The sequence below is a fragment of the Acinetobacter sp. AM genome (genome assembly GCF_003105055.1).
Taxonomy (GTDB): Bacteria; Pseudomonadota; Gammaproteobacteria; order Pseudomonadales; family Moraxellaceae; genus Acinetobacter; species Acinetobacter tibetensis.
Genome location: NZ_QETG01000002.1, coordinates 1 through 115,343, shown reverse-complemented (window position 1 = coordinate 115,343; position 115,343 = coordinate 1). Strand labels below are relative to the sequence as shown.

102 protein-coding genes, 4 tRNA genes, 1 pseudogene and 1 CRISPR repeat array are annotated in these 115,343 nt (G+C 39.2%); of the genes and pseudogenes, 46 read left to right on the top strand and 61 right to left on the bottom strand.

Annotated elements, in window-relative coordinates:
• Positions 1-373 precede the first annotated feature (373 nt).
• The 4 genes from DCO44_RS16730 (at position 374) to DCO44_RS01850 (ending at position 3,235) form a co-directional block, all read left to right on the top strand.
• Positions 374-655 (top strand): hypothetical protein, encoded by a 282-nt coding sequence (locus DCO44_RS16730; protein WP_213066304.1) that lies wholly within the window; start codon positions 374-376, stop codon positions 653-655.
• Positions 656-923: 268 nt separating this feature from the next.
• Positions 924-1,112 carry a hypothetical protein gene (locus tag DCO44_RS16725; protein ID WP_213066303.1) on the top strand — a complete coding sequence of 63 codons (189 nt, stop codon included), beginning with the start codon at positions 924-926 and terminating at the stop codon, positions 1,110-1,112.
• Positions 1,113-1,510: 398 nt separating this feature from the next.
• Entirely contained in the window at positions 1,511-2,677 is a 1,167-nt protein-coding gene (metK, locus tag DCO44_RS01855; protein WP_116758925.1) for a methionine adenosyltransferase, read from the top strand.
• 354 nt (positions 2,678-3,031) lie between these two features.
• Positions 3,032-3,235, top strand: coding sequence for a hypothetical protein (locus DCO44_RS01850; protein ID WP_016167644.1), 204 nt, complete (start codon positions 3,032-3,034; stop codon positions 3,233-3,235).
• Positions 3,236-3,531: 296 nt separating this feature from the next.
• On the opposite strand, the gene DCO44_RS01845 is transcribed toward DCO44_RS01850, so the two are convergent.
• From DCO44_RS01845 to DCO44_RS01825, 5 genes are all read right to left on the bottom strand, one after another.
• A tRNA-Leu gene (locus tag DCO44_RS01845) sits at positions 3,532-3,616 on the bottom strand.
• 30 nt (positions 3,617-3,646) lie between these two features.
• Positions 3,647-3,720: transfer RNA gene (locus tag DCO44_RS01840), tRNA-Trp, on the bottom strand.
• Positions 3,721-3,751: 31 nt separating this feature from the next.
• Positions 3,752-3,836: transfer RNA gene (locus DCO44_RS01835), tRNA-Leu, on the bottom strand.
• 107 nt (positions 3,837-3,943) lie between these two features.
• A complete protein-coding gene (locus DCO44_RS01830) occupies positions 3,944-4,651 on the bottom strand; it encodes a serine/threonine protein kinase (RefSeq protein WP_228157489.1) in 708 nt (235 codons plus the stop codon).
• Between the two features lie 106 nt (positions 4,652-4,757).
• Positions 4,758-6,269 (bottom strand): DUF3336 domain-containing protein, encoded by a 1,512-nt coding sequence (locus tag DCO44_RS01825; RefSeq protein WP_116758923.1) that lies wholly within the window; start codon positions 6,267-6,269, stop codon positions 4,758-4,760.
• Positions 6,270-6,452: 183 nt separating this feature from the next.
• On the opposite strand from DCO44_RS01825, the gene DCO44_RS01820 reads away from it, so the two are divergent.
• Positions 6,453-7,325, top strand: coding sequence for an ATP-binding protein (locus DCO44_RS01820; protein ID WP_116758922.1), 873 nt, complete (start codon positions 6,453-6,455; stop codon positions 7,323-7,325).
• Between the two features lie 120 nt (positions 7,326-7,445).
• On the opposite strand, the gene DCO44_RS01815 is transcribed toward DCO44_RS01820, so the two are convergent.
• The 3 genes from DCO44_RS01815 to tsaD form a co-directional block, all read right to left on the bottom strand.
• The gene (locus tag DCO44_RS01815; RefSeq protein ID WP_116758921.1) at positions 7,446-7,562 is read right to left on the bottom strand and encodes an SEL1-like repeat protein; all 117 of its coding nucleotides are present in this window, start codon (positions 7,560-7,562) and stop codon (positions 7,446-7,448) included.
• The gene (locus DCO44_RS01810) at positions 7,555-7,818 is read right to left on the bottom strand and encodes a tetratricopeptide repeat protein (protein WP_116758920.1); all 264 of its coding nucleotides are present in this window, start codon (positions 7,816-7,818) and stop codon (positions 7,555-7,557) included. The genes DCO44_RS01815 and DCO44_RS01810 overlap by 8 nt, the downstream gene beginning before the upstream one ends.
• A gap of 539 nt (positions 7,819-8,357) precedes the next feature.
• A complete protein-coding gene (gene tsaD, locus DCO44_RS01805) occupies positions 8,358-9,374 on the bottom strand; it encodes a tRNA (adenosine(37)-N6)-threonylcarbamoyltransferase complex transferase subunit TsaD (RefSeq protein WP_116758919.1) in 1,017 nt (338 codons plus the stop codon).
• A 145-nt stretch (positions 9,375-9,519) separates the two neighbouring features.
• Here tsaD and rpsU point away from each other — a divergent pair, with 145 nt between their 5' ends.
• Complete coding sequence (gene rpsU, locus DCO44_RS01800; protein ID WP_001136722.1) at positions 9,520-9,735, top strand: 30S ribosomal protein S21; 216 nt, start codon at positions 9,520-9,522, stop codon at positions 9,733-9,735.
• Between the two features lie 33 nt (positions 9,736-9,768).
• Entirely contained in the window at positions 9,769-10,215 is a 447-nt protein-coding gene (locus tag DCO44_RS01795; protein ID WP_116758918.1) for a GatB/YqeY domain-containing protein, read from the top strand.
• A 68-nt stretch (positions 10,216-10,283) separates the two neighbouring features.
• Here the strand turns inward: DCO44_RS01795 and DCO44_RS01790 are convergent, their stop codons facing one another.
• The 14 genes from DCO44_RS01790 to DCO44_RS01725 all read right to left on the bottom strand — a co-directional run bounded on the left by DCO44_RS01790 (position 10,284) and on the right by DCO44_RS01725 (position 23,532).
• Positions 10,284-10,649: a hypothetical protein gene (locus tag DCO44_RS01790; RefSeq protein ID WP_116759011.1), complete on the bottom strand. Its 366-nt coding sequence runs from the start codon at positions 10,647-10,649 to the stop codon at positions 10,284-10,286.
• 71 nt (positions 10,650-10,720) lie between these two features.
• Positions 10,721-11,086, bottom strand: coding sequence for a GFA family protein (locus DCO44_RS01785; RefSeq protein WP_116758917.1), 366 nt, complete (start codon positions 11,084-11,086; stop codon positions 10,721-10,723).
• Positions 11,087-11,133: 47 nt separating this feature from the next.
• Entirely contained in the window at positions 11,134-12,537 is a 1,404-nt protein-coding gene (locus tag DCO44_RS01780; protein WP_228157492.1) for a M48 family metalloprotease, read from the bottom strand.
• A 120-nt stretch (positions 12,538-12,657) separates the two neighbouring features.
• Positions 12,658-13,623: a 2-hydroxyacid dehydrogenase gene (locus tag DCO44_RS01775; protein ID WP_116758915.1), complete on the bottom strand. Its 966-nt coding sequence runs from the start codon at positions 13,621-13,623 to the stop codon at positions 12,658-12,660.
• Positions 13,616-14,308 (bottom strand): hypothetical protein, encoded by a 693-nt coding sequence (locus DCO44_RS01770; protein ID WP_228157488.1) that lies wholly within the window; start codon positions 14,306-14,308, stop codon positions 13,616-13,618. Before DCO44_RS01770 ends, DCO44_RS01775 begins: the two co-directional genes overlap by 8 nt.
• Positions 14,309-14,405: 97 nt before the next feature.
• On the bottom strand, positions 14,406-16,256 hold the full coding sequence (locus DCO44_RS01765) for a M48 family metallopeptidase (protein ID WP_416224510.1): 1,851 nt from the start codon (positions 16,254-16,256) through the stop codon (positions 14,406-14,408).
• Between the two features lie 131 nt (positions 16,257-16,387).
• A complete protein-coding gene (purF, locus tag DCO44_RS01760; protein WP_116758912.1) occupies positions 16,388-17,929 on the bottom strand; it encodes an amidophosphoribosyltransferase in 1,542 nt (513 codons plus the stop codon).
• Positions 17,930-17,953: 24 nt separating this feature from the next.
• A complete protein-coding gene (locus DCO44_RS01755; protein ID WP_116758911.1) occupies positions 17,954-18,538 on the bottom strand; it encodes a CvpA family protein in 585 nt (194 codons plus the stop codon).
• Positions 18,535-19,545: a quinone-dependent dihydroorotate dehydrogenase gene (locus DCO44_RS01750; RefSeq protein WP_116758910.1), complete on the bottom strand. Its 1,011-nt coding sequence runs from the start codon at positions 19,543-19,545 to the stop codon at positions 18,535-18,537. Before DCO44_RS01750 ends, DCO44_RS01755 begins: the two co-directional genes overlap by 4 nt.
• 90 nt (positions 19,546-19,635) lie before the next feature.
• Complete coding sequence (gene gspM, locus DCO44_RS01745) at positions 19,636-20,115, bottom strand: type II secretion system protein GspM (RefSeq protein WP_116758909.1); 480 nt, start codon at positions 20,113-20,115, stop codon at positions 19,636-19,638.
• The gene (gspL, locus tag DCO44_RS01740) at positions 20,115-21,257 is read right to left on the bottom strand and encodes a type II secretion system protein GspL (protein ID WP_116758908.1); all 1,143 of its coding nucleotides are present in this window, start codon (positions 21,255-21,257) and stop codon (positions 20,115-20,117) included. The genes gspM and gspL overlap by 1 nt, the downstream gene beginning before the upstream one ends.
• Positions 21,258-21,284: 27 nt before the next feature.
• Entirely contained in the window at positions 21,285-21,740 is a 456-nt protein-coding gene (locus DCO44_RS01735; RefSeq protein WP_116758907.1) for a SixA phosphatase family protein, read from the bottom strand.
• A gap of 113 nt (positions 21,741-21,853) precedes the next feature.
• Entirely contained in the window at positions 21,854-22,927 is a 1,074-nt protein-coding gene (locus DCO44_RS01730) for an NAD(P)H-dependent glycerol-3-phosphate dehydrogenase (RefSeq protein ID WP_116758906.1), read from the bottom strand.
• A 29-nt stretch (positions 22,928-22,956) separates the two neighbouring features.
• Complete coding sequence (locus DCO44_RS01725; RefSeq protein WP_116758905.1) at positions 22,957-23,532, bottom strand: nitroreductase; 576 nt, start codon at positions 23,530-23,532, stop codon at positions 22,957-22,959.
• A 196-nt stretch (positions 23,533-23,728) separates the two neighbouring features.
• Here DCO44_RS01725 and DCO44_RS01720 point away from each other — a divergent pair, with 196 nt between their 5' ends.
• A complete protein-coding gene (locus DCO44_RS01720; protein WP_116758904.1) occupies positions 23,729-24,106 on the top strand; it encodes a hypothetical protein in 378 nt (125 codons plus the stop codon).
• A 79-nt stretch (positions 24,107-24,185) separates the two neighbouring features.
• Here DCO44_RS01720 and rhlB read toward each other — a convergent pair whose 3' ends face one another.
• Together rhlB and DCO44_RS01710 are read right to left on the bottom strand one after the other, a co-directional pair.
• Positions 24,186-25,337: an ATP-dependent RNA helicase RhlB gene (gene rhlB / locus DCO44_RS01715; protein ID WP_116758903.1), complete on the bottom strand. Its 1,152-nt coding sequence runs from the start codon at positions 25,335-25,337 to the stop codon at positions 24,186-24,188.
• A gap of 98 nt (positions 25,338-25,435) precedes the next feature.
• Complete coding sequence (locus DCO44_RS01710) at positions 25,436-25,648, bottom strand: cold-shock protein (RefSeq protein ID WP_005177104.1); 213 nt, start codon at positions 25,646-25,648, stop codon at positions 25,436-25,438.
• A 384-nt stretch (positions 25,649-26,032) separates the two neighbouring features.
• On the opposite strand from DCO44_RS01710, the gene DCO44_RS01705 reads away from it, so the two are divergent.
• The 6 genes from DCO44_RS01705 to DCO44_RS01680 all read left to right on the top strand — a co-directional run bounded on the left by DCO44_RS01705 (position 26,033) and on the right by DCO44_RS01680 (position 29,571).
• A complete protein-coding gene (locus tag DCO44_RS01705) occupies positions 26,033-26,266 on the top strand; it encodes a sulfurtransferase TusA family protein (protein WP_116758902.1) in 234 nt (77 codons plus the stop codon).
• 141 nt (positions 26,267-26,407) lie between these two features.
• A complete protein-coding gene (gene rpoH / locus DCO44_RS01700; protein WP_116758901.1) occupies positions 26,408-27,277 on the top strand; it encodes an RNA polymerase sigma factor RpoH in 870 nt (289 codons plus the stop codon).
• A gap of 138 nt (positions 27,278-27,415) precedes the next feature.
• Positions 27,416-27,781 carry a DUF423 domain-containing protein gene (locus DCO44_RS01695; protein WP_116758900.1) on the top strand — a complete coding sequence of 122 codons (366 nt, stop codon included), beginning with the start codon at positions 27,416-27,418 and terminating at the stop codon, positions 27,779-27,781.
• Positions 27,782-27,806: 25 nt separating this feature from the next.
• Positions 27,807-28,004 carry a sulfur carrier protein ThiS gene (gene thiS, locus DCO44_RS01690; protein ID WP_116758899.1) on the top strand — a complete coding sequence of 66 codons (198 nt, stop codon included), beginning with the start codon at positions 27,807-27,809 and terminating at the stop codon, positions 28,002-28,004.
• Positions 28,005-28,016: 12 nt separating this feature from the next.
• The gene (locus DCO44_RS01685) at positions 28,017-28,802 is read left to right on the top strand and encodes a thiazole synthase (RefSeq protein WP_116758898.1); all 786 of its coding nucleotides are present in this window, start codon (positions 28,017-28,019) and stop codon (positions 28,800-28,802) included.
• Positions 28,803-28,881: 79 nt separating this feature from the next.
• Entirely contained in the window at positions 28,882-29,571 is a 690-nt protein-coding gene (locus DCO44_RS01680; RefSeq protein ID WP_116758897.1) for a hypothetical protein, read from the top strand.
• 58 nt (positions 29,572-29,629) lie between these two features.
• Here DCO44_RS01680 and DCO44_RS01675 read toward each other — a convergent pair whose 3' ends face one another.
• The gene (locus DCO44_RS01675) at positions 29,630-30,241 is read right to left on the bottom strand and encodes a glutathione S-transferase N-terminal domain-containing protein (RefSeq protein WP_116758896.1); all 612 of its coding nucleotides are present in this window, start codon (positions 30,239-30,241) and stop codon (positions 29,630-29,632) included.
• A 228-nt stretch (positions 30,242-30,469) separates the two neighbouring features.
• Here DCO44_RS01675 and DCO44_RS01670 point away from each other — a divergent pair, with 228 nt between their 5' ends.
• Both DCO44_RS01670 and trmB read left to right on the top strand, forming a co-directional pair.
• Positions 30,470-31,918 (top strand): SulP family inorganic anion transporter, encoded by a 1,449-nt coding sequence (locus tag DCO44_RS01670; protein WP_116758895.1) that lies wholly within the window; start codon positions 30,470-30,472, stop codon positions 31,916-31,918.
• Between the two features lie 227 nt (positions 31,919-32,145).
• Positions 32,146-32,862, top strand: a complete 717-nt coding sequence (gene trmB / locus DCO44_RS01665; protein ID WP_116758894.1) for a tRNA (guanosine(46)-N7)-methyltransferase TrmB — start codon at positions 32,146-32,148, stop codon at positions 32,860-32,862.
• Between the two features lie 54 nt (positions 32,863-32,916).
• Here trmB and DCO44_RS01660 read toward each other — a convergent pair whose 3' ends face one another.
• The 17 genes from DCO44_RS01660 to DCO44_RS01580 form a co-directional block, all read right to left on the bottom strand.
• Positions 32,917-33,702, bottom strand: coding sequence for a fatty acid desaturase family protein (locus tag DCO44_RS01660; RefSeq protein WP_116758893.1), 786 nt, complete (start codon positions 33,700-33,702; stop codon positions 32,917-32,919).
• A gap of 125 nt (positions 33,703-33,827) precedes the next feature.
• Complete coding sequence (locus DCO44_RS01655) at positions 33,828-34,601, bottom strand: Rossmann-like and DUF2520 domain-containing protein (RefSeq protein ID WP_116758892.1); 774 nt, start codon at positions 34,599-34,601, stop codon at positions 33,828-33,830.
• An 89-nt stretch (positions 34,602-34,690) separates the two neighbouring features.
• Positions 34,691-35,725, bottom strand: coding sequence for a DUF1311 domain-containing protein (locus tag DCO44_RS01650; protein ID WP_116758891.1), 1,035 nt, complete (start codon positions 35,723-35,725; stop codon positions 34,691-34,693).
• 143 nt (positions 35,726-35,868) lie between these two features.
• Complete coding sequence (locus DCO44_RS01645; RefSeq protein ID WP_416224509.1) at positions 35,869-38,016, bottom strand: TonB-dependent receptor domain-containing protein; 2,148 nt, start codon at positions 38,014-38,016, stop codon at positions 35,869-35,871.
• A gap of 80 nt (positions 38,017-38,096) precedes the next feature.
• Positions 38,097-40,526, bottom strand: coding sequence for a glucose/quinate/shikimate family membrane-bound PQQ-dependent dehydrogenase (locus DCO44_RS01640; RefSeq protein WP_116758889.1), 2,430 nt, complete (start codon positions 40,524-40,526; stop codon positions 38,097-38,099).
• A 178-nt stretch (positions 40,527-40,704) separates the two neighbouring features.
• The gene (locus DCO44_RS01635) at positions 40,705-42,021 is read right to left on the bottom strand and encodes a carbohydrate porin (protein WP_116758888.1); all 1,317 of its coding nucleotides are present in this window, start codon (positions 42,019-42,021) and stop codon (positions 40,705-40,707) included.
• A 60-nt stretch (positions 42,022-42,081) separates the two neighbouring features.
• A complete protein-coding gene (locus DCO44_RS01630) occupies positions 42,082-43,542 on the bottom strand; it encodes a NosD domain-containing protein (protein WP_116758887.1) in 1,461 nt (486 codons plus the stop codon).
• A gap of 27 nt (positions 43,543-43,569) precedes the next feature.
• Entirely contained in the window at positions 43,570-44,430 is an 861-nt protein-coding gene (aroD, locus tag DCO44_RS01625) for a type I 3-dehydroquinate dehydratase (RefSeq protein WP_116758886.1), read from the bottom strand.
• Between the two features lie 144 nt (positions 44,431-44,574).
• Positions 44,575-45,204: a protocatechuate 3,4-dioxygenase subunit alpha gene (pcaG, locus tag DCO44_RS01620; protein ID WP_116758885.1), complete on the bottom strand. Its 630-nt coding sequence runs from the start codon at positions 45,202-45,204 to the stop codon at positions 44,575-44,577.
• Positions 45,205-45,219: 15 nt separating this feature from the next.
• Positions 45,220-45,945, bottom strand: coding sequence for a protocatechuate 3,4-dioxygenase subunit beta (gene pcaH, locus DCO44_RS01615; protein WP_116758884.1), 726 nt, complete (start codon positions 45,943-45,945; stop codon positions 45,220-45,222).
• Positions 45,946-45,971: 26 nt separating this feature from the next.
• Positions 45,972-46,406: a 4-carboxymuconolactone decarboxylase gene (gene pcaC / locus DCO44_RS01610; protein ID WP_116758883.1), complete on the bottom strand. Its 435-nt coding sequence runs from the start codon at positions 46,404-46,406 to the stop codon at positions 45,972-45,974.
• Between the two features lie 14 nt (positions 46,407-46,420).
• Entirely contained in the window at positions 46,421-47,776 is a 1,356-nt protein-coding gene (locus tag DCO44_RS01605; RefSeq protein ID WP_116758882.1) for an MFS transporter, read from the bottom strand.
• Between the two features lie 41 nt (positions 47,777-47,817).
• Positions 47,818-48,594 carry a 3-oxoadipate enol-lactonase gene (gene pcaD / locus DCO44_RS01600; protein ID WP_228157491.1) on the bottom strand — a complete coding sequence of 259 codons (777 nt, stop codon included), beginning with the start codon at positions 48,592-48,594 and terminating at the stop codon, positions 47,818-47,820.
• 8 nt (positions 48,595-48,602) lie between these two features.
• Positions 48,603-49,958 carry a 3-carboxy-cis,cis-muconate cycloisomerase gene (gene pcaB / locus DCO44_RS01595; RefSeq protein ID WP_116758880.1) on the bottom strand — a complete coding sequence of 452 codons (1,356 nt, stop codon included), beginning with the start codon at positions 49,956-49,958 and terminating at the stop codon, positions 48,603-48,605.
• A 22-nt stretch (positions 49,959-49,980) separates the two neighbouring features.
• Complete coding sequence (gene pcaF / locus DCO44_RS01590; protein ID WP_116758879.1) at positions 49,981-51,186, bottom strand: 3-oxoadipyl-CoA thiolase; 1,206 nt, start codon at positions 51,184-51,186, stop codon at positions 49,981-49,983.
• 454 nt (positions 51,187-51,640) lie between these two features.
• Positions 51,641-52,291 carry a 3-oxoacid CoA-transferase subunit B gene (locus DCO44_RS01585; RefSeq protein WP_116758878.1) on the bottom strand — a complete coding sequence of 217 codons (651 nt, stop codon included), beginning with the start codon at positions 52,289-52,291 and terminating at the stop codon, positions 51,641-51,643.
• A 13-nt stretch (positions 52,292-52,304) separates the two neighbouring features.
• A complete protein-coding gene (locus tag DCO44_RS01580) occupies positions 52,305-52,985 on the bottom strand; it encodes a 3-oxoacid CoA-transferase subunit A (RefSeq protein ID WP_116758877.1) in 681 nt (226 codons plus the stop codon).
• Positions 52,986-53,276: 291 nt separating this feature from the next.
• Between DCO44_RS01580 and pcaU the strand changes: the two genes are divergently transcribed.
• The gene (gene pcaU / locus DCO44_RS01575; RefSeq protein WP_165493966.1) at positions 53,277-54,089 is read left to right on the top strand and encodes an IclR family transcriptional regulator PcaU; all 813 of its coding nucleotides are present in this window, start codon (positions 53,277-53,279) and stop codon (positions 54,087-54,089) included.
• Between the two features lie 131 nt (positions 54,090-54,220).
• Here pcaU and DCO44_RS01570 read toward each other — a convergent pair whose 3' ends face one another.
• From DCO44_RS01570 to mnmG, 5 genes are all read right to left on the bottom strand, one after another.
• Entirely contained in the window at positions 54,221-55,543 is a 1,323-nt protein-coding gene (locus DCO44_RS01570) for a basic amino acid/polyamine antiporter (RefSeq protein ID WP_116758875.1), read from the bottom strand.
• 9 nt (positions 55,544-55,552) lie between these two features.
• Positions 55,553-56,431: a homocysteine S-methyltransferase family protein gene (locus DCO44_RS01565; protein WP_116758874.1), complete on the bottom strand. Its 879-nt coding sequence runs from the start codon at positions 56,429-56,431 to the stop codon at positions 55,553-55,555.
• Between the two features lie 307 nt (positions 56,432-56,738).
• Positions 56,739-57,953 carry a 3-(3-hydroxy-phenyl)propionate transporter MhpT gene (mhpT, locus tag DCO44_RS01560; RefSeq protein ID WP_116758873.1) on the bottom strand — a complete coding sequence of 405 codons (1,215 nt, stop codon included), beginning with the start codon at positions 57,951-57,953 and terminating at the stop codon, positions 56,739-56,741.
• A 266-nt stretch (positions 57,954-58,219) separates the two neighbouring features.
• Complete coding sequence (locus tag DCO44_RS01555) at positions 58,220-60,028, bottom strand: tetratricopeptide repeat protein (protein ID WP_116758872.1); 1,809 nt, start codon at positions 60,026-60,028, stop codon at positions 58,220-58,222.
• A gap of 94 nt (positions 60,029-60,122) precedes the next feature.
• Complete coding sequence (mnmG, locus tag DCO44_RS01550) at positions 60,123-62,003, bottom strand: tRNA uridine-5-carboxymethylaminomethyl(34) synthesis enzyme MnmG (RefSeq protein WP_116758871.1); 1,881 nt, start codon at positions 62,001-62,003, stop codon at positions 60,123-60,125.
• Between the two features lie 263 nt (positions 62,004-62,266).
• Between mnmG and DCO44_RS01545 the strand changes: the two genes are divergently transcribed.
• From DCO44_RS01545 to DCO44_RS01465, 17 genes are all read left to right on the top strand, one after another.
• Positions 62,267-62,611: a hypothetical protein gene (locus DCO44_RS01545; protein ID WP_116758870.1), complete on the top strand. Its 345-nt coding sequence runs from the start codon at positions 62,267-62,269 to the stop codon at positions 62,609-62,611.
• 570 nt (positions 62,612-63,181) lie between these two features.
• On the top strand, positions 63,182-64,081 hold the full coding sequence (locus DCO44_RS01540) for a bile acid:sodium symporter family protein (protein ID WP_116758869.1): 900 nt from the start codon (positions 63,182-63,184) through the stop codon (positions 64,079-64,081).
• A gap of 112 nt (positions 64,082-64,193) precedes the next feature.
• Positions 64,194-65,096, top strand: coding sequence for a 50S ribosomal protein L11 methyltransferase (gene prmA / locus DCO44_RS01535; RefSeq protein ID WP_116759010.1), 903 nt, complete (start codon positions 64,194-64,196; stop codon positions 65,094-65,096).
• Between the two features lie 18 nt (positions 65,097-65,114).
• Positions 65,115-65,996, top strand: a complete 882-nt coding sequence (locus DCO44_RS01530; RefSeq protein WP_116758868.1) for a DUF3426 domain-containing protein — start codon at positions 65,115-65,117, stop codon at positions 65,994-65,996.
• Between the two features lie 391 nt (positions 65,997-66,387).
• Positions 66,388-66,657, top strand: a complete 270-nt coding sequence (fis, locus tag DCO44_RS01525; RefSeq protein WP_001086304.1) for a DNA-binding transcriptional regulator Fis — start codon at positions 66,388-66,390, stop codon at positions 66,655-66,657.
• 90 nt (positions 66,658-66,747) lie between these two features.
• The gene (gene purH, locus DCO44_RS01520; RefSeq protein ID WP_116758867.1) at positions 66,748-68,322 is read left to right on the top strand and encodes a bifunctional phosphoribosylaminoimidazolecarboxamide formyltransferase/IMP cyclohydrolase; all 1,575 of its coding nucleotides are present in this window, start codon (positions 66,748-66,750) and stop codon (positions 68,320-68,322) included.
• A gap of 142 nt (positions 68,323-68,464) precedes the next feature.
• Positions 68,465-69,748 (top strand): phosphoribosylamine--glycine ligase, encoded by a 1,284-nt coding sequence (gene purD / locus DCO44_RS01515; protein WP_116758866.1) that lies wholly within the window; start codon positions 68,465-68,467, stop codon positions 69,746-69,748.
• Positions 69,749-70,636: 888 nt separating this feature from the next.
• Positions 70,637-71,512: a MetQ/NlpA family ABC transporter substrate-binding protein gene (locus DCO44_RS01510; protein ID WP_116758865.1), complete on the top strand. Its 876-nt coding sequence runs from the start codon at positions 70,637-70,639 to the stop codon at positions 71,510-71,512.
• A gap of 72 nt (positions 71,513-71,584) precedes the next feature.
• Positions 71,585-72,610, top strand: coding sequence for a methionine ABC transporter ATP-binding protein (locus tag DCO44_RS01505; RefSeq protein ID WP_116758864.1), 1,026 nt, complete (start codon positions 71,585-71,587; stop codon positions 72,608-72,610).
• The gene (locus tag DCO44_RS01500) at positions 72,607-73,302 is read left to right on the top strand and encodes a methionine ABC transporter permease (protein WP_116758863.1); all 696 of its coding nucleotides are present in this window, start codon (positions 72,607-72,609) and stop codon (positions 73,300-73,302) included. Before DCO44_RS01505 ends, DCO44_RS01500 begins: the two co-directional genes overlap by 4 nt.
• Before the next feature lie 125 nt (positions 73,303-73,427).
• On the top strand, positions 73,428-74,024 hold the full coding sequence (locus DCO44_RS01495; RefSeq protein WP_322873976.1) for a hypothetical protein: 597 nt from the start codon (positions 73,428-73,430) through the stop codon (positions 74,022-74,024).
• 180 nt (positions 74,025-74,204) lie between these two features.
• Complete coding sequence (dnaE, locus tag DCO44_RS01490) at positions 74,205-77,774, top strand: DNA polymerase III subunit alpha (protein WP_116758861.1); 3,570 nt, start codon at positions 74,205-74,207, stop codon at positions 77,772-77,774.
• Between the two features lie 41 nt (positions 77,775-77,815).
• The gene (locus DCO44_RS01485) at positions 77,816-78,670 is read left to right on the top strand and encodes an RNA methyltransferase (protein ID WP_116758860.1); all 855 of its coding nucleotides are present in this window, start codon (positions 77,816-77,818) and stop codon (positions 78,668-78,670) included.
• Positions 78,663-79,472 (top strand): serine O-acetyltransferase, encoded by an 810-nt coding sequence (cysE, locus tag DCO44_RS01480; protein WP_116758859.1) that lies wholly within the window; start codon positions 78,663-78,665, stop codon positions 79,470-79,472. The genes DCO44_RS01485 and cysE overlap by 8 nt, the downstream gene beginning before the upstream one ends.
• A gap of 117 nt (positions 79,473-79,589) precedes the next feature.
• Entirely contained in the window at positions 79,590-80,507 is a 918-nt protein-coding gene (locus DCO44_RS01475; RefSeq protein ID WP_116758858.1) for an ABUW_2363 family tetratricopeptide repeat lipoprotein, read from the top strand.
• Between the two features lie 121 nt (positions 80,508-80,628).
• Positions 80,629-82,635, top strand: a complete 2,007-nt coding sequence (locus tag DCO44_RS01470) for an esterase/lipase family protein (protein WP_116758857.1) — start codon at positions 80,629-80,631, stop codon at positions 82,633-82,635.
• A 317-nt stretch (positions 82,636-82,952) separates the two neighbouring features.
• A complete protein-coding gene (locus DCO44_RS01465) occupies positions 82,953-84,587 on the top strand; it encodes a long-chain fatty acid--CoA ligase (RefSeq protein WP_116758856.1) in 1,635 nt (544 codons plus the stop codon).
• Between the two features lie 327 nt (positions 84,588-84,914).
• Here the strand turns inward: DCO44_RS01465 and DCO44_RS01455 are convergent, their stop codons facing one another.
• Positions 84,915-85,529: a MarC family protein gene (locus DCO44_RS01455; protein ID WP_116758855.1), complete on the bottom strand. Its 615-nt coding sequence runs from the start codon at positions 85,527-85,529 to the stop codon at positions 84,915-84,917.
• 344 nt (positions 85,530-85,873) lie between these two features.
• On the opposite strand from DCO44_RS01455, the gene DCO44_RS01450 reads away from it, so the two are divergent.
• The 4 genes from DCO44_RS01450 (at position 85,874) to DCO44_RS01435 (ending at position 90,054) form a co-directional block, all read left to right on the top strand.
• Positions 85,874-86,056: a hypothetical protein gene (locus DCO44_RS01450; protein ID WP_116758854.1), complete on the top strand. Its 183-nt coding sequence runs from the start codon at positions 85,874-85,876 to the stop codon at positions 86,054-86,056.
• A 466-nt stretch (positions 86,057-86,522) separates the two neighbouring features.
• Positions 86,523-88,157, top strand: a complete 1,635-nt coding sequence (mqo, locus tag DCO44_RS01445) for a malate dehydrogenase (quinone) (RefSeq protein WP_116758853.1) — start codon at positions 86,523-86,525, stop codon at positions 88,155-88,157.
• Positions 88,158-88,228: 71 nt separating this feature from the next.
• Entirely contained in the window at positions 88,229-89,503 is a 1,275-nt protein-coding gene (locus DCO44_RS01440; RefSeq protein ID WP_116758852.1) for an MFS transporter, read from the top strand.
• Between the two features lie 65 nt (positions 89,504-89,568).
• Positions 89,569-90,054, top strand: coding sequence for a hypothetical protein (locus tag DCO44_RS01435; RefSeq protein WP_116758851.1), 486 nt, complete (start codon positions 89,569-89,571; stop codon positions 90,052-90,054).
• 95 nt (positions 90,055-90,149) lie between these two features.
• Here the strand turns inward: DCO44_RS01435 and DCO44_RS01430 are convergent, their stop codons facing one another.
• Positions 90,150-90,347, bottom strand: coding sequence for a hypothetical protein (locus tag DCO44_RS01430; RefSeq protein ID WP_116758850.1), 198 nt, complete (start codon positions 90,345-90,347; stop codon positions 90,150-90,152).
• 286 nt (positions 90,348-90,633) lie between these two features.
• Between DCO44_RS01430 and DCO44_RS01425 the strand changes: the two genes are divergently transcribed.
• From DCO44_RS01425 to DCO44_RS01405, 3 genes are all read left to right on the top strand, one after another.
• The gene (locus tag DCO44_RS01425; protein ID WP_116758849.1) at positions 90,634-90,924 is read left to right on the top strand and encodes a hypothetical protein; all 291 of its coding nucleotides are present in this window, start codon (positions 90,634-90,636) and stop codon (positions 90,922-90,924) included.
• An 849-nt stretch (positions 90,925-91,773) separates the two neighbouring features.
• Positions 91,774-92,205 (top strand): hypothetical protein, encoded by a 432-nt coding sequence (locus DCO44_RS01420; RefSeq protein WP_116758848.1) that lies wholly within the window; start codon positions 91,774-91,776, stop codon positions 92,203-92,205.
• Positions 92,206-93,632: 1,427 nt separating this feature from the next.
• Positions 93,633-95,900: an ankyrin repeat domain-containing protein gene (locus DCO44_RS01405; RefSeq protein ID WP_116758845.1), complete on the top strand. Its 2,268-nt coding sequence runs from the start codon at positions 93,633-93,635 to the stop codon at positions 95,898-95,900.
• A gap of 352 nt (positions 95,901-96,252) precedes the next feature.
• Here the strand turns inward: DCO44_RS01405 and DCO44_RS01400 are convergent, their stop codons facing one another.
• Together DCO44_RS01400 and DCO44_RS01395 are read right to left on the bottom strand one after the other, a co-directional pair.
• Positions 96,253-98,811: a DEAD/DEAH box helicase family protein gene (locus DCO44_RS01400; protein ID WP_116758844.1), complete on the bottom strand. Its 2,559-nt coding sequence runs from the start codon at positions 98,809-98,811 to the stop codon at positions 96,253-96,255.
• A 54-nt stretch (positions 98,812-98,865) separates the two neighbouring features.
• Positions 98,866-100,065 carry a tyrosine-type recombinase/integrase gene (locus DCO44_RS01395; protein WP_116758843.1) on the bottom strand — a complete coding sequence of 400 codons (1,200 nt, stop codon included), beginning with the start codon at positions 100,063-100,065 and terminating at the stop codon, positions 98,866-98,868.
• 545 nt (positions 100,066-100,610) lie between these two features.
• Here DCO44_RS01395 and DCO44_RS01390 point away from each other — a divergent pair.
• Entirely contained in the window at positions 100,611-101,795 is a 1,185-nt protein-coding gene (locus DCO44_RS01390; RefSeq protein ID WP_116758842.1) for a hypothetical protein, read from the top strand.
• Between the two features lie 265 nt (positions 101,796-102,060).
• Here the strand turns inward: DCO44_RS01390 and DCO44_RS01385 are convergent, their stop codons facing one another.
• From DCO44_RS01385 to DCO44_RS01365, 5 genes are all read right to left on the bottom strand, one after another.
• Positions 102,061-102,402, bottom strand: a complete 342-nt coding sequence (locus DCO44_RS01385; RefSeq protein WP_116758841.1) for a hypothetical protein — start codon at positions 102,400-102,402, stop codon at positions 102,061-102,063.
• Positions 102,377-102,877, bottom strand: coding sequence for a hypothetical protein (locus tag DCO44_RS01380; RefSeq protein ID WP_116758840.1), 501 nt, complete (start codon positions 102,875-102,877; stop codon positions 102,377-102,379). The genes DCO44_RS01385 and DCO44_RS01380 overlap by 26 nt, the downstream gene beginning before the upstream one ends.
• Positions 102,878-102,952: 75 nt before the next feature.
• A complete protein-coding gene (locus DCO44_RS01375) occupies positions 102,953-103,402 on the bottom strand; it encodes a hypothetical protein (protein ID WP_116758839.1) in 450 nt (149 codons plus the stop codon).
• Positions 103,403-103,421: 19 nt separating this feature from the next.
• Positions 103,422-103,727, bottom strand: coding sequence for a hypothetical protein (locus DCO44_RS01370; RefSeq protein WP_116758838.1), 306 nt, complete (start codon positions 103,725-103,727; stop codon positions 103,422-103,424).
• Positions 103,728-103,747: 20 nt separating this feature from the next.
• Entirely contained in the window at positions 103,748-104,263 is a 516-nt protein-coding gene (locus DCO44_RS01365; RefSeq protein WP_116758837.1) for a hypothetical protein, read from the bottom strand.
• A gap of 113 nt (positions 104,264-104,376) precedes the next feature.
• On the opposite strand from DCO44_RS01365, the gene DCO44_RS01360 reads away from it, so the two are divergent.
• A complete protein-coding gene (locus tag DCO44_RS01360) occupies positions 104,377-104,658 on the top strand; it encodes a helix-turn-helix domain-containing protein (RefSeq protein ID WP_116758836.1) in 282 nt (93 codons plus the stop codon).
• Here the strand turns inward: DCO44_RS01360 and DCO44_RS01355 are convergent.
• Together DCO44_RS01355 and DCO44_RS16920 are read right to left on the bottom strand one after the other, a co-directional pair.
• Positions 104,650-104,871, bottom strand: coding sequence for a helix-turn-helix domain-containing protein (locus DCO44_RS01355; protein WP_116758835.1), 222 nt, complete (start codon positions 104,869-104,871; stop codon positions 104,650-104,652). The two genes, DCO44_RS01360 and DCO44_RS01355, sit on opposite strands and share 9 nt — an antisense overlap.
• A gap of 246 nt (positions 104,872-105,117) precedes the next feature.
• Positions 105,118-105,249 (bottom strand): hypothetical protein, encoded by a 132-nt coding sequence (locus DCO44_RS16920; protein ID WP_265735810.1) that lies wholly within the window; start codon positions 105,247-105,249, stop codon positions 105,118-105,120.
• A 259-nt stretch (positions 105,250-105,508) separates the two neighbouring features.
• On the opposite strand from DCO44_RS16920, the gene DCO44_RS01350 reads away from it, so the two are divergent.
• The gene (locus DCO44_RS01350; protein ID WP_116758834.1) at positions 105,509-107,407 is read left to right on the top strand and encodes an ATP-dependent nuclease; all 1,899 of its coding nucleotides are present in this window, start codon (positions 105,509-105,511) and stop codon (positions 107,405-107,407) included.
• Between the two features lie 726 nt (positions 107,408-108,133).
• Positions 108,134-110,848, top strand: a complete 2,715-nt coding sequence (locus DCO44_RS01345; RefSeq protein ID WP_116758833.1) for a TrlF family AAA-like ATPase — start codon at positions 108,134-108,136, stop codon at positions 110,846-110,848.
• A 535-nt stretch (positions 110,849-111,383) separates the two neighbouring features.
• Here DCO44_RS01345 and DCO44_RS01340 read toward each other — a convergent pair.
• Positions 111,384-111,460, bottom strand: a tRNA-Ile gene (locus DCO44_RS01340).
• Between the two features lie 160 nt (positions 111,461-111,620).
• Between DCO44_RS01340 and DCO44_RS01335 the strand changes: the two genes are divergently transcribed.
• Positions 111,621-112,865 carry a tyrosine-type recombinase/integrase gene (locus DCO44_RS01335; RefSeq protein WP_116758832.1) on the top strand — a complete coding sequence of 415 codons (1,245 nt, stop codon included), beginning with the start codon at positions 111,621-111,623 and terminating at the stop codon, positions 112,863-112,865.
• Positions 112,866-113,495: 630 nt separating this feature from the next.
• Here DCO44_RS01335 and DCO44_RS01330 read toward each other — a convergent pair.
• Positions 113,496-113,951: a DUF2147 domain-containing protein gene (locus DCO44_RS01330; RefSeq protein ID WP_116758831.1), complete on the bottom strand. Its 456-nt coding sequence runs from the start codon at positions 113,949-113,951 to the stop codon at positions 113,496-113,498.
• A 164-nt stretch (positions 113,952-114,115) separates the two neighbouring features.
• A CRISPR array of direct repeats spans positions 114,116-115,168; the repeat unit is 28 nt; unit sequence TTTCTAAGCTGCCTGCATGGCAGTGAAC.
• A gap of 48 nt (positions 115,169-115,216) precedes the next feature.
• Positions 115,217-115,343: pseudogene (locus DCO44_RS01325) on the bottom strand (IS5/IS1182 family transposase); the annotation flags it as partial.

Here is a 115,343-nt window from a genome sequence, read left to right as displayed (position 1 = left end):
AACTCAGCCCGAAATTTAAAGATGTACATCAACTCTATCTTCACACCTTACATGGCATCCATTTCATATCAGATATTTGAAAATTAATAATAAATTTAAGTTCGTACTGGCAACCCTTCATACAAATAAAAGCATCAAGGACGCTGCACTAAATAGCGTTATAGATCTTGTCATGATCATTTTTATCTAACAATAAAACCTGTATTGCATACACCCACATCTACATTCTGTAGTCTATTTTCTTTAAATATAACTACCCCTCGCATCCTGCATGAGAATAAATAAAAAGCCCCCAGAACAATATAAAACAAGAGATTTTTATGAGATTAATTCCACTTTTGCCATCGTGCTATTGATGTTCACAGGCAATGCCATGACTAAAGAACAAACAACCGTAAATAACAATGCAGATAAATTGGCGGATGATCCGACCAAAGTCACCACCAAGTTAGGTGTGTCTTATGCCAATAATTTTGATTTTAACGATGATAATTATTCCTTTTCTGGCTCATATGCTTTAGGTCAGGCATCCAAACTCAATGTACAGACAAACTGTGATGCCCGTGAATGGAAAATTGATGATTCATGGCTATTCCCTGTGGGCAGTGTGAATTTCAACTTTGGCAAAAGCGAGTACACCAATGGCGCGAACTAGACCAACTACAGTATTGGCACTTTTATACACCTAAACCATTTTGGTATTCAGCCTGCTGGTATTTAAATTTTTCCAACAGCAGGTTATACCTACAATGATGGTGACACCACCCACCCCAAAAAGGAAATTGCGCAAATCTGTCAGCTTTTCTGGCATGCCAAATGCAGAAAGTGGCTTTAGCACGGTGGAGGTTTCTAGAAGCCGTGGTTATTTAGATGAGTTTGCTTTAAAACCATTTATACTAAAGTGAACGATGATGGGTTTTGCCATGGGAAGCTATAGTTCTGAAAACATTGCAGACGAAAACTACAAAGGCTACTTTGCCAGTTTGGGTCTTGGTTATTTAGTGCCAAAGTGCCATTCATTTAATGCCATAGCCTTCATGATGGATAACAACACCCATTTGGACAGCCCCGATGAACGCTTAATTTTATCCTACACCTATCAGTTTAATTAATTTGAATGACCTCACCTAGCACTCACTCCAATAAATTGCTCAAAATTAGCTTTCGTTTTATCGGCATCCATTTAAACCTATTTTATCGACAAAATTGTTTCAATCCCAATAAGCAACACGCATCACAGATCTATAGAAACATGATTCAATCCTTGGATGAATTTATGAAAATTTTGTTTGTGTTCGATAAAATTTGCTTCAAATTATTTAATTCACGTACACCAGATATTTCAAACTAAAACAATTAATCGCTGCTTTATCAGTTTTATAGATGCTTATATCAAATAAAAAGTCATTGAATTGAAATAAATTCATCCTTTTTTACACAAGTTGAGCTAGTCCTAAAGTCGAACTCGATGTAACATATTGCGTCTTTAAAATTAACTGTGATAGGACTTATGCGCGAGTACGCTGTATTTACTTCGGAATCTGTAAGCGAAGGCCATCCAGATAAAATGGCTGATCAGATCAGTGATGCTATCTTGGATGCAATCTTAAAAGAAGACCCATATGCGCGGGTTGCTTGTGAAACGCTTGTAAAAACGGGTGCTGTCGTACTTGCTGGCGAAATCACAACAACTGCAAACATTGATGTCGAAGCTATTGTACGCCAAACCGTAAACGGTATTGGCTACCACCATTCAGACTTAGGTTTTGATGGTTCAACTTGTGCAGTCATTAACATGATTGGTAAACAGTCCCCTGAAATTGCTCAGGGTGTTGACCGTCAAAAGCCTGAAGATCAAGGTGCAGGTGACCAAGGTTTAATGTTTGGTTATGCAAGCCGTGAGACAGATGTGCTTATGCCTGCTCCTATTTCATACGCTCATCGCCTAATGGAAAAGCAAGCTGAGTTACGTCGTAATGGCTCACTTCCATGGTTACGTCCAGATGCAAAAAGCCAAGTAACCTTTGCTTATGAAAATGGTAAACCTGTACGTTTAGATGCAGTTGTATTATCAACACAACACGACCCTGAAATTTCACAAGCCAACTTAAAAGAAGCTGTGATTGAAGAAATCGTGAAAAAAATTATTCCTGCGGAGATGTTCCATGCAGGCACCAAGTTCCATATCAACCCAACAGGGATGTTTGTAATTGGTGGTCCAGTAGGTGACTGTGGTTTAACAGGTCGTAAAATCATTGTAGATACTTACGGTGGTATGGCGCGTCACGGTGGTGGTGCTTTCTCTGGTAAAGACCCATCTAAAGTTGACCGTTCTGCTGCATATGCTGGTCGTTATGTTGCCAAAAATATTGTGGCTGCTGGCTTAGCAGATAAATGTGAAATTCAAGTGTCTTACGCAATCGGTGTTGCTGAGCCTACTTCTATTTCAATCAATACATTTAACACGGGCAAAGTGCCTGATGAACTGATTATTCAATTGGTTCGTGAACACTTCGACCTACGCCCATACGGCATTACCCGTATGCTTGACCTGATTCAACCTATGTACAAGCAAACTGCTGCATATGGTCACTTCGGTCGCCAAGGTTCTGATACCGCATTTACTTGGGAAAAAACAGACAAAGTTGAAGCACTTAAGTCTTCTGCTGGTCTCTAATATTTTTCTAGTCTGTAAGAAAGCTCACTTCGGCGAGCTTTTTTTATGACTATTCCAAAATAATTTCTCATAACAAAATATTTCAAACGTATTTTCGATCTGAAGTTTAATTGCAAAAAACTACTCATATTTAACGTAAAATAATATGTTATTAATCTTATATTTAATCTGAAATATAACGAGTAATCGCCACTTTAATTTAACCTTTTCCCCTATATTAAACCTGCCAAAGTAATTACACATCAGCATAGAAATTAGGCAAAAAAGAGCATATAAATAAAAAAATAGGTTTTTGCCCTTTAAAAAAATTTGCCTATCCCTATTAAATATTTATATGTTTACAGGAGTTGTCTCGTGAAAAAGGTTGTGAAAGCAAAAAATTTAATCGCATTTCGTATTTGGTTAGAAAAATTAGGTTATTCAGTAAAAAGCCTTGCTGATGACCGTGGTTTTACTTTTAGTTTTAAAAAAGAATATGGCTTAGTCACTTGTGATTTGGCAGGAAATTCATTAGCCATGCAATTAGGCGAAGAGTTTGAAGACCATTTAAAAGCATAAAGAAATAAGAAAACCTGTAAGTCGTACACGATATTCACCGTTGATCGAGTTGCTCTTTCTATATATTTAAGCCCTACGGGGCTTTTTTTATTTGCTGCTTTAAACCATAGTCAAACAGTCATATTCGCAAACTAAAGTGCAACAGATGTAATCTAACCCTCTACACCCACCACCTTCATGTTCGGAAAATCTAAATTCATTTACCTAAATTGCTTAACTAGTTTTAAACATCAACTTTTCTACAGGCGAAAAAAAACAAGGCTTTAACCTTGCTTTATTCTTCCCAGTTCACTAAGTGGTGGGGGCGAAGAGACTCGAACTCTTACACCTTGCGGCGCTGGAACCTAAATCCAGTGCGTCTACCAATTTCGCCACGCCCCCATACTGGGTTTCACATAAAGTGAATAAATTTGGCAGAGGATCAAGGACTCGAACCTTGACGAACGGTTTTGGAGACCGTCATGCTACCATTACACCAATCCTCTGTTACCTAAACATCATCAACTGATGATTAAGTGGTGGGGGCGAAGAGACTCGAACTCTTACACCTTGCGGCGCTGGAACCTAAATCCAGTGCGTCTACCAATTTCGCCACGCCCCCGATGGCTGTGTATATTATAGAGATCACTCCCCTCTGACAAGTCCTTTTTATGAAAAAACATCTTGTTTGATTAAATATAAAACAAAAATCACTTTTATGTATTTTTCTTAAACAATTTCAGATACTAAGGCGTGTTTTATTGCACAAATATTGTCAAATCTAGCCTCTTTATGCTTTGCCAACATCTTCAAAAGAAGTGATTGAAAACCTAATAATTTCTCTGGTAGCTCAATCTGCAACCGCTGACAATGTAAATACGCCCAATCTGTATAACTTTTCGCACTTAATCTCTGCCCAGACAGCCATTCATAAAAAATAATGCCTAAAGCATAAATATCGGTTTGTATTGTTTTCACTTCACCATGAAATAATTCTGGCGCCATATAACGTGGCGTTGCATTCATTTCAGTTTTCACTTGTTGGGTCATGGATTGCACCTGCTCAAAGTCAATCAGTTTGACTTGCCCATGATATTCAACAAAATGCTCCTGTTTTAAATCAGCATGTATCCACCCTGCTTCATGTAGCACTTGCATGACATCTAACGCACGCAATAAATGGTGCTGAATACTTGCAATCGGCAATGTATGAGCACTCACTGTAAAGTATGGCACTGCGTGAGGCAAAATGAGCATCTGCGCTAAGGATTGCTCGATTTCAATATCTACCGCCCTAGATGCTAGAAATGCTTTAGACACGATTTCACCAGGTAATGTAATACTGGATAGCAAAGTAGATTTCATGCACTTTTGATAAAAAGCCAACTCGTGTTGAAATCCTTGTTGGTAGTCGCAATGCCCTTGCTTCATCTGCATTTTTAACCAATAAGCATTTTGCTGATCTTGAAAATAATAAAGCCTGCGTCCATATCGCAGGCTGGTAGGCTTGGTTTTTAATTCCAAACAATTTATATGATTAAAATTAGGCAGTATTAACTTGGACATGTGCTTGTCGATGCAATTGCTGATAATTTAGAAGCTCTAAGGCATGCTGAATCGTTTTCCCAATTCGGGCATGAGTTTCAATGCTGGAAATTTTGGGCCATGTGGCACGTTCACCTTCACGCTGTAACAACTTAAATAAGTGCGGACGAGGGTTTTGAAGCATATAGCTATAATGACGCAGACTATACCGACCAATAATATTGACATCACCATAATAGCGCTGATCCACCACACCATAGCCATGATCAAGCAAACGACGTACTGAAGGTACTTTCCCTACCCGTTCACGGGTAAAATCCATTACGCCCTTGGCAATGACTTTACCTTGACGACGAATAATACGTGCTGGCCAACTCAACATATCACGTCTGAACCGAGAAACATCATCCTGCATAAATGGCACAATATGTGGGTTAACCTGACTTGCGATACTGTAATTTAGATTATAAAGGCGTGCCATTTTCTGTTGCGGGAAATCGCTCCGTACACTGCCATCCACCCAACGCGTGGTTGCCATGTATGGCGTAAGTTCGCCATCATAGCGTTTACTGGTGAGCTTAACAGGCGGAAATAAAATAGGAACCGCACAGGAAGCCAATACCGCACTCCACACCAATAAATCAGGTGAAGTATAGGTATTCATAATACGCGCTTCCTGTGACGCATCGTAAGGTGCTACCGCAACATTGATATATAACCCTGACTGTTTGAATGCTTCATCAAAAGTGACATTGCCTAAATTTTCAACGAGGAATTTTTTCAAATACTTTACATCGGCAACACCACCGTTGCCTTTTAATAAGTCACCCAACTTACGAAAATGGAAGGCTTCGCTAAAAAAGTTCTCGCCATTTAATATTTTCGAAATATTCTCAGGGTTTGAGACACCAAGCATAGCGGTCATAATTGCACCCGCGCTTGAACCTGACAGCACTTTAGGCATTAAATCCTGCTCAAGTAAGGCTTTACACACTCCAGTGTGGAACAAACCTAAGGTTGCACCTCCCGAGAACATCAGCGCTGGCTGCCCATAGGCTTTTTCACAATGTTTAAAGAAATCCATTTTCTCTTGATGAGAAAGACACTCGCAAGCGTCCGAAGCAATAAACGCTAAGCTCGCGCTCATTTCTTCAATATAGTCCTCAATAATGGTTTTCGTACCCACATACGTAGCAGAAAAGAGCATTGGGTGCGCAATATTGGCAATATCGTAAGTTAACCCCTCGCGTAACAAATACATTAAGTCACGCGTCCGATGCTGATAGCGATAGCGTTTTAATAATTTCAAACGATACGAAATCATTTCCGCATCAAAATAAGGGGAACAATTATCATATTTCCACTCTTGCGCCCCCGACTCTTGGTCAATTTTAAGCGCGATACTTTTCCACTCCGCGTAGCTTTCCGCATGCTCCAATTGGCGTTTTAACTTTTTTATACGATAGGCTTGGTGTGGATTCATATCCTGTATGAATTCTTGAAATAACATAGCTTCCCTCAAAACACCTGCGCTTAAATATACTGACTTAAAATCTTTATCATTCAATCTTAAAATTTGGCGAAATCGAAGCATGATTCGATTAGCATTCATTGACATAATACTATACAGTCTAAAACCAAGGCTGATGTTGGTCTTATTTGCTACTTTATCGTAATTATAAGCTGAATGACTATGGCAACCATTGAATTACCTGACACCATTTTACAATCCCTATCTCAAGTTCTTGCTCAATTACATCAAACACTTCCCACATTAAAACAAGAACCTGACTTTTCTGCTCCAGCATTTAAGTGGCAAAACCAACAACTGATTCCCATTTTCCACCCAAAAAAAATTGATTTAGACGACCTAAAAGGGATTGAACGTCAAAAAGCCAAAGTTATTCAAAATACGCTGCAATTTTTAAATGGATTACCTGCAAACGATGTATTGCTGACTGGCTCACGCGGCACAGGCAAGTCTTCTATTGTTCGCGCTTTATTGAGCCAATATCAAGATCAAGGCTTGCGTTTAATTGAAATTGAACGTGATGATTTATCAGAATTACCCGAAATTCAAAAAATTATTCAGAACCGCCCTGAAAAGTTCATCGTCTATTGTGATGATTTAGCATTTAACGCAGAAGATGAAAACTACCGAAGTTTAAAAAGTGTATTAGATGGCTCATTACAGTCTGGCTCAAGTAATTTTATTATTTACGCCACCAGTAACCGTCGTCATTTACTGCCTGAGTTTATGCATGAAAATACGCCTGTAACACGGGTTGATGTGCCTCAATATACTGAACTACACCCACAGGAAGCAATTGAAGAAAAAATTTCCTTGTCTGATCGCTTTGGCTTGTGGTTGTCGTTTTACCCTATGGATCAGGCACTTTACTTAGAAATCGTTGAACACTATTTAGCAAAGTCGAATATGCCAATGTCCGATGAAACTCGCGCAGAAGCATTGAGATGGTGTCAGGCACGTGGACAACGTTCTGGGCGTGCAGCGTATCAATTCTCAAAACATTGGGTAGGTTCGCAGCAGTTACAGCAACTCTAATTTTTTATCACTATATTAAATTTATGAAAAAGCTCAATCGTCTCAAATTGAGCTTTTTCATTCGATTTAGTTTATTGTCTTATAAATGGAAAAATATTTGTGCATTAGCGAAATCTATAATTATTGCATTTCATCAAGTACCAATTGGGCTTGGGCATGACCATTATTCGCGGCTTTTGAATACCATTCTTTTGCCAATACAGTGTTTTTGACAACGCCATAGCCGTTGTCATACATAGTCCCTAGGCTTATATTGAGCGCTCATATCCTCCTGATCAGCCGCCTTTCTATACCATTTAACTGCTTCCTCATAGTTTTGAAGTACACCTTGACCAACCTGATAAAGTGTTCCCAAATTATACTGGGCATTTGTATGCCCTCGATTAGCAAATATTGATGTGTACATAAAGATTACAAATTTGGTAAAAGTTGGACTAATAGCAAGTAATATAGGTAAAACAGTTACTTTAAATAAAATATTTTTAATACTCATTTGTTTAACATTTAAACATCGTTAATTTAATCTAGTTGATTATAAGCAAAATTTAAATAACTCTTATAAAATTGATAGTTATCTAAATATTAACTCACTCACAACATACTTAACTCACCACCAATACATCACATGAAAAATTATTCATATTTTAGATCATCTACTTCTTCTCAACAGTGCTCTCATTTTCAACACACTCGATAGATCAAAAAACATACTTAAACTTAATAATACTAGGTAAATCAAGGCTTAGAACCCCTAATTTTATCCGCAATTTCTGTGGATAACCCTAGGGGTAAGTGTATTACAACTCTGTACACTTCTGCTTACACCTATTCAGGCAGATAATCTCCATACCATTCCTCACAAGATTTATATTATGAAGTCATAGAGAACAGGATGTTCCAAACCTCAAAACAACAATGATAAAGTCAGTACTAGGACGTGAAGTACGACAGGAGTTATACCGAATACTCGATACGAAAAAGCCCGACGAGATGTCGGGCTTTTTTATGGTAATGCAATTTAATTAAGACGACTTAAATGTCCGCAGGATTACTTAACTCTGTCATTGGCCAGCGAGGAGTCGTCGTCACTGCCAAACCATCTTGCTGCCCTGCTTTTAAACGCTGATAGCCTGCAAATGCGATCATGGCACCATTATCAGTACAAAGTGCAGGCTCAGCATAATAAACCTGAGCGCGAACTTTGGCTAAATCTGCTTCCAAACGTTCACGTAAACGCTTATTCGCACTTACACCCCCCGCAATCACTAAACGTTTTAAACCTGTTTGTTTTAATGCTTTGACAGATTTTTTAACTAAAGTGTCCACAATGGCTTCTTGGAAACTCGCAGCAATATCAGCATCACGGTTTTCATCACCTAATTTTTTCATTTGTACAGATACGGCTGTCTTTAAACCACTAAATGAAAATTCCAAGCCTTGATGCAACATTGGGCGAGGGAAAGCAAATGCGTTAGGATCGCCTTGCTCTGCAAGTTTAGAAATATTTGGACCACCTGGATATGGTAACCCCATCATTTTCGCGACTTTATCAAAGGCTTCACCCGCAGCATCATCAATCGATTCACCAAGTAATTCATATTGCCCAATGCCATAAGCTGCCATTAACTGCGAATGTCCACCAGACACAAGTAATGCAACAAATGGAAACTGTGGTGGTGTTGCTGATAGCAAAGGTGCCAACATATGCCCTTCCATATGATGCACACCAATAGCAGGTTTATTTAAAGCAAAAGCCAAAGTTCGACCAAACAAAGCGCCTGTCATGAGCGCGCCCATTAATCCTGGTCCACGTGTATACGCGACCGCGTCAATTTCAGATTTTTTAACACCACTGTCCGAAAGCAATTGATTTAATAATGGAATCAATTTGCGTACATGGTCACGCGAAGCCAGCTCTGGTACGACGCCACCATATTCTGCATGCAGCTTAATCTGACTATACAAAACTTGACCGCGTAAGCCGTTTTCACTGTCATACAGTGCTAAACCTGTTTCATCACAAGATGTTTCTAAGCCTAAAACGATCATTAAACTGCCTATAACCTGTATCAAATCTATTGCGTGAACCATTATAGACTTGTGGTATGAGATGTAAATGAGTAAAATACTGACCTTCACTTGTGATCAGGGCAATGTCGCCCAGATCTTATCCATAACTTAATGAGGATTCTTCATGCCACAAGTTAAATTGAAAGAAGGCGAACCAGTAGACGTAGCTATCCGTCGTTTCAAACGTTCATGCGAAAAAGCGGGTGTTTTAGCTGACGTTCGTAAGCGCGAATTCTACGAGAAACCAACTCAAGAACGTAAGCGCAAAAAAGCTGCTGCTGTTAAACGCTACCAAAAGAAATTGGCGCGTGAATCAGTACGTACTACTCGCCTTTACTAAGATTAATTTGTGATTGACTGCCTGGATTAAATAATGACTACTTTAAAAAACCAAATAACTGAAGTTTTGAAAGCCACTATGCGTGCTAAAGAAATGGATAAGTTAACGGTAATTCGTGGTCTACAGGCGGCAATTAAGCAAATCGAAGTCGATGAGCGCAAAGAACTTGACGACACTCAAGTTCTTGCGGTCATTGAAAAACAAATTAAACAACGTAAAGAATCGATCAAAGCCTTTGAAGGCGCTGGTCGAGAAGATTTAGCTAGTAAGGAACAAGCCGAACTTGAGGTTTTATCTCAATTTCTACCAGAAGCTATGACTGAGGAAGAACTTGATTCCATGATTGCGCAAACGATTGCAGCGCAAGAAGCTACTAGCATGAAAGATATGGGTAAGGTGATGAATTCTCTGCGTCCGCTCATAGCCGGGCGCGCCGATCCTTCTCAAGTTTCAGCAAAAATTAAAGCAAAACTGGCTTAATCTTTCACAATATTCTTTCTTTATCGTTGAACTGCCTTAACAATAAGACAGTTCTTAGATAACCGCATTTAAGTCAAATTACACTGCACATTATATTTCTTCAAAATCATCATTTCTTTAGATGACATTACTTGTTGAATTACATCTTGCTTGGTTAAATTCCGATATTGCGCATCAAGCGAACTTCTATTCTTGTCAGCTGCTATATATAGCTGATCTACATAACGCCCCATAATTCCACAATATCGCATTTGCTGTTCAGCAGTAAAATTGGTTTGCTGCGGATTAAGTTGCGCAAAGAACTGTCGAATATCCGCCTTGTAATTACGATTAATTTTATCCACCGTAACCACATAATCTTCGACACTCGCAAAAGCCGAACCACAAGAAACAGCAAGCCAAAGTGCTGCTAAAAATTGAACTTTATTCTTCATGTGAACCATTAAAAATCAAAAAATGATTGAACGCCATCATACAGCGCCAACTATAGCAAAACTAGCACCGTTTATTTTATTTGAATAAATTCAGGTTTATATTGCTTGAATGCCTCTTCGCTTGGTGCAGGAATTTCTCCTTGTGTAACCGTTCCCAATCGCAAACGAATTACATCAGGCAAATCAATACGATAAGAAAAAATAGGGCTGCCACATTCTTGACAAAAAACACGTGCTTTATTCGGACTGTGAAAATACTCTTTAAGCACTTTCACTCCACGTACTACTTCAAATAATGACTTTTGTAATGGGCTATTCCAACCAGCGAAACTGCCTTGTGCTTTTTGGCAATGCTGACAGTAACACAAAATTGATTTCTCAATTTCCCCATGATAACGGTAACTGACCGTTCCGCATAAACATTGCCCCTCTATCATTTTATCCTCCTATTATTCTTATAATTTTTAAATGCCGTATTGATGCCCTAAATTTTAAGTTGGCGTTCTTGTTGCATTTGGTCAATACGCTGTTTTAATTGCGCAGACATTGCAACATTATCCTTCGCCAAACGCTGTGCATGCAATAATGACTTTATAGCACCTTCTTCCAAACCACTCCAATATTCAACTTCAGCACGATAACGCAAAACATTGACAGCTCTTAGCGGCGAGGCAACATCTATATTCGCTGATTGTTGCAACAAACGCCACCCCGTAATATCCCGCGGGTTTTGATTCACAAAATTTTGTACCAAATTATTCGCTTGTGCGGGTTGCTTTTGACGAATCAACACTTCCGCCAATTTATAAGCCAAAGCTCGATTCTCAGGCATAATTCTTGCCGGTGATTCAATGGCCTGATAAGCATCATCTAATTTATTTTGACCAAGATAAACATCTGTTTGAATCAAAGTGAGTAAATTATGTAACTTCTTTTGTTTTTTGAGCTGATTGAGCTGTGTTTGAGCCAATACATAGTCACCCTGCTGATTATAAAAAGCCGCTAAAGCCAATTCCCCAGCAAAGCTCCCCTGTTTTGCAAGGGTCTGTAATTGCAATTCTGTCGCTTGATTAGTAACAACCAAGGTATACCATTTTAAGATTTCAAAATTTTCATCGCGCATACCACTTTTAACTTGAGGTAACTGATTTGCACGTAAACGTGCTTCACTCATACGCTCTGTAGTTAAAGGATGGGTCAACCAAAAGTCAGGTAAAAAGCTCACTTGACTGGTTGTTCGGTGCATCACCTCAAAATAATCAGCCATGCTTTGCGGATTATAACCAGCGGCATACATATACTGCATTCCTATCCGATCAGCTTCCCGCTCCTGATTACGACTATAAGTCAACTGCTGATCCATTAAAGCAGCTTGGGAACCCATCATCACCGCAGCCCCGGCATTGCCGTCTGCCTGTGAAGCTACCAAAGCCCCAACAATAATTCCCGCCAAAGCCAAAAGGCTCTGTCCTTTAAACGCCTCTTGAGAACGACTGTAATGTCGTTGTGTTACATGTGCAATCTCATGCGCCATTACCCCTGCAATTTCATCCAAATTACGCGCAGAAGTAATCATGCCTGTATTTAAAGCAAATAAGCCCCCTGGCACTGCAAAAGCATTAATTTGAGCATCATTAACCAAGACCAAACCAATGGGCTGACCCAACTGAGTCTGACTTAGAATATTTGAAAATACAGATAAAAGTTGATCTTCTAGCCACGTATTATGGGCAATAGGTAATTGATGTTGCACTTCACGATAGACTTTCTCACCAATCATTTTTTCATTTTGGCGATCAATCAAACCTATTCCACTGCCAATTTCAGGAACATTAAACTGAGGAGATGATGAGAAGTGTGTAACATCTGCCCAAGCTATATGGGTGATTACACAAAAACTACCAATAGCAAAAAACCGTTTCAATGTTACGTCTCAGGATCTTATTCATTCTGAGCAAACTATAACATTGAAACAACTTAGGATTTGCAATGATGTGTTATCAATATTTTAAAAGTCAGGATTAACCAAATAACGTGGTTGGCGTCCATCCAAAGCATCGACTAAATTACGATAGGCAAGCTCAGCCATTTTCTTCCGTGTCTCTGCTGTTGCAGACCCCACATGAGGTAAAGTCACCACATTGTCTAACTGAAATAGTTCAGACCTTTGGAGTGGTTCTTTCTCATAAACATCTAAACCAGCAGCAAAAATTTTACGATCTTTCAATGCTTGAATTAAAGCTTGCTCATCAATCACTGAACCACGCGCGATATTCACCAATACCGCATGCGACTGCATCAGATCAAAATGTAGATGTGAGAGTAAGGCTTTAGATTCATTATTTAAATCAACCGCAACCACAACAAAGTCTGACTGTTGCAACAATTGCTCTAAAGAACAGTATTGCGCATTGAGTGGCTGTGCCATTTCTAATTTTTCGCGGCGATTATGGTACAAAATATTCATATTAAAGCCATATAAACCACGACGTGCGATTGCTGCCCCAATATTACCTAACCCTATAATCCCCAAGGTTTTTCCATGAATGTCTTGACCAAACTGCGCTTGCGATACTGTACGCTTCCATTCACCACTTTTAGTCCAATGGTCTAAATATGGTACTTTACGCGCTGCACTCATGAGCAAGGTAAATGCCAAATCCGCTGTAGTTTCTGTTAATACATGCGGTGTATGACTTAACCAAATATTTTTTTGATTCAAATAATCTACATCGTAGTTATCGTAACCCACACTAACACTAGAAATAATCTTGAGCTGCTGTGCAGTAGCCAAATTACTTTCATTAAGCAATCGACCTGCACCAATCATGCCATCTGCATCCTGAACATGCTGTTGAATTTGCTGATTCACATCACCTTGTTTAGGATCTATAACCACAACATTGTATTGTGCCTGTAAGCGAGCTAGAATTTCTGGATCAATTTGGCTAAAAACAACAACTTTTTTATTCATCAGTCATCCGTGTATTGAGTGATTTTTGCATAAACTGCCACAAACGTTTTTTCAAAATTGGCTGATCAAGCATGTCCTGCAAACTTGCCAATTGATGGAGATCTACGTGTTGTAATTGAGAAATCACCCCTAATGCTATCAGATCTTTGTCTACCCCAATCGCATCAATAAAACCACGAACATAACTTGATGCACCACGACCATCTTGCATTTCAGCCAACGGAAATGGCCATTTCAACTCATGATATTCGGTGAGTATCGCACGTTGTATATTTATCCATAACTCGGCTTGTTTCTCACTTAACACAGATGCATCTATGACAATTAAACATGATGCCATGCTGATCGCTTGTAGTTCGAATGCATCTATGTGAATCGCAGGCTGTGGATCTACTTTTAAAGGCTCAGACAATGCTGCTTGGGCATGTTGTTGACGGCTTTCTTGTTCAATTTCAAAAAACTGAGTTAATGCTGTATCTATTTCCGTAACATCTGGCTGGCTCAAAGCAGAGATATCAATCTGACTTTGAGGTAATTCTGCCATCACCTCAGCTAGAGCTTGATCACGCCATAAAGAAGATGACTGAGTTTGCTGTACGCGAGTGACATGGTTAGGAATCCATATATCAATTCCCATCGTTGCCAATATATCTCGCTGGTGCCCCATCATTTCTATGTTCAACATCTCAATCTTTAGCGCTATTCTAACGACATTCACATCATTTTGCTGTGCTTTATTAAAGCACTCACAGATACCTATAAGATATAAATTTATATCTGAATTACATAATCATTAAACTATTTTTCTTTTGCATTTGCTCAACAATTTCTGAAGTTTCAAAACCAAAACGCCAATATAATAATTCTAAAACATCCAATTCATCTTGCGTAATAATGCGGTCATTCCAAAGACATAACTCCGCAATCCCCAATATAATTAAGCGATCACGTAATAACAAACCCGATATATCATGCACAATTTCTGCAAGATCAATCGGCTCATCAGAAATTTCTTCATAAACTTCCAACTCTTCTGCCGTTAAAATTCGTTTTAATATTTTTTCACGTACATCCAACTGATTATCGCTATTGATTTGTTGCACATGCAATAACGCATCGACTAAACGAACAATTTGCGGCTTCACCTCATCTAAAGCAGTTGGAGTATGTGTAGGCAATAAGTTTAATTCGTATTTTACCCGCTCCAGTAACAACGCATCCAATAGCCCAATTTCACCATCCTCTTGAATAATTCGAGCCAGTTTAGTGACAAATTGGCGAGCAATTGTCGCTGGCATTCCACCAATATTGGCACATGCTTCATGGAAAATAGATAAATGGACGCGACCATCCAAATGGAGTAAAGCATCTATAATCGCACGACTCACTTCCGCTTCTGCTGGAATAAACTCACGGTATTGGCGGATCATGAGAATCGCAACCATGACCTCGCGCGAACCTGTTGCTGTCTGTAATGCGCGTTCAATCAATTCTGGGCGTTGCATAGAACTACGCACCTCAGGATTCAAAGGTTTTATTGCATCTTTAATGGCAAAACTAATTGGAGATAAACGCAAAAGAGGCAAAGGCTGAGGTGAACTCCAAGGTGTATGATATTCAGCATTAATTTCTTCTAATGGACGAAACAAACCAAATAGCGGCTGATTTTTCAGTCTTTTTAGATTTTCTAGCTGTAAATCCTGTACTAATCCAGGATTCATTTCATAAATCCGCTGCTCAATACTTGGGTGAATATTCATCCAACTTTGTGGACTAAGTGAATTAGCAAAACACATATGTGAAATGGATTCTGAGTATTCACTATGAATTTGTGAACCTGCGTGATGCACATAAATACGTAATAACGTCTGTATATTGGCGTTATTTTGAATCAGCCGCTTGGTTTTTAAATCATTTCTAAAGGTACGACTACCTAAAGTTAAGTACTTAATAAATCGCGTGATTAAGACTCCCAAACTTCCCACTAACCAAATAACACCACCAAGTGCCACTAAAATAGTTTCGAATTTTTGCGGCTGATTATATTCGCGTCGACTAAATCCTAATTTCGCGACCTTACTCCCCCATTGACTGAAAGTTGTTAGCCCACTGTATAAAATTTTAAGACGCGTATTGTCCGCAGTTTCACCCGATAAAATCTGATTAAATTCATGACTCAATAAGCCAAACAACTCAGATTCATCTAAATTCTGCAAAGCCCCCCAAGTTAAAATAATAGCAATATCACGTGGTAAAAAACCCGCTGTGAGTGCATTCACTCCAACTTCATCGGGCAGCACATATACAGCAGGAGTATCAATGAGAAATCGGTCGGAAAGCTGTTCCGCAATCTTTAGCGCAATAAATTCTTCAGGCGTGCTTTCAATTAGACTCAGCCTTCTTGCGCGCAATTGTTTTGCCAGCGAATGTCCACCCGAGCGGAACACATAAAATTCATACAGAATAGATGAACCAATAATCAGCAACAGTAAAATAATGACGTAGGGACTGAGTTGATGCCAAAAAATAGATTGTGATTGATCAAAATAATAAACCAAGAGCCCCAAAACCGTATTGAGAATAAACATGGTCAAAAGAACAGCCAATGCACAGATACTGGCAGTCCACATCATATTTTTATTTTTGATCAAGAAGCCACCTATTTCTTTCAATGTAAAATTCCTTTATTACATTGTAATTCAGCCACATCATAAATGAAAAAGGCGGGAAATACCCACCTTTTTTCACGCAAAACAGTTGAAAATTATTGCTCGGTTACACCTGTTAAATCAACAGAAGCGGCATCAATGTTGACATCGATATAGCCATCTTTAGTTTTTTTAGCCGTGTCGCTACGCTTCTGCTCCAACTCATCCAAGTAAGCAGCATCAATACCACCAGCCACATAAACACCATCAAATACAGAGCAATCGAAGTCTTGTAAATATGGAACTTTGCTGGTGCGAACCGCAGCTTTTAAATCTTCCAAATCTTGGAAAATTAAACGATCTGCTTCAATAATTTCGCGAATTTCTTCAACACTACGCTCTGATGCAATCAGCTCTTGTTTGGCCGGCATATCAATACCGTAGACGTTTGGATATTTCACCATTGGTGCCGCCGAAGCAAAGAATACTTTCTTTGCACCAGCATCACGCGCCATTTGAATGATTTCGTTACACGTTGTACCACGTACAATTGAATCATCCACCAACAATACGTTTTTATCTTTGAACTCGAGTTCTACAGGGTTCAATTTTTGACGTACTGATTTTTTACGTTGCTGCTGACCCGGCATAATGAAGGTACGACCGATATAACGGTTTTTCATAAAACCTTCACGGAATTTCACACCTAAAGTATTTGCCAATTCTAATGCCGAAGTACGTGACGTATCTGGAATTGGAATCACTACATCAATGTCGTGCTCCTCACCCCATTCGCTTAGAATCTTGTGTGCCAACTTCTCGCCCATTTTTAAGCGAGCTTTATACACCGAAATCCCATCAATGATTGCATCTGGACGTGCAAAGTACACATATTCAAAAATACATGGACGGTACTGTGGATTTTCAGCGCATTGCTGCGTGAACATTTCACCATTCACATTAATAAAAATTGCTTCACCAGGTGCAATATCACGCTCAACTTTAAAGCCAAGTGCTGTAATTGCTACAGATTCAGAAGCAATGATATATTCATGTTCACCGGTCTCGGTTATACGTGAACCGTAAATCAATGGTCGAATACCATTCGGATCTCGGAAGCCAACCAAACCTTGACCTGTAATCATGGCAACTACACCATAAGCACCTTTACAACGCTCATGAACACGTGAAACTACATGAAAAATATCGTCTGGAGTTGGTACTAACTTGCTACGTTTTTGCAATTCATGCGCAAAAACGTTCAGTAAAACTTCTGAATCCGAATCGGTATTCATATGACGTAAATCTGTTTTAAACAAATCGTCATGAATTTCTTCGGCATTGGTTAAGTTACCATTGTGTGCCAAAGTAATACCATAAGGAGAGTTTACATAAAATGGTTGCGCTTCTGCACTGCTTGAAGAACCCGCAGTTGGATAACGCACATGACCGATACCATAATTTCCAAGCAAAGCACGCATATGACGAGTATGAAAAACATCTCGCACCATGCCATTGTCTTTACGAAGAAATAGGCGTCCTTCATGGCAAGTTACGATCCCAGCTGCATCTTGTCCACGATGTTGTAACATCGTTAATGCATCAAACAACATTTGGTTAACGGGTGATTTACCAGCTATACCAACAACTCCACACATAGCAACCTCGCAGACAAGCTAGGATTAATAAAAAGGATTATTCGTTGAATTGCCTGAACGCGAATGATCTTTTGACGTTGGTTCAGACAAGGAGTGAGAAGATTTCTGAGCATCTTCCGACTGAATATGTTCAAGCGCTTCGTGTGCTGCATCTTTAGATAACTGAGCAGCCCATGGCGCATAAGGCAATAAAGATTGAACCATTTTAGATTGCTTCCAATGTGGAGAGCTTTCCACCCATGGACTTAAACCCTGCATTGTAATTAAAACCACCATCAGTCCTTTTAGTGTTCCAAATGCACCACCCGCAAGACGATTAAGCGGGCCCAACTTTAAGGTACTTAAAACACTATTCAACAATGCTGTTGCGAGCCAAGTCAGGACAACTATGACCAACACAATAAAGGCAAACGCTGCAATTTTTTGAACCACTGGATCTTGACTGAGAACACGCATTGAAGGAGCAATGATAGCGGCATATTTTGCACCGACAATCAGTGCAAAAATCCAACCCACCAAGTTCGCAAAGGCTTTAACAAATCCTTGTCGCAAACCGTTTAGCCCTCCAATGAGCAAAATGATCAGTATGAAGATATCAATGGTATTCATTTTGCCAGCATAGCATCAACACAATCTTTAACCAGTTTCGGTCCAGTATATATAAGGCCACTATACACTTGTACAAGTGTTGCGCCCGAATTTTGTTTAACGAGTGCTTGTTCGCCTGCCAAAATTCCACCTACACCAATCAATGGCACTTGACCATTTAGTGCCTGAGCAAATGCAGATAAACATGCCGTACTCTTTTCAAATACAGGCGCACCAGACAATCCGCCCGCCTCATCACCTTGCGGTAAGTTTTCCACACCTTCACGCGATAAGGTCGTATTCGTGACAATTAGCCCATCAATTTTATTGGTAATTAATTGTTGCGAAATAAAGCCAATATCCTCAGGTGTTAAATCAGGCGCAACTTTAAGCACCAAAGGCACATAATGTTGATGCTCATCAGCCAACTCAAGCTGACGCTTCTTTAATGTCGCCAATAACTCAGTCAGCGCATCACCACTTTGTAAACTACGTAGATTTTTAGTGTTTGGAGAAGAAATATTAACCGTAATATAAGAAGCGTAGTTATAAACTTTTTCTAAGCAAATGAGATAATCATCTACTGCATTTTCTACTGGTGTATCGGCATTTTTACCAATATTAATCCCTAAAACACCTTTAAATTTAGCCGCTTTAACGTTTTCAATTAATTTATCCACACCATCATTATTAAAACCCATACGGTTAATAATGGCTTGTGCTTGTGGCAAACGGAAAAGACGTGGCTGAGGATTACCAGCTTGCGGACGCGGTGTAATCGTTCCAATTTCAATAAAACCAAAGCCAAGAGCAGCTAAGGCATCAATATAGGCACCATTTTTATCTAAGCCAGCAGCTAAACCTACAGGGTTAGGAAATTCAATACCCATACAAGTCACAGGCTTTGCCGCAACATGTTGGCGGATCATCCCCATTGCATGGGCTGATTTCAGCAAGGATAATGTTAGCTCATGTGCACGCTCTGGTGCTAAAGAAAACAACAGAGGGCGGGCTAGAGAATACAACATATCTAGAAAAGTCTACTGCTTTTTAAGTCGGTATATTATAGGCGTAGCCCACCAAAAACGCCATGCTTGGCAACTGTTTATTTTGACCTATTATTGTAGTGTCGCTGTTAATTTAATCTGTCCAGCATTAGACTGAAGTTCCATTTTTTCAATGCTTAAGCCCATCTGGGCTAATTGAGTCAAAAAATTTGCCAGAATAGAATAATTTGCATGACTGACCACAACTTGAATTTGTTCACCCACCTGCTGTGAAGCAACACCTAATCCTTGTTGTTGTGCAGCACGCTGTACTTTTTCGGCTGCACTGAGTTGCACATCCCCTGCTGGCTTCATGGTGACCGCATTACTTTGCATCCACACCACTAAATCCTTCAACTCACTCACTCTTTGCTGTTGATGTTCAGCCGCTTTATGCATATACCATAAAGCGGAGCCTACCGCCGCAACCAATACAAAGACCACCGTAAAAATCACCATGATGCGTTCGCGAACAGACAAATGCTCCAAATACTGCGTGAATTGCTCAGTCCAACCATCTAGTGTATTTTGAAATTTTTCCATTGCTTTCATTATTGTATTTTCACCGAACCAATCACTCCCGAACCATTTGGCTGAATATTACCAAGTTCAACCTTAAAGCCTTGTTGATTCAATTGCTGCGTTAAGTTTTGTAAAACTGCCGATGAATTGGCTTTTAAGTCTAAATTAAGAATTGAGGCATCATACGAGACTCGATCAGCAATAATTTTATTCTGCATCAATACTGGACCAACTCGGCTCAACAATTGCAATCCTGCATTTTGCCCCATTTGATTCGTCCGCATCTGAAACTCAAATTGACTTTTCAAGGTCTGCTCGGTTACAGGATAGTTTTGCCCAAACCAATATTTAAATTGAGATACTGCTTGAAGTGCCGTTTCATCAGCCACCTTCTTATTTTTATACCAACGACTAGCATCATATCCAAACTGAACAATTAAAATAGTAAACAATACAGCAGCGCAAGCTTTCCAATAACCAGAGATTTTTGTTTCTGATTTTAGCTTAGGTAAAACATTAAAAGGATGTTGTTTCGGCTTGTTCAGTTCCGCAAAGTGATATTGAAATCCATGAATTTGATCTTGCGTTACGCGCGCCTGCAAGCTATTCAGTTGCCCTGCATTCAAATTAGAGACAGTATAATTTCGAGACACCTCTTGATAGTCTAAATAGAGTGGTAAATCATCAATAGAGCACCCCATCCACTCACTTTCTCGTACCAATAAACGCCCATGCAGGTCCAACACAACAGTTTCATCTGATTGTTGAGGTTGTGGCGCCGCATAAAAGTCAGGAAGAAGTGCAGTAATTTTTGTAGGCAGTAAAGAAAGCGAATGCTGCCATGTTTCTACCAAATGCTGAGAAACTCCCAACAAAGTGAGCTGATCTGGATTTTGAAAATGATGCAAGATTTTCATACTGTCGATAGGGAATACAATATATTCCTCTAACAGATATTTAATTCCCTCTTGCCCCAGTTGCTTATACTGTGCCTTATTCAACTGCTGTTGCAACATTTGCGCATGGCGGCTTGGAAAAAAAACAGTCGCTTCTTGAGCAGCAAAAGGCTGTAAGTCTTGAATCAACTGTTCCAAACTCAAAGCACTTTGCCAGAATTCCCCTTGCGACCACTGCCATGCCTCATTGGCTTCAGGCATCCATATATACAACATTTATTTTTATCTGCCGTTTCGAATAATTTAAGCTTGAGGAACAAAGCGCTTTTGAACTGTTGATAAACCTGCCGCAATTACACTTTGATCATAACAGCGTGCTTCTGCCAACGAAAAAGGATGAAAAGGCTCAGCCGTCAGCAATTCTTCTATATGTGCCACAACATTCATATGGCAAACCACCACAATTGACTCATACGGCAAATGCGACAACCACTCTACTGCCACACGTGCATCATCATCTGGTTTAATTGCATTACAAAGTAATACTGGCACACCTTTAAAATGCGTTTGAATATGCGCCAAAGTTTCTTGTGCCCTTAATAATGGACTCACAATAAAAATATCGGGTTGCACAACATCTTTTAAGTAATCTGCTGTTTCTTGTGCCTGTAGATGACCACGTGCAGTAAGTGGTCTTTTCATATCATTACCGTCAATTGCAGGTGATGCTTCACCATGACGAACCAATGTAAGTAACATAAAATTTCCTTATTATTTCAGGGCGCTCAGCAGCATAATCAAATTAAAATTCAGCAGGCGCCCAATTCTCAAGTATAAACAAGATTTATGACAATTCTAATGCTTTCAATTCATCAAACTTCATGATGAGGTAGTACGAACTCTACATCACTACGGTGACCATTTTTCATTAATGACACTGCAATAGATAAAGGTGGAGCACCTTCAAAAATAACATCATAAAGTGCACAGGTAATTGGCATATACACATCTAGCTCTTGTGCCCGCGCACGAACTTGAACAACGGTATTAATCCCTTCTGCGGTTTGTCCTAATTCTTTGGTTGCTTGCTCCAAGCTTTTTCCTTTTCCTAGAGCATAACCAATCTGATAGTTACGACTGAGAGGACTATTACAAGTCGCGAACAAGTCACCAACACCCGACAATCCCAAGAAAGTTAATGGGTTCGCACCTAACTTCACTGCAAAACGGCTCATCTCTGCCAAAGCGCGAGTTAATAACATACTCTTGGTATTTTCACCTACATTATAGGCGGCTGCCATTCCCATCGCGACGGCGTAAATATTTTTCAGCGCACCACCCAGCTCGACACCATTTACATCATCACTAGCAAATACACGAAATAAAGCACTATGCAAAGCTTGCTGTATGGCATAACGCACTAATTCAGAATCACTTGCTATGACCGTACCCGCAGGCTGCCCCGCAACAATCTCTTTTGCCAAGTTAGGACCCGAAAGGACACCAAAAGGGATTTCTGGTAATTCTTGCTGAATAATATCGCTCATAAAGCAAAAGGTTTTTGCCTCAATCCCTTTAGTTAAAGACACCACAGCTTGCGAACTAATAAATGGGCGAATCTGCTTAAGTACATCGCGGAACGAATGACTTGGAATGGCCACCAAAATAATATCGCGATCACGTACTGCTTTTTCTAAATTCGAAACTGCAACCAAATTTTGCTCTAACTGAAAATCTGGTAAATAACGTTGATTCACGTGAGTACGGTTAATTTCTTCAGCAATCGTTTCATCACGAATCCAGATCATGGTATCGCAACCATTCCGAACGGCCGTATTGGCCATTGCCGTTCCAAAACTCCCCCCGCCCAATACCGTTACACGTAAAGCCGTTTTGCGATCAATAATTACAGGTTCAACCAAATCACTAAAGTTTAATTCAGACATTTATTTTTATATCCCAAAATGGATCTAACTTATTTATTCCAAGTACTTACATAGTCAGCAGTATTTATTTCAGCTCGAGCTGGAATTGCCTTAGCCGCTGTACCTACATAAATAATCCCTGAAATCAAATCATGCTCGGTTAAGCCCAAAGCCTGTTTTAATAATTTTGACTCAACCACAGCACCGCTTCGCCACATGGTCGAAAAACCTTGTGCTTGTAAAGACAATAATAAATTTTGAATTGCAGCACCAGTACTTAAAGTCTGCTCAAAATCAGGAACTTTAATATGCGCTTGAAACTTAGTCAGTGCAAGAACCAACAATGGTGCACGAAATGGATGATTCTTAACTCGATCAAGTTGAACTTGGTCTTGCTCCCCCAAGTCTGCTAGTGCTTGAGACAACAATAAACCAAATGCTTCACGTTGCTCTGGTTCTATCACCACAAATTTTGTCGGTTTTAGGCGATGGTGATCGGGCGCAGTTAATGCGGCCTGGAATGCCAATTCGAGCTGGGCTTTATTTGGAGCGGGTTCAACAAGATGTCCAATTGACTGACGTTGATGAATATTTTGATGAATAAGGTCAGCTGTTAAATCCGTCATTGATTTAAAGATCTATACATAAATACTTCAACAAGAGTATCACAATATTTTCATATTACTCTAGCCAACTGAATAAATTGTCTTTGCAAATCATGTTTCACACAGCAATAAAATAAAACTGCATTTTTAATACAGCACTGGCAACATAATCATGAAATTATGGTTTCGTATATTTCTTATGATGACTGGGGAAAACATGAATAAAATTTTAACTTTAGGTACTACAGCATTATTTACTATTTTACTAACGGCTTGTGCCTCGACACCCACATCATCCACTGTAATTCAAAAAGAAAACAACCAATTTGAAGTTACAGGACTAGGCAAAACCAACATCACCGCTAAAAATAATGCCATTGAAGCAGCAAACAAAACCTGTAAAAACTCAACACCCATCGTCGTCAGTGAAAAGACCGAATACAACGGCGCTTTAAAAGGCGTCGTTGATGATAAAACTGGGCAGATGATTCAATCAGCCGCCGATGTAATTGGCAGTATTGCAGGCACCAATACCAGCATTGCCAAAGATACAGACTATCAAACAGTCGTTACCTTTTATTGCAAAGCCAACTAGCACAACCAAGCCCAACATATTGCCTAGCAATAAAAAAGGGTTAGCTTCAATGCTAACCCTTTTCAGTTTTAAACCTGTATTAACAATACCCTTCCAAACGGGTTAAAGGCAACTTCTGCCCAATTGCTTTTTCAATTTCAGGCAAATGAAATGCATCATCCTCAGAAAGGAAGCTGATACTTACTCCACGCGTACCTGCACGACCTGTACGTCCAATACGATGTACATAATCATCCGACTGTTCTGGTAAAGTAAAATTAACTACGTGCGATACACCATCCACATGAATACCACGCCCTGCAACGTCCGTTGCAATCATAATATTATGCTGACCATTCTTAAACTGGTCTAACATTTTAAGGCGTTTATCTTGTGCAATTTCGCCCGACAACATCACCACTTTATAGCCATCACGCTTTAAGCTGTCATATAACTTACGAACTTGATCACGACGGTTGGCGAAAATCATGACTTTTTCAATCGGCTCGTCATGTAAAATATCTTGTAGCAATTTATATTTATCAGACTTCGCAACCATATACACACGCTGTTCTACATCTGAATTGGTTTTCTTTTCAGGTTCAATTTCTACTGTGACTGGCTCACACAACCATTGTTGTGCCAAGTTAAGGACATCGTAGCTAAAAGTTGCGGAGAACATGAGAGTTTGGCGCTGCTCTTTACGCGGTGAGTAACGCACAATCCGTTTGACCGAAGGAATAAAGCCCATATCCAATAAACGGTCTGCTTCATCAATCACTAAAAATTCAATTTGATCTAACCAAACTTCTTTTTGCTCTACAAAATCAATCAATCGCCCTGGTGTGGCTACAATAATATCGACTGGTTTTTTATCGAGTTGTGCTTTTTGCTTATCAAAATCCACCCCGCCCAATAAAGTCACCAAGTGCAGGTCAGTAAACTTCGTTAAATGTTTCGCATCACTTTCAATTTGCAATGCCAATTCACGCGTGGGTGCCAAAATTAAAGCGCGTGGTTCACCACGAAAACGTTGTTCTTTAATCGGATTATTGAGTAAATCATTAATCACGCTAACCAAAAATGCAGCTGTTTTCCCCGTACCAGTTTGTGCACGACCAATCGCGTCATGCCCAGCCAAAGTAAATTTGAGCACCTTTTGCTGAATTGGCGTCATTTCCTTAAACCCTAAAGCATCAATCGCTTGTTTAAGTTGCGGGTGTAAATTTAGGGTTTCAAAACCAGATGACATAAATACGTGCTCAAATTAATGAATATTGAAAAACAGAGTCATTATAAACAAAAAACGCCCCAATATACATTGAGGCGTTTCGAAGAATCTTTAGCGTATTAGTCTAAAGGTTGAACTTCTTCAGCTTGGAAGCCTTTTTGACCTTTTACAACGCTGAATTCAACACGTTGGCCGTCACGAAGTGAACGGTGGCCTTCGCCTTGAATAGCACGGAAGTGAACAAATACATCATCACCGCCATTGCGTTGAATAAAACCAAAACCTTTAGTGTCGTTGAACCATTTAACTACGCCTTGTTCACGAGCTGTCATAAGTTAATCCTCATTGTATTTAAAAGAAGGACCACCCGGTGTTGCAAACAGCAGAGCAAACAAGGTTTAAAAACATTTATTATTTCTAAGCTTGTAATCATTCTGTATAACTATTAACAAAATCCCGGTTACATCCATTTGTAGAGTATGGGTTTAAAACAATTTATAGTTGTGTTAAATCCTCAATACGGCATCGAGCTTAACATGGGTTTATGACAATTAATAGAATTTTTTTCACTTATTCCACATCAAATTTAGTATTTTTTTTTCGATACTTATTTATCACCATTATAAACATTAATATAGTTTTACTGTGATTTAAGTTGGGGTTTGGCATTAAATTTGCTAATATTTGGCTGTGTATCCTGAAATTTCTCACTCCATATGTCGAATCAAAACGAATATGACCTCATTATTGATACAATGGGTAAGCCTTGCCCTATGCCATTACTTATGTTGAAGCGTTCTTTAAAAAATGCGCCGCATTGTCGGGTCTTACTTAAGTCTTCCGATCCACATAGCCAAATTGATGTAACAAGGTATTGCCAAATGCATCAAATGACTTGTGTAGTGCAAAAAATTTCAGAGCATGAATATCATTACTTAATTGAATCTTAATTATTTTCAATTAAACTACATGGTTTCAATTTGGCATAAAAAATTACATAACACTACCCAAATTTCCTTAATGTGTGAGCGTATTGGCATTAAGATGAAAGGTAGTGGAACATCAATGTCCAGTTTTATTAAGGAGTACCTATGAGTGACAGCAGCAATCAATTGATGCCCCTGTCATTATCTGCACCAGGTGTAAACCTTGGGGCATATATTAGTACTGTCAATCAGATTCCAATTTTAACAGCCGAACAAGAAAAAGAGTTAGCTGAGCGTTATTACTACGACCAAGACCTTGATGCTGCAAAAATGCTGGTGATGTCGCATTTACGCTTTGTGGTACATATTGCGCGTAGTTATGCAGGCTATGGATTACCTCAAGGCGATTTAATTCAAGAAGGCAACCTAGGCTTGATGAAAGCCGTAAAACGTTTTGACCCAAATATGGGCGTACGCTTGGTTTCATTTGCAGTACACTGGATTAAAGCCGAAATTCATGAATACGTTATTCGCAACTGGCGAATCGTAAAAATTGCAACAACCAAAGCACAACGTAAATTGTTCTTTAATTTACGTAGTCTGAAAAAATCAAGCAAAAAACTGACGCTTGAAGAAGCACAATCGATTGCCAATGACTTGAATGTAACTCCAGAGCAAGTCATTGAAATGGAAGGACGTTTAACCGCTTATGATGCTGCATTCGAAGCACAGGGTGATGATGATGACGAAGGCTCAACCCATGTCGCTCCTGCATTATATTTAGAAGATAATCGTTACGACCCTGCTCGCTTAGTTGAAAATGAAGACTATGAGGAACAAAGCACCTCTGCCTTACATGAAGCAATGGAGCAACTCGATGATCGCTCACGGAATATTTTACAACGTCGTTGGTTAGATGATGATAAGTCGACCTTACATGAGTTGGCCGCTGAATATAACGTCTCTGCCGAACGTATCCGTCAGTTAGAAAAAAATGCGATGGAAAAAATTAAAGTCGCAATGTCATCTAATTAAGTTTTTTGTTTTTTAAAGGCACAACTTCAAGTTGTGCCTTTTTTATATTAACGCTTTGAACAATGTCACATTTCGCTTTTTCACCTTAGGCAGAATATGCTAAGGTTATGCGCAAACTTGTTCTGGTCATCATGGCTTATGTGGATCGCAATCTCTGCACTTAATTTAGCAATTGCTGTCATGCTAGGCGCTTTTGGTGCACATGGTTTAAAAGCGCGTGCAACCGAAGTTCAACTGGCGTGGTGGCACACAGCAACAGATTATTTTTTCTATCATGCATTGGGCTTATTGGCGCTCGCCATTTTGGCAAAAGTAGTTCCCCAACTGCCTATTAAAATGAGTTTTTCCCTTATTCAAATTGGAATTTTCTTCTTTTGTGGCTCATTGTACGTCATGGCTTTAGGTTTACCTCGCATCTTAGGTGCCATTACCCCTATTGGCGGTGCCCTCATGATTGCTGGATGGCTGGTTCTGGCTTGGAATGCTTACAAATACGCCAAATAAAGTCGCAGATTTTCAGGAATGAAACATGCAAATTTTTTTGAATGGTGAAGCAAAAGACACCACTTGTCGCAATCTTTTACAACTGGTTCAAGAATTAGAACTGGAAGGTAAACGCTTTGCGGTCGAACAAAATGAAATGATTATTTCTAAGTCTAAACTCGAACAAACCCCAATTTGTGATCAAGATCGCATTGAAATTATTCAGGCCGTTGGTGGCGGCTAATTCGGAGCTCCCATGGAAGATACCCCTCTTATTATTGGTTCAAGAACCTTTCACTCACGTTTGTTAGTGGGTACAGGTAAATATAAAGATTTGAATGAAACTGATTTAGCCATTCAAGCCAGTGGTGCTGAAATTGTCACAGTCGCAATTCGTCGTGTGAACATTGGGCAACACCCTGATCAACCGAATTTACTTTCTGTAATCCCGCCTGAAAAATACACCATTTTACCGAACACAGCAGGTTGCTTTGATGCAAATAGTGCAGTACGCACTTGTATGTTGGCGCGTGAACTGTTAGATGGTCATAATCTGGTAAAACTGGAAGTTTTAGGGGATGAAAAGACCCTGTATCCGAACATCACTGAAACCTTAAAAGCAGCGCGCACACTGATTGATGATGGTTTCGAGATTATGGTATACACCTCGGATGATCCTATTGTCGCGCAAGAATTAGAAAGCATGGGTTGCGTTGCAATTATGCCTTTAGGCAGTTTGATTGGCTCTGGTTTAGGTATTTTAAACCCGCACACCATTTCAATTATTAAAGAAAATGCCAAAGTTCCAGTGCTCGTTGATGCTGGTGTAGGTACAGCCAGCGATGCTGCCATTGCGATGGAATTAGGTTGCGACGGCGTACTGATGAATACCGCGATTGCTGCTGCTCAAAATCCAATTTTAATGGCATCCGCCATGAAAAAGGCGGTTGAAGCAGGTCGTGAAGCCTTCCTTGCAGGACGTATGCCACGTAAACGCATGGCAAATGCCAGCTCGCCTGAAACAGGTTATTTCTTTAAATAGTACTGAGCTTAAAATGGATTCTTCGGAATCCATTTTTTATACTTTCTATAATCTTCTTATAATAAAAGTTCAGAACATTATGCTAAAAAATATACTTGCTCTTACCCTCGCAGCCTTAAGTTGCTCAGCATTCGCAGCTTCAGATACTGCTGCTTATTCAAAGTTTGTACCTCAAGGTTGGAAAATTCTAGAAACAGCTACAGGGGATTTAAACCGTGATGGTCAAGTAGATGCAGCTCTCATTATTCAACAGAATAATCCAAACAATATCAAAAGCCATGAAGGTTTAGGCAGTGATCGCTTAAATCTGAATCCAAGAAAACTTTTGGTGCTATTTAAAACAGCTCAAGGTTATCAACTGATGACTGAAAATTACTCACTCCCAACGGAGAATGACGAAGAATCCCCTTGCCTTGCTGATCCCTTAGAAGATGGCGGAATTACGATTGCTAAAGGTCTGTTAAAAATTAGCTTACATTACTGGTTAAGCTGCGGTTCTTGGTATGTGACGAATAATAGCTATACCTTCCGTTATCAAAATAATAATTTCAATTTAATTGGTTTTGATAGTAATGATTTCCATCGTGCCTCAGGTGACATCACCGAAAAGAGCATTAATTTTTCTACTGGCAAAGTAAAAAGCACCACGGGTAAAAATGAATTTGCAGACACTTCACAACCTGTGAAGGTTCAGTGGAGCACACTTAAAAATAAATATCAGATTCAATTACAAGATATAGATTTTAGTGAATATGCTGAATATCAATAAAAAAATGCCTCTACACGAGGCATTTTTTTATTGCATGTTTGAAGTCAAATGTTCCCTATTAAGGGATTAAGCCTTCATCACGCATCGCCATTTGCACAGACTGGCGCTCGGCAACCTTATGACGTATACCAATAACATTTTTATAGGGCGTTAAATCATGCTCAATTGAATTTGACCAATTTGTCAGTACAAATAAATATGCATCTGCTGGACCAAAATTATCGTCCACCAAATAGTCATGATCAGATTCTGCAATGGCTGTATCAATATAGGTCAATAAGCGATCAATTTCTGCATAGGCCTTGGTTTTAGCTTCTTCCGATAAAGGGCCACCAAAAAATACAGCATAGGCATCATGTAACTCTGAGTTGAGGTAGCCCAACCATTCCAATACTTTTGCACGTCCTAACCCTGATGGCGGAATTAAATCCTGTTTAGGATCATGCTGAGCAAGGAAAGGTAAAATTGCCACATTTTCGGTCAAAATTAACCCAGGATTAATTTCTAAGGCAGGGACATAACCTTTAGGGTTAATTGCATAATAATCTTCACCTTTTTCTGTTTTATGGGTTTTTAGGTCTACGCGAACCAGATCAAAATCGACATTAATTTCATTTAGAATAATATGAGATGCCAGTGAACATGCACCTGGGGAATAATAAAGCTTCATATATGATCCTTGTTATCTAACTCTTTACTTCTTTTAAACTTGCTTTTGACAAACTTTCAAGCGATCAGACCTGTAAATTGCAAAAAACGTAACTGTTATATAAAACATATAAAAACAATTACTTTTGAATATTGTTCAATTTCTACAATTTTTCAAGTTAATCCTGTGTGATTTTTTATTGCTAGATGTTTTAACATACACATTCTTTAAATTTTATGAAATGTTGTAGTGATTAGCCTTAAAAGATCAGAATGGTTATCCAATATTCGTACAGATGTACTTGCTGGTATTGTCGTTGGTTTAGCTCTCATTCCTGAATCGATTGCATTCTCAGCAATCGCAGGTGTTGACCCACAAGTCGGTTTATATGCCTCATTCTGTATTGCAGTAAGTATTGCCTTTTTTGGTGGACGCCCTGCCATGATTTCTGCAGCAACGGGTGCAATGGCGTTGCTGATGATTACCTTGGTCAAAGATCATGGTCTTCAATACTTATTTGCGACCACCATTTTGACAGGTTGTATTCAGATTATTGCAGGCTATTTTCAAGTCGCAAAATTGATGCGATTTGTCTCTCAATCCGTGGTCTATGGCTTTGTTAATGCGCTCGCTATTTTAATTTTTGTGGCACAAATTCCTGAAATACAGAAAATGGATTTTATGGGCTATGGTTTTGTGGCTTTAGGTTTAGCTATTGTTTATCTATTTCCATATATCCCCAAGATTGGCAAATTACTGCCGGCACCGTTAATCTGTATTATTTTACTCAGTTTAGTTGCTCTCGTTTTTGGCGCAGATATGCGAACAGTCAGTGATTTAGGTCAATTCCCTGATACGCTGCCTGTCTTTTTGATTCCAGACATTCCACTGAATCTTGAAACCTTAAAAATTATCTTTCCTTACGCAATGACCTTAGCCACAGTTGGTTTACTTGAAACCATGATGACCACCACCATTGTGAATGAAGTGACAGGAACTGAAGGTGATCGTCATAAAGAATGCCGCGGACAAGGTTTTGCCAATATTATTAGTGGCTTTATGGGCGGTATGGCAGGTTGTGCCATGATTGGTCAATCCATCATCAATGTGAGTTCAGGCGCTCGTACACGACTTTCTACCTTGGTGGCGGGCGTATTCTTGCTCAGTCTGGTGGTGTTTTTAAAAGATTGGTTGGCTTATATTCCGATGGCTGCACTGGTTGCCATTATGATTATGGTGTCCTTTACCACCTTTAACTGGGACTCGGTCAAACAGTTTCGCAAGCATCCAAAACAAAGTAATATTGTCATGCTCAGTGTGGTGGCTATTGTTTTAGCGACGCACAATTTGGCTTTAGGTGTATTTATTGGCGTCTGCCTTTCTGCGCTCTTTCTTGTAAATAAACTGGAAAGTGAAGTGAAAGTCACATCTAAATTGATTAACGCTGAAACTTTGCAATATCAAGTTTCAGGACAAATTTTCTTTAGTAGTGCTGAAAAGTTTTATCAGTTTTTTGATGTCTCAACTTCTGCCAAACATGTGATTCTAGATCTGACCCATGCACATGTCTGGGATATTACTTCCGTCAATATGCTAAATACCGTCGTGCAAAAGTTTCGAGACCAAGGTATCGATATTGAAGTAGTCGGTTTAAATGAAGCCAGTAGTACTTTGATAGACCGCTATAATCCGCTTTGATGTTTTTACATCATTAAAGAGCTGTTTATTCAGCTCTTTTTTATTCGCCCTTCAAACCACCAATAGATTTCATTCAATGAATGAACTTTATAATTCGATAAAAGTCGAAAAAATATAGATTTGAAAAACTCAAAAACAATTTAATTGCCGAAATAACGGTAAATAATTTGACTTGCCAGTCTCAGGATTTAAAATACCGCTTTCGAATTTTTACATTTGCCAAAGTTATGTCAACCGATCTATTAGAACCGCAAGTCGTCGAGCTAGACAACTTGAATGAGCATCGTGAAATTGTGACTTTTATGCGTCGCTCTTCTCCGCTGAATACTTCTCAACGTACTGCGCTTGAACAATATGGTCACTTAATTTTGGAATATCCAGTCGGTGATTTACGTCAGCATTTTGAACACCCTGAACGCCCATTAACTGTTGAAATTGGTTTTGGTATGGGTCGTTCACTGGTGCTTATGGCGAAAGCTAATCCTGAACGTAACTTTGTCGGCATTGAAGTACACGTTCCAGGTATTGCACAATGTGTATATGAGGCTGGCATGGCGGGTTTAACCAACCTTCGTCTTTTAGATGCCGATGCAATTCAAGTACTACGTGAAATGCCAGACAACAGCATCAACGCTGTGCAACTTTACTTCCCAGACCCATGGCAGAAAAAACGTCACTTCAAACGTCGTTTCGTGTCACATGAGCGTATGCCACTGGTTGAACAAAAGTTAGAAATGGGTGGAACATTCCACGCAGCGACAGACTGGGAACCATATGCAGAATGGATGCTTGACGTGCTCGACAACCGTCCAAATCTTGAAAATATGGCAGGTAAAGGCAACAGCTACCCGCGCCCAGACTGGCGTCCACAAACTAAGTTTGAACGTCGTGGACTGGAAGAAGGTCATAAGATCAACGACTTCTTATTTAAGAAAATTAAATAAGTTTTGTGTTTAAAAAAATAGGGCTGAATGCCCTATTTTTTTATTCTGAAATGATTAAAACACATGCCGAATTTCAACTGTCGGATCATGTTCATCCAATCGTTTTGCCAAAATATGTAAACGTCGTGTCGGCACTGCGGGAAACAAATGATGCTCCACATGATAAAACATGTTGTAGGTCACGACCCGCTTAAACTCATTACGTACTGTACGTGCCATATAAATATGATCTTCCGTATCATGATGCACCGTCCACACTGCAAAAAAAGCCGTCATACATTGTCCAATCAGCATTGCACTGACATGGTATTTTAAAATACTGATATCCAAGACGATAAAAACCAAAAACAGCACGATCACATTGGCAACAAGCTCAGCGGACATCCACTTTTTCTGCGTCTTACTTCCAACCTCAAATGCTTTTTTATGCAACATCCACGGAAAAATAGGGCCAAATAACAAAGCCTGCCACCACTTCATGGTTGCACTTTTTGCTTCAATATCCTCTTCTTGCATACAGTGCTGATGGTGTCGAAGGTGATTAATTTGTACCGCATGCATTGAGCCTAACATGATAATACTTAAGATAAACATGACCCAATGTGTCGCAGGTCGGCTAATACCTAAAGCAAAATGAAAGGCATTATGCACTTGTCTAAGCCCTGTTAAGAAAAACATAAACGAGCAAAACAGTGCCAAAAGATACCACTGAAAACCTGCGAAAATGAATGAGACCAGTAACCATGGTAAAGAAATGAGTAACTCACTGATGACATCAGTACGGCCTAACTGCACAAGATCTTTCCACTGCACCTGTTCTAATAATAAATGTGAACGCATACACCCTCTAATTGTTTGTATTTATTTTCAGAAGCACTCTACCGAATCCTAATACATAAAAAAAGCCACTTTTTCAGTGGCTTTACTTGTTTTTATTACAGGTACATGAGTTATTCACCCTTCGATTAGCTGTGTCGCTGCATAATCTGCTGACTGATCAAGGTATAAACCTCCGCTAAATCAGGTCGTTTTAAATCTGCTAATATTGACTGATGCATCTGTAAAATATTCACATCACCGCGTACCGCAGGGCCAGTTTGCATCATTTTCGGATCATTTTGTGTGGCTTTAGCGGCGGTTTCCAAGATCAGCGGATACAGTAAACTAAAATCAACTTGCGTCTGATCGACAATTTGCTTGCTCATGTCGTAACAGTAATTGGCAAAATTACAGGCAAATACCGCAGCCAAATGCAAACTTAAACGTTGCTGTGAACTATAAGCATAGACACGCTGGCTCAACTGTTGAGCCAAATCTAATAACTGTTTTTGATCATCTTCATTTGCTGCTTCAACAAATAATGGGGTGTGTTTCCAATCTACCTCTCGTTCTAAACTAAAGGTCTGTAAAGGATAAAACACGCCAGAATTTGAGTGCCGTTGCTGTAGGATTTGTAGATCAGTACTGCCTGAAGTATGTACAATCAGAACCTCTGGCAACAATGGTGCAACTTCAGCGATGACGGCGGCAATCGATTGATCACTAACAGCAAGAATCAGCAAATCAATTTCTGAGGATAAATCGGATAACGATGGACACGCTTTTGCTGCCACCTGCTCTGCCAAATGCTGTGACTTTTCCCAAGTTCGACTATATATTTGTACAATTTGATGGTGTTGCTGTAAAGCAGATGCCAAATGGTGGGCAACACGTCCAGCACCAATAAAACTAATTCGCATGTCTACTTTTACTCTCAATTTCTGTGCTAAGCATGCCAATAAAAAAAGGACGAATCAATTCGTCCTTTTTATTTCAAGCAACTTTCTGATTAATTAAAGACATTGTTTAAATAAACAATACGCTCCGACGTTTTCTGATTAAAGCATTTGGTGTATTGCATGTCCTGATTTTGTGCTCTCATTTGCTCATCCCAATAATCATAATGCTGTTGGTAGGTTTCACGATCTTTTTCAGCAATATTATGAATGCTCGTTTGCGCAAGTACTTTACAGTCTACATCACGCTTTTCAAACCAGTCCGACTGGTCCTGTTGTAATTGCGCTTTTTGTTCACTACTAAAACGATCCCATGTTTGATTCAAACGTTCTACCACTTTCGCCTGATCAGCATTGAGCTCTTTCTGACGGATATCCATCGACTTTTGCGCAAGTTCTTGTTGCGCAGCTTCTTCTTGAGCATTGGCTTCTTGACTATCCGCAATACCTTGATTTTCAGCTTCATAAGCGGCAAGTTGTACTGCTTTTTCTGTGATATAAACGAGTCCATCTAACACTTTATTTTCTTTTGGTAGCTGGAGTTGAATACCTTCTTTATCCGTTTTAATCAGTTGATAATTAAATGATCCTTTCAGTTGATCATTTTGCATCGTTAAAGCATATGCTTCACTTTCCAGTAAATCATTCAACGTACCATAGCGATCACACTCATCACAACTTTCTGCTTCATAACCATTTTGTGCACGTTGCTGTAAACCTTTCGGCATTTTCACTACCAGCTCGCTACGACATTCCAGTTGTTTCGCTGTTTCGGGTTGTTCAGTTACTGTCGTAATACTTTTGACTTCAAATTGAATATGCTGCGTAATGGTATCGGTCAGGTTTTTATCCGAGTGATAGTAACTCGAGTTACGTAAGGCTTTATCTAACTTTTTCAAATAGTCTTGCTGTAAAGCAGTCTTAATCTCTTTTAACTTCGCCTCATTGCTACAGTCCCACTCATTGACTGCGGGTGCTGCTTGTTCTGCTTCGGCGCTGTCTTTCTTTCCTTTAAAGAAATCACATCCCGTTAAAAGCATACTGCTACACAATGTTGCAAAAACCAAAGTATTGGCAAATTTATTCATATAAAGCCCAATGTCTGTTTGTTATTTTTCGAGGCGTATTTAAGCAAATTTGGGCTAAAAAAACGAGTATTTAAACCATGAAAGATTTTACATCGTAAAAAAGGGACTATTCAGCCCCTTTTATACTTGCACATAGATCTCGGTTAAAAGCTCTTGTTTACACGCATACCAACACTGAAATTACGTCCATCCGCAGGCTCAAAGAAGCGACCATTGCCGTCATTTACAATCACTGAGCCGACATAGTTTCGGTCGAATAGGTTATCGACTCGTGCATAAGTATTCACTTTCCAGTCCTGATTGACCCACAAATAGCCAACATTTGCAGCCACCACGGTATAACTTGGTGCAGTATCTGAATTGATATCATCGACATAGATTTTGTCCATATAACGTGCTTCCAAACCTGCTTGAAAGCCCTGCTCTGGTTGCCATGCTATACGGGTAAACGCTTGGTTTTTGGCAATTCCGGGAATCTTATTTCCTTTATTAATGGCTTTCGCATACGGTTTTGTTGAATCATTTGGATTCGCTATTTCTGCTGTATTGCTATCAAATTCAGCATCGATATAACTCAAACTCGATTGAATATTGAGCGCCGCCCAAATCTTTTGTTGCCATGAAAGCTCTAAACCTTGTCGAGTAGTTTTGTCTGCATTTCGAAAAGTCGCTCGACCATCACGCGTTCCCGCCGTCACAATATCGTTTTCTGTATCTGTCTGGAAAACTGCAAAAGTAAACAATCCAAAAGGATTTTGTGACTTTAAGCCGAGCTCATAATTATCGCTACTTGCAGCTTTTAGCTCAAAGTTCATGCCTGATTTTAAGGGATCGGTGTTATAAGCCATTTCGGTAAAGGTTGGCGTTTCAAAGCCTTTACCATAACTGGTATAGGCATAAAGCTCAGGTAAAATTTCCCAGCCTAATGCCACAGAAGGCAATAATTTTTGATAATCCGTTGAACCACTGTCATCGCCATTGCCAGCGACGATATAATGGTCATCCGACTCATAATTGACATTGCTATAGCGCAAACCTGCATCTAAATGCCACGTTGGCAAGAACTGCCATGAGGCTTGCACATAAGGATCGAGATTCCATAAGGTATTATTTTCATCACGACGTAAATCACCTTTCACGCCAAATGTATCTGCATGATTATAATTTTTATAGCCTTTACGGTCTTCGACCATACTGTCTAGAGCTATGCCTGCAATAAATGTAGTATTCGGCAAGAGCTCTTTCCCTATCCAACGGAAGTCTGCACCATAATAATCTCGATCAAAATCAATCACGCCACCGGCATGGCGAGGATTCTCTTGAAACTCTTTTTGAGTCGACTGATATTGCACAACCTGCCTATTGCCAAAATAGACCATGCCATACAACTCTTGCTGATCATTCAGTGGTTTGTTCCATGTCAACCCTGTTTGGGTTTGTTCAATTTCTTTACGTACATCGTAAATATTTTTAGCATCATTCACTTGCTTCGGATTGGCTTTCCACTGCTCACGATTCAGACCTTGTGGGTCGTCGGCATTTATATCAACACGGTTAATGAGCCAATTAATCTTACTACCATCCTCCAAATTCCAAGTGAGCTTGGCGTTATTCAACACTTTTCGCGCAGCGCTATGATCACGGAAACCATCGGTATCAAAATAAGAAGAACTGATCACATAAGCGGGTTGATTGGCCTGTTCAGAACCCCCTTGTAATTGAATATTGGCTTGTTGTTTATTGTGGCTGCCTGCATTTAACCCCACTTGAATCGAGTCTTTCCCTTGTCCTTCTTTGGTTTCGGTTAAGATGGTTCCACCTGATGAGTTTCCATAAAGTGAAGAAAAAGGACCTGTCAAAATTTCAATATTGTCCAAGCTATCTAAATCAATATTAGAGCTTTGCCCCTGACCGTCGGGCATGGTTGCAGGAATACCATCGACATAGAGGCGTATGCCCCGCACACCAAAAGTAGAACGCGCCCCAAAGCCACGCATGGAAATTTGCAAATCTTGCGCGTAATTTTCACGGTTATTGATTTGTAAACCCGCCACACCTTGCAATAGTTCTGACACATTCACATTCGCATTGAGTTGAGACTCTGGAGCTTGCACTTTCTGTATAGAAGCGGGTGCCTGTAACAATTCATTTTCAGTACGTACGGCTTGCACGGTAATAACTGGGAGTTGATATGCCGCTGTATCTTGAGCATACAGTGCCATCGATTTTAGAATCACTGTAGCTAATAAAGCATATTTAAAGGGAAGTGGATTGCAACTATATAATTTCACAAAACATCCTTTTCTTATCATCTTGGTAGGAGTGTAGAAAGTCCCTCTTTGCAGAAGGACTCTCCAAACAATAATACGTTTTAGTCTTCTAAACTATAAGCAATCACATAATCGCCATGATCAGGTGACTGACGCGCGCCACCAGCCGAAATGACCACGTATTGCTTACCAGTTTTTGGTGAAATGTAGCTGATTGGCGTACCCTGACTCCCCACAGGTAACCGGGCTTTCCACAATTCTTCACCATTAGATGAATTGAAGGCGCGTAAGTAGTAATCCTGTGTTGCTGCAAAGAACACTAAACCACCCTGTGTTGCCATTGGACCTCCAATCGTTGGCATACCAATCGGTGCTTTTAAGCCCATTTTGATGCCCATTGGACCTGTATCTTCGACTGTACCCAAAGGAACCTGCCATGCAATTTGACGAGTTTTCATATCAATTGCAGTCATGGTACCAAATGGTGGTTTTTGACAAGGAATACTCAAGGCTGACCAGAAACGGTTTTTGTTGACTTTGTATGGTGTGCCTTTCATTGGTACTGCACCCATACCTGTATTCACTTTCTCACCGCCATTGGCTTGAATCGCCAAGTCTTCAGGCGTTTGTTTAATCAACTGAATCCAAAGCCCTAAACGCATGTCGTTCACAAACATATATCGATGCGTTGGATCGAAAGCAATAGAACCCCAGTTCATGCCACCCAGTGAACCTGGGAAGCTCAATGAAACATCTGTCCCTGGTGCAGTAAATAGACCTTCATAACGCATCGATTTGAAATTAATACGACACATCAATTGATCAAATGGTGTTGCACCCCACATGTCAGATTCAGTCAGCGTTTGATTACCAATTTGTGGCATTTCAATAGAACGCGGTTGGGTCAAACTGTATTGTTCATTTGGAATATCTGCGGCTTTAACAGGTTGTTCAATGACTTTGGTCAATGGTTTACCTGTGACACGGTCAAGTACAAAGAACTGACCAGACTTCGTACCAATGACTACAGCAGGTTTAGTCGAACCATCTTTCAGTGGAAAATCCACTAAACTTGGTTGCATTGGCAAGTCAAAGTCCCATAAATCATTATGAACTGTTTGATAGACCCACTTTTCTTTACCTGTGGTCGCATCAAGTGCCAATACCGAAGTATTGTATTTATGATCTAGGGGTTGACGGTTTGCACCCCAAAGGTCAACTGATGAACTTCCCATCGGTAAGAACACCGTATTCATTTGAGGATCATAAGACATAGCCGCCCATGAGTTGGCCGAACTACGTTTATAAGTTTCACCTGGTTTTAACACATAGTTCGGATCTGGATTACGCGGATCGAACGCCCAACGCAACTGACCTGTAATGACATCGTATGCACGAATTACACCACCCGGCATGTCTGCACCTACGTTATCGGCAATACGGCTGCCAATGACAATCGATGTACCTGCAATGGTCGGTGCCGAAGTCACTTCAAAACGCGGTGCTTTGGTACCATCACCTAAGCCTTCAAGCAAATTCACAGTCCCATCAACACCAAAGTCTTTACAACGCTCACCTGTATCAGCATTGACTGCAATTAAACGACCATCAGGTGTGTTGGTATATACACGACGAGGGCAAGCTGTATTGGTCGCGACTGCGGTTACGGCTGTTGCACCTGCCAAGATTGGCTGTACCAATGCTTGCGTCGAATCAAAATAAGCAACGCCACGACACCGCTCCCAAGCATCGGCTTTAGAGTTGACTTCTGCTTTCCAAATTTGTTTACCTGTGTCCGCATCCAAAGCAATCATGTTGTTATGCGGGGTACATAAAAAGACTTTAGTACCGACCTGTAATGGTGTCATTTGATCTTCTGCACCATTACCCGAACCTGTAGTCATATCGCCCGTTTGGAAGCGCCAAGCTTCCTTAAGTTTAGATACGTTATTTCGGTTAATTTGGTCGAGTGCAGCGAAACGGCTACCACCCGCATCACTACCATAATGATCCCAATTGACTTGCTGTTTATTTGGCGCAACTGGGACAAGCGGTAATTCCTGACCAGAAGCTTCCACTGTTGGATGTGGAATAAACATACCGTACATACCACCCAACATGCCTAGGACAGTCAGTCCCCCAACCACATAAGCAGGTGCTGACATTGCTGTTTGTTGCTGGTATTTACGAATGGATGGCAATGTGAATAACACAGCAGCAAATAAGCCTGCTGGGAACATTAAGCGTGAATGTAGTGGCCAGAATTCCAAGCCTGTATCAATCAATGCCCAAATGACAGTGCCAATAAAGACTAAGCTGAATAATCCAACCCCAAGGGCTTTTTTTCGAAAAATGAAAATCGCTGAAACGATCGTCACTAAGCCTGCAATAAAGAAGTACCAAGAGCCACCTAAACTGATAAGCTTTCCGCCACCAATTAAATAAAATAGGCCTGTTAACAATAAGGCCAAGCCTAGGATAAAGCACCATATTTTAAATATGGCTCCTGGTTTAGATTGAGCTTCAGACATACATCTTACTCCAAGTGCCGTGAGTTTAAATGACCACTCCCTCTCTCCTTTGAGTATCATTTATCATCACGAATAAATTCTTGTACTTTCGCATTGTAAATGCGAAAGCCTTGACTAAAGTGTTTAAACTGGACAGCACTATTGACTATATTTTAACCAAATTTAAATCTAAGTGCTGTTAAAAATTGACTTTCATGGTTAAACCAGCCACCCACGCGTCCTCTACTTCTTTTACCCCTGTCGGTTGGTAGATGTATTGCAAGTTTGGTCTGAGCATGACCGCTGGAGACCATTGGTAGGTGTAATTGAGTTCTACATTAAGTTCATCACGTTGAATCGGGACATAGTCACTCGCAACCGCATCGTAACTGTAATAACCACGACCTTCATTGGTGGCGATTTGCTTGTCCGTTGCACGATCATTCACGACATAATTGGCTAAACCAAAACCGATGGAATCATTCGGGCGACTGTCAAAAGGCCCTTTGTACCAAAGCGCGAGTTGTTGTGTACTTTCTACAAATGTTGTGGCCTTATCGTTCACTACACCATTAAAGCTAATGTATAAACCACGCTTCGGATCTGCCCCATGCTGTGTGAGTTGCTGTTGTGCATTCAACCAAAAACTGTATTTACCATCTTGCATTTCGCCACTGCGAATATCTTTCGCTTCGGCGGTGGAATACAGTGCCCCCACTTTATATTCCCCAGGCAAGCCATTAAACGCGGCTAACTTTGGTTTCCAAGCCAACTCTAAAGGAATGGTTGCACCCTCAACATTGTTCATATCAAGGTTAAAACCATCACTATTCGATTGTGTTTTGACATTGTCAGGATTGACTTCATAGACCCCAACGCCAAGAGACCAGTCTGGTGCAAATTGGTATTTAAGATTGGTGCCCCATAAACTGACAGGCCAGTTGTACCAAATCGAACCGATGGATTTTCCAAGCTGTCCGCCACAAAGCAGCAAGTTCTGAAATTCACATTGTGAGCTGTTAAAATCATCCGACATACCCATATGTCCAATCTTGAATTGGACGCGGTTATCATCAAATCCTGTTTTGATCCAAGCCTGCGTTAAGCGCCAGATTTTTCCACGCCCGTAAATTTCTTGGCTATTGCCCAAGGTACTAGCACGAGGGTCTTTAATGCGTTCAAGCGTTAAAGCGTTACCATCACGTTTGGTAATCATTAAGCCTGCGGTGGTATTTTCCCAACCTGCAATTTTACTTAAATCGAAATTAGCGCCTAAGGTCAACTGTGCAGCATTTTCAAAACTATTGTCATCGTTATAACCACCAGCCAAATTAGTCGCTGCTTGGCTCATAATTGCAGCGGTAAATTTATAACCTTGATCTTCCAGTTGCTTCCGTTCACCGTTCCAATCACCCAGTAACCATTGACGGTCTGCCGAATAAAACGCATTGGCTGAAGCCAATTGGCAAGTTAAAAGCGCCAAAGATAATGTGCCTAGTTTTAATAGTTGTTGCATACCAAACATCCTTTTCTGTGAGGAAAGCTCAACTCAGGTAAGCTTTCCATGCGGTTTTTATTATTTAATGCGAACGGCTGGGCTGAGTTCAGAAGTTGCACCCAAGTGGTCTGTGACATTCGCGGTGACATTGGCCACACCACTTGCTACTTTCCATGTTGCTTGACCCTGACCTTGTGCATTGGTTGTTATAACTTGCATTCCTAAATACTGTTCAGCTTCTTGAGTATTCGCTTGGCGATTGGCAAAGAACTCAACGTGGTAGCGTTGATTCGGTTGTGCTTGAACTACAGCGGTAATTTGTCCTTTGCTATAGCTTAAACGTGGCGCTTGGATATTTTGGTTTGGCATGGCATTACAGCCTTGCTCGTTTGGCTGGGTACAGGTTTTTTGCAGTTTCGCATCTTCAATGATTACACCACCACCACGAGAACCGACAAAGCCAGCATGTTCTAGCGCAGGTACAGCAAACACAATGGCGCCTAAACGCTGATTAGGTACACATGAACCACCTGCTTCACAACGCTTAATATCTTTACCATTGTCCCAAATTAGGTTTTTGGTCAAGGTTGTACGGGCATGGGCATCTTTTTCTGAACGAATGGCGATGCCTAAACGGTTACCATGAACTTTATTGCTGTCAAAGATGTTGCCATCACCCGTTAAGTTAAAACCAATCGAGTTGTTGGTCAGTTCGTTATAAGCGATGTAATTGCGCTTACCCCAGTTGATTTGCAAACCATCAGAGTAATTTTCAAATTTGTTACCCACCACGGCATTGTCATTGCCCCACAGGATTTCAATACCTTGAGATGGTTCTGGGTTGGCTTTGGTTGAAGTGAACAGGTTATTGGCCACAAGGTTAAATGCCGCACCACGTGTCAGCTCTAAACCATCACCATTATCTACAAACAAATTGTTCAAAACTTTGTTGTTATTGGTGGTGGTTGAGGTCGGATTGCCCTTACCATCATCACCTGTCAGCATCACGCCTGAGCCACCGTAGTTATTACTGATACGGTTATGTTGAATCAGGTTATTGCTTGAACGGTTAATCAAAACACCAATACAGAAACGGTGAATATCCAGACCTTTTAAGGTCACACCGTTCACATCTTGTAGAACCAGACCGGGTAAAGTCATGGTACGAACGTTGGTACCATACTGTTCAGGGTTAGCGCCTGGGCAAGCTTTCGCACCCTCACCTTTAATATAGTTTGAACCATCAATGGCAATAAACTCGCCTGTTTTGTCCCATTGTGTCCCAATAATTTTCACAGCAGATTTAATCGGTGGTAAAGCTTGATTCAGCTTAATTACATAGGGCGCTTTACCCACAGCTTGGATTTGAATTTCATTTTCTTGCGTCGCATTGGCATTGGATTGTTCAATTGCCCAACGCAATGAACCTTTTGCACTATCATCCTGATAGCGGTCAACAATATAAGTTTCTGCACTGGCCAAACCAGAAGCCGCCAAACTTAAAACCAGTGTAGTGAAACGTAAAGTTGATAATTTCATGTTTAAATCCTTTTATATCTTGAAGTCTTAAGGTGTAGGCTGCACAGTTTTAAGGAACTGCTTAAGTTGGGTCACATCAATTTGACCTGGTGCTGAAGCCTCACCAATCATGCCGAAACTGAGGCTCCCTCCCATGTTGGCAGTTGCCACACGTGAAATGGTACCCAACTGTCCCATCGACATGGTGAGTAAGGGTTTTTGACTTTTTTGGCTTACAGTAAGGGTTGCATTCATCAGGGTAAAGACATCTTGTTTAGATTTCGGCATCACCGCAATTTTCAAAATATCTGCGCCCATTTGGTCTTGTTTGAGCAAACGGTTTTCAATTTCTTGTTGTTCTGGAGTTTTATTAAAATCGTGATTCGACATGATCACTAACACATGTTTATCATGCGCCAATTTGGTTAATTTCGCGACACTTTCTGCATCACGGAACATCTCGATATCGAGTAATTGCATGAATGGCTTTTTCAAATATTCACGATAAATCTTTTCATAGTCTTGGTCAGACACCGTCATTTTTCCGCCTTCGTTATGGGTACGAATGGTGGCAATTAAGGGTTTATCTTTTAGAATTTGATTTAATTGCTGACCCAATGCGATAACTTTTTTCGTGTCCGCAGAAAATTCGAGTAAATCGATACGGAACTCAGCCAAATCTACATCTGGATTACTCGCAATTACTTTGGCTTGTGCTAGCGCTTGTTCAGCAGTTTTTGCAGTAATCGGCACAATGGTCTTAACAGGTAAATCACCAATATTGACGTTTTTGACCATATAGTGTTGTGCATTAGATTGAGCTGTTTCTGCTGCAAATGTCGCTGGCATTGCTGCGATAACTGCGCTGCTTAAGCAGAGTTGCATTGCTAATTTTTTGATGGTAATCATTACAGTTCCTTGTATTTTCAATACTATTGCCTGACTTCTGTCATCAATGGCAAATATACGTGGGATTCATGCAATGGGACATGCAATCACCACGTATAAACTTTTATCTCTTTCATAAGCGCAAGCTTTCTTGCGCTTATGAGCTTAGATATCTAGAAAGACTGTTTCGTCTTCGCCTTGTATACGAATGTCAAAGCGATACACCACTTCACCATCACGCTCTTCACGCTTGGCAATTAAAGTCTGACGACGTGGTGCCCATTCAATGCCTTTCAGTACAGGATCTTGTGCATTGGCTTCCGTTTCATCATCAAAGTAAACACGCGTGTTTAAGCCAATGTTGATGCCACGTGCAAAAATGATCAGTGCAATATGTGGGGCTTGAGTTGTCCCTTTACGACCCGGAACAGCCCCCGGTTTAATGGTATTGAAACTCCAAAAACCTGTTTCGAAGTCTGCACCTGTACGCCCCCAACCAAAGAAATTTGGGTCAACTGCTTTGCCTTGAATATCGGCCGCACTTGGATACACGCCATTGGCATCCGCTTGCCAAATCTCGATTAAAACATCACGTAATGGTAAACCTAAGCCGTCAAACACCTGACCTTCTAAGCGAATGCGTTCGCCTAAGGTTTTTTCTTGAACTAACTGATTGTTGAAGTTGTTTTCAAACACTTCAATGTTGGCTTGTTTTGGTAACAAACCAATGTGTACATATGGTCCACCTGTTTGAGATGGAGTTTCATGCAATTCTTGAAAGTTCCAATTGTTCATGTTGTTCTCCCTGAATTAAGTCAAATCATTTTCGAAATAAGTCGCACGACGACCACGTAAAGTGATGTCAAAGCGGTAACAACGGCTGTCTGCTTCAATAAAGTTGCTCTTGTCTTCTAAAGCAATCAATGCACGACGTTGTTGTTCCGAAGGAATGGTTTTAATAATTGGACACGAATCAATTAGCGTATCGCCTTCAAAGTAGAACTGCGAAATGAGACGTTGCGCCCAACCATCAGCAAGTAAAGAGAAATGGATATGCGCTGGACGCCATTCATTAATACGGTTACGCCAAGGGTACGGACCCGGTTTAATGGTACGGAATACAAAATAACCATTGGCATCGGTCATCATGCGACCACAACCACCAAAGTTCGGATCCATCGCACCAATAAACTGGTCATTTGGATGACGGTAGCGCCCTGAAGCATTGGCTTGCCACACTTCGAGCAAGGCATTTTTGACTGGACGACCAAACTGGTCACGGACATAACCATGTACAATAATGCGCTCACCAATCGGTAAACCTTCTTTGGCATAGTTCAAGATCAAATCGTTATCTTTAGGACCAAACTGCTCTGCACTAAAATGCGGTGAAGTCACTTCAGTTAAAGTTTCTGCAATTGAGATCAATGCATTTTTTGGCGAGCGTAATACACTGGTTTTATAGCCGGGTGCATATGCTGGCGGATGATCATCGGTATTACGTTGTGCATAAGCACCTAAAATAAGTTGCGACATGTGACGTCCCTCTTAATCTTGTTCCATTACTCTTGATTGGTTTGTTCTTGGTTGAGCTGCTGTTCGCTCAGCTTTTGCGGGGCAATACCCAAATCTGCAAAAACCTCTTCTGCCATATGCATGGCTGCATTGGCTGCCGGTAGACCTGCATAGAGTGAGCAGTGCAGAATCAATTCTTTTAAGTCGTCCTTAGTCACACCATTGTTAAAACAAGCACGTAAATGCATACGCAATTCGTCTTCACGACCTAGAGACAATAAAATTGCAATCGTCACTAAACTGCGGGTATGGCGTGGCATGCCCGGTCTAGACCAGACTTCGCCCCATGCAAAACGGCTAATAAAATTTTGAAAATCTGCATTGAAATCATTTAAGTTCTCAATCGAACGATTCACATGCTTTTCACCTAGCACTTCAGTTCGGACTTTGATCCCTTGTTCATAGCGTTGTTCATCATTCATGGGAGAATCCTCAATTAAGTTGCGTCAGTATGTGCAACAAGTGATTTAACAAAAATTGCGACAGCCGCTGCCGTTGCAGGAATCATGAGCAAGCTCAAAATTGCAGTAAACGACCAGTCATTGCCCAGTAAAACTGCGCCGATCCATGCACCAAATACCGCACCGAAACGTCCAATCCCAGACATCCACGCCACACCTGTTGCACGGCATTGCGTCGGGTAAAAACGAGCACTCAGTGCTGGCATTGCCGACTGCGCACCATTAATTGCAACACCTGCGCAAAGCACTAAAATGGCAAGTAAGGTTGGATTTGCTAAGCTCTGCCCTACGGCAAAAGCAAAGATTCCAGCGACAAAATAGAAGCCTGCAATAATGCGGTTCGGATTGAAACGGTCCATTGCCCAGCCAATAAATAAAGCACTGAGGACACCGCCAAACTGGAATAAACCACCGATAAATGCAGCACGCTCCATCGTTGCGCCAGTTTCACGCATTAAGGTTGGTAACCAACTGGTGAGCAGATAAATCATCACCAAACCCATGAAATAGGTCAGCCACAATAAAACCGTGCCTTTGACATATTTCTGAGAGAACAGCATGCCAAACACACCTTTCTTCTCTGCACCTTCGTTTTTTTCTTCAGGTACATGAAACTCAGTGACACCCTGTACTTTTTCAGGTGCAATACGCGTTAGAATGTTGCGAACTTTTTCGCTGTCACGACCTTTCACAATCAAGAAACGATAGGATTCTGGCAGGAAGAAAATCACCAAGATCATCAAAATTAGTGGCGACCAACCGCCCAGTAAAAACAAGCTGTGCCAACCAAAAGTTGGGATCAACCAACTGCTGATAAAACCACCTGTCGCCATACCCAAGTTGTAACCACAGAACATACAGGTCACGAGTAACGAGCGGGAGCGCTGCGGGCAATATTCAGAAAATAGCGTGGTTGCATTCGGCATCGCCGCACCCAAACCAATACCCGTTAAAAAGCGCAGTATCACTAAAGTGTTTAAGTCAGTTGCATATGCCGATGCCAGAGTAAAACCACCAAAAATCAGCATCGAAACACTTAAAACAATCTTGCGCCCAAAGCGGTCAGCGGTTGGACCAGACACCAAAGCGCCAATAATCATGCCGCCTAAAGCCGCACTCATGACTGGACCCAGTTGCGAGCGGTCTATCCCCCAGTCTTGTGCCAAAGCGGGAGCAATAAAACCCATTGCCGCAGTATCAATACCGTCAACAAAAACAATGAGAAAACATACAATTGCGATAAGCCACTGATATTTGCTAATCGGTGCATCATTAATCAGTGCTTGTGCGTCTATACTCGTTTTTTGAGTAGCGTATTCCTGAGACGCCATACCTGCCTCCTTGGGCTGAAAGTCCTTTTAAAATCCTTAAACTATTGAATCGATCCAATAAACTGACTGAGGGTTTGATTAAACAACTCAGGCTGTTCGATATTGGAAAGATGCGATGCATCAATCACCGCTAATTCACTATTTTGAATCTGTTGTTGCATAAAGATGCCATCTGCCACTGTCGTAACTGGGTCAAATGCGCCTGCAATCACTAAAGTTGGAATCTGAATCTGTTGAATTTGAGTAGATAGATCTGTTTGCGCGAGCGCTCGGCAAGATTCTGCATAGCCCAGTGCTGGCGTAGTGGCTAAAGATTGAATAGTGCGCTGCGCCAAAGTATCGTGTTGATAATCAAACTGCTCACTAAACCAACGAGTATGCGTAGTTTTGACCAAATCAGCTAAGCCATTGGCTGTCACAGCATCTGCACGCGCATTCCAACCCTCTTCAGTCCAAATTTTGGCTGCTGAATTCGCCACAGTGATGCTATGAAAACGATCTGCATGGTGAATACCGAGCCACAAAGCCGTCATGCCGCCCATTGAAATCCCGCAAAAATGCGCTTTTTCAATGTTTAAACCGTTCAGAATATCAATCACATCTTCTGCAAGATTTTGTACAGTGGTCTGCTCAATCACATCACTTTGCCCATGACCACGCGTGTCATAAGTCACCACTTTGAACTGCTGTTCGAAGGCAGCAACTTGCGGCTGCCACATGCCTTTATCTGTACCCAATGAGTTTGAAAATACAATCACAGGTGCATGGTCTTGCCCACTGATTGCAACAGATAAAGTCTTGCCTTGACGATTGGTCATCGTGATATTCACTTTGCCTCTCCTTTTACTTTTTGCAACACCGCATCAATCTGGTCTTGAATATTGCCGAGATATGACGCGGGTTTAAAAATTTCTGAAATCTGAGCTGCACTAAAATAGGTTTTGACTGGATCGAGTTCAGTAATGACCTCTTTTAAGTGAACACCTTTTTCAACCGCTGTTTTGCATGCTGCTTCCACCAAATGATGAGCCTGTAAGCGTCCCATATGCGGTGCCAAAGCCATCATGACTGCTTCCGCCATGATCAAGCCTTGGGTACAATCTAAATTGCGTTGCATATTTTCAGCATTGACTTGTATGCCTTGTAACACGTCTAAAGTCCGCTCTAAAGCGCCTGCACAGAGTTGGAAAATTTCAGGCAATGCCAACCATTCTGCATGCCATCCACCTAGACTACGCTCATGTTCCTGCACCATGCTTTGATACAAACTCGACATCAACACAGGTACACGATTGGCTGCTGCCAAAACGGATGCCGCAGCAACAGGATTACGCTTGTGTGGCATCGTCGATGATCCCCCACGCCCTTTCGCTGCCGGCTCAAACACTTCTGCAATTTCAGTTTGCATCATCAATGACCAGTCACGCGCCATTTTTCCCAAGCTACCTGTCACTATCGCTAGAACACTCGCCACTTCGACAATACGGTCTCGTTCACCATGCCAAGTACAATTTGGGACTGAAAGCTGTAGCTGAACGGAATAAGCATGAACCACAGCAGTACCTTGTGCTTGCAATGAAGCCAATGAACCAACGGCACCGCCTAATTGAGCAGTAAAAACACGTGCTTTCATGGCTTCAATACGGGCTAAATCACGATGAAATGCCGAGGCCCAACGCGCGAATTTATGCCCCAAAGTAATCGGCAACCCTTGCTGCAACCATGTGCGTCCAATCATCACTTGTGAGCGATACTGTTCAGCTTGGGTCAATGCAGTGCGGTAACATTGGTGAATTAAAGCTTCAACATGCGTCATTGCAGCACGACATTGTAAAATACAGGCAGTGTCTAAAATGTCTTGACTGGTTGCGCCCCAATGCACATAACGCGCTGCATCTTCATCATTTTGTTTCACAATCGCAGTTAATTGCTTCACAAAAGGAATCGCAATATTGCCGGCCAAGCCTGTTGCAACAGCCAAAGCATCAAAATCAATCCGATCAAGCGCAGTCTGTGCAACTTGGGAAATTGCGATTGCCGCAGATTTTGGGATAACACCGACCTGAGCCTGCGCTTGTGCCAAGGCAACTTCCGCCTCAACCATGTAAGACACCAACGCGCGATCACTGAAAATTTCAGTCACCTCGTTTTGGTAAAATAAGCTGGCATATAACTGGCTCATGATCGCTATCCTTAACTCTGCTTTAAACGCGCTGAATAATCATTGCAATGCCTTGGCCGACACCAATACACATCGAACACAAGGCATATGTCCCACCGGTTTGTTCTAACTGGTTTAATGCCGTGGTGACTAAACGTGCGCCCGATGCACCGAGTGGATGACCAATCGCAATTGCACCACCATTTGGATTCACCTGTGTCGTATCATCCGCTAGACCAAGGTCACGCGTGACCGCGAGTGCTTGTGCAGCAAAGGCTTCATTCAGTTCAATCACATCCATCTGCTCTAATGTCAGATTGGCTTGTTTCAGTAACTTTTTAATCGCAGGGGCTGGGGCAAAGCCCATGATGCGAGGTTCTACACCCACAGCTGTTGAAGCAATGATTTTGGCACGCGGTTTAAGCTGGTACTCTTGAATCGCTTGTTCTGAAGCAATCAGTACAGCAGCCGCACCGTCATTGATGCCTGATGCATTCCCCGCAGTGACGGTGCCTTCAGCTGTGACGACTGGCTTGAGTTTTGCCAAAGCTTCCAAGGTGGTCGATGCACGTGGATGTTCATCCGTGTCGATCACCATCGGATCACCCTTACGCTGTGGAATATTCACAGGGATGATTTCATGTGTAAAAAAGCCTTGAGCTTGCGCGGTTGCGGTGCGCTGTTGACTCGCCAAGGCAAACTGGTCTTGATCTGCGCGATCAATATTAAATTGTTGTGCCACGTTCTCAGCGGTCTGCGGCATGGTGTCTACACCATACATCGCTTTGAGCTTAGGATTGATAAAACGCCAGCCCATGGTGGTGTCTTCAATCTTCTGGCTACGGCCATAAGCTGTTTCTGATTTACCCATCACAAAAGGTGCACGAGACATACTTTCGACGCCACCTGCGATGATTAAATCCGCTTCACCGGCTTTAATTGCACGGGCTGCTATCGCAATGGCATCTAGGGATGAACCACATAAGCGATTCACTGTCGTGGCAGGAACTTCAACGGGTAAACCTGCAAGCAGTGCAGACATACGACCGACATTACGGTTGTCTTCACCTGCTTGGTTGGCGCAGCCGTAGATCACGTCATCGACTTGAGTCCAATCCACGCTGGGATTGCGTTGCATCAAGGCTTGAATCGGCACTGCACCCAAGTCATCGGCACGGACTGGAGCGAGTCCACCGGCATAACGACCAAATGGGGTGCGGATGGCATCGATGATATAAGCGTCTTTCATGTTTAATCTTGTCCTTTGAAACGGGGCTCTGCTGATAGATAAACTGTATCTAGTCACGACGGAGTCTTACCGTGTTCAGTTAAATGCCAGTAGCTCATTCTTGTCACTTTTTTAAAAAAGTGACCAAAAACCTTTGTTGAACAGAGGAGGCTTCCTTGCCTCCCTGTTCAACTTAGCGACATCCTTGTCGCCTGTCACGATAGTGAATTACGGTGAAAATCCAAATCTTAATAAGCAAGAACCGTATTCAAAGCGTTCCATTCAGTATTTCTCGATGGCGGCATGGATGCCGCCCGTTGGACTGTGGTATATGGATATACCATCAGCCCAACAAAGATTTTTGTTACTTTTCATCTCTGAAAAGTAAGGGTATGGCCTACACGAAATGTTTTTGCTTGAACTAGTATTTGAGGCAATGACCTTATTCAAACAATTAAATTTTCAAACTAATCAGTTAATGTGTCGCATCCACCAACGGAGCACCTGTCATGGCTTGCAATTCTGCAAAGCTTAGACCATCGACTTTCTCAATCACTTTTAAACCCTCTGCAGTGACATCAATCACACACAGGTCGGTGTAAATACGATCGACACATTTCAAACCTGTCGCGGGGTAGCTCAGTTCAGCCACAATCTTCGGTTCACCTTGTTTGGTCACATGGTCGGTGGTGATAAAGACTTTCTTGGCACCAACGGCTAAATCCATTGCACCACCGACCGCAGGAATTGCATCAGGTGCGCCGGTATGCCAGTTGGCTAAATCACCATTGGCCGCGACTTGGAAGGCACCGAGAACCGCAATATCCAAATGCCCACCACGCATCATGGCAAAAGAATCCCCATGATGGAAAAAGCTACCACCTTGCAGCATGGTCACGTATTCTTTCCCTGCGTTGATCAGCTCAGGATCTTCTTCACCTGCGGCTGGCGGTGGACCAAAAGCCAATAAACCATTTTCAGAATGTAAGAACACGTCTTTGTCTGAAGGCAGGTAGCTGGCAATCTTGGTCGGTAAGCCAATACCGAGATTGACATAAGCGCCATCTGGAATATCTTGTGCCACACGTTCTGCAATTTGGTTACGGCTGAGTTTTTGATAGCTCATGATGTTCTCCTGATTACACAGCCACAGGTTCAGGTTGAACCTGTACCACATGTTGAACAAAAATACCTGGGGTGATGATGTGTTCAGGGTCAAGTGCACCGAGTTCCACCACTTCAGAAACTTGAGCAATGGTCACATTGGCTGCCATGGCCATAATCGGGCCGAAGTTACGTGCCGATTTACGGTAGACCAAGTTACCCCAACGATCGCCTTGCTGGGCTTTAATCAAAGCGAAGTCGGCTTTGATTGGATATTCCAGTACATAATCTTTACCGTCGATGTGACGGGTTTCTTTGCCTTCGGCCAATAAAGTGCCGTAGCCAGTAGGGGTAAACACGGCGCCGAGCCCCATGCCTGCGGCTTGAATACGACAGGCCAAATTGCCTTGAGGGACCAGTTCCAATTCGATTTTGCCTGCACGATAGAGTTCATCGAAGACCCAAGAGTCGGACTGACGCGGGAACGAACAAATGACTTTTTTCACGGCACCCGCTGTCAACAGTTTCGCTAAACCATAGTCGCCATTACCAGCATTGTTGCTGACGATGGTGAGGTCTTTAATGCCGAGTTGAATTAAGCCATCGATCAGTTCAGCAGGCTGTCCTGCGGTACCAAAACCACCGATCATGATGGTTGAGCCGTCTTGTATCTGGGAGAGCGCTTCCGTTAAGGTCGCTGCACTTTTATCTATCATTAGATAACTCCATTGTGCATCATGCAAAATTTAAAAAGGCACGGAAACCCAACTTATACTGGAGAGCAATTCAGCTAAAACAACATTCCCTAGTCTTTTAGTTCGATTTCCTTATCCGTTCATTTTTTATCATTTTTTAGCGCTGGACTAGATAGCTACAGGTGCTTTTGTTCGATGATCGAACATTTTTACTTATTATCGAACAAAACCTGATTTTTTCAGTCAGATTTCACGCTATAGTAAAAATATAAACACAATACATATCAGGAAAGTATCTAAATGAATGAGGAATTGCACAAAACTGAAAGATGGCTTGAAAATAAAGACAATAAAAAAATCATTCGACATGAAGATTTTGTGGCTGGCATCAGTAAAGGTATGGCAATTCTGGATTGTTTTGGCGCTGACCGTCATCGTTTAAATATTTCAATGGCTGCTGAACGGACTGGGATGACCCGCGCGGCAGCACGGCGCCACTTACTCACCCTTGAGTATTTGGGCTATTTAGAGTCGGATGGTCATTATTTTTATTTAACCCCTAAAATTTTAAAATTCTCAGGTGCTTATCTCGGTGGTGCACAACTTCCTAAAATATCTCAACCGCTATTGAATCTACTCACTAACCAAACGTCTTTAATCTTTTCTGTGATGGTACTGGATGGATATGAAGCCATTACCATTGCACGTAGCGCTGCGCATCAGCAAACAGATCGTGTTAACCCCTATGGTTTACACTTAGGAAATCGTTTACCTGCACATGCAACATCCGCAGGGAAAATTTTATTGGCTCATCTGGAACCGAATGAGCAACGTGAATGGCTGGAAAAATATCCACTACAACGTTTAACCAAATACACCCATACTGACAATGCAACATTTTTAAACTTGCTGCATGAAATCAAAGAACAAGACTGGTGCTATTCTTGTGAAGAACATGAGTTAGGTGTCCATGCACTCGCCGTACCAATTTATCAACAAAGATCTAAAGTGATTGCAGCATTGAATATTGTGTCCCCGACTACCCGTACCACTAAGGAATACCTGATTCAGCATATTCTACCTTTGTTACAAGAAACGGCGCGTGAGTTGCGCAATATTTTATAAAACACCTAGATAAATAATCCAAGTCTATAGGCTTATTGTGACGCTTTAATCGTAGAAAATTTGTTGAGTTATTTTATGACCTGCCAAAAAGAAAAACCGCTCAGTTATCGCGGTTTTTCTTTTTATTCACTTTACTCAAATGCCACTTTTTTATGCGTGAATCGACTATAGAAAAATACAAGCAACCCCAATAAATATAGGCAACCCGACAGCAATAATAATGATACACCTGCCGCATAAAGCAACCATGCTGCATAGATGACTGCGACTGCGGCAATCCAAATATGCTTACTACGTTTATGTTTTACAGATTCTTTTAAATAGAATGCAGAAACCAAAAAGTATGGCAGTAAAATCATTACTGATGAAATCAGCAATAACTGCGTATAGTTTTTATCAAAGAAGCAGACTGCAATCAAAGAAATTTGCACTACAATAGACGTCAACCAAAGTGAAGCAATCGGCACACCATTCTGATTGATTTTTAAAAACAGAGAAGGAAAAGCTTTATTTTTTGCAGCTAAAAATGGAATTTCCGTTGCAAATAAAGTCCAACTTAAATAAGAAGAACTAACCGAAATAATCAAACCTAGCGTAATAATAATGGTACCAGGCAGCCCAATCAGTTGCTCCAATATGGTTGCCATAGAAGGGTTATGCATATTGGCAATTTCAGCTCGCCCTGTTACACCATAAGCCAGTACAGTCACCATGACATAGAAACTCAATGCCAGCAGCACACCCAAAACGGTTGCACGACCAATATCTTGTCTGTTCTTGGCGCGGGACGATAAAACTACAGCGCCCTCAATACCCGTAAATACCCATAAGGTAATGAGCATCAAATTACGCACCTGTTCCCAAACAGGCAACTGTAAAGAAAAGTCGATAAAGTTGAGTTTGAATAAATCAAGCTGGAAGGCAACAAAGCCGCAGGCAATAAAAATCACCAAAGGGACAATCTTGGCAATGGTCGCAATAAGATTCACCAATGCTGCTTCTTTAATCCCCTGACTCACCAGCCAATGTACGATCCAGACAAAGATTGATGAACCAATCAATGCATACAGGGTATTGCCTTCACCAAAATACACATGCTCTGGGCTATCAGTAAATAAACCCACACCAGAAAAGGCAATTACCACATATCCAACAATGCCTATGGTGGTACATAGCCAATAGCCCCATGCAGAACAAAAGCCAATTAATTCACCAAAACCTTCACGGGCATAATTATAAATACCACCATCCAAATCAGGTCTTTGCCGTGTTAAAAAAAGCAGTGCAAAGGCAAGAAATAGAATTCCTACGCCTGTTATAAGCCAAGCCATTAGCAAGGCTTGGCCATTTGCGACTGCAGCCATGTTTTGTGGCAAACTAAATACCCCTGAACCCACCATAGAACTAAACACTAAGGCGGTTAAGGAAAGTAAGCCAATTTTAGCTGTAGACATAAGAAAATCTTACTGTTTAAAAAATTGAGAAAGTTCTGCAATATGTTCAGGACCAATACCACAACAGCCCCCAATTAAGGTTGCTCCCGCAGCTTGCCACTGCTGTGCAAAACTTAAATATAATTCAGGATTTAAATCAGCACGGATTTCATCTAAACCATCGTTAGCGGTAGCTTCACTTTTCTGTGGTGGAAATGCGTTGGCATAAGCCCCAATTTGTACTGTTTCGGGTAATAATTTTTTAATCTGGATAATGGCTTGCAATACCACTTCTGGTTGACAACAGTTAAACAATATTGCGTTGGCACCAAGGCGTTGTATCAACTCAGCCACTTGTTCAAGGCTTTCGCCAGAACGCAATAAGGGTTGTTCTAACTGAATTTCATCTTGTAAGGTAAATGACACCCAAAAATCCCGACCATCTTTAGGCAATAATCCATGTACGGTTTCGACTTCTTTGAGGCAAGATTGTGTCTCTGCCAACCAAAAATCAACATGCGGTGACAAAGTTTCAATAATTGGCGTTGCAAGGGTTTTCGCTTCTGCTTCTTTAAATAAATCTGCACGGTAAGAACCAAATAACGGAGGTAAACAACCTGCAATGCGAACCTCTTTTCCACTCTCCTCCACTGCTTTTTTCGCTTGAGTTACAGCGACATTCACCAAGCTCGTTACTTCATTTTCAAAGCGTTGTTCGCCAATATGAAATGGAACCACTGCATAATTATTGGTGGTAATGACTTCTGCACCGGCCTGAATAAAGTCTAAATGTACCTGTTTCACAATGTCTGGTGCTTCTGTTAAAGCCAGCGCAGACCATTCAGGTTGTCTAAAAGGTGCGCCTCTACGCGCAAGTTCACGACCAAAACCACCATCTAAGATTTTCATAAAGTTAAGTTATATTAAATAAAAAAGCTGATTATAGAGAAACTCTTAAAAGATTTAATGCTTGAATCCTCCAAACAATATCTTTATTTCAGCTAATCAAAATTCATTTTTCTAATAACTCATGTTGATATTATGCATATAATTTTAAAAAAGTTGATATTTATCACTTTTTGAGACAACAAATTAGTGTTCTTAATTTTTAAAGCCGACGATTGATATTTAACGTTTGGCATAAAATGCTAAACGCACAAATGTAAATCATCACACTTGTGCGTAGCTCCTTATGATCGGAGCATAAAATATTATTTTATTTTTGCGCTTGTTGAGCTTTAAAACGTGATAATGCAGCGACTGCAATTGCAGAAAGAACAATTCCTGGAGCACTTGCCACCAAAATACCCGTTGTGCCTAAACCTAAGGCTAAAATTTTACCCGTTAGTAATGGGCCTGTCATTGCACCTAGGCGTCCTAAAGAGATTGCGCTGCCTACACCTGTGACCTTACCCGCTCCTGAGTAAAAAATTGGGGAAATACCATAGAGGATAGATTGACCGCCTGTAGAGAAAATCCCTCCAAGCACACCGGCAATAATTAATACCGTAATGACTTTACTGGTGAACAGTAAAAATATAGCGATAAATAAACCTGAATAGATAATCGCCGCCATCTGCCATAATTTTAGTCGATCCAACAAATAACCAAAGCAAAGCGTACCAATCACAGCACCTACCTGAAACACCAACATCACTAAAAAGGCTTGCTGCTTTTCTAAACCTTGTTCCATCAATAAATTGGGTAGCCAACTAATTAAAATATAGTTCACCATCAAGGTAAAAAAGAAACTTACCCAGAGTGGTAAAGTCTGTTTAAATTTTTGCTGCTGAAATAATACTTCAGTCATTGCAGGGACAGGTGCTAGGTCAGCATTTTCGACAAGCGCCGTTTGCTTCGGTTTATCTTTTAAAATAAATGCCATGAATGGAATAAGGACTAATGGGGTAATCCCACCAATCAAGAACAATGTCTGCCATGGAATATCTTTAAAATAAATCGCCAGCCCTGCAACAAAAATTGCGCCAACAGGTAAGCCACAATACATTAAACTGTTTAATTTACCGCGATTGGCTTCCGTTGCTTCATCACCCACCACTGAAATCATGGTCGGCATGGCAGCACCTAAACCAAGCCCCGTGAAAAAGCGAGCAAGATATAAAACTTCTATATTCGGTGCGATTGCTGTAATACTAAAAAATACCCCAAAGATCGCAATAGACAACATCAGGACTTTCTTTTGCCCTAAATAATCAGCAAAGCGTCCGCCAAAGAATGCGCCAAACAGCATGCCAAATACACCAAGGCTAAACACATAGCCCATTTGTACTTGATCTAAACCAAAGGTTGCTGCGATTCCTTTTGCTGCAATACCAGGGGCTTGTAGGTCAAAACCTTCAAAAAAAGCCACCCAAAAACACAAAAATACGATGAGGAATTTCTGCATTTTTCCCGTGTTTGTTTGAGCCATAATTGATCTCCATCAATAGTTTGCAAGTTGGCTAAAACTTGTAGGGCTATTTTGAAAGGTATCACTGGCTAGAAATAGCACGACAATGGTCGGGATTCATTCCCTCTAATTTTTAAATGATTCGTCTATTTAGAGCTAAACCCTTATAAAACGATAGCTAAAAGCTCTTATCAAATTATATAAACTATAAAATACAATATCTTATAAAAATGAAAGCTATTAACTATACAGTTATAGTTAATAGCAATCGTGGTGAAAATTTACTGTTATTTTTTCCAAAAAAACCATTTGTTACGTTTCGGACGCTTTTGCTCAACACGAACAAGTCCACTCAACGCTTCACTATTCATTTGCTCATACATTTTTAAATACTCAGGATTTAATTGCCCTGCGATGTATTCTGGATAATATGCTGTTGATGGTGTCCTTAATGACCGCTCATACCATTTTTCTGCAAGATCTAAATCTGAGTTAAAATAAAGTCCATTTTCATACATATATCCAATTTTGCATTCAGCATATTGGTCTTTCTGATCAGCCGCTTTCTGAATCCAATATGCCGCTTCTTCTACATCTTTTTCGGTATAGAAACCATTTAAATACCAATAACCCACTTGATACTGTGAGGAAGCTTCACCTTTTTGAGCATTCAGTAGAAACAACTTGAAGAATAATTGCTTGGCTTCATCCATATGCAGAAATGAATCAATCTTTCTAATTTGTTCAGAAATTTGCTCAATCGAATAATCACGCGCATTTTTGAGAACGTGTTGAGCCTGTTGCAGTGGACTATCTTCGGTAAAGGATGCAAGCAGTTGCATTGCTTCCGCCTGCATTGCATCTATACCGTCAATGCGTGCATCTAGTACGACATTTAAATGTTTTCGAGCCAATTCGAAGTCTTGCTCAACACCTCGCCCTTCTAAATACATACGCCCCAAACTTAAATCTGCCGCTATCACTCGCCCAGCGACTTGTTGATACAGCCCAATAGCCATATCTAAATCAAGCGGTACACCTAAACCATGCTCATATTTATCTGCCAAATTATTGATTGCAACTGAATTACCTAAATCAGCGGATTTTTGATACCAATAGACACATTGCTCATAATCACGTTTTGCCCCAATACCATCTTGATACATCCAAGCTAAATGATAATAAGCATTAGCCAAAACAACTTTTTCAGTTTCAGGAGCCTGAGATGCAATTCGGTGATACAGATATAATGCCTGCCCCGGATGAATCACATGGTCGCTTACCACACCGTAATTCGGATAAACTGGATTGACCAAGAAACAGGTTAACCAACCAAAACGATAATAGGCTGCCAGTCCCAATGTCGCTGCCCAACAACCCTGTTCAGATGATTGTTGCAAGAGCTGCAAACTTTTTTGTAAATCCTGTTCGGTACCCTGTGCTCGCGCATAACATCCTGCCAACTGATATAGCGCAATACTATCCATTTTGGACGCGGCTTCTCGATACCAGTTAAAGCTTCCTTCCAAACTTTTTTGTAAAATTCCACCAATAAACAATTGCTGCGCTAACTGACACATCGCAGAACTATATCCCGACTGCGCAGAATGACGTAGTAAATCAATATAGTGTTGAAAGTCACGTTGTTGATAAGCTTGATCTGCCAAATAATATTGATAAATACCCCGATATTGCTCGGCTTTATCTCTAATTAATTGAAGAATTAACGCTCCATGCCCTGTTTCATATTCAGCAAAATAATCAATACGTGCAACCAAGCCCAAACTTTTAGATACTTGCTGCAAAGGTAAAAACCATCGTGTAATGGTATAGAGCCCCGGAACGTCTCCCATTTTCATAATTTCACCAGATGACTCAGGTTCATCTGGTCGAACCAAAGCCCTCAGCATCTGCATAGGAGATTCAGCTTCTGGTGGCATTAAGTTCACTCCAACCAGCTCTCCATCATTGGTTTTAGCAACATTCCATACTTTCATAATGGCTTGATCAAATTGATAAAACTCACCACTTTGATTGAGCCAGATAACCACATCACCCTCGCGAATCTCTTCTCCGCTTGTATATTGTAATGACATCTCTCTACCTTATTTTTTATTGTGTTTTATACCGCGCTGATTTTACCTAAAAAAAAGCCCGCATAAAGCGGGCTTTTTTAATAACTTTCAAAGATTAAGCCGATTTCTTGGTTTGTGCATTTTTACGAATCGTAATCATCACCAACTGTATTGCTGCTGGCGTTACACCCGGAATACGACCTGCTTGTGCCAAAGTATCTGGACGCACATCCTTCAATTTTAAAGTAATTTCACGAGACAAACCTGAAACCACATCATAATCAAAGTCGGCTGGAATTTTTGTTTCTTCCAAACGCTTCATTTGCGCGACATCTTCATGCTGACGGTTAATATAACCTGCATATTTCACCGCGATTTCAATTTGATCGCCTACTTGAGCAGACACTTCAGAGCCAGTGAGTTCTGCAATTTGAGCAAATGAAATATTCGGACGTTTTAACAAATCAATCGCAGAACACTCTTTCGATAAATCCGCACCTGTCATTTCGACAAACTGTTTACCCATCGGGTTATTTGGTGCTGCCCAAAGGTGTTGTAAACGACCTGTTTCTTGTTCAACGGCTTCCATTTTTTCACAGTAAGCGGCCCAACGAACGTCATCCACCAAGCCCATTTCACGACCCACTGGGGTTAAGCGCTGATCCGCATTGTCTTCACGCAACATCAAACGATATTCCGCACGTGAGGTAAACATACGGTACGGTTCTTTCGTGCCTAGCGTAATCAAGTCATCTACCAACACGCCCATATACGCTTCATCACGTTTTGGTGTCCATTGCTCTTGATCCCAAGCTCGACGCGCAGCGTTCAGACCTGCAAGTAAACCTTGTGCACCGGCTTCTTCATAACCTGTCGTACCATTAATCTGACCCGCAAAATACAGGTTGTTAATCGCCTTGGTTTCTAAAGTAAATTTAAGCGCTTGTGGGTTGAAGTAATCGTACTCAATGGCATAGCCTGGACGCAAAATATGTGCATTTTCCATGCCGCGAATCGAACGAACCAATTCAAACTGCACATCAAACGGAAGTGACGTTGAAATACCATTTGGATAAAGCTCATGTGTATCTAAGCCTTCAGGCTCTAAGAACACTTGATGTGAGTCTTTATCCGCAAAACGGTGAATTTTGTCTTCAATTGATGGGCAGTAACGTGGGCCTACACCTTCAATGACACCTGTGTACATTGGTGAACGGTCTAAACCACCACGGATAATGTCGTGGGTTTTTTCATTGGTATGGGTAATGTAGCAGTTAACTTGTTCTGGGTGCATAGATGCATCACCCATAAATGACATCACTGGAGACGGGAAATCACCTGGTTGAGGTGTCATTACAGAAAAATCCACTGAACGCGCATCAATACGTGGCGGTGTACCTGTTTTTAAACGACCTACAGGCAGATTTAACTCACGTAAACGGTGTGCGAGCGAAATTGATGGTGGATCGCCTGCACGACCGCCACTCGATTTTTCAAGACCAACGTGGATTACACCACCCAAGAAAGTCCCTGCAGTCAGTACAACAGTTTTCGCATCAAAGCGAATACCCATTTGGGTTACAACGCCTTTTACAGTATCGCCTTCAACAATCAGATCATCTGCTGCTTGTTGAAAAATATCCAAATTGGCTTGGTTTTCTAAAGTGTTACGAATCGCAGCTTTATAACGTACACGGTCAGCCTGTGCACGTGTTGCGCGTACCGCTGCACCTTTACGTGAATTCAGAATACGGAACTGAATACCACCTTTGTCGGCAGCCAGTGCCATTGCACCGCCCAAAGCATCAATCTCACGGACTAAGTGCGATTTACCAATGCCGCCAATGGCTGGGTTACAGCTCATCTGCCCTAAAGTCTCAATGTTATGAGTCAGGAGTAAAGTCTGTCGACCCATACGCGCCGCAGCAAGTGCTGCTTCCGTACCTGCGTGACCGCCACCGATAACAATGACATCGTAAACTTTAGGATAATGCATAGTGGTATAGAGAGAAATAAAAAGAATGACAGAGTATTATATCAAATTTTGCTGAATAAGTTGACCAAACAACTCAATTTTATTTTTAAAACATTTCCTATTGAATGTTGCATATCGCTACATAAACACCATTGAATTGCCTAATAACTAAGCAATTTACCACAATTTTTCAGCACTATTTACCTGATCTACACTGTTTTATTTTGTCTATTTTTTATTCTATTAAGGAGTAACCTAAAAAATATAGGAACAAGGTACGCATCATGAATAAAAATATTCTACTCTCTACTCTGCTCTGCGGTTTATGTCTTACTCCATTTGCTACTCAGGCAAATGATAAAGTTGAAACCACCTACAACGCGCAAAAATATATGCAGGTCTGTAAAGGAAAAACTCAAGGTGCTCCTGTCAGTTTTGCTTACCGTGGCATTATTTGGAATGGAACCTGCGAACCACAATTCTTTAGTACCAATAAAGCAGTGACAGGGAATGAATCCGAATTAATGACTGCATGCCAAACAGATATGGCTGCTAAATCTGTCATGATTGCTGGTCAAGAAGTAAAAGGGAAATGTGCATTAGGTTTCACCGCCCCTTACCCTAAATAAATAGTAAGTAATTTACAAACAGTTATCCTCCACAAAGTGGTTAAAGTACTTCATCTTTAACCACTTTCCCTATCAAGTTGCATAAGTGATAAAACACTCAAATCATGCGTTAGCAGTCAATAAAATATATATAAATAAGGTGAGAACTGACTGGTCACGCTTTACAGTCATTTTGACCATAAAATGTACTTGTCATTTTTAGAATTGAAAACCGCCAACTGAATCTACAATTGAAAATAATTTTTAAACAAAGTGGATATCTAGCCAAGAGTTAATTTTAAACATTAAAAAAACAAACAGTTATTTTAAGATATGGATCATAGAATCAAATCTTAAAAAGAGACATCCATCACATTAGTCATTCTGCATTAAAAATCAATGTTCACCACACAAGCATGCAGCATTGTGCATAAATGTCATTTGCAACTTCTATAAATACATTATGATCAAAATGATTGTGTATCGCTTCGGCGAAAGACCCCACACAAAAATAACCACAATCTCAATCAAAAACTCAGGATCGAGTTTTACTGATTTTAAAATTAAATTGATTTAACAATAGGAATAAAAATGGATTCAGGATTGATTACCGTTATTCTACCTCTCGCTTTAGCAATCATTATGATGGGCTTAGGTCTTGAGCTCACTCCAAAAGATTTCGCACGCGTTACCAAACAACCCCAAGCCGTGATGATTGCCTTATTTACACAACTGGTCCTTCTGGTGGGTATTGCATTTTTACTGTGTAAACTTTTTGCACTTCCACCACTTCTGGCTGTTGGTGTCATGCTCCTTGCAGCTTCACCAGGTGGCACAACTGCCAATTTATATAGTTATCTCTTTAAAGGTGATGTCGCATTAAATATTACCCTTACAGCAATTAACTCTGTGCTTGCAGCAGTAACCCTACCTTTAATTGTCAATTTCTCGATTCATCATTTCGTTAATGATGGTCAACAAATTAATTTGCAGCTTGGGAAAATCATTCAGGTCTTTAGCATCATTATTGTGCCTGTTTGTATTGGTATGACAATTCGTTACTTTGCACCAAATTTCACACAGAAAATGCACCGACCTGTTCGCATTTTCTCGGTTGTATTTTTAATTTTAATTATTGCAGCTGCATTTATTAAAGAAAGAAATAACATTGCGCAATATTTCACGCAGGTTGGTGGCGTTACCATTCTATTCTGTCTGATTAGCTTAACACTTGGCTATGTATTACCACGACTCATTTCGGTCAACAGCGCGCAAGCACGTGCTTGTGCTTTCGAAATTGGAATACACAACGGAACACTTGCCGTCACAATCGCCTTGACTGTGATTGGAAATACTACTGTAGCGATGCCTGCTGCAGTTTATTCTTTATTTATGTACTTCATCGCTGCTGGTTTTGGCATGTTGTTGAATAAATTAGAAGGAACGCCAAAATCTGTTCAGGATGACAACCCAATTAACCTAAAATCTTAAAATAAAAAAAGGATGCTTCGGCATCCTTTTTTACAGTTATATGAAAGTGTAGCTGTAAGTGCTGCTCTCAGTTACAATGTGTGTTTTAGAAAAGCAAAGTTTGGGTTATTCCGTGAAGTGGTTACAAATTCATATTACTGTTGATCAAGCACAAGTCGATTTTACAGAAACCTTATTAAGTTCTTTGGGCGCAGTGAGCGTGACTTTGGACGATGCTGAAAATCAAGACTTACTTGAGCCACTTCCAGGTGAAACACCACTTTGGAATAAAGTCATTGTGACAGGTATTTATGCACAAGAAGATAATGAAGAAATTGATGTTGCTGCATTAGAAACCTTCATTCGCGCGCAAATGCCAGACGCACCTTTGCGTAGTGAATACTTAGAAGATCAAGTCTGGGAAAGATCTTGGATGGACTATTACGAACCCATTCAAATCAGTGAAAAATTCTGGATTGTGCCTGAATGGTTAGAGCCACCAGAAGCGGATGCTGTCAACATTAAACTGGACCCAGGTTTAGCTTTTGGTACAGGCAATCACGCAAGTACTTTCTTATGCTTACAATGGCTTGGCAAAACTGACCTTAAAGATAAAATCGTAATCGACTACGGATGTGGTTCGGGCATTCTTGGTGTTGCAGCCTTACTTTTAGGTGCGAAAAAAGTCTACGCTACAGATATTGACCCACAAGCGATATTAGCAACTCAACAAAACGCTGATTTAAATGGTGTTCTTGACCAACTGTTTGTAGGCTTGCCAGATGAGTTTAATGAAACTTTTGGCAGTCAAAAAGCTGATGTATTGGTTGCAAATATTTTAGCTGGCCCATTGATGGCTCTTGCACCCGAGTTTGCAACTTTAACAAAATATGAGGCAGAGTTCGCACTTGCGGGTGTAATTGAAGAGCAAGTTGCTGATGTTTCTAGCATTTACTCAGAATTTTTTGATATATTAGAAGTTGAAACGCGTGAAGAAAACTGGTGCCGTATTTCAGGCAAACGCCACAAAGCCTAACTATCTAATTTAAAAACTATGAGTGAAAAACAAACCAGCTGTCCTGAGTGTCTAACAATTTATCGAGTCTCTGTGGCTCAACTGACTGTTGCTCAGGGCATGGTTTGTTGCCCAAAGTGTTCAACTACGTTTAATGCTTTAACACATTTAATCAATCAGTCCTTTGGTCAGCTTGCGACTTATCCGGCTTCGGATGATCATTTTGACTCATCTAATCAAGATACTGACTTTCGCCATCAAATGTCTAATATTGCTTTTGAACATTCTTTGTCGAATCGTCAACAATTACTTGAAATTTTTGATCGAAAAATTGAACACTCCAATATTGACTTAAAAACGTATTTAAACAATCTCAATTATTTTAGTACCGATCCAATCGGAAACTTCCCAGCGCTTAACCTTGCAGAAAAAGATGTAGAGCACAAACCACGTAGCCCTATCTATTATATGATGTGGGGCATCGTTAATATTGCTTTAATTCTATTATTATTGTTCCAGTTCTTTTGGTTTAATCCTCAATACTTAAGAAGTAGCCCTAAATTAGCCGCGAGCTTTAACCAAGTTTGCGCTTTGTTCAAATGTGAAATACAACAAGAGAACTATACTCTTATTAGTGCCACCAAAGTAAAAGCCAAGCGTGTTGCAAAAAACAAAACACTATTTACAGGTGAATTAATCAATTATTACGATAAGAGTATTCCTTTACCTATTCTTAAAGTTATTTTACGTGAACAAGGAGTAGAAACTGGTAGCTTCACACTGCACCCCAAAGAATATTTAGCAGACAACTTGGTTGGTATTGAGCGCATCCCTCAAAAAAGACCATTTAAAATCCATTTTGAGCTTCCAGTCGATCGAAAAAGCTTTGATGACTATAGTTTAGAAATCATTGGACCTTAAAAAATGAAAAAACTACAAAAAAAGTAAAAAAAAAGTAAAAAAAATGCAGTTTTCTTGCTCACTTTTTCTAAGACAATGGTATCATACGCGCCACGAAAGCTTTGTGCTGCAAACTCCTCGCTAATTTTCACAACAACTACTAGTTTTGCCAATGCGCTTTATTCCAGATAATGCGTAGGGTATCTATTTTTTGTTTTGATTTGATCAGTAACAAATATTAAATTATTGTTACGTATGTTTTTTGATCAATGTGGCAGGATTGTGGCAAGCTAAATGTACGAGTTTTAGAACTCCTCGTTTTAGGATCTAAAACGGAGTTCATTTATTTTTTATAGACAACATTAATATATCGCTTTACCCAAGTGGTATCTGATTTTTCGGATTAATTCGCATGAATAGCAAATCTCCTATTTTTACTGCACAATCTGATGTTGCTCTACGTATTCACGTAGATCGCGCAGTTCGCCATTACTTTGCTCAATTGCAAGGCGAGCAACCTTCTCAGGTCTATGACATGGTGCTAGCAGAAATGGAGAAACCTCTTTTATCTGTAGTTCTTGAGTATACGCGTGGTAATCAAACACGTGCTGCCGAGATTCTTGGACTGAACCGTGGCACTTTACGTAAAAAGTTGAAAGCTCACGGTTTAATGAGTGAATAAATGATAAAATGCTTGCGGCTTCCGCGGGCATTTTTTTTACCTGCTATTTTTAGCTTTTTGTTTTAATCCTTGATAACTGTGACGAAGATCATGACCATTAAACGCGCATTAATCTCTGTTTCCGATAAAACTGGTATTGTTGAGTTCGCTCAAAACCTTTCTGCTCTAGGGGTAGAAATTTTATCAACTGGCGGTACATATAAGTTGCTTAAAGACAACAACATCGCAGTTGTAGAAGTTTCAGAGCACACAGGTTTCCCAGAAATGATGGATGGTCGTGTAAAAACTTTACACCCAAAAATTCATGGCGGTATTTTAGCTCGTCGTGGTTTAGACGAAGCAGTAATGGCTGAACACAACATCGATGCAATTGACTTGGTGGTTGTAAACCTTTATCCATTCGCTGCAACAGTCGCTAAACCAAACTGTTCACTTGCAGATGCGATTGAAAATATCGACATCGGTGGCCCAACAATGGTTCGTGCTGCTGCGAAAAACCATGCCTCTGTAGGTATTGTGGTTAATGCTACAGACTATGACACTGTTGTTGCTGAGCTTAAAGCAAATGGCGCTTTGTCTTATGAAACTCGTTTTGACTTAGCCGTTAAAGCATTTGAACATACAGCACAATATGACGGCATGATTGCTTCTTATCTAGGCGCTCGCGTTGGTAAAGAAGAAGGTCAAGCAGACAAGTTTGCACGTACTTTCAATACACAATTAAATAAAGTTCAAGACTTGCGTTATGGTGAAAACCCACACCAGTCAGCAGCATTCTATGTAGAAAGCACAGCAACTGAAGCCTCTGTTTCAACTGCGAAACAGCTTCAAGGTAAAGAGCTTTCTTACAACAATATTGCAGATACAGATGCCGCACTTGAATGTGTGAAATCATTTGCAAAACCAGCTTGCGTCATCGTTAAACACGCCAACCCTTGTGGTGTTGCTGTGTCTTTAGATGGTATTCAAGCAGCATATGACTTGGCTTATGCAACAGACCCTGAATCAGCGTTCGGTGGCATCATTGCATTCAACCGTGAATTAGACGTTGCAACAGCACAAGCGATTGTTGACCGTCAATTCGTGGAAGTGATCATTGCGCCAAGCATCGCTGAAGGCGTACTTGAAGTAACAGGCGCGAAAAAGAATGTTCGTGTTCTCGTTTGCGGTGAATTACCAGCAATTGACGAACGTGCTCCACAGTTGGACTATAAACGTGTAAACGGTGGTTTATTGGTTCAAGAGCAAGACTTAGGCATGATCACTAAAGATGACCTTAAAGTCGTAACTAAGCGTGCCCCTACTGAACAAGAAATTGACGACCTAATTTTTGCATGGAAAGTTGCAAAATATGTGAAGTCGAATGCGATTGTTTATGCGAAAAATCGCCAAACAATTGGTGTGGGCGCAGGTCAAATGAGCCGCGTAAACTCTGCGCGTATTGCAGCAATTAAAGCAGAACATGCTGGTTTAGTGGTTGAAGGTGCTGTAATGGCGTCTGATGCATTCTTCCCATTCCGTGATGGTATTGATAATGCAGCGAAAGCAGGCATTAAATGTATTATTCAACCGGGCGGTTCTATGCGTGATGAAGAAACGATTGCTGCTGCTGATGAAGCGGGTATTGCCATGGTCTTCACAGGTATGCGTCATTTCCGTCATTAATTTACAATAATTCATATTTAAAAATCCCCCTAAATCCCCCTTTAAAAAGGGGGACTTGTCATGAATTAAAGGGCTCTTTAAATTCGTGATGCCCCTCCCTTTTCAAAGGGAGGCTGGGAGGGATTAAAAAAAGGATAGTAAGATGAACATTTTAGTTTTGGGTAGTGGCGGTCGTGAACATGCTTTGTCATGGAAAATCGCTCAAGATGAAAAAGTAGCTAAGGTATTTGTTGCGCCTGGTAATGCAGGAACTGCAACTGAAGATAAATGTGAAAACGTTGCATTAGACATTCAAAATAATCCTGCAATTATTGAATTTGCTCAAAATAATGCAGTTGATTTAATTGTGGTCGGTCCAGAAGCTCCACTTGTAAATGGTGTAGTTGATGCATGTCGTGAAGCAGGTCTTAAAATTTGGGGACCAACTCAATTTGCAGCACAGCTAGAAGGCTCAAAAGCTTTCGCGAAACACTTCTTAAAACGCCATAATATTCCAACTGCGTTTTACGATGTGTTCACTGAAGTCGATGCTGCCAAAGCTTATGTAACAGAACATGGTGCTCCTATCGTCATTAAAGCCGATGGTCTTGCTGCGGGTAAAGGCGTAATTGTTGCAATGACCAACGATGAAGCTTTTGCAGCGATTGATGACATGTTAGCTGGAAACAAATTTGGTGATGCTGGTTCTCGTGTTGTTGTTGAACAATTCCTTGCAGGTGAAGAAGCCTCTTTCATTTGTATGATTGATGGTGACAACATCCTTCCTATGGCAACTTCTCAAGATCATAAGCGCATCTTTGAAGGTGACCAAGGTCCAAACACGGGTGGTATGGGTGCATACTCTCCTGCCCCAGTGGTTACTCCTGAAGTCTTTGATCGTGTCATGGCTGAAATTATGCGTCCAACTGTGGAAGGCATGAAAAAAGATGGTCATGTTTACACAGGCTTCTTATATGCTGGTCTCATGATTGATGAGCAAGGTCAACCACGTGTAATCGAATTTAACTGCCGTTTTGGTGACCCTGAAACACAACCGATTATGATGCGTTTAAAATCTTCACTGGTCGATTTGGTTGAAGCTGGTATTGCAGGCAATCTCCCAGCAGAAGCGGAATGGGATGAACGCAAATCGATTGGTATTGTACTTGCAGCAGAAGGTTACCCAGAAACCGTTCGTAAAGGTGACGTGATCTCTGGTCTTGGTCAATCGCCAGAAAACACTAAAATCTTCCATGCAGGCACAGCAATGAGCGCTGACGGTCACATCTTGACTGCGGGTGGTCGTGTTTTATGTGTCACAGCGCTTGGTGATACCGTACTTGAAGCGCAAGTCAATGCTTTAGAAGTTTGTGGTCAAGTGACATTTACGGGTATGCAATATCGTACAGATATTGGTTATCGCGCAATTGCACGTGAAAATGCATAACTCGCATTTATACAATAGTAGAAAAACCCGCTAATTTTGCGGGTTTTTTTAATTTTATCATTACCTAGAAAGACTGTAACTGAAGCAAAAACTTCATGCTTCATTCAGTATGTTCAGCTCTTCTTTAATATCTAGCTCAGAGAATCATGGAAATGATTACGAACTTGAAACTTCAATTTCAAGCTCCCGTGGTGACATTCCAAACCATTTTTTACAAACGCAACTTAAATATTACTTTAGATTTCTTACATCAAGCAATTCATGACTTTAGCTGAACGCTACGACTTCAACTTTAGTCTTACATATAAGAAACTAAGTTACGCAGACTCATCACAAATATTCTAAGCAGTCATTTAAATTTATAAAAAAACTCAATAATTTCATATTATTAAAACAATTAAACACATTCAATTTTCATTAATTATTCATTTTTCGTATGTCTATTGGATAAAATCTTATAAAGCATAATATTTCAGCACAATTAATAAATCCAACAGATTAATTTAAAACAATATATTGTTTTTATTATTATTTTATCTAAAACCCACATTTTCTTTTGCGACTAAACAGATAAACATTGCATTCTTATTCACTATATCGAATATAGTTTTATTGTTATCATAGCGTAACTTTTTAAGACTTCAAAAGCTGTTTCGACAGTAATACGATGTGATTTCAATATCATAACGTGAAAATTTTGAATTTCTTAATACGAAATTATTTTGGTCTTGTTGGGATGAAGCGAACTTTTAGCTTGGTATAGAGCTAGAAAATCGCAAAGTACCGAATTTTTATCAGACAACTTCATTCATCGTGAGCATCGGATATTTATTTAGCATGTCTTTATAATGTGAAACGATGAAATGATGTCTGTACTAGGAAATATTCATGAAAAAGCTATTTAGCGTTTTATTGAGTGCATCTGTGTTAACACTCAGTGCCTGCAGCAAACAGGAAGCTCCTGCTACTGAAACCAAAACTGATGCGGCAACAACTACAGAACAAACCGTAGTCATGGCTTCAACTGGCTCTGACGCTGATATTTGGCGTTTTATTGCAACCCTTCCTGAAACGAAACAAGCAGGCATTAAGCTTGAAGTGAAAAACTTTACTGACTACGTGGCAATGAACACGGCTGTAGCCAATAAAGAAATCGACATTAACGCATTCCAATCTTACGCTTACCTTGTTGCCTTCAATGCCAACAATAAAGATAAAATTGCGCCAGTTTCTACGACTTACCTTGAGCCTATGGGTATTTATTCAAGCAAAGTGAAAAAGCTTGATGAATTCACGACTGGTGCAACCATTGCCATTCCAAATGATGGTGCTAACGAATCACGCGCATTGTTATTGCTTCAATCTGCCGGCTTAGTAAAATTAAAAGCTGGTTTTGATGATGTAAAAGGTACACCTGCTGACATCGTTGAAAACAACAAGAAAATCGTCATCAAACCAATTCAAATGGCTACTGCTGTTCGTGTTAAAGACGAAGTAGATGCAATTGTATTGGGCAACACCTTGGCTATGGAAGGTGGTTTAAATGTATTGAAAGATGCGATTTACTATGAGCCAGTTGACCAAACCACGAAGATGAATGTCAACATTTTAGCGGTTGCAGAATCACGTAAAGATGACCCTGTATTGAAAAAAGTGGGTGAGCTTTACCACACCAAAGCTGTAGAACAATATGTTCAAGAACACTTTGGCGGTACTAAAATTGATGTAAACAAACCTGTTAGCTATCTTACCGAAAGCAAATAGTAATATAATGCTGCAAACAAAACAGGCAAAGTGACTTTGCCTGTTTTTTCATTTTGTACAGTTTTTGACGCTATGATTGAATTTAAAGACATTTCAAAACACTACGAGCTCAAAGGTCAAACCATACGTGCTCTGGATAACATTAACCTGACTATTCCAGATGGCAGTATTTTTGGCATTATTGGCTATAGTGGTGCAGGTAAAAGTACCTTAATCCGTCTGATTAATTTGCTTGAACGTCCTACGCAAGGTCAGGTCATTATTCGTGACACCGACTTTACAGCCTTGGATGCACGTTCATTACGTCAAGAACGTGCAAATATCGGTATGATTTTTCAGCACTTCAATTTACTGCAAACCAAAACGGTGGCAGCCAATATTGAAATGCCATTGAAGCTTTTAGGCTTTTCCAAAGCGGAAAGAGAAAAACGCTTAAATGAACTACTCGAATTCATCGATCTAAAGCATAAAAAAGATGCTTATCCCGATGAACTTTCTGGTGGTCAAAAGCAACGTGTTGGTATTGCACGTGCGTTGGCGAATCATCCAAAAATCTTACTTTGTGATGAAGCAACTTCAGCACTTGATCCTCAAACCACAAAATCAGTTTTAGCATTGTTAAAAAAGATTAATCAGGAACAAGGCATTACCATAGTGATGGTGACGCATGAAATGGACGTGATTGAATCGGTTTGTGACTATGTGGCAGTGATGGAACAAGGCAAAGTGATTGAAACAGGTCCTACCCTTGAAATTTTCAGTCAGCCGCAACATCCAACGACCAAGAACTTCATTCAAACTGTGTTACAGCAGCAATTGCCGATCAATATTCTTAATAATTTAGAGAATCAAAATCAGCACAGTATTTATAGCTTGCAATTCTTAGGCACTTCCGCTCAAGAAACTGTGGTTCAAGCTGCAATTAAACAATTTGATATTAGTTTGAATATCTTATTTGCCAACATGACCGAAATTAATGGTTCGGTAATTGGGCAGATGTTTATTCAGTTATTGGGCGATCCAGACATCATTCAAGAGACAATTGCATTCTTTGAGCAACATGGTGTGAAAGTTGAACAATCTGGAGTCTGCGAATGAGAGATTTAATCGTACAATGGCTGACAGACCTTACGGCACCATTTTGGCATAGTTCACTCAGTATTGACCAATTTGTCACGGCTATGCAGGAAACGTTTCACATGGTGTTTTTTGCCATGCTGTTTGGTTCTATCTGGGGCTTTATTCAAGCCATTGCCTTATTGGTAACCCGTCCAAACGGTATTTTACCAAATCGTGTGGTTTATCATGTATTAAACCCGATTGTGAATGCCTTACGTTCATTACCATTTATTATTTTACTCATTGCAGTCATTCCACTGACTAAAGTACTTGTGGGGACTTCTATTGGTACGTGGGCAGCCATTGTTCCACTCACCATTTATGTAGGGCCTTATATTGGTCGTCTGATTGAAACTTCACTTCTAGAAGTCAATGAAGGGATTATTGAATCCGCTCAAGCGATGGGTGCGAGTCCTTGGCAAATCATTTTCAAATTTATTGTGCCTGAAGCGCGCAGTTCGCTTATTTTGAACTTAACGACTGCCACCATTAGCCTGATTGGTGCGACTGCGATGGCGGGTGCTGTAGGTGCTGGTGGTATTGGTGACCTTGCTATTTCTTATGGTTACCAACGTTTTGACACCAGTGTGGTCATCCTCACAGTAATTGTTCTACTGATCTTAGTACAGTTAGTACAAAGCTTTGGTGACTGGTTGTCTCGTTTAAGATAAAACAGATCTTTTAAAGCTCCCTAAGTGGGAGCTTTTTTTCGAATCCGAAATTTATATAATCAGCATAACAACAAACAAAGCCCAACCTAATCATGAAAATAAAGACGATGTTAATGAGCCTTTGTGTGCTTTCGACAGCCAGCTATGCAAATACTATTTCTTATAATTATGTCACTAGTGTCAAAGTCAATCAGATTGAACTGAATGCTGCGGTATCAGCAGATCAAGTCAACAAATTGATCAAAACTGGGAAGACTGAAATCCATAAAGTCTATTTAGAATGCACTGGGAACTATGAATACAGTTTAAATCCCTCACCTAATAAAACACTAAAATTTGAAATCTTCACTGAAGATAATCCCAAAATCAAAGCTGAACAATTTTATCAAAACAAATCCAGTTTCAAACAATTAGGGCAAACCCAAGGTCGTATCTGGATGACTTGGAACAATACCAAAGACATGTCTGAAAATATTTTTGTACAAAACATCCATATCTCACCGCAATATTCATTACAGCAATTTAAACAAGATTTTAAACACAGTGCTCGCAGCATCAATCCTTCAGGAGAAGCACAAGTCCTGATATTAGAAAACAATCAAGTCAAAGCGTATTTGAATCATCCTCAAGAGTTCAGTCCACCCTACACAGCTTATCTCAACTTTCAGTTTAAGAACGGAAAACTAGCGCAATTCGCCATTCAGCAAGCGCTTGGTTGTTAAGTCTATCCGCCCATTTCTTAAATCTGCCTATGAAATGGGTTCTAAATTTTGAATGCGACAAAATAAAACAAGCCTGCAAAGGCTTTCAAGCTACTAAATCTTAACCAATTCATTTCAATTAAACTCAGATTAAGCGCATAGCGTGCTAAACTATTGAGTGGTTTTTGCAGGAACTCATTTATGCACTTTGTTCATCTTGGTATTCATACCGAATATTCTATTACTGAATCTATCGTTCGGATACCTGATCTAATTAAAGCTGCCGTAAATGATGAAATGCCCGCTTTGGCATTGACGGATTTGTCTAACCTGCACGCTGCTGTGAAATTCTATGGCTCTTGCCTATCCAAAGGCATCAAACCGATTTTAGGTTCAGTGATTCGCCTGAATGATGCTGAACATCGTGTGACCTTATTGGCCATGACCAATCAAGGTTGGCGTGGGCTTACTGAAATTGTTTCCCGTGGTTTTATTGAAGGTCAGCAACTCGATATTCCCTGCGTACAAAAAGACTGGGTTCTAGAACAACATCAAGACATTATTGCCTTATTGGGTATGCACAGTGATGTCGGCAAAATGCTGTGTTCGTCAAACCCACAAAAAGCTGAACCCCTACTCGAACAATGGATCGAAAAATTTGGCAATCGTGTTTATTTAGCACTCACCCGAACTGATCGCCCCTTTGAAGACGATTACATTTTAGAAGCCGTTAAACTGGCTAAAAAATATAATATTGGCGTAGTGGCACATAATGATGTGCACTTTATTACCCGTGAAGACTTTGATGCACATGAAGCCCGTGTCTGTATTGCCGATGGTTATGTTCTAGGCGACAATCGTCGCCCAAAACCTTATAGCTCTGAGCAATATTTTAAAACCGCAGCTGAAATGACCGAGCTGTTTTCTGACTTGCCGACTGCAATTGAAAATAGCTTCCACATTGCTCGACGTTGTAATGTCACCCTACAATTGGGCAAGTACTTCCTACCTGATTATCCAATTCCTGAAGGTCATACCATTGACACCTTCTTTGAACATTTGTCCAAAGAAGGTTTAGAAGAACGTCTGAATCATTTGTACCCTGTAGAACAACGCGGTGATGATTGGGCTGAAATCCGTAAACCTTATGATGACCGTATTACTTACGAAATTAATATTATTAACTCAATGGGTTTCCCTGGCTACTTCCTGATTGTCATGGACTTCATTCAATGGTCAAAAAATAACGGCGTACCTGTAGGTCCTGGTCGTGGTTCAGGTGCTGGCTCTTTAGTCGCGTATAGTTTAAAAATTACCGACCTTGACCCACTCCGTTATGACCTGCTCTTTGAACGTTTCTTAAACCCAGAACGTGTTTCCATGCCCGACTTTGACGTCGACTTCTGTATTGCAGGGCGTGATAAAGTCATTGACTACGTGGCACGCAACTATGGTCGTGATGCAGTGTCTCAGATTGCGACCTTCGGAACCATGGCGGCAAAAGGTGCCATTCGTGACGTTGCGCGTGTCTTAGGTAAATCTTATGGTTTAGCAGATCGTATTTCTAAAATGATTCCAACCAAACCTTTAGGTTTGACTTTAGAAGAATCGATTGAAGCCGAACCACAACTAAAAGATATTGTCACTAACCCTTCAAATCCAGACAATGACGATGCCTCAGAAATCTGGGAAATGGCCCTCAAATTAGAAGGGATTACTCGTAATACAGGTAAACATGCGGGCGGCGTGGTCATTGCACCGACTAAAATTACCGACTTCTCTGCGGTACTCTGTGATGCAGACGGCACAGGTCGTGTTTCACAATACGATAAAGACGACGTAGAAGCAGCAGGACTGGTCAAGTTTGACTTTTTGGGACTACGTAACTTAACCGTTATTGAAGATGCAGTGCAAAATATTAACAAGCACTATCCTTCGACCATCCCACTGGATATTGCCAATATTCCTTTAGACGACAAAGATGCTTACTTGGTCTTTGCCGATGCCAACACCACAGCGGTATTCCAGTTTGAATCCGTCGGTATGAAAAAAATGCTCAAAGAAGCTCGTCCGAGCAAATTTGAGGAAATTATTGCCTTCGTATCTTTGTACCGTCCGGGTCCTATGGATCTGATTCCTGACTTTATTCATCGTATGCACGGCGGAGAGTTCGAATACTTACATCCTTTACTTGAAGGTGTACTTGAACCGACGTACGGGATTATGGTCTATCAAGAACAGGTGATGCAGGCTGCGCAATACTGTGCGGGCTACACCCTTGGTGGCGCGGACTTACTCCGTCGAGCCATGGGTAAAAAGAAACCCGAAGAAATGGTGAAACAGCGCCAGATCTTTATTGAAGGTGCTGCACAAAAAGACATTGATGAAGCCACGGCCAACCATATCTTCGACTACATGGAAAAGTTCGCAGGTTATGGTTTTAACAAATCCCACGCCGCTGCCTATGCTTTAGTTGCCTATCAAACAGCTTGGTTAAAAGCACATTACCCTGCCGAATTCTTGTCTGCGGTACTGTCTTCGGAAATGCAGAATACTGACAACGTCGTGTTCTTGATTGATGACTGTCGTAATAATGGTTTGGACGTTTTACCGCCCTCTGTGAATATGTCGCTGTATCATTTCCATGCTACTGATGAGCAAACTATTGTTTATGGTTTAGGCGCGATTAAAGGTGTCGGTGAACAGGCGATGCAGTCAGTCATTGACTCCCGCCTACAGAATGGTCCTTATAAAGACCTGTTTGATTTCTGCCATCGTATTGATTTAAAGAGAATCAATAAACGCACCCTTGAAGCGCTGATTCGTGCAGGTGCTTTGGACTGTCTAGGTATTGAACGTTCAAGCTTAATGGCCCAATTGCCTGAAGCTGTACAAGCCGCAGAACAAGCACGTAGCAACCGTGAAACAGGCATTATGGATTTATTTGGCGAAGTTGAAGAAGTTCAACGTAAGCCTGCAAAACCAGTTAAACCATGGTCAGATGAAGTCCGCTTAAAAGGTGAAAAAGACACCCTAGGTTTATATTTAACAGGGCACCCAATTGATGTCTATCGTACTGAATTAAAATCTTTTGTTCCTGCAAAAATTAATGAATTGACACCCACACGTCGTGGTGTAACCACGGTATTTGCAGGCTTAGTGGTCGATGTTGCTAACTTCCCGAACCGTGTCATGATTACCTTAGATGATGGCACATCACGCATTGAGGTTTCTGCCAATCACGAACGTTTCCAACGCTTTAAAGACATTATTGTCAATGAACGTGTGGTGGTGATTGAAGGCGAAATTTATGAACGTGAAGGATATGATCGTCCAATGGGACGTTTAACCAAAGCCTTTAGCCTGAATGAAATCCGTCAAAAGCGTGCCAATAGCATTCAAGTTAAGTTACACGCTGATCATCTAAGTAAAACTTTAACTCAAGATTTACAAAAAATCTTGTTGCCCTATTGCAATGTCGATTTGTGCAATCATATTCCTATGTTATTGCAACTCGATTATGCCTATGCTTCTGCGGAATTACATTTGGGCATGCAATGGAAAGTTGCTCCTTTAGATGAACTTTTAAGTAAATTGCGCGATTATTTTGGTAAAGAAGCCATCTATGTTGAATATCAGGTGAAATCTAAAGCTGCCAAAGCCGTCAATTACGAGCAAGCCAAACCAGTACAAGTCCCTCCTCCACCCGCCGATTTAAGCATGGATGAGGCAATGGATTTATATCAAGCTGATGTTAATCAATATTCATAACGATTAACCGAATTCAGCAAGTAAACAAGATTGGAAATGCAATGAATCAATTTGACAATACTGCGGTTGCAGCACATCTTTCCCATGTCCGTATTGTCATGGTGAATACGACCTTGCCTGCCAATATTGGCAGCGCACTGCGAGCCATGAAAACGATGGGGCTTAGCCAATTGGTCTTGGTTGCTCCAAAAACCTATCCTCATCCAGACATTGAAGCACTGGCTGCTGGTGCGGTAGATCTGATTCCGCAAATTAAAATTGTAGACACCCTAGAACAAGCCATTCAAGACTGTCACATTGTCTTTGGGACCAGTGCACGTAGCCGTACTATTCCTTGGCCATTGCTAGATGCGCGCCCTGCGGCAGAAATATCACTTCAAGCCGTGGTCACACAACAGCAAAATGTTGCCGTAGTCTTTGGACGTGAAGACCGAGGCTTGACCAATGAAGAACTGGCATTGGCTAACTATCATGTCACTATTCCAGTCAATATCGATTATGGTGTATTGAATGTGGCTCAAGCCATTCAAATCATTTGTTATGAAATGCGGATGGCGGCATTGGCACGGATTGAACAAACCGAAAACCCAGAAGCCACCATGCCCGTCACAGATACTACACAAATGCATTGGGATGAACCGTTAGTAACGCATGACCAAATGCAGCAGTTCTACCCACATTTAGAGAAAATGCTTGAAGATATTGAGTTTTTAGATCCAAATAATCCAAGATTACTGCCTTTACGCTTGCGTCGACTATTTGGGCGTATACAATTAGATAAAATGGAATATCATTTACTTCGCGGTATTTTTAGTCGCGTACAAGCCTTAAATAAAGGAACTTGGAAACCATCTACACCTAAGACCAAAGACAAAGAGGATCCGTCTAATGCTTAAACAGCTAAAAGAGGATATACAAGCTGTCTTCGCGCGCGATCCAGCAGCGCGAAACACTTTAGAAGTTTTAACCACTTATCCTGGCATTCATGCCTTAATCATGCACCGTATGGCACATGAATTGTGGAAAAAAGACTGTAAAGGCTCAGCTCGACTACTGTCTTCATTTAGCCGTTTTACGACAGGTATTGAAATTCACCCAGGTGCCAAAATTGGCCGCCGTTTTTTTATCGATCATGGCATGGGTGTGGTTATTGGTGAAACTGCCGAGATTGGCGATGACGTTACGCTCTATCATGGTGTCACATTGGGTGGTACCACTTGGAATAAAGGCAAACGTCACCCTACGCTTGAAGATGGTGTGATTATTGGCGCGGGTGCCAAAATCTTAGGGCCGTTTACCGTAGGTAAAGGTGCCAAAGTTGGGTCAAATGCAGTGGTCACCAAAGCCGTACCTGCTGGTACAACTGCTGTCGGAAATCCTGCACGCTACATCAGTAAAGATCTTCCAAAAGATCAAGATGAAGCACGTCGCCGTGATTATGCCGAAAGTATTGGATTCCAAGCCTATGCTGCAACGCAAGACCAATCAGACCCAATGCTTGAAGGTATGCGTATTTTATTAGACCGTATTCAAAATAATGAAAAACGTATGAACACGCTTTGCCAAAGGTTATCTCTGCTTGATCCAACGTTTAAAAAGCAGCAATTGAATGAACAACCCTACAGTGAAGAAGAGTTAAAAATTATTGAAGATGTGCGCCGCGAATGTGAAGCACAAAGTAGTCAATCTAAGCCATAACCACATAATTAAAAACCAACTGTAACACGCCCTATATTGCATGTTCGCCAGAGTTTTCTTAGACTGACGAACATGCAAATTTTTTATTACTTTTAAAAGAAAGAATGGATGAATACTATGACGTTAAAGCCTCTGGCAATCGCATTAATTGCCGCATCATTTCTAACGGCGTGTAGCATAACCCCAACCAAAGATAAGAACTCTAAAGAACCGATTATTTTCACAGAACCTGATACAACTCCCCCATTTTATGCCCTGAACCCATTTGACTATGCCGCACCGCCTCCATTTGAATTGGCATTGAAGCAAGCTGCTGCCCAGCCAGTAACAAAAATGGTAGTAACAAATTCAGCCAATCCAAATGAAAAAATTACGCTAGAAACAAATCGTTTGATCATTCCTACGATTAATAACAATCAACGCACAATGAAATATGCCGTTTTGGCAGGTGAAAATGAAATTGATATCACGGATATTGATGACTTTTTACAGTTAGTGGAAGGCAAAGCACGCCACTACCCGCCACGTTTTACAGAACGCAAAGAACGTAAAGGTTTCGAAGCAAAATTAAAACAAGTCACGCAAGAATTGGATACGCTTGCTGTCCGCGATGATGCCTCTTTCGACATTTTAGTGCGTGCATTCAAAGCCAGTGTTATGGCACGTAATCTTGACTTAGGCTCTGTGTATACCACTAAATCTTTAACTTATGCACAGCGCATCTTAAAAATTAATCAAGATGATGCTGAAGCCAACTTCTGGTTTGGATTTGGTTTATCTGAAGGTGGTGGTCAACGTGAAGCTATTCCATATTTAGACAAAGCCATGAAAGCAGGTGTTCAGGAAGCTTATTTGTCCGCTGCCAATAACTACATTGCACTGGAACAAAAGAAAAGTGCCATCCAAATTCTGAAAAACTACAAACTCAAATATCCGCAAGAAGCCGCTGTCGCTGATCGTTTAATTAGCGAAATTGAAACACAAGGGCGTTGGAATGTTTGGCAAGTATTAAATACTCCCCCTAAAGCATCTTAATCTCATTCACTACATCAAATAGACCGTCCAGTACGGTCTATTTCTTTTTCTGCGCATTGAAAAAGCTGACAATTATCGTATGATTAAAAAAAACAAACAAAATGAAAATTAAGATCTGCCTATGCCAAAGAACTTTAGCCATATTGCCCTGCTTTCCGTACTGGTCGCCACTCTACTTTCGGGTTGCCAAGTTGTTACTGTCAAAAATCAAGCTGTAAAAGTCACCATCACCAATGAACGTGAAAGTATTCTGACACGTGATAAGCTGAGTGAAGCGAGTCTAAATGTTTTATCCATGACAGGGCGTGAGGCTAAAGTCTGTACAGCACATCCCACTCAATGCGTTCAGGAATTACAGCAAATTCCACAAATTCCGGATGAACAATTATATTCCGCAGCCAGTGAACTGTATCTGGCACGGGCACTGGCGTTAGAAGGTTCTTCAGCCTGTAAAATTGGATTACTGACCAGCCATAAATCTGAAGAAAAACAGAAAATCCAGCAAGAAATTTATAATCAGTGCCTAGACCAAGAGTTAGGCATGTTGGATAAAAGTATTCGCTACAGCTATGCCTACATGTTCAAAACCCAACGTGGTCCTGAAGATCGGATTTTTGATAACCGACAAGTACAAATACGAGATTTCTATAACTTAGCAATTGCAAAACTTTCTAATACTTATAGTCTTCGTTACCCTGAAAAAGAAGTTCCGCGTCAAATTAAAGTTGGTCAGAGTATTTATGATATTGATTTTAGTAATTATCCCTTACTGAAAGATCAGAAAATTGAACAACTCATGTCGAGTTATAATCTAAATTTTTCAGGTCTGCGCTCGATTAACCGTCGTGATGGTTTTGGTTCTGAATTTGTGGTTGTACTCCCAAATGCCAATCAACAGCAAAAAGAGTCCAATCAATACATTCTTGACCCTTTACATTTTTCTTATGAAAGTGGAATCAATCCAAATATTCATAAAGCGCGCTACTTGGCAGCAACATTTACCGCCGAACCTAAAGCAGCCACCTCAGTCAATGATATTTTAACCAAACCTGAATTTGTGATTCGTGCCTATGACCCGTATCAATATGAATCTATTCAGCTTGCAGGACGTAAATATCCTTTAGCCGCTAACTTCTCGACCCCATACGGTTTATGGTTAGCCCAAAATAACTTGGGTAAAGCGGCTTATCTAACCCTAATTGATCGTGAAAACCGTTTAACCATGCCACATTTATATATGTTAGAACCTTACAATCCGAATAAAAAAGTGATTGTCTTGGTTCATGGTTTAGCCAGCAGTCCTGAAGCTTGGATTCGTCTAACCAATGACATTATGGGTGATAAGGTTTTAAGAGAAAATTACCAAGTCTGGCAAGTGTTCTATTCGACTAATATGCCGATTATAGAAAGTCGCTTTCAGATTTACGCACTCCTTAAACAGAGTTTTGCACAAGTCAATGCAAGTGCTTCCGCAAAGAATGATGCCGTACTGATTGGACATAGTATGGGAGGAATTATTACCCGTCTGTTGGTCAGTGATGCTGATGTCACCCAAAAAGCACTGTCGATGATGAGCAACCGACAACTCAGTAAATATAAAAAAGTCCCCATTGTTGCACAGCGCATGCAAATACAAGATATTCCTAATTTTGGCCGTGCTATCTTTATTTCTGCGCCACACCACGGCACAGCTTATGCCGACCTGTGGTTTACTCGCGCTGCACGTAAAATTATTAAACTTCCAGGCGCATTTTTAACTGCGGTGGGTGACACCTTACAAAGCCAAGATTTAGATTTCTCAGATTTAGCCAAACAAATTGACCAAGGGCTCATTCAGAATGGTCCAAGTGACTTAAGTCATAAATCCAAGTTTATGAGCATCACTTCGGATATTCGGCCGCGTAAAGGATTGTTATTTCATTCAATTATGGGGAATGACACCAAAAGTGATGATCCAAACCTCATTACTGATGGCATCGTGCCTTATAAAAGTGCTCACCTAGAGGGCGCTGTCTCTGAAAAAATTATTCAAGGTGGTCATTCAATTCAAGAAACGCCTGAAGCCGTGTTAGAGTTAAGACGTATTCTTCGGTTGCATCTCGTCCAACTTGGACTCTATAAACCATAACAACATACAAGCTAGAATCCATGCTTTTTTCACCATTCATGGATTCTAGATACAAATTAAAAATGGATGCATAGTCATTTTTTTAAATGGTTTTCAGTGTATTTTTTTATTATACCAATCAATAATGTGACCTAATACTCGCTTATATGAATCATTTAAATATGAACAACATTTGCTATAAGCGATTCAAAAACCACATGATTATGTGAGCCTAAGGTCCACTGTTGACTTCATTCAAAAATAAGTTCATAAGAATCTTTAGCACCTGCTAAGGGTTCTTATTATTAATTAAAAATAGTAAACAAGGATGAAAAAAAATGTTTGGAAAAATGATGCATCAATCTTTACTGATTAGTAACCTCATTGAACATGCAGCAAAATATCATGCAGATACTTCTATTATTTCACGTGAAGTAAATGGTCAAATTACAACAACAAACTGGTTACAAGTTCAAAAAAATACAAAACGATTAGCAAATGCTTTAACAACTTTTGGTCTTGAAATGGGAGACCGTCTTGCAACTATCGCGTGGAATAACCATCGTCACTTAGAATCTTGGTATGCCATTTCAGGGAGTGGTTATGTTTGCCATACCATTAACCCGCGTTTGTTTCCAGAGCAATTGGTTTTCATTATAAATGATGCTCAAGATAAAGCGATTTTCTTTGATTCGACATTTTTACCTTTAATTGCAGCAATCCAAGATAAAGTGCCAACAGTTGAACACTTTATCTGCTACGGCTCGCGCGATGAAAAAGTTTTAACGGCTCTTCCAAATGTAATTTTTTATGATGAACTGATTCAACATCAATCTGTCGAATTTAACTGGCCACAATTTAGCGAAGAAACCCCAAGTTCTTTATGCTACACCTCAGGTACAACGGGCAACCCTAAAGGCGTATTGTATAGCCATCGTTCTACGCTATTGCACACTATGTCTATTAGCTTACCAGACTCACTTAACTTGTCTGCAAAAGATATTGTGATGCCTGTAGTCCCTATGTTCCATGTCAATGCATGGGGCGTACCTTATGCAACTGCAATGGTTGGCTGTACAATTGTACTTCCGGGGCCGAATCTAGATGGTGATAGCCTTGTTAGCTTAATTGATGATTATAAAGTCACCGTGTCTTTAGGTGTACCTACCATCTGGCAAGGTCTACTTGCTGCTGCGAAAAAACGCGGCACCAAGTTAGAAAGCATGGCGCGTAATGTCGTGGGGGGTGCAGCATGCCCTCCTTCAATTATCCGTGATTTCAAAAACGACTATGCTTGTGACACTATTCATGCTTGGGGAATGTCAGAAACGAGCCCATTGGGTACAGCGAACCAACCAAAAGCAAAGCATTTAGCCTTAAGTGAAGAAGAATTCGAAAAATTACGTTTAACTCAAGGTCGCCCACCATTTGGTGTTGAATTACGTATTGTTGATGGTGACAACCTAACGGCTTTGCCAAATGATGGTCACACACAAGGTAATTTACAAATTCGTGGTCCATGGATTGTTGAAAACTACTTTAACCAAGAGAAAAGTGCGACAACGGCTGATGGCTGGTTCGATACGGGTGACATTGCAACGATTAATGCGGATGGTTATATGAGCATTTGTGACCGTGCAAAAGATTTAATCAAATCAGGTGGCGAATGGATTTCTTCAGTTGAAATTGAAAATATTGCGGTTGGTCATCCTGAAATTCGTATGGCGGCAGCGATTGCAGCCCGTCATCCAAAATGGGATGAACGTCCAATCCTGATTGCAGTGAAACAAGAAAACTCGAACCTAACTGAAGAAGAAGCACTTGCTTACTTTGAAAACAAGATTGCTCATTGGCAAATTCCTGATGCTGTAATTTTTGTTGATGCACTTCCAATAAATGGTACAGGTAAAATTGTAAAAGCTACATTACGTACACAATTTGGTGATGTTCTACTTAAAGATGAAGTGGTTTAACACTTCACACTTTTAAGGTGTCCAAATCAGGATATTGAGATGAGAAATGCATGGATATGCCAGTAGATAAAGCTTGTAAAGAGATCTATGAAGGTATTTTTTCAAATGAGTTAGGTTATCTCAGGTGCGCAAGCACATATTCTTGCAAAACTTTCATGTGTTTTACCTGATGTATATCGCGGTCAAATCGATAATAAGTTAGATAAAATTATCAAAAGATTCGCATCTTAATTGAACTTAGAAGGTTTAGTCTCTAACTCAACCTTCTCTTCTAGACTAAAAAACCGGACTTTATATGTTCGGTTTTTTAGTTGATTCATCTTGAGATTACATTTCAGCCATCACACCAATAACGCCGTTAATAATCATATCCACCGCAATGGTTCCAATCAGTAGTGCTGACAACCGCCCGACAATATCAACATAACGGTCTATATATTTGGCATGCTTATAGCGCAAATGATCATGGGCAAATTTCATTAAGATCATCAACACACTGGTCAGCGTTAAAGTTAAGAAAATAATCATGGCTGCGCCTCCTATTGGCAGCGACATGCCCGTCACCACAGCAGCACTAATGGTTCCTGGCCCAATCATAAAAGGCATGGCAATGGTTCCTGCCAAATGATCAGGTGCACCACGCATTTCACCAATGGTATCCGCTCCCTGAAACACGTAGCGATAGCCAATCACCAAGAAGATCAGACCACCAAAAATTTGAAAGGCTTCAAAGCGCACATTTAAATATTTACTAAAAATAGCTTCTCCACCCCATGCAAACAGCATAAATACTACAAAGGCAATCAGACACCCCTGAATCAAAGCCTTATTAAACACTTTCGCTTCGGAGTTCCGAATCATGCCAATCATGTAAATACTCATTAAAAATGGATTCAGCAATGAGAAAAACAAAGCAAATGCATGTAAATATGAGGTCAACATGGTTTCTCCTAATTACCCTTGAGGGTCTGGAAATAAAGGACAATCTCCCAGACTGATTCGATTGATCTGTAAGAGGGTCATGGGGCCATAACAATCCAGCACAAAATTAATCTTTTGGTATAGCCAATAAAGACGTTGCACAAATAAATTTAAAAACGGTCATAGAACCGTTTACCCAGTTGCCGCACTCACAATATATTGGGACGGATACCATCCATGCTGTCATTGTAAAATGACTAAAGCTGCAATGTCTGTGTAAGATCGGCAAGGACAGATAGATGAGAGGTTAAGCTTACGAATGATCATTGCTGCGATTATACCGTTCATTATCACAGGTAACTTAAATGCCACCTCCAATGATGACTGAAAAAATTGCGGCTCAAATCCGTGGTTGGCAGGCTTTAGTACGATCCACTGCACCCGATTCCCAAGCACTTGGAACTGCATCGTCTAATTCACTGAATATCAACCAAACCTCATTATTGAGAACCATTAATGTGGTCTTATTATTCCCTTATATTTATTAGGTATTATAATTAGATATATTTTGAATATGTTTTCATTATTTTACTTGTTCACTACTTCTGCATTATCTTATGACGGGTATTATGCTGTACTGATAGTAAAAAATCGGGGTAAATCAACAAAAAAACTCTAGTCTATTGATTTATAGAAGAAATAAATTTGACCTAAATCACTGAAATTCATAAAAAATAAATTAACCATCACTCAAATTTATACATATTATATCGACATTTATAATAAAAATTACTGAGTCAATACTTATTTCGTCTAAAATGGCAACCGATTGGAAATGTGTGGTTGAACTAAAAGGTACATTTTTTCTTAGTTATAAGGATTCATGTATTTCACTCCCTCTCTTCTGAACTTTTAGTTTGCCACCATTTCCGTCAACCTCTTTTTTATTTTTTCGTTTTTACTCTCTATTCGCTCTAAAGCGATGCCAACACCTGCTCCCAAGGTCTAAATCGCATGAAAACTTTTTTAAAATACCTCGCGGTATTTGTCGTACTACTTTTGCTTGCAGTATTGATTTTTTTATTCCGACCAACTGTGTCTAAGAAAATTCAAACCTCAAATAATGAACCTGTGGTTGATGCTGTTTTGGTTGGTGGCGGAATTATGAGCACCACATTAGGTACTTATCTGACCGAACTTGAACCAAACTGGCAAATTCGCATGTACGAACGACTTGATCAAGTTGCCCAAGAAAGCTCGAATGGCTTTAATAATGCGGGGACTGGTCACTCTGGCTTTATGGAAATGAACTATACGTCAGAAAAAGACGGCAAGATGGACATTACCAAAGCTGTAAAAGTTGCTGAACAGTTTGAAGTCGCAAAACAATTCTGGTCATATCAAGTCAAGCAAGGTGTTTTAGGCAAACCAACTAGCTTTATTAATCCTGTTCCTCATATTGCATTTGTATGGGGTGACAACGTCAATTTCCTAGAAAAACGTTATGCTGCTATGGTTAAAAACCCAATGTTCTACGGCATGAAGTTCTCTGAGAACCCTGCCGAAATTAAACAATGGGCACCTTTGGTGATGAATGGGCGTAATGCAACACAAAAAGTAGCTGCAACACGCATGGATGTGGGTTCGGATGTGAACTATGGTTCAATCACCACACAATTGGTCGATCACCTTAAAAAGCAACCTAACTTCCAACTACAAACATCTACTGAAGTGACTGGCATTAGCCAAAATGATGACAAAACTTGGACTGTATCTTTCAAGAATTTGAAAACAGGTGCAACCAATCATGTCAAAACTCGTTTTGTGTTTATTGGTGCAGGTGGTGCAGCAGTTAAACTCTTGCAAATGACAGGGCTTCCTGAAGCAAAACAATACGCTGGCTTCCCTGTAGGTGGCGTGTTCTTAATGACAGACAATCCTAAAGTCACCGCAGGTCATACCGCCAAGGTCTATGGTCGTGCCGAATTAGGTGCTCCACCGATGTCTGTTCCACATATTGATACCCGTTATATTGATGGTAAAAAATATGTGCTCTTTGGGCCATTTGCGACCTATTCGAATAAATTCTTAAAGCAAGGTTCTCAGCTTGATTTATTAAAATCGACCACGAAAAACAATGTATTACCAATGACTGCTGTAGGCATGGAAAACCTTGATTTGGTCAAATACTTAGTCAGTCAGGTCATGATGTCTGATGAAGATCGTTTTAATGAATTGAAAAAATACTATCCTGATGCAAAACCAGAAGACTGGCATTTGAATCAAGGTGGTCAACGTGTTCAAATCATTAAGAAAGAATCAGGGAAACCTGCAAGTCTGCAATTTGGTACAGAAATTTTTGCGTCGAAAGATGGTGCTGTAACCGCATTGCTGGGTGCCTCACCAGGTGCATCAACTTCACCTTATATTATGTTGAGTTTGCTTGAAAAAGCGTTCCCACAACAAGTACAAGGCGAATGGAACCCGAAATTACATGAGATTGTAAAATCGTACCAACAAGAACTCAGCACCAATCCTGTCCTTCTTGACCAAGTTCGCCAGTACACCAGCACGACCCTAGGTTTGAAATACACACCTATGGCAAAAGCTGCGAATGACGAAACCGCTGCTGTAGCAAAAGCACAATAAGCCTTTCTAAAATACAAAAGGATGGACTTCAGTTCATCCTTTTGGCCTTATCATCATTACAAATTTGATTTATGCCTTTTTTACGCTCCGATGCATTTGCTGCATTTCGTTCGCGCGATTTTTCCTTGCTCAGTATCAATCAATTCTGTCTGGTTCTTGCCATTGTCATGCAAGAAATTGCCATCAGTTATGCACTCTATCAAATTACACAAGACCCTCTAAGTTTAGGTTTAATCGCTGTTGTAGAACTAATTCCATTTATTGGTTTTTCTTTTATTGGTGGTCATTGGGCAGACCGCTATAACCGTCAGAAAATTTTACAATCCAGTTTTTGTTGGAGTTGTACGATCCCACTACTGTTTAGTGTTCTTTTTAATGGTTATGAAAAGCAACAAATTACGCAAGATTTTCTTTTGTGGGGCATCTATTTGTTAATTTTTTGCTTAGGGGTTATACGTGGAATTTACAGCCCCGCCTTTAATTCATTACGCCCTTTTTTAATTTCAACTGATGCACAGGCAAATGCTGCTACTTGGACAAGCGGTATATGGCAGTTCGGGGCAATCACAGCACCACTGTGTGCGGGACTTTTACTGAGTCAGTTTGGACTCAAGTTCACACTTATGGTCGTGTTTGTCTTTTGCTGTTTAGGAAGTGTAAGCCTTTTACAACTTTCAAAACGTACTTTCCCAACCACATTTGAAACCAAACTTCATCGTAGTTTAAAAGAAGCATTTCACTTTATGCTGCAACAACGCGTGTTATTTTGGAGTATATTGCTTGATCTCATTACGGCATTATTTTGCAGCATTGTTGTGTTACTGCCAATTATTACGCAAGACATCCTACAGCTTGGTGCTGAGGGTTTAAGCTTATTAAGAGCGGCACCTGCCCTAGGCATCTGCATCATGATGTTCATCCTGCTACATTTTTCTCCCACACAAAATGCTTTACGCAATATGTTGCTCATCTGTACAGGGATAGCAATGTTGACACTGTTATTTGCTCTCTCAAAATTACTCTGGCTTTCCTTCATTTTATTGGTGCTGATTGGTGCTTTAGACAGTATTGGTATGGTTATACGCCAACATTTATTACAATTGCTTCCACCGAAACAACTCTTTGGACGCATTGCCGCCCTAAATGGCATATTGGTGACCTCTGGAAATCAATTGGGAGCATTACAAAGTAGCCTTACAACTCGATATTTATCGGTTACTTCTACCCTATTTATTGGTGGAAGTATTTGTTTAAGCTTCTGTTTAATCAGCTTCTTTTTCACCAGACATTTACTAAAAACACCATTAAGTCATGAGAAACATACAATACTTACAACAGAAAAATAGAAGCTTACAGAGAATATGCCTATGCTTATTTTATGCGTAATGAGTTAAGATAAGGATTGATTTTTATGGCAAAAACAACCGAATTGACCCATCGACTTTATACGCTCATTTACTTTTTAATTATCTTTCTTATATTGGCGTATTGCGTACTCAATGCAATTTATACGGTCATCATTGGCGGAACTACTTTTTATTTATTTGCCAGTTTTATTTTAACGCTTCAATGTATTTTTGCTTTACGTACTTCTCTCGACAGCCGTATCTATGCCAGTTTAGGGCTTGTACTACTGATTATTGGGCTATTGTATACACATGGGTTGGACTTTCTAAACCATTTAAAAGCGATTGTGCTGATTCCTGCTTTAATTTTAACTGCCTTTGGACTAGATAATTTATATAGAAATTCGAACAGACTTGCATGTCTTAAAATCGGACTGATCATTGGCTTACTGCTCGTAGCTTATAGTCAATATTATGATTTAGTAGAACTGCAAAATTATTATGACTCTTTACATAACGGTGAGACTTGGCAGCAGTTTGGTGCGTTATAACCCCAAAAAAGATTCACAATTTTAAGATCTTACTGCTGCTAATTCATATCACGCTTTATAGTCCCCATAAAAAACCGCCTGAAAGGCGGTTTTTACTAGTCTAACATTGCAGACCAGAGTGAATAGAATGCCTGAATATCGGATTCAAGAAATTCATCATTTTCAGCATCATAAACAAAAGATTTTTCTTCTAATAAGTATTCGCCATCTTGTTCACTAAGATATTTTTTTAAGAAAGTTTTAAAGTTATTTGCTTGATCAGGGAAAACTTGCTCTCCTTCAAAAAAGATCATAACAACCTCGAACTGCCTAAATTAGCTCAAATTTTAACACATATGTTGATTTTTATCAATATATGATAATTTAATGATAAATACATCACTGTTTTACAAAGAAAAATGAACTGAAAAATAAAGTTTATTAATTATAACTTTATCCGCAAAAGATGTGTCTCATTTAAACTTAAACCACATTAATAAGATTAATGTATCATTATATTGATTTAATGTGATTTAATTTGCATTTTCTACGTATGCTTCTAAAATAAAGAAAGGAATAAGAAAAAGAGGCTCAAAGCTCATGAATTTCGATGTGTTCTTTTCTGACAAAGATCGCCATGAAGCGATTGATACTGCAAAGCAAATGGTATTTTTGCCAGAGAACTGTTATTTCCTAGAAAACCTAAGCCCAACAATAAACTTTTATCAAAATAATGATCATGAAATTTTTGCGAAAGTTGTTGTTTCATATCAAAATTGTGTAACCGAACTGGTCACCGATAAGCCCTTTACCCTCAAATTTCACGATAATGGAGTGCATCAATTTTGGGAATACATAGATAATGGTCCTAAAGAGAGTTGGCTGATGTAATGCAATATTTTCAGTACCGAACCCCACAATCAGTGGAATGAAAAGGAAACGCTCATGTAGGGTTTCCTTTTTTAATGTCATTTCTGACGTTATTAAACACTGTACTGCCTGATGGTATTCTTCTGAAAGATTACACGCCAATCCAAGCATATGATTTATATCAAACTCACCATAAATACTGGGTGTAAGGCTTAAATCAACAACAGTATCTATCTTCCCTCATCTTGAGAAGAGACTATATAGCTAATACAGACTATTGAGATAATTATGGGATAAAGCGGGATAACTTAGGATTTGGTGGGATAGCTTTTGCAATGATGTTGCAACAGATGAAACTACAAGGCGGGCATAAAATCCGCCTTTTTTTATTTTAGTTTGCAAACAAATCATCGTTTCTATCTTCATTGTTTTTAAGTTTTTCTTCAGTGCTTAAAATCGTGCGGATTGATCTTCGCGTTAATACGTAAAGCTTAAGTTGATGTATAGGCAGGATCAAGAGCATCCGCGACACGTAAATATGGTCTGCTAGACAGCAATATATTGTTAGAGCGATAGGCTACTTACCGCAAATTTCCCCCCATCCATTCCCTAATTGAAGCCTGTGGTATTGGCTAATAAGTTCAAGTTAAAATCTAAACTGCCAGCCATTTACATTATTCCAGTTAATAAAAAACCGCAGTTAGCGGGCATTATCCTGAACACAAGTTTTCAAAAAGTTTTGCTACACCTAGGGCATCATAGCATAAATTTTATGCTAAGTTTAAATACTGTAAATTACCATTCCAACAAGAATGACTGTATCCATAAAAATGTTATTTAAATCAGTTAAAAATCGTAGGGAGTATAAAAATGTCTACTTCTGGTAGTCTGGTTCTTGTTATTGGTGCATTGTCGAGCGCTTTTGCAGCGATTGCCCATCTAGTATGTATATTTATAGGAGCTCCAGCATATCGCTTTCTAGGTGCTGGTGAGCGTATGGCACGTGGGGCTGAGGCAGGAAAGCTTAAACCGACAATAATTACAGCTATGATTGCAATCATACTTTTGATTTGGTCAATTTATGCTCTTTCTGGAGCTGGAATTATTGAGTCCCTTCCCTTTACAAAATGGGTTCTGGTTGCAATATCTGCTGTGTTTTTAGGACGTGCGCTTGCATTTCCTATACTCAAACCAATTTTCCCTGAAAATACTATGACTTTTTGGTTGGTTTCCTCAGGAATCTGTTTATTTGTAGGTTCACTATATCTGTATGGTGTCATCCTACAGTGGTATATGTTATGAAAATATGAACCAAGTAAAAAACCTCCTTATAGGGGGTTTTATTATTTAAGCAGCTTGGTCTCAAATACTTTTATATTTATAGGAATTATTTCAAGTGCTTACATGAATTCTAAAAATAAAAAACCACTCACAATTAGTACATGTAAGTGGCTATCTTATTTGGTGGGCCCACCCAGACTCGAACTGGGGACCAACGGATTATGAGTCAGACCAGTTTTTAATTTTTTAACTATAAAAAACAATGTCGTATGATGCATTCTCCAATTAAATACAATAAAAATAACGGTACCGAACTGTTTTTGTTAAACCGATGAAAAATAATGTATTTTATTTTTTGAAATTCTTTTTTATGAATTTTGACTAATACTAAGTACAAGAAAAATAAAGGTCTAATTTTGTGATGTACCACAAATAGACCGTGGTTTTGGACACTCGGAAAGATGGACCGAAGTTCTTAAGTCCATGATTTTTAATTTGATAGTGAAGTACCGTGCTAGACCCAAGTGTTTTGTCTAGTCAATTTAAAAATGGATGTTGGACCGAAGTTTGGAGATTTCTATGTACCGAAGTATTTGCAGTCTGGCCAGAAACAACATCAGAAAAAATTAAAAAATAAAGAAAATACCACCCTGCAAGTGCAGGAATTCGAAGAAAATAAACAAAAAAAACAGAAGCCCAACAACCCTCGATTTTTCCTCCCAAAGCAAACCAAAATTTTGCAATGCCAAACAGCATTGTGAGCACACAACACTGAAAGAGCGAGCTTGATGTTTGGCATTGTAAAATAGAAAACGGGAGATGTCTGAACTCCTATCACAAAGTCACGAATACGTGCTAATGAGTAAGAAAGTACTTGATCATTTCTGCTTGATTAAGTATTTGGTTATTTTGGGGTCAGCAAATAACTTGAATCAGAATACTGTCTCTCGTATTTTGTAGTAATAGAAATATAAAAGCTGGGTATCAAAGTATAGGTTAGAATTAAATTTAAAAAATTAAACTCCATTCTCTCAGAAGAAAGAAATCCTCTAATTCTATATTCTTCGAACCATAGCAATTTTGCTATGTTTTCAAAGGATTTTTTAATGGAAATTGTATACAACCGTCCCTCATCATCTCACCCTAGCTCTGGAGGAAATTGGCCAAGTACAACTGGTCGCCCTTCTGGTGGTGGCCGTGGTAATGCTAAATAAGAATTAAGGGGAGTAATCCCCTTAATCAAGGATTACCATGAAAAAATATAGTAATGACAAAGAGATGAATAAGTTTATTCGGGAACTTATCAAAAATGATATTGCATCCTTTAAACAAGGAAAAAGACATGATTTTCTCCTTTTAAAATGTTCAATAAAGATTACGATCCCTGGGACACCAAGTGATCGAAAAGCATATTTAAACTTTAAGACAGATATACGCAGAGCTTTACAATGCCAAAGAATACCTTCCCAACTACCATAGAAATTGTTCGTGATTTATTTAACCACATGAATACCAAGAGCCAACTTTCCGAGACGGATTCAAAACATTTAGATGGTATATCAAATAAAATATTTTCTGCTCACTATGATCTGGAATTATATTTAAACCAGTTATGTCCAAAGGGATTTTCTGATCGTACCAAATTGCAGTTCATTACTTTACTAAAAAGAAATGTATTAGACCGCTACAATACAATGCTTTTAAATGCTCGACTAACATCGTTAATGGATGTTGAGTCTATTCGTACTTCCCTATGGTCAAATTACTTAGTTCCATTACTGCATCAACTCATAACGTTTTGCGTTACACAGATAGGGGTCGCCAAGCACTGGAAAGGTGACAACTTTATTCGAGAAAGCTTAGATTACCTAAAAAACAATGACAAAAACTTTGCTAACTTTTTGAAAAGTGAAGTTTTGAGTAATGATGATAAAAATCACATTAGTAAATTTGGTCGCCCAGATGCCTTACCCACTCTATCAACATTAAAACGCTTATTTTTAAACAAGAATGAAGCATCGCAAACACATTATGAACTGTTGTGTTTTTCACGCTTACTACAAGCCTTAAAAGTTAAATATGGATTCTCATTGCAACATGGAAAATTTATTCACTCTTTAGCGGAACAACACAATCAAAAATTGAAGTTCCACCGTATTTCGCAACACGATACGCAGGCAGTTACATTTAGAGCGATGGCTATTGCCAATTCACAAACACATTTTCCTTTTTTAATTGAGATCCCTCTTTCATATCAAAAATTAACTCAAGTATTTTTTGATAGAACACACGTCAAACGTATTGATCAAACTGATACTCGCTTAGCATCAATGCTATACAGCTCAACAAGTGAAACAACCTTTCAACTTAATATATTGATGATAGACCAAATCAATCAGTTCTTAAATGAACAACAAGAAGTAGGTCATCTACTACCTTATGTACATTGGGCTAAAGCTATTAATTTGGTATATCAATATCAATTTAAGGAAGCACTCACTGAATACGATTTGTGTTTAGAGGGACTTTTATATCGTGATATGCGCTATTTGGAAATATTACTAAATGAAATGCTTTGTATTGCTTCACTTGTACCTAGCCAAAATAAGCTAATTGCATTTATCTCAAATTTAGCAATTCAATTTGGCCTAAAAGTTGGAATATTTAATCCAATTGAACGTACAGATCGCTTCAGAACTGAATTTGTATTTGAAGAATGGGAAAGAGAAGCAACCTTAGTCGGATTCTTTAAATACTTTACTGCCGAGACTTTTAGTGACAAAGGTATAGAGATTAAGAAACTAATTCCTAAAATGGGTAACATTGTAATTGCAAAGGATATTGCCCCTGATTTCAAGACAGTCAATAAGGAAATTTTTGTTGATATTGAGCAAAGACGTAAGTGGCCTCAGCTTCATTATTTTACAGCTATTGGTAATTTTGATGAAGCAAAACAGCTTCTTGAATTTGGTGCTAATATAAATAGTCTCACTTCAAATAAAGAAAGTATCATTTTACTAGCCCTAGATCATATAAACGTTACACCAGATGAAACATATGCATTCATTAAACATGCATTCAAATGTGGATTTAATTCAGCACTTTTAAATATTAGTACATCAAAAGTGCTGACCTCTCCTCTCAAATTCGCTGTTGAAAAAAATCTACCGGAACTTGTAAAACTATTATTGGAAAATGGCGCTAATCCTAATATTACAGGCCTTTATGGTATTTCTATGCTTTATCAGAATTTAGGTGTAATCAGCATTTTAAATGGTCGCAAAGTTGAACAAGTAAATGACAAATATCTTGCCGACTCCATTAGACGTCATTCTAACGGTGGCAGTGATATCGAAAAATATAAATACCTTCAGAGCCTACCAAGCAATGATCCAAGGAAGATATTATTTGAGCAGGTGAAGAAAATCTCTCTTGGAAACAAAAAAGTTAGTGATGCTTACGAAATTTTCGAATTACTTCTACAATATGGTGCCGATCCAAATCAAAATACGACTCAGCACCCAATTAAAGGCTATACACCCTTCATGCTAGCTGTTGAAAATAACAATGCATATGCAGTCGATATCATGCTAAAGCATGGTGCTAAATTAGAACAGTGTTATGTAAAAGCTGATGAGGGCCGTTCTATTTATTTAAATGAAATTGCTGATTTTTTTAAATCTAATCAAGTGAAAAACCTAATTTCTCAACATTAAATAACATGAGATAACTCCCTGAAATTAATATTACAGGGAGTTACAAAAGTATTCATCTACCCAATATTCTATTTATGATCAATATAGAAATGACATTCGAAAAAATTAAAAAATAAAGAAAATACCACCCTGCAAGGGTAGAAATTCAAAGAAAATAAACAAAAAAAATCAGAAGCCCAACAACCCTCGACTTTTCCTCCCAAAGTAAACCAACATTTTGCAACGCCAAACAGCATTGTGAGCACACAACACTGAAAGAGCGAGCTTGATGTATGGCGTTGCAAAATAGAAAACGGGAGATGTCTGAACATCTCCCACTCAAAAGCCAAGATTAGTTAGGAGTTAGGCAATATCAGGCAATTTCGTCTAGCTGAATGTTCTGCTGTGATTGCGGTGGAATTGGATCATCTTCGAACACATCAATGCCATCTGGATCATGGTATTGATACGTTGACTTAGAGATTTCAGGACCTGAGATCAATTCTCCCGACAAGGAATCAAAGATACACTCACCAATCTGAAATTCATGAGGTACAGATTTAAAGGGTTGCTGGATATCAGCGATAGACAAATACTGGTAATTACCGTATGCAATATTCTGAAATTCAAGAAATCTCAGTTCTGGTTTTTTCGCATTTCTATCACTTGCAGCAAAGAACTTCGCAATGAAATTTGCAGCTTTGCTTGGATCTATACTGACTTCTTTAGTCTTGAAGTCTACTTTTATTCCTGAAACCAACTTTTCCTTCATGAAAGTTTTCATGGGAATACTTGTATTTTTATGGATGGATTCAAATGCATCAGTCAGCAAAATAGCTGCTTCTGCTGGCTGTAAGCGATATCCTTTTCCAATATAACGCTCAGGGTTATACCTGTAGAATCGTTTGATGAGGTATTGCACAACAATGTTAGATGAATAGGCTTTGGCTATAGTCAGAACTTTATCATATTGATTGGTCTGCAAAATATTGTAGATATCCTCTAGATTGCCAATGACTGTAGATAGCACTGCAATTTTTGTCACAATATCAACAGTAACTGCATGATGAGGCACATCATACTTAGCAACAAGTTTATCTACAAATACCTCATCCTTCTTAGCATGATCCAACAAAGATACACCGTAATCTTTCAATAGAACTCTTGGTTGAGTGGCTTTGGCAGATTCCTTCTGTTTAAGCTGACTTGCCGAAGTAATTCCTTGAGTAGATATCGTCGGCTGCTGTCTTGGTTTTTTAACAGCCTCCAAGTCCTTTAATAGGTCTTCGTATGTACCTTTACGGATAACAGGTTTTGTTGGTTGTTCTTCGTCAGACTCTAGATACTTCACAGCGTCATTAGTGATGTTATTCTCCAAGAACTCTTGAGCAGATACCTTCTTTGATGTTGGCTTTGTCGCTAAAAAAATCTCAAAAGCAGACTCCAAGCAATCAGCATAAATTTGCTTATTGACTGCCTTTTCTTCCTTTAGGAACTCTTTAATATATTCAGGCGTTTTAGTAGTTACATCAGCCGAGTACTTCACTGTGCATGTAGGTAAAAGGTCTGTAATACGCGCTTTTAGATAATAAAAATTTTCGTAGCAGTTACCCTTGTCCATTCGGTAATAATTTGCTGCAATACTTGCAGAATTTCTTTGAACCTTTCCTCTATTCACAGTAAATAACTTTGAACCTGAGAGTTGATTAAAAGTTTCGTTCAACAACGTCACTTTTTTGTAGATACTCAGTTGTTGCTGTTCTTCACTAAACATATCAAATTGATAATCATCAAAAATCTCTGATATTAAGTCAGCAACTTTGTTGAGTTTATCGATGAACTGCTTATTTTTGTTCAGGTAAGTTGTACGCAATGTTTCTAGTCGAATATGATGATCCGTAGACATTTCAGTATGAATGACCATAAAACAAGGAACCGTTGCCTTTCTCAATCGGCCCATAAATTGAACAAGCTCTTCTGGATGTGCATCCTTCCCCACAATAAATACGGAATCAAGCTCATCTTTTAAATTATTGATATTAATTGCTTCATCCATAATGGATGTACAAAAGATCACATCAGTATTTTTAGGAATAACTTGAGCAGTGAATAACTCCTGTACAGTTTCGTCATTCTTATTTTTGCTATGAACAATCATGGTTTTGACCCCATGATATTTTTCTAACAGGGCAGCTAACAGTTCACATTTTTGACGATTGTTATAGCGGATAATTATCTTTTTAGATTGATCTGTTGTCCTCATTGCTTCAAGGCGCTTAATTACAAGCGGAATAAAACTATATTGATCACCCTTTTTTAGCATGATCAATTCTAAGCTGCGTTGAATTTCCGATTCAGACTGAACTTTATAGATAGAGCTTAAAGGAGTCTTTAATGTATCCCAACAATGAGGTGTAAATGTCGCTGTAAGAAAAAGTACAGTTGGAAATCGTTTTTTCTCAAGCGTAAATAAAAGTGAATTGATTGCCTCATCACGATAGGAACCAGCAGAATATAATTTATGACATTCATCGACAACAAGTAGTGATTTTTTAATATCACCTTGAGGGAATTCTGCAAGTACAGCATCTAATTTATCGTAAGTACATACAATGATGTATCGCTGTTTTTTGTCAAATGAGGCCTCTGTCGGTGTTTTTTTATCATAAAAGTAAAGGTATTTAATTTTCCCATACTTGCTCGGATGGCTACTTTCAAGCTCTTGTACTTTAAGTACTGACGGAACGACCATGATGATGTGTTGATGATCACTAAGACTTCCTACCATATCCATAATCATTGAAGTTTTACCAACACCTGTACCAGCTTCAATTAATGTGTACTGGCCCTTAACAACAGTGATCTGACCAGAGACATCTCCGCTAGATAAGTATTGTCCTTTTTTTAATAATACTTTATGAGTTACGCACATAATGACTCCTTGGGTGTAAATGAATACACCCAAAATAATTTTGAAAAATATGTATTAGATTGAAAGAGCGCTTTGGTCGCGGATTACACTGGCAACAGCTTCAGAAGCTTGCTTGAGTGTGCTCGATTGTAAGTGAGCATAGCGCTGAGTCGTCTGAGGTGACGCATGGCCTAGTAGATGCTGGACAACGTAAAGGCTTTGTCCAGAATTGACGGCTAAACTCGCAAAATTATGACGCAAATCATGGATACGCATTTCCTTGATGTCGGACGCCTGCATAATCTTGTCAAAAGTTTTCCGTATATCATTAAATGGTTTGCCCGTTTCAGGGTTAGCAAAAACATAGTCATATTTTCTTGAAAGCTGCTTAACAATTGCTAAGGCATCCTCATTCAAATTGATATAACGTGCTTTGCCTGATTTGTTCTCTCCAAGTAGCCACTTACCTGTATGAGTATCAAGATCAGACCATTTCAAGTCTAAAGCTTCTCGTTTACGAACACCTGTTAGAAGAAGGAATTTAACAGCAGCAACAATGACTAAGTTTGAAATCCCAAATTGCTCAGGTGAATTCAAAACTCTCATCAATCGTTGCAATTCGTCATTTACAAAGTAGCGTTCTTTCTGATTATTTTCCTTAAACTTCTTCACCCTTGCCACTGGATTTGATTCAATGATTTCATGGTCAATCGCTAGGTTAAAGATTGCCGAAAGTAAGGCTCTAATTCGATTGACTGTTGCATCACTTAAGCCAGTCGAACGTATATTTGCGAGTAGTTGATTCAATTGACCAACTGTAATGTCTTTAAATGAAGAATTGCCGAACGCTGGTATCAAGTGAATACGCACACGGGATTCATCATCTTTATATGATTTTTTCCTCATCTCAGCATTTGGAAGATATATTTCTTTGACGAACTCACCAAAAGTGATGCTTTTTGCCTTTTCTTCCTTATCATCAAATGGATGCAATCCATTAAGAATACGTTGGTTGAATACTTTTACCTCTGCTACAAGGCTAGGAATTTCAGTCTCAAAACCATCATGCGAAAATGAGCCCAAAGTTCTAGACAGTTTTTTGCCTTGGAAAGTCAGACGACATAAAAAACGGACACTTTTAGCTGTACCCACTAAACGTAGCCCTGTAACACCTAAATTATGATAGAAGCGTGCTACATCAACCTCTTTACCCGTATTTTCTTGAATAAAAGAAGTTAATTTAGAGCTTTGAGAGTTTTTTGAGATATTAGACATATGATTTACCTTCTTGACGTTGGATCAAAAAAATAATATGTCTATAAAAATCAGCCAAATACATGATTGCATGAGGGAAATCACACAACGTCTTTTGAATAGTAGTGGGGTTACATCTTTCTAGTAAAACATAAATGAGTATGAATGATATTAAAAGCATGACAATGCCTCTCTCTTCAAACTCAGCATTACATTAACCCATTCCAACATGGAGAATTAATGTTCCGAACCACAGCCAAATTTCTGAAACTGTTCAGAAGTTAACTTGGTCCTCGTTTCATACCTAAAAAGATATGTGCCTTAATGAAGCATCTCTACGTTGCCGTAAAGTCAGGCCGTACTATCTTAAATTTGCAATAAATGCTTAATTCAAAAGTGGGAGCCTATAGTGACTGAGCATCAACTATGGGGAACATAATAATGAAAAATCTTAAAAAATCAACAATACGATTTATTTTTGTTCTAGTGTTTATTTGAATCGTCCCCATTCCTATTTTTAGATAAATATAGTTTAATCAAATAGTAATAGATTCTGAAACTTTGAAATGTCAAGAAATAGATTTTTTAAAAAAACGTACCATTCTAATTACCGAAGTAAAGTATCTGCTGAGGATGCCGTAAAACATCAAACATATCTTGATGATATGAGAAAAGATGCTGTTTTTTATTGTGTAGATCACATTGAAAGTTCAATGATCCCGCACAGTATGCTTCATAAAATAATTCAAAAGTTAAAAACGAAGCAAAACGATAGTTTAACTTTACCAGAAAAAGCTTATTTAGTTCGCCAAAATCTTAGTGCTTTACATAGTCTAGTTGAAGGTGAAATTTCTTTTAATCAATATAAGAAAGCAGTTGTTAATGACAGAATAAAACATCAAGAACATTTAGAAGCAGAAAGATTGCGCTTAGAAAAAGTTAGAGAATTAGAACTAATTGAGTTAGAAAAGCAACAAGAAAAATTAGCTCAGGAAAGAAAAGTTAGAGAAAAAGCTCAACGTGAACGTAGAAAAAAATTAGAATCTGACCCTAAATATATAGAGAGACAAAAAGAAAAAAAACTAATAAAAAAATATGATATTTATCTCTATGACACAGTTGATAAGCTTAGATCAAGGTTAATTAATATATTGAAATTATTAGATAATAATCAGCGATTATCTGAACAAGATGCTATTTGGTTAAATTCGGAAGGACGACAGTTTTTTACAGATGAACTTAAGATAAAATTTCATCGTGTAGAAGCTGATTTTTATATTAATGAATATAAGACAACCAAATCACATTGGCATGCTATTAATGCCTCTAGTCAATTAAGAAAAGCTAAAGCAAGTAAAGAGGCTGAAAGGTTTTTAGAAAATACTGAAATCTCCCTCAACAAAAATAAAAAATTATTGTCAGCTTATTTCACTACATTAGGGGGAGTTAAGAGAGACATTAGAAAAGTCGATACAGCAATAGAATGTGGCTTAAAAGCTCATGAGAATAATTCTCAAGACTACCGACCATGTACTTTATTGGGAGCCATATACATGGAAAACCATGAATATACTCTTGGACATGATTGGTATAGCAAAGCACGTGACCGAGGTGCACCAGAAAAATCTATAAATGCTGATCTCAAAAGCATTCTGTTAAAATTAGATAAATCTAAACGCAATGAAATGATTACTAGTCTATTAAAAAAAGACCCATATATTTACAAATGGCTTAATGAGATAAAAAGATAATGCTAGTTTTATTGAATTCTTCGCCCATCGGACTATTAGTCCTTTACTCCCAGCATTCCAAAAAAGTATCACTTGTTAACTTGTTTGCAGTGATAAAGAAACTCCCTAAAGCTGATTAAGCTTTAGGGTCCATTTTACGGTTCTGCTAGTCATTTGTACGCATTGATACACCTCATTCTAAAGCGACCAGTTATTTCCATGTCATTACTCAGTCATAGATAAAAATTAATAGTGCCAAAGAACAGACAGAGGTCTGTAGTTGTAACTAGATTTGTTTGATCTTATAGCGCTCTAAAATTTCTGTCGGAACATAGACTAAAATACCCTCATTGTCGTTGAGCATAATATAGACTTCATACCAATCTGGCTTTTTATCTACGTACTCAACTTCTCCTGATGAAAGCTTTTCAGACAGGCTAAAACTCAATTGAGGAAAAGTCTGAATTAAGTCGCTGTCATCCTCGCAAATAACAAACCACCCATGTAGGGTGGCTTGATAGGGTTCAATGTATTCCCTTTCCAACTTTTGGATGTGTAGTGAAATACTTGCTTGAATTAAGTGGTCAGTAACTTTAGACAAATCAGATAGGGTTTTGATGTACTTCATTTTTATCCTCCGCATTTGATTGTTGTGAGTTCTTGATTTTAGTGCTTCGCTTCTGGTTAGATGGTTGTGTTTCATCAAACGACTTCGGCCACTGTAGATAATCCTCATTCACTTCAAGCAGACGTGTTGTATGTGGATGTAGTCGAATTACACCTTGATCAACTAAAGCAGCACCGAGAAAACTTGCATTGTTGACTGACTTACCAATAAATAGTCCTTTCAATGCAACAGCATGAAAGGGTTTTGCCGATTGATAGAGCTTCAGTAATGTTGAAACAATCTGATCAACTTTAATTAACTCTGCACTAAATCCTCCTGATGATTCATTTTCACTTAGGGCTATCCCGAAGCTTTGATCGTCATTGTCTTGCCAGAGTTGATATTTAAGCTGACCTTTTGATCTGTCTGACAACTTATTACAACTCCATGTTTTGATGAGAGTTTGATTGGCTTTGTCAAAAATTCTTGGTTGCATTTCGCTTTCCTTTTAAGCATAAAAAATCCCGATGTACTGCAAGAGCACATCGGGACCTAAAATTTAGATTGTGGGTTAGAACATTGCTTCACATGCAGCGATATGTTTCGCTACAGATTTGATGCTTTGTTGGTTAGGAGTAAATGTGGTGATTTTTCTCTTATTGAGAAATACATCAATTTTCTTAGCTTTAGAAATACCTTGTGAGAACTCATACCAAGCATTTGCACCATTCCTCCACTTTGTAGAAGCCGATGTAGCAACTTTAGTTTTCCCATCCAATAAGAAAGTTAATGGATATTTGGAATCAGAGTTTGCATAGCTATTCTTTGGTGTTTGGAAGCGTACAGAATGATCAAACATTTCTCCTGCTCCCTCATTGCATGTCACCCAAAGCGTATTGCCCTTGCTGTCCTGAATTGTATATTCTGCAAAACCCTGAGCATAATCAGATTGCCAAACATTTGGTGCTGCATGAACCAATCCAGTCATGGCCAATAATGATACGAATATCAGTTTTTTCATAAAATCATCCTATGGTTGCTTATTTCTTTTTAGCACATGGGCGAATACTTTGGATGTATTGACCATCGTTGGTATCTTTGAAAAATCCATTCTGGGATTGAATTTGTAGGCATTGACCCTTTTTAAAAGGCTTCATTTGCTTGGCTACTTTTTCACGCAGCATAGATGCATTCAAAATAACCTCACCTTTGGTTGTAGGGAAAATGATGGCTTCACCACTCAAGATGAGATTCTTTTTAAGGGTGACTTGTTCAGTCTTCGCTAAAGCAACATTTGAGGCAGTGAATCCCGCAAGGAAGCAAAGCATTATTTTAAAGTTCTTCATGGGTATCCAAGTTCTATTGATTAATTCACTTGACTGTAAATACAGTCATTCCAAGGGGGCGTATTTTCACGATATTTTGAGCAAGCCATGACAGCACGTTCTAAACCGCCCAGTGTTTGTCCATAGGCATCAATATCGGAGATGGATACGTCACCTTGTTTCTTAGTTTGTTGAGTTGCATACTTACGTTGAGCTTCCGCTTGTTCAGCTTGAAGTTGTTGTTGTCTCAATTGCTGAGCTTTGAGCTTTTGTTGCTTTAACAAGAGATATTCCTCTTTGCTGTTAAAGTCAGAAAAGCCAACAACTTCACCATTCCCGTTATATTGCAATGCGCGCCAAACAGTGACTCCTTTTTCTGTGACAGGGATAACGCCATCAGGAGAATTCAAAATACGCTCAGCCATTGCTTGCTGTTGCTGCGTTTGATATGACACAACTAAATCATTGGCAGAGTTTGCTGCACGCTGTACATCAGGATCACCTGATAACGTTGCTACCGCTGTTAAAGCGGAGCTGACTAGGTTAGAAAACCCCATACAATTTCCTTTAAATATGATTATAAAGTAATAGCTTAAGCTCAACTTCTGAGTTCAAATCAAAGCAATGTACCCATATTGGGTACATTGCACATTGTATCGATAATAAGCGCATGACAGCAAGTATCAATACGAAAGAGATGCAGGCTTTGACGAACTGGTTGAAGCAAGCACGACAGGACCAAAACTTTTCTATGCGCGCATTAGCAGAACGCATGGATAAACCACACTCGTTTGTTCAAAAAGTTGAACAAGGCGAACGTCGTTTAGATGTAGTTGAATATGTTTGGTATTGCCAACAGCTAGGCGTTAATCCACAAGATGGATTGCTTTTGATTGAGCAGGTGCTCTTAGAGGCTAAGGACTGGGAGCCCCAATTGGATGATCTAGATTGAAGGTAGGTTTGATTGAATCAACTCAAGCCCTAGATTAGGGTTGATTTCTAAAGCTTTGCAGTAAAATAAATACTCCACAACATCCAACTGATATTGCCCGCTTTCTACATCCTGAACATAGGAAACTGATTTATTTAATTGCTTTGCCAATTGCTCTAAAGTCAGATTTTTTGCCTGACGTTGTTCAATCAACCATTGTTGTAAAACAATCATTAAGATTCTTCCCCCACTCAAATAAACACGAAAGCAACAGCGCAAAGCTTTGTTGGTAGGTCTGTCTTTTTATCATTGCAGACCCGAATCGCTTTGGCTATAGATTTGGATTGGGGATGTGGGAGAGTCTCTATGACTTTAGAAACGGATTCGAGTTTTGGATAATGTTTTTTCATGGTCACTCCTTTGTTGGTTAAAGACCATGAAAATAATATATCCATAAAAATCAGTTGAATGCACTCACAATCACTTACTGCGTGGCTTACCTGCATCAGCACGTTTTTTACGCCATTCACCATCTGCATTATATGTACGGTTTTCTCCTTCAGTCGGCCCAGTTTTAACAATTGGACCTTTCGTATCTTTTGGAGATGGCATGACTATTTTCCTTAGTATTATAAAGTTGGAAAATTCATCATAATCAAATTTTCAATAGAGGCAAGTGCCAAAAATCAAGTAATATATTCATAATTTTAAAGAATAGTCATTTATCTACCATTAAAAAAAACTGAATTCACGATTCTTGGAGTAATAATAGTTTCAGGTAATGCAATTGATTCTATTTAATAAGTAAGATCAGTAGTATATAGTACTTCAGAGAATTTCATCGATTAATTATCTTAAGAATTTACCAATCATGCAGCTTGAAAATTGTACTTTTTTTAACCTCAAAGGCTTTGGAGATCTCCATTTAAATGACCTAAAGCGTATTAATTCGTTAATTGGTCCAAATGGATCTGGAAAAAGTTCTATATTGCAGACTATTAAATTGTCTTTTGACATTTTAAAGAACAAAAAAATACATGATAGAATTCCAGAATCAGACCCTAATTTTCTATTTTCAAAAGCTGAACTATGCTTTACTGCAAAAAATTCTCAAGATTTTTTTATTAATTCTTTAATTAATGGAAATTTTAAAAAACTTAGTATAACTATAGAGTGTTCTTTAGACCAATTCAAGATCACGGAAATTAAGTTTGATAGTGTTATCATTAATATTACCAACAAAAATAATATTAAGGAAATTTCAAATTTACAGGAGCAAATCAAACAACATAACCAAGGAATAATTAATACAACTAAAATAATGTCGAACACAATTAGCACCATTGAGGAGCGACAAAAATTAAAGAACTTAAACAGTATAGTAGAAACATTACAAAATAAACTTAATGAAATTCTAAATTTAAATATTACTATTTCAAATGTAAATGAAGATAAAGAAATAACCTTATCTTATAGCGAATTTGAAGAAATATTAGCAAAAATAAAAATACCAAATGCAATATATATTCCTCCTAGACAAATTCCTGAAACCCAAATAAAGAATTTAATTCATAATTTAATGGTTTTAAAAAAAGGCCGAAAAAACCAAACGAAAGAACATGATAGGTTAATCGATAAACTTAATGCATTTATACAAGCAAAAACTGATGTTTCTGATATCGATGGTAAAGAGGACTTGCATGTAAATGGTATTACTTATTCAAAATCTTCTTCCGGAACAGAAATCGCAATAGCTTATTTCACTCTGACAAATTTAATTGATTTAAATACTATTATTTTATGGGATGAACCCGAAAACAGTTTGCATCCTACAAGACGTTCAAAACTATTAGAGTTAATGAAAAATGATAATCGTCAAACGATTTTGGCAACTCATACTACCGAATTCTCTCCTATTTTCGATAATTACTCAAGAATCTTTCAGTGCCAATCAACATATGATGAAGACTCGGATGTCAACAAACTTTCAATAACAACGATAAATACTAAAAGAGATTGTTTTCAGTTACTTGAAGCAATCGGTATCCATCCAGCAAAAATTCTCTTTACAGCTAATATTGTAATTTGGGTTGAAGGTCCTACAGAATTATTATTCTACAAACATTGGTTGGAAAACGAGCTTAAAGATAATTTCATAGAAGGATTTCATTATACTTTTATGCAATATGGCGGAGCTTTAATATCATATCTAAGTCTAGATGATGATAATCATACAAAATCAGTGTTTGATTTATTATGTTTATGCAGAAATCCTATTGTCATTGTCGACTCTGATTTTCGTAATGCCCCTCCTCTCGATAGCAATCCAAAAGATTCACTAAAACATAGTGCAAAACGAATATATGAAGAGATACAAAAACTAAATACTCAGTTACCCACTTCAGCTCTTTTTCAATTTACAAATGGACGTGAGGTTGAAAATTATTTGCCTTCAAATGCAATTCTTCATGCAATGAGTAAAGTATGGTCTGACTATAGCAAGCACGAAGATAAATTTAAAGATCATCAACTAACTGTCGGTCAATATAATTCATATGAAGACGAAATAAGCAATTTATTCAGTATTTTAAAAATTCTTGATAATAAACAGAAACCTATCGGCAGAAGCAGATGGGGGGCATCTAATAAAGTAGAAATGATGCGACATGCATTGTCTACACCTAATTTAAAGAACAAAGACCTTTTATGGGACTTTAGTAGCCAGTTAGAAGAAATTGTAGAGTTTATAAAGCTACGAGCACAATTATAACCTGTGGTTGTAAGCTTTTTACTAAATAAGACGGTAGTCGCTGTTTACGGTCTCATTTATTATCGAGCAGCTACAGTTTCCGTCAACTCAAATATGCTACTAATTAACACCGGATTTAACCTATATCTTCTCTCCATCTAATTCAATATATTGTAGTTTTTTGCTCCAATAAAGGAAAGCCCGTCATATTGATATCTTTCCCACCCTAGCTACACAAATCTTACATTCTTGTCTTCATGAAATTAATCATTAATAACCAATACTTAGAAAGGATATACACACTTATACTAATTTTAGACATATCTTCAAGTTTCATTTTCTCAGAAAATCAAGAGTGAACAAAAATCAATCAGAGTTGTTTACACGTATTCCTAACTCCATTATTTAACGATTCTAAAGCTAGAAAATAGTTACAATAATAATAGTAAACTTCGTGATTAAATGAGTATTGAAATTTCTTATGAAAACTACAGACCACAATGATTCTAATAATTTTGCTCGTGCAGTAGGCTCTAAATAGCATTTGTCCTCTTTTACATTTATATACCCATTAAATTCTTTAATTTCTGACTTATGCCATAATTATTTTTCAAGATCCTCTTTAGTTCATATTTTCAATCAACATTTTTCTGTTTAGCTATTTATCTTTTACAATTTTTCATTGATTATTGAGTATACTTCAACTAATTAAAATATATTTTCTAAATCAACAATAAAGGGGTTCTCGTGACTAATACTTTAGGCAGCCAATGGTATAAATTTGACTTTCATACTCACACACCAGCTTCACTAGACTACAGAGACCCTTTTGAAACTACTCCTCAAGAGTGGCTTAAGGCACTAATGGAAAAAGAGATAGATTGTGTCGCTGTTACAGATCACAATACTGGTGGAGCAATTGATTCTCTAAAAACTGCTTATTCACAAATTGTGCAAGAAGATTGGTTTAGGCCCCTCACCATTTTTCCTGGATTTGAATTAACTGTTTCATTAGGAGCAGGTAGAATTCATTTGTTAGCTATTTTTGATCCGAACGTATCCAGTAACGATTTAACAAGAATTCTAGGAGGTTGCAGATTAAATGTCGGAAGTCAAATGGGTGACCCAGAAAATTGCTTTTCAACACTTTCAATTTCTGATGTAGTCAACCAAATCAAGTTATCAAATGGTATTGTGATGCCTGCCCATATTGAAGGTCCCAAAGGACTTTTACACAATATCACCACCACTAATCCTGATTTAAAAAATAATTTAAAATTATTCGATGCAGCTCAATTTATTGACCATCGGCTATTACAAAGTTCATTCATACATCAAGATCTGAAAAATGACTGTGATCATTTAGCAATAGTTAAAGGCTCTGATGCTCACACCCTAGTTCAATTAGGCGCAAGTTTTAGTTGGATTAAAATGGGTGCACCTGATATTGAGGGCCTTAAATACGCCTTAAGAGACAAGAACTATTGTATTCTTAACCAAATCGAAAACCCTAATCAACTTCCACAAGCTTACATAAAAAAATTAACAATAAAGAAAATGAAACATTGTGGCAGAATAGAAAATAACGCTCCTGTATTTCAACTTCATCCATTATTTAATGCAATTATTGGGGGACGCGGTACCGGAAAATCAACATTTATTGAATCATTAAGATTATCATTGGGTAAATGTCAAGATACTCACGAATTAGACAAGATACATAGTGAGATTCAAGGTTTTATTAATGATGTAACTGATAACAATACTGAAATAGAAATTTCAGTAAAAAATCATGCTACTGAATATTGTTCAAAATGGTCTAAGTCCACTCCATTACAATTCTATAAATATGAAGTAGGTAATTTACTTCAAGATGAAGGTAATATTAAAGATCGCTTCCCTGTTCATTTATATAGCCAAAAACAAATTAATGCATTAGCTTCACATCCCAACATTTTGCTAGAAATAATCGATCGGTCACCAAATGTTAATACCAACGCATATATAGACTTGATAGAGACTCAAAGCAATCGGGTTATGAGTCTTTTAGCAGAAGAAAGAGCTTTAAATCATTCGACATCTATGGAAGGGACACTTAGATCTGAATTGAGTGCTCTAAATACTAATATTTTAAGTTTTCAATCGGGCGGTCATAATCACATTCTCTCAGGACATGAAATATGCATGAATGTCCAAAGAGCTTTAACATCAAGCCTTGATGTTAGTGAATTAAATGAAAAATTAAATCAAGTTTCTAGCACTCAACTACCTACACTTTTCTTACATAATATTGATGGTTTACAAGAGCAATTAAAAACAGAATTGGCACAAATTAATGCTACATTTTCCGGTGAGCTATCAAGTATTCTTCAAGAATTAAGAAATTTAAAAACAAGATTAGATACAGCCATTTCACAAGCTAATATTGCTTATGAAAATTCGAGCTGGTCTACATTTAAAAATGCAAATGAACAAGCCTATCAAGCGATGTTAAAAGATTACACAACTAGAGGGATACCTTTTGATAATGAACAATATGAAGCTTGGAATAAGCGCAAGCAAGAAATCCTACACAATTTAGAAACAATAGAATCTCAGAAATTAAGACTTGTAGATAACCTACAAGAAAGACAAACATGTATTAATGAAATTATCAGACTGCGAGGAGTAATTCAGCAAAAAAGACAAGAATTTATTGATTCTATTTTAAGTAATAACAACTATGTAAAAATGACTATTTTACCTTATGGCGAAACTGAAAATATCGAGCCTATTTTCAGAGATATTATAGGAACTCTCAATTTCATTAATACAATTTACAATAAAGAAGATAAAGAACGCTCTCTTCTTAATGAATTGATAAATTGTCAAAATAATATAAAGCTTACTACCAAGACCAATCTTGTTAACAATATTAATAATTTAATAAATGGAAATAGCCTACCTCAATTTAATATTGATAATAGATTTATTACTCATCTCCAATCACGCTATCAAAGTCAACCTGAATTCTATGGCAGGCTATTAACTTGGTTCCCAGAAGATTTACTTGAAGTTAAATATTCAAGAAAAGGTGATGGTAGAGAATTCGTAAATATTTCTAAAGGTTCTGCTGGACAAAAGGCTGCTGCTATTTTGGCATTCTTGCTTAGTCATGGAAAAGAGCCAATTATTATCGACCAACCTGAAGATGACTTAGATAACGAGCTTATTTATGACCTCATAGTCAATCAGATACATAGCAACAAAAATAAGCGTCAAATTATTATTGTCACTCATAACCCTAATATTGTAGTAAACGGAGATGCTGACTTAGTGAATGTCATGCATTTCCATAAGGGACAAGTTGAGATTAAAAATTTTGGAAGCTTAGTACATGAATCGATCCGAAGCGATGTATGTCAAATTATGGAAGGTGGGAAAGATGCTTTTAGAAAACGTTATGAGCGAATAGGTTTATAATTAATCACTGTTAATAGTTTAAAGCCCTTTTTAATATGAGGACTTTAAACTAAAACAGTTAAAATTTTCTTAAGCTATTACAATATTTTCCATTATAGCTTTACCCAATTAGATTAAATCCTCATTCAAAAAAATTTTATCTGGTGACGTAGAATATTCTAATTCGTTTAAATGACTTTCCCTTACTTATCTAGGAGTTACTTTTTAATAAAATACCCCCATACCTCAATCAGAAATCCCCTACGCAGATAGGGGAAAACGGTCAAACAGCATAAAGTCAAAATCCCCCCAAGCCTAATCGTTTTCCACTCGCTTTACGCCTCGATGGTCTAGATTATAGAAGATCCCTCTTTGTCGTAGATCGAGTGGAAAGCCGAAGTGCTAGTAAACGTTAATTGGGAAATGGATTTACGTGTGGGAGATAGACCAACGGACTATCGAACGGATGGACCACAAAATAGACCGAAAAATCCGATGGTCTGAAAATAGCAGACATTAAAAAACCTCATAACTCAAAGAGTTACGAGGTCGAATTTGGTGGGCCCACACAGACTTGAACTGTGGACCAACGGATTATGAGTCCGCTGCTCTAACCGACTGAGCTATAGGCCCTATACTATTGCAAAACTATTATATTCAACAATTTGGCTGTGCAGCAATACTATCTAACATTTCCTTATTGAGCAAGTATTTTTTGCTTGTAGACGCATAGTAGACGCTAGAAAATATTGTGCTATATTGCTAAATATTGCAATTGATAGCGATTCTAGCGATGTCATCTCAAAGAGTAAAGCTAACAAAGACATTTATTGATCAACTCGAAATGACGCCTGCTATCTATAGAGACAGTGACTTGATCGGCTTTGCTATTCGGGTTAATACTACTTGTAAAACCTATATCGTTGAGAAAAAAGTCCTTGGCAAGACTGTACGGTCTACAATTGGTCTACATGGAAACTTAACCCTCTCCCAAGCACTCGATATTGCCAGCGACAAACTTGCGCAGATGTCTCAAGGCATCAATCCAAATGACGTTAAAAGAAAAGCGATTGCTGAAGAAAAAGTAAAATCAGATTTATCCAAGACTAAGCCAACATTAAAACAGGCATTTGATCATTACCTTTTATATAAAACCCTTAAGCCTAGAACAATTAAAGACTACACGCTGGTGGTTGATGACTACCTAAAAGATTGGAATAACATAACACTGGATAAAATTTCTAGATCAATGATCCAAGCCAAGCATTCTGAGTTGTCACAACGAAGTATGGCTCAAGCAAATATGGCGATGCGTGTTTTCCGAGCCATCTATAATTATTCGGTTGAGCATTATCTGGATGAAAATGGCAGATCTATTCTGGATACTCATAATCCAACCAAGACTCTCGATGCTAAAAAAGCATGGAATAAAATGAGCAGACGCAAAAGCTATATTAATGAGGAGCAACTACCTCACTGGATTAAAGCAGTATTTGAATATAAAGACCGTGGTCAACAGCGAGAAACCAATCGAGATTTTCTACTTACCTTGATTCTTACAGGATTTAGACGTGAAGAATGTGAATCTTTGCCTTGGACCCGTATTGACTTAAAGCATGGTCGAATTACCTCAATAGATTCACAGAATGGTGTGCCACACAGCCTGCCTATGGGTGACTTTCTATTTACCCTCATGAAAAAACGTTATGCTCAAGCCAAAAATGAATGGGTATTCCCGTCTGCCAAATCTACCTCTGGTCATATTGTGAATATTTCCAAAGTACGCCAAAAAATCAATAAATCCTGTGGCATTGAGTTTAGCTTCCATGATCTGCGTAGAACCTTTGGCACTATTGCAGAAAACCTTGATTACGGGCAGTACACAATTAAGTGCCTACTGAATCCAAAAGATGATGATCGAGACGTAACTGTAGGCGATCAGGTCAGCGAAAGGAAATTAAGAGAAGCAATGAATGCTATTGAAGACATTGTTTTAGGGGCTTATAAAACAAGCTTGGAAGAAGAAGCTATTGATTAGAATTTGATACTTGATTGGACATTTCCAATATTTTTTCAAAGTCATCGTAACAAGATATCCAATTTTTCTTTTTTGAATAAAAACATATAAATCTGATTAAATTTTTTTACTTTTACTTTGCTTTGTTCAGTCATATATTCCTCAGATAAAAAACCTACACCTACAATCTATCGCTCAACCAATTGATCTTCTTATCATCAAACTTTGATGAATCGAGCAAATATCTTGCTCTGGGTTGATCCCAATACTCAATGGTATGCGCAAACAAGAACGAAATCCAACTTACTCAGCCAGCTATTCAGTACTGTTTAATGATGAATACTTGTCCAACTAAGCTGAAGTTCAATTAAAAGATGGGCGTCGTAGAATGGAGAAATTTATAGGGATTATTGATAATGTTCTACATGTTTTAGCAATTAATGGTTGTGGGCGAATTCTTATTGCTCTGGAGGATATAGAAAGACTCTTTTCCTATGCTTAAAATAGTTCCATCTTACAGACATCATCACAATATACATCTCATGGATTAATGCTCGTTCACACGAATATCCATGTAAAAAAAACCATCAAATGATGGTTTTTTTAGAAATCAACAAAAGTGGTTTACGACAGCCACATTCGGAGAGTTATTTATAATTTCTTCCAAGTCATGATTGTCGTGGTGTTATCAGACTTTGACTTACCAAAAACCTTCATTTGCTCACCAGTATTACTTAGATCTGCATTAATAATATAAACAAGGCCATTTTGTGGGTTAACCCATACCCCATTATTAAACTTATTTTTTGATGTTGCCTGCATATTCGTGAGGATTTCTAAACCAAACAAATATTTATTTTTTAATGCCCCTGTACACTTCGTACAGACATCTGCCGCTACTGTACCCGGTAATGCATACGACTTAGTGATAGCTGCACTATATTGTTGAGTCTTAGAATTCTTACGAATTGCAATTTCTGTAATGTAATTTCCTGATTTATCATCAATTACCTTCCATGAGCCTAATAGTTGATCAACAGGCATTGCTGCTAAAAATTGAGTTGAACCTAACAATAAAGTCGAAGCAAATAAAATTTTAAATTTCATAAAATTGTCATATATTAAAAAGCCTCGGGATTATAGCAAAGCACATCTCCGATAGAATTATTAATTTAAATCATATGCATAGTTTGCTGAAATCGTATCCAGCTTCCTTTTTTGAATTCTTATAGTTTTACTTGAGCTTGGCATAGCGTGTATTCATTTAGTCATTTCTAAGCTGCTTGTATGGCAGTGGACAGATATTGATCGGTGAAATGGATCAGGCAAATTTTCTAAGCTGCCTGCATGGCAGTGAACTCTTCTGGCGCTCAGCCTTTTTTGCCTCATTTTTTCTAAGCTGCCTGCATGGCAGTGAACAGACGACACACAATCGAATGTCATTGTGAATTATTCTAAGCTGCCTGCATGGCAGTGAACTTGTCCATGGTGACCTAATGAGTAATGAATTTATTCTAAGCTGCCTGCATGGCAGTGAACTAAAACCCACTCAATTAACTTTGAGTAAAGTAATTCTAAGCTGCCTGCATGGCAGTGAACTTTATTTGGTGATTTAATCCAATCAAGGTTCGATTCTAAGCTGCCTGCATGGCAGTGAACTGCCAATCACAATCAAGTATCAGCAGCCTTAAATTTCTAAGCTGCCTACATGGCAGTGAACAATAGGTTGTCAGTCGCTTGTTGCGCAATATTCTTTCTAAGCTGCCTACATGACAGTGAACGTTTTGATAAAGAAAATAATTTATTGTATGTGTTTCTAAGCTGCCTACATGGCAGTGAACAAACAGTTACTTCCGGTTAATGGTGACGGTGTTTTCTAAGCTACCTACATGGCAGTGAACGCAGAATCTGCTTCAATCGTAACGATATATTCATTTCTAAGCTGCCTGCATGGCAGTGAACATAAAGAAAAAACAGGCGATAAACTATATATCTTTCTAAGCTGCCTGCATGGCAGTGAACGAAGATCAAATTTTATGGGGTGTGGCTGTTAATTTCTAAGCTGCCTGCATGGCAGTGAACTTTTCCTGAAGCATCGACAGGCGTAACAACGCTTTCTAAGCTGCCTGCATGGCAGTGAACGATAGACAAATATTTAACTTGATCGGCTTTGATTTTCTAAGCTGCCTGCATGGCAGTGAACATCCACCATAGCGCCACCCTGCGCGCGCAATTGTTTCTAAGCTGCCTGCATGGCAGTGAACTAAATGAAAATCCGGCTTTGGTGAATAATTCATTTCTAAGCTGCCTGCATGGCAGTGAACCGAGGGCGAAAACAAACCTATTATTAACGTGTTTTCTAGGGCGTGTCCTTATTTGGCTTTACACCAAATGAACATACAAGCAATGTAAATCATAGACTGATAATTTCGTGCCAGCTTATCAAATCGGGTTGCAATCGCTCGAAAATGTTTTAACCTCGCAAAGGCATTTTCAACT

Bases quoted from the DNA above. Each gene is read 5' to 3' on its own strand.
- DCO44_RS01395 (WP_116758843.1), bottom strand. From the start codon at position 100,065: ATGTCTAATATCTCAAAAAACTCTCAAAGCTCTAAATTAACTTCTTTT.
- DCO44_RS01365 (WP_116758837.1), bottom strand. From the start codon at position 104,263: ATGGGGTTTTCTAACCTAGTCAGCTCCGCTTTAACAGCGGTAGCAACG.
- purF (WP_116758912.1), bottom strand. From the start codon at position 17,929: ATGTGTGGAGTTGTTGGTATAGCTGGTAAATCACCCGTTAACCAAATG.
- DCO44_RS01750 (WP_116758910.1), bottom strand. From the start codon at position 19,545: ATGTTGTATTCTCTAGCCCGCCCTCTGTTGTTTTCTTTAGCACCAGAG.
- metK (WP_116758925.1), top strand. From the start codon at position 1,511: ATGCGCGAGTACGCTGTATTTACTTCGGAATCTGTAAGCGAAGGCCAT.
- DCO44_RS01330 (WP_116758831.1), bottom strand. From the start codon at position 113,951: ATGAAATTTAAAATTTTATTTGCTTCGACTTTATTGTTAGGTTCAACT.
- DCO44_RS01355 (WP_116758835.1), bottom strand. From the start codon at position 104,871: ATGATTGTTTTACAACAATGGTTGATTGAACAACGTCAGGCAAAAAAT.
- DCO44_RS01530 (WP_116758868.1), top strand. From the start codon at position 65,115: ATGAGTGAAAAACAAACCAGCTGTCCTGAGTGTCTAACAATTTATCGA.
- pcaH (WP_116758884.1), bottom strand. From the start codon at position 45,945: ATGTCGCAACTTATTTTAGGTGCTTATGCACAACGTAATACCGATGAT.
- cysE (WP_116758859.1), top strand. From the start codon at position 78,663: ATGCTTAAACAGCTAAAAGAGGATATACAAGCTGTCTTCGCGCGCGAT.
- gspL (WP_116758908.1), bottom strand. From the start codon at position 21,257: ATGTTGTATATATGGATGCCTGAAGCCAATGAGGCATGGCAGTGGTCG.
- DCO44_RS01810 (WP_116758920.1), bottom strand. From the start codon at position 7,818: ATGAGTATTAAAAATATTTTATTTAAAGTAACTGTTTTACCTATATTA.
- DCO44_RS01705 (WP_116758902.1), top strand. From the start codon at position 26,033: ATGTCGAATCAAAACGAATATGACCTCATTATTGATACAATGGGTAAG.
- rpoH (WP_116758901.1), top strand. From the start codon at position 26,408: ATGAGTGACAGCAGCAATCAATTGATGCCCCTGTCATTATCTGCACCA.
- mhpT (WP_116758873.1), bottom strand. From the start codon at position 57,953: ATGGCTCAAACAAACACGGGAAAAATGCAGAAATTCCTCATCGTATTT.
- pcaD (WP_228157491.1), bottom strand. From the start codon at position 48,594: ATGACCAATCGTCAAGGCAAGACTTTATCTGTTGCAATCAGTGGGCAA.
- DCO44_RS01420 (WP_116758848.1), top strand. From the start codon at position 91,774: ATGTCTACTTCTGGTAGTCTGGTTCTTGTTATTGGTGCATTGTCGAGC.
- rpsU (WP_001136722.1), top strand. From the start codon at position 9,520: ATGCCACAAGTTAAATTGAAAGAAGGCGAACCAGTAGACGTAGCTATC.
- DCO44_RS01785 (WP_116758917.1), bottom strand. From the start codon at position 11,086: ATGATAGAGGGGCAATGTTTATGCGGAACGGTCAGTTACCGTTATCAT.
- DCO44_RS01710 (WP_005177104.1), bottom strand. From the start codon at position 25,648: ATGACAGCTCGTGAACAAGGCGTAGTTAAATGGTTCAACGACACTAAA.
- dnaE (WP_116758861.1), top strand. From the start codon at position 74,205: ATGCACTTTGTTCATCTTGGTATTCATACCGAATATTCTATTACTGAA.
- DCO44_RS01585 (WP_116758878.1), bottom strand. From the start codon at position 52,291: ATGAGCTATCAAAAACTCAGCCGTAACCAAATTGCAGAACGTGTGGCA.
- DCO44_RS01580 (WP_116758877.1), bottom strand. From the start codon at position 52,985: ATGATAGATAAAAGTGCAGCGACCTTAACGGAAGCGCTCTCCCAGATA.
- purH (WP_116758867.1), top strand. From the start codon at position 66,748: ATGACCATTAAACGCGCATTAATCTCTGTTTCCGATAAAACTGGTATT.
- DCO44_RS01405 (WP_116758845.1), top strand. From the start codon at position 93,633: ATGCCAAAGAATACCTTCCCAACTACCATAGAAATTGTTCGTGATTTA.
- DCO44_RS01350 (WP_116758834.1), top strand. From the start codon at position 105,509: ATGCAGCTTGAAAATTGTACTTTTTTTAACCTCAAAGGCTTTGGAGAT.
- DCO44_RS01660 (WP_116758893.1), bottom strand. From the start codon at position 33,702: ATGCGTTCACATTTATTATTAGAACAGGTGCAGTGGAAAGATCTTGTG.
- DCO44_RS01790 (WP_116759011.1), bottom strand. From the start codon at position 10,649: ATGAAGAATAAAGTTCAATTTTTAGCAGCACTTTGGCTTGCTGTTTCT.
- DCO44_RS01430 (WP_116758850.1), bottom strand. From the start codon at position 90,347: ATGATCTTTTTTGAAGGAGAGCAAGTTTTCCCTGATCAAGCAAATAAC.
- DCO44_RS01820 (WP_116758922.1), top strand. From the start codon at position 6,453: ATGGCAACCATTGAATTACCTGACACCATTTTACAATCCCTATCTCAA.
- DCO44_RS01570 (WP_116758875.1), bottom strand. From the start codon at position 55,543: ATGTCTACAGCTAAAATTGGCTTACTTTCCTTAACCGCCTTAGTGTTT.
- DCO44_RS01380 (WP_116758840.1), bottom strand. From the start codon at position 102,877: ATGCAACCAAGAATTTTTGACAAAGCCAATCAAACTCTCATCAAAACA.
- DCO44_RS01650 (WP_116758891.1), bottom strand. From the start codon at position 35,725: ATGAATAAATTTGCCAATACTTTGGTTTTTGCAACATTGTGTAGCAGT.
- DCO44_RS16730 (WP_213066304.1), top strand. From the start codon at position 374: ATGACTAAAGAACAAACAACCGTAAATAACAATGCAGATAAATTGGCG.
- DCO44_RS01755 (WP_116758911.1), bottom strand. From the start codon at position 18,538: ATGAATACCATTGATATCTTCATACTGATCATTTTGCTCATTGGAGGG.
- DCO44_RS01735 (WP_116758907.1), bottom strand. From the start codon at position 21,740: ATGTTACTTACATTGGTTCGTCATGGTGAAGCATCACCTGCAATTGAC.
- pcaB (WP_116758880.1), bottom strand. From the start codon at position 49,958: ATGAGCCAGTTATATGCCAGCTTATTTTACCAAAACGAGGTGACTGAA.
- DCO44_RS01375 (WP_116758839.1), bottom strand. From the start codon at position 103,402: ATGAAAAAACTGATATTCGTATCATTATTGGCCATGACTGGATTGGTT.
- DCO44_RS01685 (WP_116758898.1), top strand. From the start codon at position 28,017: ATGGAAGATACCCCTCTTATTATTGGTTCAAGAACCTTTCACTCACGT.
- DCO44_RS01475 (WP_116758858.1), top strand. From the start codon at position 79,590: ATGACGTTAAAGCCTCTGGCAATCGCATTAATTGCCGCATCATTTCTA.
- DCO44_RS01725 (WP_116758905.1), bottom strand. From the start codon at position 23,532: ATGACGGATTTAACAGCTGACCTTATTCATCAAAATATTCATCAACGT.
- DCO44_RS01425 (WP_116758849.1), top strand. From the start codon at position 90,634: ATGAATTTCGATGTGTTCTTTTCTGACAAAGATCGCCATGAAGCGATT.
- trmB (WP_116758894.1), top strand. From the start codon at position 32,146: ATGTCAACCGATCTATTAGAACCGCAAGTCGTCGAGCTAGACAACTTG.
- DCO44_RS01635 (WP_116758888.1), bottom strand. From the start codon at position 42,021: ATGCAACAACTATTAAAACTAGGCACATTATCTTTGGCGCTTTTAACT.
- DCO44_RS01465 (WP_116758856.1), top strand. From the start codon at position 82,953: ATGTTTGGAAAAATGATGCATCAATCTTTACTGATTAGTAACCTCATT.
- DCO44_RS01435 (WP_116758851.1), top strand. From the start codon at position 89,569: ATGGCAAAAACAACCGAATTGACCCATCGACTTTATACGCTCATTTAC.
- DCO44_RS01815 (WP_116758921.1), bottom strand. From the start codon at position 7,562: ATGTATGACAACGGCTATGGCGTTGTCAAAAACACTGTATTGGCAAAA.
- DCO44_RS01655 (WP_116758892.1), bottom strand. From the start codon at position 34,601: ATGCGAATTAGTTTTATTGGTGCTGGACGTGTTGCCCACCATTTGGCA.
- DCO44_RS01765 (WP_416224510.1), bottom strand. From the start codon at position 16,256: ATGATGTGGACTGCCAGTATCTGTGCATTGGCTGTTCTTTTGACCATG.
- rhlB (WP_116758903.1), bottom strand. From the start codon at position 25,337: ATGTCATCTGGTTTTGAAACCCTAAATTTACACCCGCAACTTAAACAA.
- DCO44_RS01455 (WP_116758855.1), bottom strand. From the start codon at position 85,529: ATGTTGACCTCATATTTACATGCATTTGCTTTGTTTTTCTCATTGCTG.
- DCO44_RS16920 (WP_265735810.1), bottom strand. From the start codon at position 105,249: ATGCCATCTCCAAAAGATACGAAAGGTCCAATTGTTAAAACTGGGCCG.
- DCO44_RS01510 (WP_116758865.1), top strand. From the start codon at position 70,637: ATGAAAAAGCTATTTAGCGTTTTATTGAGTGCATCTGTGTTAACACTC.
- DCO44_RS01630 (WP_116758887.1), bottom strand. From the start codon at position 43,542: ATGAAATTATCAACTTTACGTTTCACTACACTGGTTTTAAGTTTGGCG.
- DCO44_RS01680 (WP_116758897.1), top strand. From the start codon at position 28,882: ATGCTAAAAAATATACTTGCTCTTACCCTCGCAGCCTTAAGTTGCTCA.
- DCO44_RS01360 (WP_116758836.1), top strand. From the start codon at position 104,377: ATGACAGCAAGTATCAATACGAAAGAGATGCAGGCTTTGACGAACTGG.
- DCO44_RS01385 (WP_116758841.1), bottom strand. From the start codon at position 102,402: ATGAAGTACATCAAAACCCTATCTGATTTGTCTAAAGTTACTGACCAC.
- purD (WP_116758866.1), top strand. From the start codon at position 68,465: ATGAACATTTTAGTTTTGGGTAGTGGCGGTCGTGAACATGCTTTGTCA.
- DCO44_RS01500 (WP_116758863.1), top strand. From the start codon at position 72,607: ATGAGAGATTTAATCGTACAATGGCTGACAGACCTTACGGCACCATTT.
- mnmG (WP_116758871.1), bottom strand. From the start codon at position 62,003: ATGCATTATCCTAAAGTTTACGATGTCATTGTTATCGGTGGCGGTCAC.
- DCO44_RS01730 (WP_116758906.1), bottom strand. From the start codon at position 22,927: ATGTCTGAATTAAACTTTAGTGATTTGGTTGAACCTGTAATTATTGAT.
- DCO44_RS01830 (WP_228157489.1), bottom strand. From the start codon at position 4,651: ATGCAGATGAAGCAAGGGCATTGCGACTACCAACAAGGATTTCAACAC.
- DCO44_RS01335 (WP_116758832.1), top strand. From the start codon at position 111,621: ATGTCATCTCAAAGAGTAAAGCTAACAAAGACATTTATTGATCAACTC.
- DCO44_RS01540 (WP_116758869.1), top strand. From the start codon at position 63,182: ATGGATTCAGGATTGATTACCGTTATTCTACCTCTCGCTTTAGCAATC.
- DCO44_RS01555 (WP_116758872.1), bottom strand. From the start codon at position 60,028: ATGTCATTACAATATACAAGCGGAGAAGAGATTCGCGAGGGTGATGTG.
- gspM (WP_116758909.1), bottom strand. From the start codon at position 20,115: ATGAAAGCAATGGAAAAATTTCAAAATACACTAGATGGTTGGACTGAG.
- DCO44_RS01795 (WP_116758918.1), top strand. From the start codon at position 9,769: ATGACTACTTTAAAAAACCAAATAACTGAAGTTTTGAAAGCCACTATG.
- pcaG (WP_116758885.1), bottom strand. From the start codon at position 45,204: ATGAACAATTGGAACTTTCAAGAATTGCATGAAACTCCATCTCAAACA.
- DCO44_RS01440 (WP_116758852.1), top strand. From the start codon at position 88,229: ATGCCTTTTTTACGCTCCGATGCATTTGCTGCATTTCGTTCGCGCGAT.
- pcaF (WP_116758879.1), bottom strand. From the start codon at position 51,186: ATGAAAGACGCTTATATCATCGATGCCATCCGCACCCCATTTGGTCGT.
- DCO44_RS01825 (WP_116758923.1), bottom strand. From the start codon at position 6,269: ATGTTATTTCAAGAATTCATACAGGATATGAATCCACACCAAGCCTAT.
- DCO44_RS01565 (WP_116758874.1), bottom strand. From the start codon at position 56,431: ATGAAAATCTTAGATGGTGGTTTTGGTCGTGAACTTGCGCGTAGAGGC.
- DCO44_RS01450 (WP_116758854.1), top strand. From the start codon at position 85,874: ATGCCACCTCCAATGATGACTGAAAAAATTGCGGCTCAAATCCGTGGT.
- DCO44_RS01390 (WP_116758842.1), top strand. From the start codon at position 100,611: ATGTCAAGAAATAGATTTTTTAAAAAAACGTACCATTCTAATTACCGA.
- DCO44_RS01605 (WP_116758882.1), bottom strand. From the start codon at position 47,776: ATGGCGTCTCAGGAATACGCTACTCAAAAAACGAGTATAGACGCACAA.
- DCO44_RS01720 (WP_116758904.1), top strand. From the start codon at position 23,729: ATGAATAAAATTTTAACTTTAGGTACTACAGCATTATTTACTATTTTA.
- DCO44_RS01640 (WP_116758889.1), bottom strand. From the start codon at position 40,526: ATGTCTGAAGCTCAATCTAAACCAGGAGCCATATTTAAAATATGGTGC.
- DCO44_RS01370 (WP_116758838.1), bottom strand. From the start codon at position 103,727: ATGAAGAACTTTAAAATAATGCTTTGCTTCCTTGCGGGATTCACTGCC.
- DCO44_RS01470 (WP_116758857.1), top strand. From the start codon at position 80,629: ATGCCAAAGAACTTTAGCCATATTGCCCTGCTTTCCGTACTGGTCGCC.
- DCO44_RS01675 (WP_116758896.1), bottom strand. From the start codon at position 30,241: ATGAAGCTTTATTATTCCCCAGGTGCATGTTCACTGGCATCTCATATT.
- DCO44_RS01695 (WP_116758900.1), top strand. From the start codon at position 27,416: ATGTGGATCGCAATCTCTGCACTTAATTTAGCAATTGCTGTCATGCTA.
- DCO44_RS01485 (WP_116758860.1), top strand. From the start codon at position 77,816: ATGAATCAATTTGACAATACTGCGGTTGCAGCACATCTTTCCCATGTC.
- DCO44_RS01770 (WP_228157488.1), bottom strand. From the start codon at position 14,308: ATGTTGAACATAGAAATGATGGGGCACCAGCGAGATATATTGGCAACG.
- tsaD (WP_116758919.1), bottom strand. From the start codon at position 9,374: ATGATCGTTTTAGGCTTAGAAACATCTTGTGATGAAACAGGTTTAGCA.
- DCO44_RS16725 (WP_213066303.1), top strand. From the start codon at position 924: ATGGGAAGCTATAGTTCTGAAAACATTGCAGACGAAAACTACAAAGGC.
- DCO44_RS01775 (WP_116758915.1), bottom strand. From the start codon at position 13,623: ATGAATAAAAAAGTTGTTGTTTTTAGCCAAATTGATCCAGAAATTCTA.
- fis (WP_001086304.1), top strand. From the start codon at position 66,388: ATGAATAGCAAATCTCCTATTTTTACTGCACAATCTGATGTTGCTCTA.
- mqo (WP_116758853.1), top strand. From the start codon at position 86,523: ATGAAAACTTTTTTAAAATACCTCGCGGTATTTGTCGTACTACTTTTG.
- pcaC (WP_116758883.1), bottom strand. From the start codon at position 46,406: ATGAATGATGAACAACGCTATGAACAAGGGATCAAAGTCCGAACTGAA.
- thiS (WP_116758899.1), top strand. From the start codon at position 27,807: ATGCAAATTTTTTTGAATGGTGAAGCAAAAGACACCACTTGTCGCAAT.
- DCO44_RS01545 (WP_116758870.1), top strand. From the start codon at position 62,267: ATGAATAAAAATATTCTACTCTCTACTCTGCTCTGCGGTTTATGTCTT.
- aroD (WP_116758886.1), bottom strand. From the start codon at position 44,430: ATGATTACCATCAAAAAATTAGCAATGCAACTCTGCTTAAGCAGCGCA.
- DCO44_RS01400 (WP_116758844.1), bottom strand. From the start codon at position 98,811: ATGTGCGTAACTCATAAAGTATTATTAAAAAAAGGACAATACTTATCT.
- DCO44_RS01505 (WP_116758864.1), top strand. From the start codon at position 71,585: ATGATTGAATTTAAAGACATTTCAAAACACTACGAGCTCAAAGGTCAA.